A 115,343-nucleotide genomic window follows, 5' to 3' on the forward strand; every position below is an offset into this window, starting at 1 on the left:
CTAATTGCTACTGTGAGTATTGATAGTGGCTGGTCTGGGATCGGCTGGCAGAGTAGGAACCGACCGTCCCATCGATCATCATGACTCAAATTGCTACTGACTCAGACGATGTCATCGTCAGGATCTGTCTGATGATCGATGGGCGGCCGGCCCCGGCTCGGCCCACATCGGTAACTTGATCAGAAGGTTGTCCGTTCCTAACCGAACGTGACTCATCACAGTAGTGTTCCGACGTGACTATCTCCCGGACCGGAGCCGACCGTTCGACGGTCGGACATCATCCGCTCTAACACGGGAGAATCACGAACCGTCATGACTATCATCTCGCATTTATACGCGTTTGTCGTCGGCGTCGACACCCACGCGAAGAACCACGTCTACGCCGTGCTCACCCACACCGGCGAGCACATCGACACTGCTACATTCCCGACCACGAAAGCTGGCCTTAAACGAGCCCTAGCGTGGACCAGCCGCCGTACTGGCGGGGACCTCGACACCCTGTGGGTCATCGAGGGTATCGGCACTTACGGAGCGATCCTGGCCGACCATGTTGCCGACAACGGGTACACGGTCGCCGAGGCCGCCAGCATGAATGTCCGCGACCGCCATGCCACGGGCAAGGATGACCGGATCGATGCCCGAAGGATCGCGAACACGGTCCTGTCCTTAGACGAGTCACGGCTACGGTTTCCCAGGCAGGCTGATGGGCCGCGCCAGGGACTGCGGATCCTGGTCAAGGCTCGAGAGTCCATGACTCGGGAGAAGACCCGCACCATCAACGCGCTGACCGCATTGTTACGCGCGAACGATCTCGGTATCGATGCCCGACGGAAACTATCTCTCGTCAAGATCCGATCGGTCGCGAAATGGCGGTTAAGGAACGAGCCTGTGGCCCGTTTAGAAGCACGTCGGGAAGCCATCCGGTTAGCCAAACGCGTCATCGAACTCGACGCCGACATCAAGGATTACTCCACGCGGATTCTGACCTTGGTCAAGGACAGTCCGGCTGCCGTGCTGCTGGCCCAGCCGGGGATCGGACCGATCACCGCCGCCGTGTTCTACCTGGCGTGGTCGCATCCGGGGCGGGTTCATTCCGAGGCTGCGTTCGCGAAGCTGGCGGGGGTCAATCCGATCCCGGCGTCGTCGGGGAATGTGGTGAGGTTCCGGCTCAATCGCAGTGGTGATCGTCGGTTGAATTNTCATCATGGGCGGGTTCATTCCGAGGCTGCGTTCGCGAAGCTGGCGGGGGTCAATCCGATCCCGGCGTCGTCGGGGAATGTGGTGAGGTTCCGGCTCAATCGCAGTGGTGATCGTCGGTTGAATTCTGCGTTGTACATGGTGAGTATCACTAAGCTTTCCTTCGATGAGAGGACCCGAGCGTACATGGCCAAACGGCTCAGGGAAGGGAAGTCGAAGAAGGAGGCTATCCGGTGCATCAAGCGGTATGTGGCCCGGAATGTGTATCGGCTTCTCGAAGCTACGAATGTGACCGGTCAGGCCGCTTGACAAGCATAGAAGGATCCCGACGGCGGCTCAGCAACCTCGCGCCAGGTTGCTGAGCCGCCGTCAGGTGGTTCTGAGCGGGATCATCCGGTGCGCAGACGGGCGGCGAGGATGCCGAGGACGCGTTCGAACGGCGCGGTGCGGAACAGATCGCCGAAGGTCAGGCGGATGATCTTGTAGCCCCTGGCCTCGAGGGCGGCTTCGCGCGCCTTCTCCGCGGCGATGCTCTCGCGGGGTGAGCGGCCCTCCATCGTGTACTTCTCGATCCCGTCGATCTCGATGATCAGTCGCGCATCGTGGTTGCAGAAGTCGACCCGGGCGACGACCTCGCCGAGGTGGCCGAAGAATTCGACCTGCGGCTCGAATCCGGTGATGCCGTGTTCGAAGAAGCGCACTGCCGCGATCGACTCCGAGGGGGCCTCGCGCCGGCCGTCGGTGAGGTCGAGCGCGCGTAGCACCGCCGCGTCTCCGCGGGATTCGGGGCATTCCTCCAGCACCGCCTCGATGCGGAGACGACTGGTGCGACGCCGGCGGATCACCTCGTCGAACATCGGCACGGAGAGATCCGGGCCGTAGTCGCGGGCGATGTCGATGAGTGTGCGCTCCATCGTCGTCACGGCGTAGATGCCGACCGTCCTCCGGTGCGCAGACGGGACTTCGCGGTTGCGCACATAGAGGTGGCGGTACTTGCGACTGACGTTCGGCCGGCACACCTCGACCCTCGTCTCGGCCGGATAGGCGATCGGCAGTCCGTGGATGAGAGCCGCCGACAGGTGTGAGAAGACCTCGCGCCCCTTCGTCACCCGCCATCGACCCGACGCTGAGTGGATCTTCTCCGCACGGGTGCGGATGAGGACTCTTAAGGGTTCGATCTCATCACGCATATCGCCCTGGTGGCCGAACTCTTCGAAGTCCTCTTCGCTCAGGGCCGCCCAGATGGTTTCGTGTCGTGCGTCGTCGCACGATCCCGTCGCCACGTAACGTCCGCGGGCGATGCGCGAGAGGCAGCATTTCTCTCCGCGCCGGACCTCGTCCTTGGTGAACCCCAGTCGGTAGAGCTTCTCGGTTGTCATACACAGATACATGACACCAAATTGCACCATTTGATATCAATAGGCAATAGACAGAAGAAAACTTTGGATAACTTCTCCCCAGAACTACCTGACGGCGGCCCAGCAACCTCGCGCAAGGTTGCTGGGCCGAGCCGTCAGGTAGTAATTCAGCGGGCGGTGAGGAGGCGGCCGGCGGGGGTCTCGAAGTCGACCGGGGCACCGCGCAGCAGCGTCTGGGTGACACGACCGCGGACGGTGCGGGTGTCATACGCGCTGATCTGATTGCGGTGGTAGAGCTCCGCGGCCTGCACGGTCCACTCCTCATCGGGGGCGAAGACGGCGAAGTCCGCGTCATTGTCCTCGGCGATCGCGCCTTTGCCCTCGACCCGGGCCACGGCCGCCGGTGCCGCCGACATCCAGCGGACCACCTCGGCGAGCTCGATTCCGCGCTTCGCGGCCTCGGTCCACACGAGCGAGAGGCCCAGCTGCAGGGACGAGATTCCGCCCCAGGCGGCACCGAAGTCGCCGGTGTCGAGCAGTTTGAGTTCTGCCGTCGAAGGCGAATGGTCGGAGACGATGCAGTCGATCGTGCCGTCGATGAGCCCCTGCCACAGCGCCTCTCGGTTCGATTCCTCGCGGATCGGCGGGCAGCACTTGTGCGTCGTCGCCCCGTCCGGGATCTCCTCGGCGGTGAAGACGAGGTAGTGCGGGCAGGTCTCGACGGTGAGCTTGATGCCCTCGGCCTTGGCCGCGGCGATCTGGTCGAGCGCATCGGCCGAGGACAGGTGCAGGATGTGCGCCCGGGCCCCGGTCTCCCGAGCGGCGTCGATGACGCGGGCGATCGCGACGTTCTCTGCCTCGCGCGGTCGCGTGGCGAGGAAGTCGGCGAACTTCGGGCCCGAATTCTTCGGCGCCGACGACATCACCTCGTGATCCTCGGCATGGACGATGAGCATCCCGTCGAAGGAGGCGATCTCGGCCATGTCCGCGGCCATCTCCGCCGGCTCCAACGGCGGGAACTCCTCGACGCCGGAGTCCTCGAGGAAGCATTTGAACCCGTACACCCCGGCCTCGTGCAATGGCCGCAGATCTGCGGTGTTGCCGGGGATCGCCCCGCCCCAGAACCCGACGTCGACGAAGGCCTTGGGCCCGGCGACCTCGCGTTTGGTCTCCAATGCCGCGACATCGACCGTCGGCGGCAGCGAGTTCAGCGGCATGTCGACGATCGTCGTCACGCCCCCGGCCGCGGCCGCGCGGGTGGCGCTGGCGAAGCCCTCCCACTCGGCGCGCCCGGGATCGTTGACATGGACATGGGAGTCGACGAGACCGGGCAGCAGCACCTGATCGTCGCCGACCTCGATGATCTCTGCCCCCGCCGAGGCGGCCGTGTCCAGATCCTGTCCGCCGCGGGCGATCTCGGCGATCCTTCCGTCCCGGACACCGAGCTGCACGGAGTCGATCCCGCCGGGAAGCAGTGCCTTCGCGGCATGGATGACCAGGTCGAAGCTGGCTTCTTTGCTCAAAATTCCTCCTCAGTCGCGCGGCTGCTCGGCCGGCGGATGCGGTGCGCAGCCTCGGCGCTGGACCGTCAACGGTATACCGTTCTAATCGTACTCGGACCAGCCTACTCGGCGGCAGCGAATTCGCCCATCGTGCTCAACGCGCTCGGGGCGTCGGCCGGGGTCTGGGCGAGGGTCTCGAACTCGTTGATCTGATCGAGGGCGGTGCCCATCGAGATGTTCGTGACGCGTTCGAGGATGACCTCGACGACCACGGGCACTTGGTGCTCGTCCATGAGCTCCTTGGCCACGCGCAGGCCCTCGCCGATGAGTTCGGGGTCCTCGACCCGCAGCGCCTTGCATCCGAGTCCCTGGGCGACGGCCACATGGTCGACGCCGTAGCCGGACGATGCGGAACCGGCGGCGTTGATGTTCTCGAATGCCAGCGAGACCTCGAAGTCCATATCGAATCCGCGCTGGGACTGGCGGATGAGTCCCAGGTAGGAGTTGTTGACGACGACGTGGACATAGGGGATCTGGTGCTGGGCGCCGACGGCGAGCTCTTCGAGCATGAACTGGAAGTCGTAGTCGCCCGACAGCGCCACGACGGTCTCGCCCGGTTTGGCCTGCGCCACGCCGAGCGCCGCCGGGCCGGTCCAGCCCAAGGGCCCGGCCTGGCCGGCGTTGATCCAGTGCCGGGGCCGGTAGACGTGCAGCATCTGGGCGCCGGCGATCTGGCTCAGCCCGATCGTCGAGACATAGGTGACGTCGCGGCCGAAGGCCTGGTTCATCTCCTGGTAGACCCGCTGCGGTTTGATCGGCACCTCGGTGAAGTTCGTCTTCCGGTGCTCGGTCGACTTCCTTGCCGTGCATTCGGCGGCCCAGTCGGTGAAGTCCGGCAGGGCCCGTTCACCCGATCGGCCGCGTGCGGCTGCCAGCAGCGCGTCGAGGGCTGCCCCGGCGTCGGATGCGACACCGAAGTCAGGGGCGAAGACGCGTCCGATCTGGGTGGGCTCGATGTCGATGTGGACGAATTTCCGACCCTTGCGGTACACGCCCAAGTCACCGGTGTGGCGGTTGGCCCAGCGGTTGCCGATGCCGATGACGAGGTCGGATTCGAGGAAGGAGGCGTTGCCGTAGCGCACATGCGTCTGGATGCCGACCATGCCCGCGGCCAGCGGGTGGTCGTCGGGGATCGCACCCCAGCCCATGAGCGTCGGTGAGACGGGGATGGAGGTGAGTTCGGCGAATTCGACGAGGCGGTCGGCGGCATCGGCATTGATGATTCCGCCGCCGGCGATGATGATCGGGTGCTCCGCCTCGGCGATGAGGTCGAGGATCTTCTCCGCCTGCGCCGAGGTGGCTGCCGGCTTCGCGGGTGGCAGCGGTTCGTAGGCGTCGATGTCGAATTCGATCTCGGTCTGCTGCACGTCGATGGGCAGGTCGATGAGCACGGGTCCGGGCCGGGCCGAGCGCATGAGCTGGAACGCGGACTGGAAGACGCCGGGCACCTGACCAGCTTCGAGCACGGTCCTGGCCATCTTCGTCACCGGCCCCGCGATGGAGGCGATGTCGACGGCCTGGAAGTCCTCCTTGTCGAGCACGGCGACGGGAGCCTGGCCGGTGATGCACAGGATCGGCTGGGAGTCGGCGGCCGCGGCGTAGAGGCCGGTGATCATATCGGTGCCGGCCGGCCCCGAGGTGCCCAGGCAGACTCCGATATTGCCTGGGGCGGCGCGGGTGTACCCGTCGGCCATGTGCGAGGCCCCTTCGACGTGGCGGGCCAGTGTGTGACGGATTCCGCCGTGGGCCTTCATGGCCGAGTAGAGCGGGTTGATGGCTGCTCCCGGCAGCCCGAATGTCTCGGTGGCGCCTTCCTTTTCGAGGATGAGCACCGCGGCGTCGACTGCGCGCATGCGTGTCATTGTTCGTCCTTTGTTCGTGAGCCGGCGACGACGCTGTCGCCGGCTCGGTTCATGGTGGGATTCCCGAGGCGGTCGTTCAGTCCTCGTTCTTGGCCGAGAGCTGCTCGACGACGGTGAAGAGACCGGAGTGGTCGAGTCCGCCGTTGCCCTGTTGGACGGTGGCGGCGACGAGCTGGGCGACGGTGGCCCCGAGCGGGATGGCCACTCCTGCTTCGCGGGCGGCGGCGGTGACGATGCCCATGTCCTTGTGGTGCAGCTCGAGCCGGAATCCGGGGTCGAAGGAGCGATCGAGCATCTTCTGCCCCTTCTGATCGAGCACCTTGGATCCGGCTAGTCCTCCGCCAAGGACCTGCAGCGCCGCACCGGTCTCGACTCCGTAGGCTTCGAGGAAGACGACGGCCTCGGCGAGCAGTCCGATATTGCCGGCGACCATGAGCTGATTCGCTGCCTTGACGGTCTGGCCGGCTCCCGAGGGGCCGACGAGGACGATGGTCTTGCCGACGGCGTCGAAGACGTCGCTCATCGCGTCGAAGTCGGCTTGGTCACCGCCGACCATGATGGACAGGACCCCGTCGATGGCGCCGGGCTCACCCCCGGAGACGGGAGCGTCGAGGGGTTTGAGTCCGGCAGTCTTGGCCTGATCGGCCAGTTCGGTGGCCACATCGGGACGGATGGTGGAGAAGTCGATCCAGGTGGTCCCGGCTGAGGCGTGGGCGAGGATTCCGTCGTCGCCGGTCAGCACGGCTTCGACGTCGGGTGAGTCGGGAACCATGGTGATGATGACATCGGCCCCGGCCACCGCCTCGGCGATGGTGGCGACGGCACTGCCACCCGCCTCGGCGAGGGTGTCGGCCTTGCCCGGTGTGCGGTTGAAGCCGCGGACGTCGAATCCGGCAGTGACGAGGTTTTTGGCCATCGGCAGGCCCATGATGCCGAGTCCGATGAAAGCGATTGTCTTGGACATGGTGGGGTTTCCTTCGTGTCGGTGCGGAGTTTCAGGCGGTCTGGGCGGCTCGGTCGAGCCAGTCGAAGGCAGTGGCGCGGTCCTGTTTGTATTCCAGCGCCACGGACCCGGTGTAGCCGAGCGAGTACGCGCGGTCGATCCAGTCGCGCAGCGGCAGCGATCCGGTGCCGGGCGCCCCGCGGCCCTCGGCGTCGGCGATCTGGATGTGGCCGAAGTTCGCGGCGTCGGCTTCGATGACGGCGGGGACGTCGTCGCCGTTGACGTGCATGTGATAGAAGTCGGCGAGCACGGCGATGTTCTCGGGTCCGTCGGCACGGACTCGTCCGACCACCTCGGCGGCGTCGGCGTACCGCTTGAGCGGGTAGGCCTCGGCTCCGGAGACGGGCTCGACGAGGACGGTTCCGCCGATCTCGGCGACCTTTCCGGCGGCGAGCGCGAGGTTGGCTGCGGCCGTGGCGTCCTGCCCGGCCGCGTCCTGGCCGTCGGTGCGCAGTCCGTAGAGGGCGTTGAAGGCGCGGCAGCCGGTGCGGCGGCCGATCTCGACGACGATGGCGACGTTTGCGGCGAAGTCCTCCTCGGCGCCGATGATCGAGACCATTCCGCGATCGCCCGCGGCCATGTTCCCGGCCCAGAGGTTCAGGCCCTTGAGGGCGACCCCGGCGGAGTCGAGGGAGTCGATGAACTCATCGACCTCCGCCGAGGTGGGGGTCGGGTTCCCGTCGAAGGGCCACCAGAATTCGACTTCGTCGAAGCCGGCATCCTTCGCGGCCTGGGCGCGTTCGAGGACGGGCAGCTCGGTGAGCAGGGTCGAGCAGTTGAGGATGTAGCTGGTGGGTGAGGTGAAGGCCTGGGACATGGTGCTCTCCTTTGAGTTGCCAACGTTTTCCGTATTGTGGAAGTGTGTTTCCATTCCGTGAAATCAGCATAGATCGCCTGCGGAGTCCTCGTCAAGACGTTCCCTCCCAAAACAACGTGACGGCGGCCCAGCAACCCCGCGCGAGGTTGCTGGGCCGCCGTCAGGTAGCAATCAGGGGTGGAGGGGGGCGCCGTCGATCCAGACTCCGGCGATGTCGGCAGGGGTGCCCATGGCGAAGATCGTCGCCAAGGCGTCGGCGTCGTCGGCGGCGTGGCGGATGCCGACGTCGAGCGGCTGGCCCTCGGCCGGCCGGATGAGCACGGCGTCGAAGCGCTTGCCCTCACTCAGCACGCCGACCTCATCGAGCTCGAGCGCCTCGGCACCGGCGGAGGTCGCGAGGTGGAGCAGATGCGCGGAGCTCAGCGGCAGCCCCCCGGTCGGGTCGAGCTGCTGCATGAAGTACGACTGCACGCCCTCCTTGAACAGGTTGAACCCGGTCCCCGCCCCGACGTCCGAGCCCAAAGCCACCCGGACGCCTGCCTCCACATGCCGGCGCAGCGGGAAGAAACCGCTGGCCAGAGCCGAGTTCGAGGTCGGGCAGTGCGCGGCCACCGACCCCGCTTCGGCCATGCGCTCAAGCTCCCGATCCTGTGGGTGGACGTTGTGCGCGAGCACCGTCCGCCGTCCCACGAGCCCCGCCCTGTCATAGGTGTCGAGGTAGTCGACGGCCTCCGGGTGGATCCGCGCGACCCCGGAGATCTCATCGCGGTTCTCGTTCAGGTGCGACGTCACCCAGATGCCCGGATTCTCCGCCACGAGGCGACCGCCCGCGGCCAGCATCTCCGGTCCCGCGGAGAACGAGAACCGTGGAGTCACCGCATACCGCAGCCGGCCCTTCCCGTGCCACCGGTCGATGAGCCCCTGGCTCTCCTCGAGCGACCGCTCCACGTCGGTGAGCAGCGCATCGGGCAGGTTCCGATCGCTCGTGACCAGACCGGAGGTGATCCGCAGCCCCGACTTCTCGGCGGCGGCGAAGAAGATGTCCATGGCAGCTGCGAAGTGCGAACCGAAGACCATCGCCGAGGTGGTCCCCGCCGAGATCAGTCCCGTGAGGAATTCGCCGGCCACCGCCTCCGCGTAGGCGGGGTCTGCGAGTTTCGCCTCTTCGGGCAGGGCGCACTGGTCGAGCCAGTCGAGCAGCGGTCGTCCGAGATGGCCGATGGCCCGCACCTGCGGCAGGTGGACGTGGGTGTCGACGAGCCCGGGGATGAGCACACCGTCGCGGAGGTCGACGACCTCGGCGGCGGGGTGCGCGGACCGGGCGGTGTCGAAATCGGTGCGGGAGGTGATGAGTCCGTCGTCGACGACGAGGGCGACATCGGAGGCCGAGCGCAGCCGGCCCCCGGTGAATGGGTTGTCCGGCGTGTCGAAGACGCGAACGCGGTAGATGACCACAGTGGTTCTCCTTGGTTCAGTGACATGAGTCAGAGCAGAAAGTCAGTCAGCGGCGGCCTGCGCTCAGGCCATGCGCCCGAGCAGGTCGGCGGCGACGCTCACGGCGATCGTCGCGGGTGCTTTGCCCGGCAGTTCGGACAGTCCGATCGGGCACCGGATGGTGTCGACGGCCTCGGGTTCGAAGCCTTCGGCGGCGAGGTTCCTGCGGAAGCGCTGCCATTTCGCGTTCGACCCGATGAGCCCGACCGAACCGAGGTCGCCGCGGGTCAGTGCCGCGGCACACAGGTGCAGGTCCTCGGCATGGTCGTGGGTCATGATGACCACGTGCGCACCGGACGGCAGCGCCGTGAGCACCTCTTCGCCGACGACGGCGAATTCGGAGCGGATGCGCGCGACCGGGGTCTCCAGCGCGTCGATCGCCTCGAGCTGCTCGGGCCGCGAATCGCTGACCGTGAGGTCGATATCGTGGCGGGCCAGGATCCGAGTGAGCTCGAGTCCGATGTTGCCGATGCCGAAGATCGCCACCGAGGCGGGCACGGGCAGGGGTTCGAACAGCATCGTGACCTCTCCGCCGCAGCATTGGCGACCGTACTTGGCCGGGGCCTTGTCGTTGAGCCGCAGGGTGAGCATCTCCGGGACCTGCTGCCGCTCGGCGAGCAGTTCACGGGCTCGGGTGAGGGCCGTCATCTCGAGATTGCCCCCGCCGATGGTCCCGAACAGGTCATCGGCGGTGGCGATCATCTTCGCTCCCGCCTCGCGTGGGGCGTGCCCGCGCACCGCGGCGAGAGTGATGAGGACAGCCGGCACCCGAGCTGCGCGAAGCTCGGCCGCGGTGTCCATCCAGGTCATGACGGGACTCGCTGTCCTTCCCTCGCCGAGGCGGCCGCCTCCGAGTCCTGCCCACGCGCTTCTTCGATCGCCCAGAACACCGCTTCGGGTGTGGCCGGTGATGCGAGTTCGACGCTGTGGCCGGGGCGTGCGAAGGCGCCCACGGCTTCGCGCAGGGCTTCGCGGACGGAGAAGGCGAGCATGAGCGGGGGTTCGCCCACGGCTTTCGACCCGTACACGGCGCCTTCTTCATGCGCTTTGTCGAGGAAGGTGACGTTGAAGATCTCGGGGACTTCGGAGAAGCTCGGGATCTTGTATGTGCTCGCCGCCTGAGTGGCCAGGCGTCCTCGACTCGGCTTGTCGGATTCGTCCCAGCGCAGGTCTTCGAGCGTCAGCCAGCCGGCGCCCTGGATGAATCCGCCTTCGATCTGCCCGAGGTCGAGCAGCGGAGACAGGGAGTCTCCGACATCGTGGACGATGTCGACGCGGCGCAGTGTGTAGGAGCCGTCGAAGCGGTTGACTTCGACCTCGGACACGGCCGCCCCGTAGGCGAAGTACTTGAATGGCTCGCCCCGCATCTGCGACAGGTTCCAGTGCAGTCCCTCGGTGCGGTAGAACCCGGAGGCCGAGAGCTGGATGCGCTGGAAGTACGCGGTGTTGATCAGCTCTTCCCAGGTCACCGTCTTCGTCGAGGACAGTGCGGAGACGATTCCGCGGGAGATGCTGACCTCGTGGGCGGGTGCCCCGAGGATGCCCGCGGCGACCTGGCGCAGCCGCTCGAGGATCTGGTCGCAGGCGTTCTTCACCGCTCCGCCGTTGAGGTCGGATCCGGAGCTCGCCGCCGTCGCGGAGGTGTTGGGCACCTTGTCCGTGCGAGTCGGCGCGAGCCGCACCGTCGACAGAGGCACGCCGAGGGTGGTGGCCGCGACCTGCAGCATCTTCTGGTGCAGTCCCTGCCCCATCTCGGTGCCGCCGTGGGTGACGAGGACGGAACCGTCCTTGTAAATGAGCACGAGTGCCCCGCCCTGGTTGAAGGCGGTGAGGTTGAACGAGATCCCGAACTTCACCGGGGTGATCGCCAATCCGCGTTTGATGTGCTCGTGGCCTGCGTTGAACGCTTCGATTTCGAGTTCGCGGGCCTCGAGGTCGGATTGGGAGATGAGCTGATCCCAGCAGGCCTCGATCCGTTCCGGGTGGCGCACCGGCTGGTAGTAGGGAGTGTCCTGGCCATCGGCGTAGAAGTTCCGACGTCGCAGCTCACGGGCGCTGAGCCCCAGTTTGGGGGCGACTCGGCCGATGATGTCCTCCATCACCAGCATGCCCTGGGGGCCGCCGAAGCCGCGGAAGGCCGTCTGCGAGGTCTTGTTGCATTTGGCGATGCGACCGGTGACGCGGATGTTGGGCACCCAATAGGCGTTGTCGATATGGCACATCGCGCGGGTGAGCACCGGTTCGGACAGGTCGAGGCTCCACCCTCCGTCGGCGGTCAGCGTCGCATCGAGGGCGAGGATCTTCCCGTCCTCGGTGAACCCGACCTTCCACGCGGAGTGGAAGCCGTGGCGTTTGCCCGTCATGGTGATATCGCGGGTGCGGTCGAGTCGCAGGCGCACCGGCCTGCCCGTCAGCTTCGCACCGAGCGCGGCCAGCGCTGCGTAGCCGTGCGGCTGCATCTCCTTGCCGCCGAAGCCTCCGCCCATGCGCAGGCACTGCACGGTCACCGCGTGGGCGGGGACTCCGAGGACGTGGGAGACGATGTCCTGGGTCTCGGTGGGATGCTGGGTCGAGGACTGGATGAAGACCTGTTCGTTCTCATCCACATGGGCCAGGCAGGCCTGCGTCTCGAGATAGAAGTGCTCCTGGCCGGCGAATTCGAATTCGCCCTCGAAGACATGAGCGGCATCGGCGAAGGCGGAGTCGACTTCGCCCTTGTCGATGGACAGGGGCTTGCCGTGGTAGCTGTCGGCGGCGATCGCATCGCGCACGGTCACCAGCGACGGCAGCTCCTCGACCTCGGCGGTCACGGCTGCCGCACCTTCCTTCGCGGCTTCGAGGTCCTCGGCGAGGACCCAGGCCAGGGGCTGGCCGAAGAACATGATCTCATCGACCGGCAGCATCGGCTCATCGTGCTTGACGCCCTGGTCGTTGACGCCGGGGATGTCGGCGGCGGTGATGACCCTGACGACGCCGGGCACCGCATAGGCGGGTTCGACGTCGATCGCGCCGAGGCGGCCGTGCGCGGTCGTCGACTGCACGGGGAAGGCGTGGAGGACGCCGGTGAGACGTCCGACGAGGTCATCGGTGTAGAGCGCGGTTCCGGTGACATGGCCGAAGGCGCTTTCGTGGTGGTGGCGTTCGCCGACGACCGGGTCGGCGGGGCGCTGGGAGAGCTGGCTCATCACTTGACCTCCTTGCTGGTCACGGCCGGGTGGCCGAGGTGCTCGGCGTAGAAGCGTTCGAGGGAGCACCGCAGCATCGCGGTCCGGTATTTCGCACTCGCCCGGTGGTCATCCATCGGGGTGCCTTCGGCGGCGAGGGTCTCGGCGGCCGCGTGCACGGTCTCCAGGTTCCACGACTGCCCCTCGAGCAGGGCCTCGGTGGCGGTGGCACGCAGCGGGGTGGCCGCGACTCCGCCGAGCCCGATCCGAGCCTTGACGATCATCCCGTCGCGGATGTCGACGGCGTAGCCGATCGCCACCGAGGAGATGTCGTCGAAGCGGCGTTTGGCGATCTTCTGGAACGATGTCAGCGGCGAGAGCGGCAGCGGGATGCGGATGGCGGTGATGAGCTCATCGGCTGCGCGCACCGTCTGCCGGTACCCGGTGAAGTAGTCGGCCAGCGCCACGGTCCGGGACCCGCGCACCGAGGTGAGCACGAGTTCGGCCTCGAGGGCGAGCAGAGCCGGCGGAGTGTCGCCGATGGGCGAACCGGTGCCGAGGTTGCCGCCGATCGTCGCCCCGTTGCGGATGAGGCGGGAGGCGAACTGGGGGAACATCCTGCCCAGCAGCGGGATCTCGCCTGCGAGTTCGCGTTCGAGTTCGGACAGGGTGTGGGAGGCACCGAGTTCGATGGCGTCTGCGGTGCGGCGGATTCCGCGCATCTCCTCGAGCCGGTCGACGGCGAGGATGTTCTTGGCGCGGGCCCCCTTGATGTTGACCTCGACACCCCAGTCGGTGGCTCCGGCCACGAGGGTGACCTCGGGATCGGCGGAGAGGATCTCGACCGCCTCGGCGAGGGTGGCGGGTCGGCGGTAGCGCCCGATCTCACCGGTCGCAGTATCGGCCCGCAGATAATCGGTGGCTCGAGCCGACGGGGCCGGGCGGTCACGGCGGACGGCGAGGGCATCGTCGGCGGCAGGCTGCCCGAGGGCGTTCGCGGCATCGCGGATGGGGCGGTAGCCGGTGCAGCGGCACAGGTTGCCGGACAGGGAGTGGAGGTCGAAGCCGTCCTCGCAGCGGTCGGGGCGGTAGTATTCGGCGGCCATCGAGGAGATGAAGCCGGGGGTGCAGTATCCGCACTGGGATCCGCCGCGCACGGCCATCTCTTCCTGGACGGGGTGGACGGATTCTCCGTCGGCCAGACCTTCGGCGGTCACGACCTCTCCCCCGTCGAGCGCTGCCGCCGGCAGCAGGCAGGAGTTGACCGAGGTCCAGCGGGTTCCGCCGGATTCGTCGGGGCGGGCGACCATGATCGCGCAGGCCCCGCATTCGCCTTCGGCGCAGCCTTCCTTCGCTCCGGTCAGACCTTGACCGCGCAGGAAGTCCAGCGCATTCGTATGGGGTGGGCCGTCGAATTCGCGGACGGTCCCGTTGATGGTCACTTCGGCAGTTGACTGGTCCGTTGTCGCAGTGGACATCGCACTTCACACCTCCCGCGTCTCTTCACTGAGACGCACAGTGCATGGTTGGAACAATTTGCTTCGTTCTTCGAGCTTCTGGTTATCCATGCGAACAGCGCAGAAGAACGCGGAATCGGGGACCATGCGTCCCCGCGGGTCAGGCCCCGTGGGCGATCTGGCCTCTTCCCCAAGCTGAGTGTCCAACCATTGTTCTCATGCCCCCAAGATAGCCGATATCGGGCCGCGAACGAAGTACAGGACGAAACCGGCCGAGACGACCCACAGCAGCCAGTGGACCTGACGGGCGCGGTTGCTCATGGCGTGGATGAGCGCCCAGGAGATGAATCCGACGCCGATTCCGTTGGCGATCGAATAGGTCAGCGGCATCGTCACCATGGTGAGGAAGACCGGCAGCGAGGTGCGGAAGTCGGTCATGTCGATCTCACGGATCTGTGTGACCATCATGGCGCCGACGACGACGAGCGCTGCGGCTCCGGCCTCCATCGGGATGACGGCGATGAGCGGTGAGAAGAACATCGACAGCAGGAACAGCACTCCGGTGATGCAGGCGGCGAGACCGGTCCGCGCGCCCTCGGCGATTCCTGCGGCGGAGTCGACGAAGACCGTGTTCGACGACGCTGATGCACCGCCGCCGAAGACCGCACCGAGACCTTCGACGACGAAGGCTCCGCGGATGCGCGGGAACATTCCGTCGTCGGTCTGGAGTCCGGCGCTGCGGGCGAGTCCCGTCATCGATCCCATGGCGTCGAAGAAGTTCGTGAACACGAGGGTGAAGACGAGCATCGTGGCCGCGAGGACGCCGATGTGCTGGAATCCGCCGAAGAGGTCGAAGGCGCCGATGAGACCGAAGTCGGGAACGGCGACGACCTGCTGCGGGAATTCCGGAGCGGCGAGGTTCCAGCCCAGCGGATCCGGGTCGACCGGATCCCCGACGGTGCCGAGCTTCGCGAACGCCTGGATGATGATCGCGGCGATCGTGGCCACGATGATGCCGATGAGGATCCCGCCGGGGATCCGCCTCGCGACGAGGATGCCGATGAGGACGAGGGCGAAGACGAAGACCAGCGTCGGCAGGGAGCCGATCGATCCGTCCTGGCCCAGCTGGACGGGCGGGCCCTCCGGGGTGCGGGTGACGAACCCGGCGTTGACGAAGCCGATGAAGGCGATGAAGAGTCCGATGCCCACCGTGATGGCGATCTTCAGCGCGTGCGGGACGGCGTTGAAGATCGCGGTGCGGATGCCCGTCGCGCCGAGGACGACGATGATGACGCCGTTGATGACCACCAGCCCCATCGCATCGGCCCAGGTGACCTCCTGGACGACGGAGACGGCGAGGAAGCTGTTCATCCCCAGCCCGGCGGCGAGGCCGAAGGGCAGTCGGGCGACGACGCCGAAGAGGATCGTGATGACGCCGGCGACGAGCCCGGTGACCGCGGTCAGCTGGGCGAAGTCAAGGCTGTCACCGGCGACGTCCTGGGAGCCGCCGAGGATGAGCGGGTTGAGGACGACGATATAGGCCATCGCGACGAAGGCGACGATGCCTCCGCGGATCTCCTGCTTGATCGACGACCCGCGCCCAGTGATTTCGAAGAATCTGTCGAGAAGCCCCGGTCTCGTAGATGCGGTCTGCACCGCTTGGTCGTTGTCAGCCATTTTCATGGACCACCTCAGGTTGTTCGATTTGGTCAGCCGCCGACATCATCGTCGTCGGCCCTGCGCCTTGAACGTGCGCAATGAAACAGGCAAGTCATCGGTCCGAAGCCGAACCAGGATTTCCACATCCTGGAAAACTATTTCTGTTTCATCGAGCAAGTCTCGCCGCTCGACCCTGGTGTGTCAATCATCACACCTCTGCCCGCACCGATGCCATCCATCGGCGGGACAGACGAAACCCCTGATCAGAATCGTCTGATCAGGGGTTTCCCGTGGCGGTGGCGGTGGGATTTGAACCCACGGTAGGGGGTTGCCCTACACAACATTTCGAGTGTTGCACCTTCGGCCGCTCGGACACGCCACCGCCGACAACTGTACAGCGGTGGACTTTCCGCGTCCAAATCGGTTCACCGTGAGGTGGGACACGTCAGCGCCTGGCCGCGAAGAACTTCCTCAGCAGAGCTCGACTCTCCCCTGCCCGGACGCCCGAGGTCACCTCCGGATGATGGAGTGCTGCGCGATCGCGCAGCAGATCCCACACCGACCCGACGGCTCCGGCCTTGTCGTCGAAGGCGCCGAAGACCACGCGCTCGGCCCGGGAGCCGACGAGGGCCCCGGCGCACATCGCGCACGGCTCCAAGGTGACGACGAGGGTGCAGCCGTCCAAGCGCCACTGACCTCTGACCGAGGCGGCGGCGGAGATCGCCATGAGCTCCGCGTGGCCGAGCGGATCGGCATCGACTTCGCGCCGATTGTGACCGCGCCCGATGACCTCCCCGACCTCATCGATGACCACAGCCCCGACGGGAACGTCGTCATGAGCCGGTGCCAGCGCCGCCTCGGCGAGGGCATGCCCCATCCATTCGGCGAACTGAGCGTTCAGCGTGCGGCCTCGAGCTGGTCGGCGAAGCCGACGGTCTCACCGACGTGGGCGACGACGCGGGCCGGGTCGGATCGGTAGCTTTCGACCTGGTCGATCAGGGTGGCGGCGGGAACCCCGCGGTCGGTGTAGATATCGGCGTCTCCGGCCCATTCGGCATCGGCGTCGAATTCGAGCATCTCGACCTCGTCGTCGTCCTCATCTTCATCGGCTTCGGCTTCGTCCTCCTCGGCGCCGAAGTCCTCTTCGGGTTCGGCCTCGTAGGCATCGGGGCGGGAGTCGAGGAAGTCGGCGAAGATCTCTGCGAACGGGCTCGCCTCGACCGCGGCGAGATCGGAGAGGAAGACCTTGACCTCATTGTCCGCGCACAGGCGCACGAGGCCGAACCATTCGTCTTCGTGTTCGATGACGGCCACGGCCTCTCCGTCATCGCCGGCGGCCGAGCGCATCATATCGACGAGGTCGTCGAGGTCGTTCGCGTCACGGACGTCGACATCGAGGGCGCGGAAGCCATCGCCGGAATCGGCCAGGATCTCAGTGAAGTACGACATGCCTCCATTGTGAACGCTTCGCCCCGCGTTGACCACTGCCGGAGGCGTCGAGTTCTCCCTTACCATTTGGGTATGCATCTTCACGTAGCCGATCACCCGCTCATCGCCCACAAGCTCACCGCCCTGCGCGATGAGAACACGGATTCCGCGCGTTTCCGACAGCTCACCGAAGAGCTCGTCATGCTGCTGGCCTACGAGGCGACCCGATCGGTGTCGGTCGAGGACAAGGAGATCTCGACCCCGGTGACGACCACCACCGGCACCCGCATCGCCGAACCACGCCCCGTCGTGGTTCCGATCCTGCGCGCCGGGCTCGGCATGCTCGACGGAATGCTGCGCATCCTTCCCACCGCCGAGGTGGGTTTCCTCGGAATGGTCCGCGACGAGACGACGTTCGAGCCCAGCGCCTACGCCGACCGTCTGCCCGATGACCTCACCGGTCGGCAGATCTTCGTCGTCGATCCGATGCTCGCCACCGGCGGGACCCTGGCCATGGCCATCGACTTCCTGCTCGCCCGCGGCGCTCGCGACGTCACCGCCGTATGCCTGGTCTCCGCCCCCGAGGGCGTCCAGCGCATCGAACGCGACTTCAGCGACTCCGCCGAGGTGAAGGTGTACACGGCGGCGCTCGACGAGAGGCTCAATGAGAAGGGCTACATCGTGCCCGGGCTCGGTGACGCCGGGGATCGGATGTACGGAATCGTCGACTGATCGGTTCGTCATAATTCGTCACACTCGTCTCATTTTCGGCTCTTTCATTGCAGTGTCTTCGCTTTGTGACAAATAATGAAGTCATGACTTCAGCGATCGACCAGATGCGAATGCCTGCGGCAGACATGTGTATGCCCTGCGTTCGTGGTCGGTGATCGTACTCCCGCTGTCCGGCCTCGAACGAGTTCACTCAAGCAGCGGACTCCTCCAGTCATATCGACCCGATGGTCGGAGCAAAGGACAGCTATGCCGAATCCAGAACCCGCCTACGTCCACCCGCGCAGCGCCGCGGCCACTCGACGTGCAGGAGCCAGGTTGAGCGCAGTCGACCCACAGAACGCACCGCACACCTTCGGCCCCGCCGGTGTCGTCCCCTCACCGAAGGCCGCTCGCGGAATCATCGTCTACATCGGACTCGATGAGTCCAAGGCCGCAGCCGACGGCACGAACCTCTCAGCGATCGCCGCTGAGCTGCAGGCCTACGCGAAGGAACTGGCCAGCCAGGCCGAGACGCAGGCCGTCATCGCACTGGCGCCGGAGGGCCGCGGCAGCGATATCGACGCCGTCCGCGCCGTGGCCAACGGCTCCCCCGCCGCGACCGGTGCTCCGGCGGCGACTCATGGGCCGGTGCGTTCGCGCATTCCCAACCGCATCCACCCGCCGGCTCTGCGCGAGGACTCCGCTCCGGCGGCCCCCGCACCCCGCGGTTTCGGCGGACGGGCCGGCGACGCCTACACACAGGCGAGCGGCGAACGTCTGCGCATCGACATTCCGCGCCGCGAGGTCCGCATCGACGGTGAGCTCGTCGACGTCACGACGAAGGAATTCGATCTGCTCGCCACCCTCGTCTCCCATGCCGATGAGACTCTTCCCCGTGAGGATCTCATCACCGCAGTGTGGTCCGGCGGTGAGGTTCCCGACGAACGCACCGTGGACGTGCACATCCGCCGGCTGCGGCGCCGCCTCGGCGAATACGCTTCCGTGGTGCGCACGATGAGGGGTTCGGGCTATCGCTACGACACCCACCCCGATGTGACTGTGTGGAGCGCGACTGCGCGTCGCTGATGCGGTGCGGCTGTGAGCCGTGTCGCAAGGGGCTTCCAGCGTGGGGCCAGACTTCCCGGTTAAGATCGTTGATCGATGAACCAGGCATATTCCTCACCGCGCAGAAGGCACAGCCCCGCGAAGGGCGTCACCGCATTGATCTTCGGGATCCTCTATGCGGCGTTCCTGCTGCTCCACAATCTGCTGCCGACGCGGATGGGCATCGCGCTCATCCTCGAATCGGTGCTCCCGTGGACGGGGATCGTCCTCGCGCTGGTGCTGCTCATGTTCCTCATCCGCTTCTCCTGGCTCTCTGCCATCGGATTCCTCGTGCCCGCGCTGGTGTGGGCGGGGATGTTCGGACCCGCTCTGCTGCCGAATCAGGGTTCCGGTGATCCGGATCTGACGGTGGCCACCCACAATGTGGGGGCGAGGATGCCGCAGCCCACGGCGGCCGCACAGAACATCGTCGACCGTGATCCGGACATCGTCACGATCCAGGAGCTCGAGTCCCTGTCGGGCAAGATCATCCACAAGGAACTCGACTCCTCGTTCGACCATTCACAGGTCGTCGACACCATCGGCGTGTGGTCGAAATGGCCGATGTCGGCACCCGAGGAGGTCGACCTGGGTCTGCAGTGGCCGCGCGCGTTCGCGACCACGATCTCGACCGACCATGGTGACGTCCGCTTCTATGCCGTGCATATGCCCTCGGTGCGTCCGGGGCACGAATCGATGCGCAACGCCGCTCTGCGCCGGTTGGCCACGACCGTGGAGACCGATGGCGCCGAACATGTGATCGTCGCCGGTGACTTCAACACGGCGGCGACGGACAACAATATGGAGACCCTGGTTCCGCCGTTGGAGGATTCCCGGGAAGAGGCTCGAGGCGGGTTCGGCTTCACCTGGCCCGCCCGGTTCCCCGTCACCCGGCTCGACCATGTCCTCTACCGCGGTTTCGACGCCAGCTCCGACGAGGTGCTCGAACGCGGATCGAGTGACCACCGTGCCGTCCTCGCCGGGCTCGACCTCAAGTAGTCGGATTCAGTTCGTGCACGCGTTTCAGTTCGTGCACTGCCCGGCCGGCTGGGGCGTGCGGCTGCTCGTTCCGGCTTCGAGTTCGTCGGCGATCTCGGCTCGTGTGAGTGCGTACCCGGTTTCGTCATCGGTGGCCGAACGGGCGAAGACCATGCCGACGACATCTCCCTGAGCGTCGATGAGCGGGCCTCCCGAATTGCCTTCGCGGACGATTCCACGCAGCGAATAGACCTCGCGAACCACGGATTTCGAGTCATAGATGTCGAGTCCGCGGGCGTTGATCTTCTCCCGCACCCGGGTCGGTGAGATCGTATAGGGACCGTTGGCGGGGAATCCGACGACGACGGAGTCGTCTCCTGATCCGAGCCCATCGCCGAAGTCGAGTGCGGGAGCGTCGAGTTCTGGAACTCGGAGCACGGCCACGTCGGCTTCGGCGTCGAATTCGACCACCTCGGCGCGATAGGGCCTGCCCTTGCCGCCGACCTGCACGGCGAGTTCCGTGGATCCGGCCACGACGTGGGCGTTGGTGGCGACGAGTCCGTCCTCGTAGACGAAGCCGGAGCCTTCCGAACCGGTGGCGCAGCTGGTGGCGGTGGTCGTGATCTTGACGACCGAGTCTTCGACGCTGCGACCGACGTCGACCATCCCGTCGTCGGGTTCTCCGACTCCGCGGATCTGTTCGGGTTGGCCGGAGAACACCTGTGGGAATCCCGACGCGCTCAGTCCCTTTGCCAGTCCGCCGAGGGCGTTCTGGGAGGAATAGGGAATGGTGCGGTCGATGGCGGCGATGACGGTGGAGTCGGCGACCCACCGGTTGGGTTCGACCAGCGGGGTGGTGCGGATGAAGCCGGCGGCGAGCCAGACGACGAGGATGTAGACGATCCCGGCCGTGACGGTGCCGCCGACGGCGTCGATGCCCTGGCCGAGATCGGAGTCCATGGAGCGTTTGATCCATGCGCCGATGCCGCTGCCGGCGAAGGCGAAGAGGACGGCGAGGACCAGCGGCATCGAGGCCAGCAGCATGAGCACGCCGGGGTTGCCCATGACGTCGGTGCCGGTACTCAGCGATTCGACGAGCGGGGAGAGCAGGCGTCCGAGGATCCAGCCGACGATGAAACCGGCCGCGGTTCCGAGGCCGGTGATGATGCCCTGGCGGAACCCGGCGAAGAGCGCCCCGATGCCGAGGACGATGAGGACGATGTCGAATGCTGTCACCGCTGGAACTTACCGCCCCATCTGTTTGGAGGCCGCGAGCAGACGTTCACGGGCGTCGGCGAACTGCTTGAGTTCGGCCCGTTCGATCTTGCGTTCCTGCTCACCGCCGATTCCGGCGAGCACGCGCATCCGCGTCGTCGACAGCTTGCCGGAGGTGCGGATCATGGTCTTCATCTCCTCCTTGCCGCCCGGGAACGATTTCGCCCAGTCGCGGCCGTTCTGCCGGCCCTTCCACGTTCCGAGCATGTCGACCTCGGCGTGGGTGAGCCAGCCGGAGTTCGCATAGTCTCCGAGCATGTTCTGTGTGTGCAGCCGTTCGCTGCGGCGCAGAATGATCCCGAGAGTGACCCAAGCCGCGGAGAGGATGGCGCTGAGGACGATGAGGCCGATCAGCTGCGGGAGCATTCCGCCCATGACGTCACGGGTCAGTTGGCCGAGCACACCGAGGAACGTCATCGACGCGTTCCAGAAACCGTGCAGGACCATGCCGAGCAGGAGGCCGGGAAGCCACATGAGAATGAGCGACCACCAGGGCCATTTGCGTGCGGCGAAGCCGATGGACACACCGGCACAGGTCGAAAACGCAGTGTGCAGCAGCGGTGAGCCGAGGCAGCGCATGGCGAATGTCACTGCCAGTCCCGGGAGTTCGCCGGCGTTCCACGACTGTCCGAGGTAGAGGATGTTCTCTGTGAAGGCGAAGCCTGCACCGATGAGTGAACCGTAGACGAGCCCGTCGAGGGGCCCTTCGAAGTGGCGCCGGGCGGCGAGGACGATGACGAGCAGGAGGACGGTCTTCGTCGATTCCTCGAGGATCGGGGCCTGAATGACTGCACCGATGACGTCGGGCACCCCATTGATGCCGACCATATAGAGCGCGACCTCACCGACGAGTGAGAAGCCGAGGGTGAGGATGACCGAGGCGACGGCTCCCCAGAGAAGACAGATGCCCAAGAGGAGCTTCGGCTGCGGTTTCCACCGGTCGAGCCAGAGCACATACGCGATGATGGCCAGAAGCGGGATCGCCGCGAGTCCGATGAGACCGAAGAGGCGGACGCCGAAGCTCAGTCCGCCGAGCAGAGCGAGAAGGCCGAGCCCACCGACGAGAACGACGAGAACGAGGACCGCGGCGACGAGGCGGACGATGTTTCCGGTCGAATCAGGTTCGGTCTCCGGCTGGGACTGGCGCACGGCGCCGGTCCAGGGAGTGTCGGTGACGACCTGTTGGGGTGCCTGCATTCCTGCACGGACCCGCATCTCCTGAGTCACCGTCGGCGCGAACCGCGGCTGCGCATAGACGCGAGCCTGGGCCGGCGGTGGCGCATACATCACCGGCTGGCCCTGAGGCGACATCGGGTGGCCGGGCATGGGCTGGCCAGACACGGGCTGTGGCTGCGGCGGCATCGGCTGGCCGAGAGCCGGCTGCATCACCGGCTGACCCTGCATCACCGGCTGGCCCTGCGGCGGCATGGGGCGGCCAGGCGCCTGGGTCCGGCTCTGGCCCTGCATGGGCGGCTGTTGCGGCCGCGGCCCGCCTGGCTGCTGGCCGGCCTGCTGCGGATTCGGATGCTGCGACCCCTGTGGCCGCGGCCGGAACCGATCATGATTCTGCTGTTGCTGATTCTGCGACGGCACCTGGTCCTGCTGAGGCACCTGGCCCTGGGCAGGGGGAACGTTCGGGTTCGGTGGGCCCTGCACCTGGGGCGGCTGCGGTCTCTGCGAACCGGGACCGTTCTGTGCCGACATAGATCGTCCTTCTGCAATGGGGGAAATTCCGCTCACCTCAGTCTAGAGTCCCAGCCCTGCGCAGGTGGCCTCGTAGTGTATCCGTCCAGCAACACTTCAGCCGACTGCCACGTTCTTCGGACGACGCCCCGAGCTCCACTCAACCATTTTCGGCTGTGGATGGTCGCGAAATGTTCGACCCTGCGCCGGCCATGTGGCAGGCCGCAGACGCAGCTGCTCTATGCCCGCGCTCGTCGTCCAACGGCCGAAATCCCCCACAATGCCTCTCCGGACCACTCCCCTCCCTCCGGAGATCGGCAGGTCCCCCACTTCCACGTCACATCCTGTGGACGCTCAAAGCAGTATCCACAGCCCCTCAATCAGCCCTAGCTCGCCAGGCAGCTGCCCATGTCGAATCGGTCCATGACTACTTTCAGACTCGCATCGCTGCGCACCGCGCTGCTCCTCACCGTCCTCACTGTCGCTTCGCTCATCGGGCTGGGACCGGCCATGGCCGCGGGACCGCCTGCCAGCCTCGGCGAGGTGCCTGTGCTCACCGCTCCCGACGCCTACGGACCGGGCATCTGGCACCACGCGAAACAGGGCAAGACCTGGTACGGCTCCTACCGGACCTTCCCCGACACTTCCGCCTACTGCATCGACGCGGGGAAGAAGTCTCCCCTGCCGAAGTACTTCAAGGATTCGAAGGCCGACAAAGTCACCTCGCCCCGCACAGCGTGGGCCCTGCACGAATACGCAGGCTCGAAGTCGAAGGATGTGCAGGCGGCACTGAGCGCGATGGCCCGCCTCGACAAAGCAGTCCCCCATGATCACAAGGTGCCGCCCCAGAAGCCGGCTGACCTGGACAAGAAGTTCACTGCGGCCGCGAAGAAGCACTTGACGATCCTCGCCGAGGCCAAGAAGTTCGCAGGACCGTACACCCTCGACATCAGCCTCGAACCGGTGCTGCGCATGCCCGTGCTCGAACCCCATGCCACCCCGGAGTCCGCCGCTTCTCCTGACTCCTGGGCCTCCGGTTCCGCCACCGACGACGGCAAGTCTGACGACGACAGTCCGAAGCTCCTCGGCACTCCCACCGATGAGGCGACACTGACGGTCTCCCTGCTCAGCGCCTCCGGGGTGCAGGTCCCCGACGTTGCCGTCACGCTGAAGACTTCCGGTGCGACGAAGGCTCCGACGACCCTGACCACGGGCAAGGACCCCGTGACCACGACGCTGCAGGCGAGCGCGCCCGGCACTCTGTCCGTAACCGCCTCGGCGAAGGTCGCCCCGCAGTCCGTGCGCATCGTCGAACCGACGTCCGGCACGCGGGTGCAGCGAGTCATCACCCCGGACACTCCCGATTCCGTCACGGACAAGGCATCGCTGGAGCTGAGTTCCCAACCGAAGGTGACCACCGAGATCTCCGACCAGACTCCGACACCGGGTGAGACTGTCACCGACGAATTCACCGTCTCCGGCCTCATCGGCGACCACACCGTCACCGTCGAACACACCCTGTGGCAGACCGCGACGGCCCCGAAGCAGGGCACGAAGAACGATGACGCTCGCGCAATCGGGTCCGTGACTTCGAAGGACGTCGGCAACGGCACCCATACGTCCGGTGAGGTCACCGTGCCCGAGGACTTCCGCGGCTGGCTGTACTTCACCGAGACGATCGCCGGAGACAAGGCGACGAAGGAATGGAAGGGCATCCACGGCCAACCTCGAGAGACCGGATTCGTCCCGTGGACCCCGACCGCCGACACCGAGGCGGTGCTTCAGGGAACATCGACCCACGACGAGGTGGCTGTGACCGGTCTGCGACCGGGTTCCGAAGCCGTGCTCACCGTCACCGCCTACCATGTGGAGACCGAACCCGAGCAGTCGGAGGAGCCCGACGGCACGGAGCTGTCCGTGCAGGACTTCACCGTCAACGCCGACGAGGAAGGTCACGCCGAGATCAGCACGGAGCCGATCGAGATGCCCGTCGGCTGGGTCACCTATGTGACGACGATCGAGGGCAGCGATGTCAATGCTGAGTGGACGAGTGACTGGGGCGTCCCCGCCGAAACCGTGCACCGGCCGGCCGAGGAGACGCCGTCCACTCCCCCGGCACCGCCGGAGACACCGAGCGCCCCGCCCGAGCAGCCGAACTCGCCGCCGGAGCAGCCGAGCTCGCCGCCCGAACAACCGGAACAGCCGGAGGCCCCGGAAAAGTCCGCGACCCCACCGGTCGAACCGGTCGCCGAGACTCCCGCGGCCCCGACCCCCGAACTGCCTCGCACCGGCACGACCGGCAACGGCATGCTCATCGGCTTGGGAATCGTCCTCGTCGGTCTCGGCACAACGATCCTGCTGATCTCCGGCAGCCGCCGCGACAGAGAATAGGAGAGAGTGAATGCACGTCGCCCCCGACCGCAGATCAGCGGTCGGGGGCGATGTGTGCTCAGTCCTGAACCCAGGTGTCGGCCCAGGCACGGGCCCCGTTCATCATCAGGCCGACATCGGCGCCGACGAGGACGAAGGACGCTCCGGCCTCCAGATACCTCCGTGCCTGGTCGGGGTCGAAGGCATTGACGCCGACGGGTTTGCCGGCAGCCTTCACCGCGTCGAAGGTCCGCGCCACCGCATCGGTGACGTCGGGGTGAGTCTGCTGGCCGAGCAGACCCATCGACGCGGCCAGGTCGGAGGGACCGACGAAGATCTGGTCGATTCCGTCGACCGCGGCGATCTCTGCGGCATTGTCCACTGCGGTCGCCGACTCGATCTGCACGGTCAGGGACACGAACTCCTCGGCCCGCTTCAGGTACCCGTCCACGGCATTCCACCGGGAGGCCCTCGCCAGGGCCGAACCGACCCCTCGCACACCTCTCGGCGGATAATGGACGGCCGCCACAGCCGCCTCGGCGTCGGATTTCGTATCGACCATCGGCACGAGCAGATTCTGCGCCCCGAGGTCGAGGTACCCCTTGATGAGCACCCGATCATTCACCGGCACCCGCACGACAGGGGTGGCCGGGTAGCCGTTCATCGCGCGCAGCAGACTCGTCGTGGTCTCAAGTCCGATCGGGGAATGCTCGGCGTCGATGAGGACCCACTGCATTCCCGAGGTGGCGGCGATCTCGGCGGCCACGGGCGAACCCGAGCACACCCACATCCCGGCCAGATATTCGCCGTCGCCGAGGCCGGCCACACGGCCTGAGAAGGTCTGCGGAAGTTCTACTCGAAACGGCATGTGATGGCTCCCAGCTCTCCGTAGTCGGCGTGGACTGTGTCGCCGGGATGAACCCACATGGGGCGGGTGAATGATCCGGCGAGCACGGTCTCGCCCGCCTGCAGCACATCACCGTGTTCGGCGAGTTTGTTCGCCAACCACACGATTCCGCGGGCCGGATGGTCGAGCACGGCGGCGGCGACTCCGGAGTCCTCGATCGTCTCGTTGCGGTAGAGCAGGGCGTTCACCCGGCGCAGGTCCACGGCATCGACGGCGACGGGACGTCCGCCGAGGACCATCGCGCCCAGTGCCGCATTGTCCGAGATGGTGTCGACGATCGTGCGGCCCTCCATCTCGATGCGCGAGGACAGGACCTCGAGAGCGGGGACGACGTACTCGGTGGCGCGGAGGACGTCGAAGAGACTGACATCGGGCCCGCGCAGTTCGTCACGCAGCACGAAGGCGAGCTCGACCTCGATGCGCACTCCCGAATACTGCGCATGGTCGATCACGGACCCGGTGTCATAGACCTGGTCGGCGAAGATCGCCCCGTAGTCGGGTTCGGTGATTCCCGTCGCCTGCTGCATCGGCTTCGAGGTCAGGCCGATCTTGTGGCCGAAGAGCCGACGGCCGGCGGCTTCCCCTCGACGGCGCCATTCGTTCTGCACCGCATAGGAGTCCTCGACCGTCATGTCCGGATACTTCGCGGTGAGCAGACCGATCTTCGAGCGTGTCCGCTCCGCCTCGGCGAGATCGTCGGCGATGGCCGCGATCGTTTCCTCATCGAGCATATGGATTCCTTTCAGAGCTGGTTGCCCAGCTTGCCCTCATTCTCATCCGCCCGGGTGTAGGAGAACCCGTCGGCGCCGATCGTCACGGCCATCTCCGAATCGTCCGTGCGCGCATGCACGGGCTGCGGGTTGCCGTCGAGGTCGAGGACGAGGGAGGCGTCTGTGTACCAGGACGGCACGACGGGATTGCCCCACCAGTCGCGGCGCTGATTGTCGTGGACGTCCCAGGTGATGACCGGGTTGTCCGGGTCGCCTGTGTAGTAGTCCTGCGTGTACACCTCGACGCGGTGGCCGTCGGGGTCGCGCAGATAGAGGTAGAACGCGTTCGAGACTCCGTGGCGGCCGGGGCCGCGTTCGATCGAATCGGACCGACGCAAGGCACCGAGCTTGTCGCAGATGGCGAGGATGTTGTGCTTCTCATGCGTTGCGAAGCACACATGGTGCATGCGCGGTCCGTCGCCGCCGGTCATCGCCGTGTCGTGGACGGTGGATTTGCGGCGCATCCACGCTGCGTAGACCGTGCCCTCCTCGTCCTGGATGTCCTCCGTGACGCGGAAACCGAGGTCCTGCATGTACTTCACCGCCCGCGGCACATCCGGGGTGACCTGATTGAAGTGGTCGAGGCGGACGAGTTCGCCGGGGATGTGCAGGTCATAGCGCCATGACATGCGCTCGACGTGGTCGGATCGGTAGAAGAACTCGTACGGGAAGCCGAGCGGGTCGACCACACGCACGGAGTCGCCCACGCCCTTGACGAAGCCATCGGGGCTGCGGCGGACATCGCAGCCGAGTTCGGTGTAGAAGGCCACCGCCTTGTCGAGCTCTTCCGGGCTGCGGACTCGGTAGGAGAACGCGGCCACGGCAGCGACCTCGCCCTTGCGCAGGACGAGATTGTGGTGGATGAACTCCTCCGTCGAGCGCAGGTAGAGAGTGTTCTCATCTTCCTCGGTGACATAGAGTCCGAGCACGTCGACGTAGAACTCCCGGGAGGCGGCGAGGTCGGTGACGACGAGTTCCATATAGGCGCAGCGGAGGATGTCGGGCGGGCTCGCCTGCGGTGTGGCGATGGGGTTGTCGGTGGCGATGCCAGTCTCCTGGCTGACGAAGTAGCCGGCCGAGGTCCGAGTCATTTCAGTGCGTTTCGTCATGGCTGCTTCACTGCTTTCCGAAGACCGGGTTGTGGACCTCGCCGAGGTTGATGTGCACGGACTGCTGTTCCGTGTAGAAGTCGATCGACCGGTAGCCGCCCTCGTGGCCGAGGCCCGACGCCTTGACACCGCCGAAGGGGGTGCGCAGGTCGCGGACGTTGTTCGAGTTCAGCCATACCATTCCCGACTCCACGGCCTGGGAGAAGTTGTGGGCGCGCTTGAGATCCGAGGTCCAGATATAGGCGGCCAGACCGTACTTCGTGTTGTTCGCCAGCTCCAGGGCCTCCTCGTCGGAGGAGAAGGGGGTGATCGCGACGACGGGTCCGAAGATCTCCTCCTGGAAGATCCGAGCGTCGGGAGCAACATCGGCGAAGACGGTCGGTTGGACGAAGTTGCCGGTCTCGAACCCGTCGGGGCGTCCGCCGCCGGCGACGAGGCGGGCCTCGGTCTTGCCGATCTCGACGTAGGACATGACCTTCTCAAAGTGCTCGGGGTGGACGAGTGCGGCCACCTCGGTGCTGGGATCCGACGGCAGACCGACCTTCACGCGCTCGGCCTGGGCGGCGTAGCGCTCGACGAATTCGTCGTAGATCGACTCCTCGACGAGGATGCGCGAACCGGCCGTGCAGCGCTCCCCGTTGAGGGAGAAGACGCCGAAGATCGTGGCATTGACGGCGGCGTCGAGGTCCGCGTCGGCGAAGACCACGGCCGGGGACTTGCCGCCGAGCTCCATCGACAGACCCTTGAGCCAGGGGGCGGCGTTGGCGAAGATCGTCTGTCCGGTCTTCGACTCACCGGTGAAGGAGATGAGCGGAACGTCGGGGTGCTTGACGAGCGAATCGCCGGCGAAGCCCTCCTCACCGAAGCCGTTGACCATGTTGAACACACCGGTCGGCAGTCCGGCCTCTTCGAAGATGCCCGGCCACAGGGAGGCCGAGAGCGGGGTGAACTCGGCAGGCTTGAGCACGACGGTGTTGCCGGTCGCGATCGCCGGTCCCAGCTTCCAGGACTCGAGCATGAACGGGGTGTTCCATGGGGTGATGAGCCCGGCCACGCCGATCGGTTTGCGGTTGACGTAGTTCGCCTGACGGCCGGGGACCTTGAACGCGTCGTCGACCTGGGCGACGATGAGGTCGGCGAAGAAGCGGAAGTTCTCCGCTGCGCGTGCCGCCTGCCCCTTGGCCTGGGTGATCGGCAGTCCGGAGTCGAAGGACTCCATGGCCGCGAGTTCGTCCTTGCGGGATTCGACGATATCGGCGATCTTATTGAGAATGCGGGCACGCTCACGCGGCAGCATCGTCGGCCACGGGCCCTCGTCGAAGGCCGTCTTCGCCGCAGCGACAGCGGCTTCGATATCGGCCTTCTTACCCGAGGCGGCCTTGATGTAGGCCTCGTTCGTCACCGGGTTGAGCACGTCGAATTCGTCTCCGTCGATGGAGTCGACGAACTCTCCGCCGATGTAGTGGCGGATCTTCTCCGGCATATCTGCCGGCGGGGTTGTGGACTGTGTCATGACTTGTCCTTTCTACGAATCTTTCACATCTGTGGTTGATGCTGCGGTGGTCGTCTGGGAGTTCTGGAAGCTGTGCAGTGTGGCCGAGCGGTGTTCGCGCACGGCCCGTTCGATCTCCTGCGCCGAGGCGCGGGCCCGGATGAGGGCGACGATGCGCGAGTGCTCCTCCACCGACTCAAGTGCCCGTTCGGGGACGAAGGAGAACGTCGAATCCCGCAGGTGATTGAGCCGGTCCCATTCGAGTTCGACGAGGGTGCACAGCCGCTCGTTCGGGCAGCGCCGGTAGAGCGTTTCGTGGAACTCGTGGTTGAGCCGGGTGAATTCGGCAGGTTCGAATTCGTCGAGCAGTGCACGCATCCGATCATTGATGTGCTCCGCCGCATCGAGATCACCGGCGCCGAGGTGGACCCGCGCTTGGGCGACGGCCGCTGCTTCGAGGATCGCGACCGTCTCCATCGACTGGGTGTAGGAGCCCTGATCGACCATGGCCACGCGGGCCCCGACATTGCGTTCGAAGGTCACGAGCCCGTCGGCCTCCAGCCGGCGGATGGCCTCGCGCACAGGCACCACGGAGGTGTCGAGTTCGAGCGCGATCTGCGCAAGCACCAGTTTGTGCCCGGGCTGATAGGTCTGATCGGCGACGCGTTCGCGGATCCACCGGTAGGCGGTTTCGGCCTTGCTCAGTGTCGGCGGGCCGGCCCCGGCAGCGGCTGCTGGTTCGGTCCTCACCGGGAGGCCTTCCACTCGTCGAACTTCGCCTTCCATTCGCCCTTCGGTGGGAAGAGTCCTTCGATCGGATTGCCGGCGGCGACCTGTTCGGCCACCCAGCCGTCCTCGATCTCCTTGGCCAGTGCCGCGTCGACGACTTCTTCGGCCACGTCGCGAGGGATGACGATGGCTCCGTCGTCATCGGCGACGATGACATCGCCGGGCAGGACGGTGGCGTTGCCGCAGGCCACTGCCACGTCCGACTCCCATGGAACATGACGGCGGCCGAGCACGGCGGGGTGCTTCGCGGTGGCGAACACGGGCAGGATGTCGGCCACCTCGGCGGAGTCGCGGACTCCCCCGTCCGTGACGACTCCTGCTGCGCCGAGGGACTTCGCGCGCAGGGCGAGGATGTCGCCGAGGGTGCCCGAGCCGGATTCGCCGCGGGCTTCGATGACGATGACCTCACCGGGGCGGATCGAGTCGAATGCCTGTTTCTGCGCGTTGAATCCGCCGCCGTGCGATTTGAACAGGTCTTCGCGGTTGGGCACGAAGCGCAGGGTCTTCGCGGTGCCGACGATCTTCGCGCCCGCCTTCAGCGGGGCCACGCCTTCGATGACGACGTTGTTGAGTCCGCGCGCCCGCAGCTGAGCCGACAGGCCCGCGGTCGGGGCTTCGGTGAGCTTCGCAACGAGGCCGGCGTCGAGTTCGGTCGCCGCGTCGGCGGCGCCCTCCGGCGCGAGTCCGGCGGCCTCGCGTGAGCCCCAGGCGTCGACGGTCAGTGCTTCGTTCACTGCGGGAGTGCTGCCGAGGTTCTCGTCGAAGTCGCCGGGGCCTTCGACAACGGTGGTGGTCAGCCGTCCGGAGCTCAGTTCCTCGCCGTTCGCCGAGGCGGCCGTGACCTCGACCTCGATCGTGTCACCGGGGGCGACGACGGAGGAACCGGCGGGAGTGCCGGTGAGGATGACGTCTCCGGCCTCGAGGGTCAGATGCTGGCTGAGATCGGCGACGATGCGCGGGAGGGTGAAGATGAGCTGATCGGCGCGCGTGCCGTCGTCCTGGACGACCTCGCCGTTGACCCGGGTGCGCAGGCGCAGGGAGTCGGGGGCCGCCTCGGCGGCGGGGATGAGTTCGGGGCCCAGCGGGGTATAGCCGTCACGGCTCTTCGAGCGCACGTTCGATCCCTTGTCCGGGGTCTTCAAGTCGTAGAGGCCGAAATCGTTCGATGCGGTCACTCCGGCCACAAACGACCAGGCGTCGGCCTCGGTGACGCTGCGGGCGGGGGTGCCGATGACGATGGCGATCTCACCTTCGAAGGCGAGCAGAGAGGTTCCGGCGGGGCGTTCGATGGTCTGGCCGGAGGCGGCGACGGAGCTGGCCGCCTTGAGGAAGTAGGACGGCTGGGCGGGGCGTTTTCCTCGCTGTGCCGCACGGGACTCATAGGCCACATGAACGGCAATGATCTTGCCCGGACGGGCGGGAACACCTGCTGGAGTCGACATCGATCTCACACCTCATTTCGGTTGGCTTCACCACAGATCGTATATGATACGGTTCCCGAGGACAAGTAATCCAGACCACAGCGAATGTGGCCGGGATGCACTGCAGACGCACGACAGGACACAGGAGTCATGGCAGCACAGAAGCACACTCAGACCCGGGTGGCGTTCGCGACGATCGTCGGCACGAGCATCGAGTGGTACGACTATTTCCTCTACGCGGCGGCCTCGGGGCTGGTCTTCAACGAGCTCTTCTTCGGCCCGCTCGGATCGACGCTCTCAACCATGGTCGCCTTCGCGACGGTCGGGATCAGCTTCCTCTTCCGCCCCTTGGGCGCATTCCTCGCCGGACACGTCGGCGACAAGCTCGGCCGCCGGGTGGTCCTCATCATCACTCTCATCGCCATGGGCGCCGCGACCGCGCTCATCGGCTTCCTGCCGACCTTCGAATCCGCGGGTGTCCTGGCCCCGGTCCTGCTCATCGCACTGCGCATCGTCCAAGGCGTCTCGGCCGGCGGCGAATGGGGCGGAGCCGTTCTGCTCGCCGTCGAGCACGCCGATGAGAAGACACGCGGACTGCGCGGGTCCTTCCCGCAGATCGGGGTGTCCATCGGACTCCTGCTGTCCTCGGGCGTACTCGCTCTGATGACCTCGATCGCCCCAGGTGACGCGTTCCTCGAATGGGGCTGGCGAGTGCCGTTCTTCCTCTCCATCGTCCTCGTCTTCATCGGCTACTGGATCCGCCGCGGAGTCGAGGAATCCCCCGTCTTCCATGAGATCGCAGAGCGCAAGGAGCAGGTGTCGAACCCTCTGGGTCGCCTGATCAAGGGCCACTGGCTGCTCGTCGTCCTCGCCTCGCTCGTCTTCATGGGCAACAACGCCGCCGGCTACATGACCACCGGCGGATACATCCAGAACTACGCCACGGACCCGGCCGGGCCCATCGGCCTCGAGCGCGGCCCCGTGCTCTGGGCCGTCGCCGCCTCGGCGGTGTCCTGGCTGATCTTCACCATCATCGCGGGCGCCGTCTCGGACAGGATCGGCCGCCGGAACACCTACATCCTCGGCTGGGTGCTCCTGCTCATCGGCATCGTCAGCCTGTTCCCGCTGGTCAACACCGGTTCGGTGGGCATGCTCCTGCTCGGGCTCGTCGTCCTCACGGTGGGCCTGGGCTTCACCTACGGTCAGCAGCCGGCTATGTACGCCGAGCTGTTCCCCTCGAGCGTCCGCTTCTCCGGGGTCTCGGTCTCCTATGCGATCGGGTCGATCCTCGGCGGCGCCTTCGCCCCGACGATCGCGAAGGGTCTCGTGTCGTCGACGGGAACGACCGCCTCGGTGGCGGTGTACCTCGGCGTCGTCGCCGTGCTCGCACTCGCGGCGACCCTGCTGCTGCGTGACCGCACCGGCATCCCGCTGGGACCCGATCACGAGGACGAGCAGTCGGTCAGCCCGATCGTCGGAGTCGGTTCGCACCGGCGGACGATGGAATCCAGCACCGAGGCGGCTCTGCACGACTGATCTGCGACGACAGTGGCCCACGCCACCCCGCCGACGCCAGATCGTATATGAACTGATAGCATTCGAGTATCACGACGACGTGTCAAGAACCGGAGGTTGACATGCATTTCCATCAGAACGGCTACGTGTCCGCGGACCCGCGGATCGAAGAGGCCGCGGGCTACGGGATCGAGCGCAGTCAGGATCTGCCCGATGAGGTCGATGTCCTCATCGTCGGCAGCGGTCCTGCGGGGATGATCGCGGCGGCTCAGCTCTCGCAGTACGCGCACGTGAAGACGCGGATGATCGAGAAGCGCGATTCGCGCCTGGTCATCGGTCAGGCCGACGGCATCCAGGCCCGTTCCGTCGAGACCTTCCAGGCGTTCGGCTTCGCCGAGGAGATCATGCGCGAGGGCTATCACATCACGGAGATGGCGTTCTGGAATCCGGATCCGGAGCACCCCGAGAACATCATCCGCACCGGTCGGCCCAAGGATGACGAGCACGGGATCAGCGAATTCCCGCACCTCATCGTCAACCAGGCGCGCGTGCTCGACTACTTCGCCCAGTTCGCCGCCCAGTCACCCGGCAAGATCACGCCCGACTACGGAGTCGAGTTCGTCGACCTCACCGTCGACGGGGACGCCACGGCCTCGGCGAAGGACCATCCGGTGTCCGTGACCATCCGGTACACCGCGGGCGAGAGCACCGGTGAGGAGCGGACCATTCGCGCAGGCTACGTCGTCGGCTGCGATGGAGCACGTTCGAAGGTGCGGTCGTCGATCGGCCGAACGATGACCGGCGATCAGGCCAATCATGCCTGGGGCGTGATGGATGTGCTTGCGAACTCCGATTTCCCCGATATCCGCACCAAGTGCGCGATCTCGTCGAAGCACGGCAATATCCTCTATATCCCCCGCGAGGGCGGACACCTGTTCCGGATGTACGTCGACCTCGGCGAAGTGCCCGAGGATGATGCACGGAAGGTGCGGTCGACGAGCATCGACGAGATCATCGCTCGGGCCAACGCGATCATCGCGCCCTACAGCGTGGATGTGAAGGAAGTGGCCTGGCATTCGGTCTACGAGGTCGGACACCGGCTCACGGATGCCTTCGACGACACCGATGAGACCGATCCGGCTTCGCAGTGTCCGCGCGTGTTCATCACCGGCGATGCCTGCCATACGCACTCGGCGAAGGCCGGTCAGGGAATGAACGTGTCGATGCAGGACGGCTTCAATATCGCGTGGAAGCTCGGTCAGGTCATCTCCGGTCGGTCGTCGACGGAGCTGCTGCGCACCTACTCGACCGAACGTCAGGTGGCGGCGAAGAACCTCATCGAGTTCGACAAGGAATGGTCGACGCTCATGGCGACTCCGCAGGAAGCGCTGCCGGACAAGACCTACCTCGAGGACTTCTACGTCAAGACTGCGGAGTTCCCGGCCGGGTTCATGACCGAGTACACGGAGTCGATGATCACGACGCCGCCGACGCATCAGGAGCTCGCGGCCGGTTTCCCGATCGGCAAACGATTCAAGTCCGCTCGCGTCAAGCGCAGCTGCGATGCGAACCTCATTCACCTCGGGCACGAGGCCCGCGCCGACGGTCGCTGGCGTGTCTATGTCTTCGCCGATCGTGCTGCGCCGGTCGTCGCCGGTTCCGCGGATGGCGAATCGAAAGTGGCGGCGCTGGCTGAGTGGCTCGAATCGGATCCCGCCTCTCCCCTGGTCGCCTACCGCCGGGACGGTGAGGATCTCGATGCCCTCGTCGAACTCAATGTCATCTATCAGCAGGAGCATAAGGAGTTCGCGTTCCCCGACGTCCCGACTGTCTTCCGTCCGCACGTGGGTGCGTTCGATCTCGAGTACGTGGAGAAGATCTACGCGACCCTGCCCGAGGAGGACATCTTCGAAGCCCGTGAGATCAGTCGCGACGGTGCCGTCGTCGTGGTCCGACCCGACCAGTACGTCTCGGGGATCTTCCCGTTGGATGCACACTCCGAGATCGGCGACTACTTCGCGGGAGTCTTCGAACCCGTGAAGTGATGCCGGAACGATTCTGTGCTCAAGCGCCCTCGACTGGTGGTGTCTCGACCGCTGGCCGGGGGCGTTCGGTCTGCGTGAGAAGCCCGCAGATTCCGCTCTTATTGAAGCTGTCGATGACCGGCACGAAGAGGGTGATGACCCAAGCGGTCAGTGCGGAGAGAGGAAGGAACCGTGTCAGGCGCTGCAGTCGGAGCGTCCGCTTTGCTGTATCCATCGGTGTCCCCAGCTGAGTGGTTCGTTCGATCCGGCGGCGGTCGCTGATGACCCCATACACGCCTGCTGCGATGAGTGCGGAGCCGCCGAGTGTCCAGAGTATGATGCCTGCTGCCGGATCAGCGACGATGAGGGCCGAGCGGTCCTCGCCGGCGGAATCTGTGGCCCAGATGCGCTCTCGGGGTGGGTGTGCGAGGAGGACGATCTCGATGACGAGGAGCCCGACGCCGCTGAGACCAGCGACGAAGGACCAGTGAGAGAACGGGTTGAACATTGTGGCCGTTGCCGCACAGATGAGCACGACCTCCCACGCCAGCAGCAGTGTCGGCACGGACTCGAGGTTGCCGAGCGACAGCTCTCCGACGGGTACCGGCCCGAACGAGATCTGCCCGAGGGAGGTGACGAGAAATCGCTCGTCGCCGTGATCGCCGCTGTCGAAGATCGGGATCCAGATCATCAGCACCCAGGCGGCGACCGTCACCCACGGCAGCCGCTGCGCGAGGCGATGCGTTCGGTTCCCGCGTGGCCACACGGTGACCCGGGACTCCGCGTGAGGTACCGACGTTGACTGTTCACTGTGGTCGGCTCGTCTTCGGCGGTGATCGCCGAGCAGGCCGCAGACTCCCGCGACCAGCAGGCAGGCACAGCCGATGGCCCAGAACCCTGCACCCATCGCCGGTTTGGCGACGACCATCCCGAAGACAGGGCGTCCCCGATCGTCGACGGCGTCCCACATGATCGTCGGCAGATTCGCCAACGTGTTCGCCAATACGACGAAGACGCAGACGCTCAGAAAGAGAGTTCCGGCCGACCATAGGCGCCCGACGACGTCCGGCCACGGGTGCGAATCGAGCCGAGACCGAACGGTGAGCAGGAATGAAGCAGCCGCACACACAAGAACGCCGACGGCGACCAATACCATCGAGCCGCGGGCCTCCTCGAGATCGAACGGCGGTCCGCCGAGAGCAGTGACGATGATGCGCGGCGGGTGCGGCGCTTCGGATGTGTCCTCAGGGCTGGCAACCACCGGCACCCACAGCATGACGATCCATATGCAGAGCGCAGACAGAGACAGTACTTGGGCGAAGCGCAGAAGCAATCGACCGGCTGCAATCTGTTGGACTCTCAGCGGTCCGGGCCGAGTCTCACGCGGCGGGGTCATGACGCTTCGACATGCAGCGTTTGATCCGTTCACGACGGTGGTGGTCCTGTTGAGCAGCGGCGACCAGACCACAGATTCCCGCGGCGAAGAAGAGGAGGCTCCCGACGGCCCAGAAACCGAAGCCTGCCGCAGGGTAGGCGACTTCCATGCCCCCGGTGGGCATCCCGTTCGCGGTCTGTCCGTCCCACATCAGGATCGGCGGATCGGCGACCATCTGCAGCATGTGCAGCCCCAGCACCGTGCCGAGGACGATCGCCGCAATCGACCACCATTTCGATGCGGACAGCAGCCAGGCGGTGAACGCGCCGGTGAGGATGATGATCCAGAGCGCGAGGTAACCCGGATTGAGATCATTCATGTCGATCGGGGAGAACCCGAGAGACGTCACGCGGATCCGCATCGATCCGGTCCCGCCGCTGTCGAGGACAGGCACGAAGATCGTGATCACCCAGCACGCCACCGATCCCAACGGGAGCACACGCGCTGCGAGGTTGAGACTTCGCCCCCGCGCAGTCGTCCATCGTGTGCTGCCGTTTTTACCCGCCGTGTCCATACCCACGATTGTCTGCAGAATTCGTGTGACAGGTGTTCCCACGATGTTCCAGATCCGACACGCAGCCTCAGCCCAGGCGCGCGGCCTCGACTCAGTCCGGTCCGAAGACTGCCTGCACCAGTTCCTTCTCGACCGGGCTGCCTTGGCAGTCCGTCGATGCCGGCCGTCGGTGCGCATTGCGTCTGCGCCAGTCGGCGATCTTCTCGGCACGGGTGCAATACCGCGGCGGCAGCTGCTCGGGCAGTACGAAGGTCGGGACGATCGACTGGAATTCGACCGGAGAATCCTCGACCGTGCGCGCAGGCTCGTTCCGCTGTGGTTCGACGAGATCTCGCTGTGGTTCGACGATGTCCTGATGCGGTTCTTCTTCCCGCTGCGGTTCGAGGAATCGAGAGAGGGCTTGGCGCCAATCAGGCCCTGGCGGCGAATCTCCGGGTTCGGACACCGCTTCGGGGCGCGGAAATCGCATGCGGCGAACCACCGCGGGCGTGGCCACGTCGTAGGTGCGCCCGCTCGGTGTGGTGACCCGCAGGCCTTCCGCTGTGGCTTCGTGCTTCCATCCGGGGTGTACTTTCGCGTAGTTGCAGGATGCACACAGTCCTGAACCGTTCTCCCAGGTGGTCGTCCCACCTGATGCGACCGGTAGGGCGTGGTCGGCGTGCCGGATCGGGGCATCGCACCACGGGGTCCGGCACACATCGTCGCGGAAGGTGATCATCTGCCGCAGTCGGCCGGTGAACTCCCGGCTCTTCGCGTCCATTCCCACCAGCTGACCGTCGTCGGGGCGGGTGAAGATCCTGCTGATGAGCATCTTCGCCTCGTTCGCGGCGACGAATTCCCGTGTCGTCTTCGCCGGCAGCGGCCCGAACCCGGGCAGCCAGGCCGGTACGAGTCCGTCAGAGAGCAGGGATTCGGCCTCGACGAGCAGATGGATCTCCGCGGGCACCGCCGTTGCGCTCGGCTGGCCGCTCAGCCGTTCGACGAAGGTGTCGGCGAGCACCTGCTGGCGGTTCCGCCCACCTGCGTCACCGGCGACAGTGATCGTTTCGGCGCCCGCCCGGAGGCTCTCATAGGCGGCAACGGCCTGTGGAAGCGGCAGGATCGCGGAGATCCTGGCCATCCCGTCGTCGATCACGGTCAGGTTCACGCGTCGATTGGTCGCTGCTTTCGCTGCCCGCTTCGCGGCCGCCTCGGCGTCCATCTCCGCGCTGAGCGCACGCACTTCGGCGCGCAGGCTGCGCAGCCCGGTCGGTTCCAGACTGCGCTTCATCCGCGTATCGACCTTGCGCCGATCGGCATCGGCGAGAACCGCGGTCTCGTCGACCATGATGCGCGCTTTGTCTTCGGAGATCTCCCCCTTGGCCAGGGCTTTGAAGGTATTGGGCATCCCGATGACGATCGTGCGGGCAGTGCCGAGAAACTTCCTGCCCGATCCGGGAGAGACCTTCTTCGCCAGCCCGACCTCGTCGCCGGCGCGCTTCCCGCAGTCGATCGCGGGCACCCGGTTGAGCCGGTCCCGTTCGATGCGCAGCGCCTCAAAGGCCACGGCTTCCTTGGACTGTGCGGCGACGACAGCGGATCTGAGTTCTTCGAGTGCCGTGATTCGGGCCAAGGTCTCCGCCTCGGTGCCGCCCTGGCCGAGCCCGCGCAGGAACTCACCGAACCGAGTGATCTCGGTCAGCGGATCCGGAACCGGCGCTGGTTCCCGTGCGGGGTCGACGTCCATATGAAGACGGTACCCGTCGGCACTGACACGACATCGGGAACGCATCCGGCATAAGCCGTTATTCCAGGTCACACACCGTTCCAGCTCGCACAGGAAGAGGGGCCTCGACCCGCTCCCGGTTCAGCTGACTCCGCGCTGGATGCGGTTGAGGATCATGTCCATGGCGACGATGTTGTGGCCGCCGTCGGGGATTATGAGGTCGGCATTGCGCTTCGACGGCTCGACGTAGAGTTCGTGCATCGGCTTGACCGTACCCAGGTACTGGTCCTCCACCGACTGCAGGGTCCGTCCGCGGTCGACGACATCGCGTTTGATCCGGCGCAGCAGACGCACATCGGCGTCGGTGTCGACGAAGAGCTTGATGTCGAGCAGCTGGCAGATGCGCGGTTCGGCGAAGATGAGGATGCCCTCGACGATGATCACCGGTGCGGGTTCGACCAGCGTCGTCTCGTCGCTGCGGTTGTGGATTGAGAAGTCGTAGACCGGACTCTCGACCGCCTCCGAGTTCCGCAGCGCTGTGAGGTGGTCGACGAAGAGGTCGTTGTCGAAGGCGTCGAGATCGTCGTAGTTGACCTTCTCGCGCTCCTCATAGGTGAGCTCGTCGCGCCGCCGGTAGTAGTTGTCGTGGTAGAGCACGGAGGGTGGGCCCTCGCACTTGTCCAACAGCGCCTGAGTCAGCGTCGTCTTTCCGCTGCCGGTTCCGCCGGCCACGCCCACAACCAAAATCTCCACGGGACAAATATAGACCACGACCCCCGCCGAGGCGGCTCCCGGCTTCCATGCTCACCCGAGGCTGCGGGTCAGCTGAGTCCACAGCTCCTGGTCGAAGCGCCGCCGGCCCAGCAGACCGGCCATATGCCTCACCGCATTGTCGACCTTGCCGCGCCAGACCTCGATCGCCGTCTTCGCATCCGCCCGGCTGAGCGCCCGGAACATGGCCCGATCATCGCTGACGATGCGATCGCTGGCCGGAGAATAGTCGAGTTGGAGGATGGAGATGAACAGCCGCAGCCGCAGAGTCAGAGCCTCAAAAGCACGCGCCGATTCCCGCAGCCCCGAAGCGCGTGCCAGCTCCTGCTGGAAATGCAGGTCGGCGTCCTCGACATCGATTCCGCTGCGCGTCGGCGCGGAGGCCTCGACCTGCCGCAGGGCCAGCTGCACGGGCACGAGGTAGCGCTGCGGACGCAGGGCCAAGGACCTGAGCACGACCTCCCCGATGGCCATGCGCGCGGCATAGAGGTCGAGCACGTCGACGGTCGTGATCAAGGGGATCCGCGCCCCTCCGCGGGATCCGTCGAGCAGTTTGTCGTCGACCATCCGCCGCAGCGCCGCATCGACCGAGGCCCGGGGCACCTGCATGCGGCGAGAGAGCAGACGCGGATTGATCCGATCCCCGGGTTCGTATCCGGAGTCGATGATCTCCTCGCGCAGCGCGATCGCGAGGTGTTCGGTGACCGATCGGGTCTCCTTCGGCAGCCACGAAGAGATCTCCATTGAGTCAGAAGTGATGGAACTTCTCTGAGGCTCGTACGGAACGGATTCCCGCCACAGCACTCCTTCGAGTCCATGCCGGACACGTGCGGCGAGCAGATCGAGCAGGGACCCGGGAATGTCCTCACACTCACCGAGGCGGCCCCTGAGAACGGCTGCGAATTCGTCGAAATCCTGGCACACCCGCACCTGCGCTCCCGCGTCGTCAGGCAGCGGGTACGGGACCTCGCCGAGGGGGTCGAAGATGAGGAAGTCTCCGTCTCCGTCGAGCAGTGCCAGCAGTTCGGCGGTGGGCACCTGCCGATGTTCGCTGTCGAAGCGCTGCGCCCACCGCTGGACTCCCGCGGTGCGCAGGGCCGCGGTGATTCCGGCGATGCGCCGTTGGATCCGCCGTGGCGGCACCTCCGCTCGCCCGCTTCCATCCCCACCAGCAACGACGCGGCGGAACCCGAGGAGGACAAGCGGAAATCCGCTGGCGGCGAGGACGAGCTCCCTGCCACCGGCCACCTCGGCGACGGGAAGGGTGAGAGCACGCACGGACCGGGCGACGATGCTCTGGCTCAGCCCCGTGGCCTCAGCCAGGGCGCGGGTCGAATAGTCCCTCCCGGAGATCCGAGCTCCCGCTGTGCCAACGAGGGCCTCAACGACCTGATCGGCAGTGTCCTGGATCGGCGGGCGGCCGCTGCGGGGTCGGTCCTCGAGGTCGGATCGGCTCGCCCACCGACGCAGGGTCGACGGTGATGCACCCGTGCGCGCAGCCGCCTCGGCGAGGGTCGACGTCGTCAGAAGCGCCACGGCGTCACGACGGAACTCAGCGGAATACATCTCTCTATTCTAGGACTTCTGACTCAAACATTCACGGCGTTCGTTTCCACCTCTTCACCCCCGGATATCGGCGGCGCATACTGAACTCACACCCAAGCTCCACGGTCAGCGCCGACGCGTGAGAGCACCGATTGCAAGCACCGAAGGAGCACAGTTGCTGCACACCGAAACCGACCTCGACAAGCTCACTGCCCAGTCGATCGACACCGTCCGCCGGTGGCTGCGGGTGTCCACGTCGATGACGACGGCGAAGAACCCCGCGGCCGAGCGCCTCTCAGCTGTCCTCTCCGACGACAACGGCCTCGACTTCACCGTCGGATTCGTCGATCGGGTCGTGCGCACCGATGATGTCCATGCCGCCGCCGATGCGCTGACCGAGGTCGGCAAGCTCGCTCCCGAGACGATGTCGTACCTCGACCGCGCCCAGATCAAGGCCGGTGCCGCACTGGCCAAGATCGCCCCGCAGGTCGTCGTGCCCGCCGCCCGCACCCGCCTGCGCCAGATGGTCGGTCATATGGTCGTCGACGCCCGGGACAAGCAGTTCGGCAAGACCGTGGCCGCGCTCACCGCCGATGGCCACCGGCTCAATATCAACCTCCTCGGCGAGGCCGTGCTCGGTGACGGCGAAGCCGACAACCACCTGGAACAGACCCACCGGCTGCTCGCCCGCGACGACGTCGACTATGTGTCGGTGAAGGTCTCGTCCGTGGCGTCGCAGATCTCGATGTGGGCCTTCGACGAGACCGTCGACTATGTCGTCGAACGACTCCGGCCGCTCTACAGCCAAGCGGCGAAAGCTCCGACCGGCGCGAAGTTCGTCAACCTCGATATGGAGGAGTACCAGGACCTCGAGCTGACGATCGCGGTGTTCACGCGCCTGCTCTCCGAACCGGAGTTCAAGGATCTCGAGGCCGGAATCGTCATCCAGGCCTACCAGCCCGATGCGCTCGGCGCGGTGCAGCGGCTGAGCGAATTCGCCTCCCGCCGCGTCGAGAACGGCGGAGTCGGGGTCAAGGTCCGCCTCGTCAAGGGCGCGAACCTGGCGATGGAGACCGTGCATGCCGAGATCGCCGGCTGGCCTGCGACGACGTGTGATTCGAAGCAGTCCACGGATGCGAACTACAAGCGGGTCCTGCACTGGCTGTTCACCCCTGAGCGGATGAAGGGGCTGCGCATCGGCGTGGCCGGACACAACCTCTTCGACATCGCCTTCGCCCACCACCTCTCCGTCGAACGCTCGGTGACCGAGCGCGTCGAATTCGAGATGCTCCAGGGCATGGCCAGCGAGCAGGCCGCGGCCGTGACCGAAGACGTCGGGGACCTCCTCCTCTACGTTCCGGCCGTGCACCCGAAGGAGTTCGACGTCGCGATCTCCTACCTCGTGCGTCGCCTCGAGGAGAACTCGGCGTCCGAGAACTTCATGTCCGGCATCTTCGACCTCGCCAACGGCAACGATGTGTTCAAGCGCGAGGCCGACCGGTTCACCGCGTCGGTCGCGCAGCTCGAATCGATCCTCGACGCCGATGGTGAGTCTGCCCCGGCGCCGAACCGCCACCAGAATCGGTCGACCGAAACGCTCGGTGACACGGTGGTTCCGACCGAGTTCGTCAATGAGCCCGACACCGACCCGGCCCTTCCGGCCAACCAGGAGTGGGTACGCAGGATCATCGCCGAGGCAACCGCCCCCGGCTACCTCGACGACCGTCCGAAGGCGCCCAAGATCGAATCCACGGCCGAGCTCGATGAGATGATCGCCCGCGGTCGCGCCGCCGCTGCAGACTGGCGGGCCCTCGGTGCCGCCGGACGGGCCGAGATCCTTCACCGAGCCGCCGACATCTTCGCCGCCCGGCGCGGCGAATTCATCGCCGTCGAGGCTGCTGAGGTCGGCAAGATGCCCTCCCAGTCCGACCCCGAGGTGTCCGAGGCCATCGACTTCATCCGCTACTACGCGCTGAATTCGCTGGAACTCGAGGACCTCGAGGGGGCGACCTTCACCCCGGATGAGATGGTCGTCATCACTCCCCCGTGGAACTTCCCCGTGGCGATCCCCACCGGCGGCACCGTTGCGGCGCTGGCGGCCGGGTCCGCGGTCATCCACAAGCCCTCGGGGCCGACCCCGCACTGCTCGGCGCTCATCGTCGACTGCCTGTGGCAGGCCGGAGTGCCCAAGGACGTGCTGCAGCTGTGCGCCCCGATCGAGCGGGAGCTCGGCCAGCACCTCGTCTCGCATCCCGATGTCGACCGAGTCATCCTCACCGGCGCCTCGGAGACCGCGGCGATGTTCAAGTCCTTCCGCCCCGAACTCCACGTCAATGCGGAGACCTCGGGTAAGAACGCCCTGGTCGTCACCCCGGCGGCGGACCGGGACCTCGCCATGGCCGATCTCATGTATTCGGCCTTCGGACATGCCGGGCAGAAGTGCTCGGCCGCCTCGTTGGGGATCATGGTCGGATCGACCTACGATTCCGAACGCTACCGTCGCCAACTCATCGATGCCGCCTCGTCGATGGTCGTCGATTGGCCGTCGAACCTCTCGTCGACCATGGGCCCGCTCACCGAGGATCCCTCGGACAAGCTGCGGCGGGCGCTGACGACGCTCGAGCCCGGTGAATCCTGGCTCCTCGAGCCCAAGCAGCTCGATGATACGGGGCGCCTGTGGAGCCCCGGGATCAAGGACGGGGTCAAGCCCGGATCGTTCTTCCACCTCACCGAGGTCTTCGGTCCGGTGCTCGGGCTCATGCATGCGAAGGACCTCGATGAGGCCATCGAGTTCCAGAACGCCGTGGACTTCGGCCTCACCGGCGGCATCCACTCCCTCGACCCCGAGGAGGTCGCCACCTGGCTCGATCGGGTCGAGGTCGGCAACGCCTACGTCAACCGCGGAATCACCGGTGCGATCGTGCGCCGTCAGTCCTTCGGCGGGTGGAAGCAGTCCTCGGTGGGGCTGGGGTCGAAGGCCGGCGGTCCGAACTACCTCATGCTCTTCGGACACTTCGCCGATTCCGGCGATCAGGACCTCGAGGCGGCGAAGGCCGACGACCGGCGCTGGTTCGACCGCGAATTCGGTGCGGCGAAGGACCACACGGGACTGCGCGCGGAGGCGAACATCTTCCGCTACCGGCCTCGCCCGGTGACTCTGCGCGTGACCGCCGAGGCGAGCCTGTTCGATCTCGAACGGTCCCTGCACGCCGCTCGCACAGTGGACTCACCGGTGCAGCTGTCCGTCGCAGAGGATGTGCCTGCCGAGGTGAAGATCGCAGTGACGAATGCCGGTGTGCCTGCTCGCACCGAGACGGCTGCCGAGTTCGCTGAGATGGTCGGACAAGGTCGCTACGACGACACCGTGGGGGCGCGCGTCCGCGTCCTCGGACGGTTCGAGGACGAGCTGCTGGCTGCGGCCGCACCACGTCCGGAGGTCGCGATCATCGATGAGCCGGTGACCACGTCGGGACGGGTGGAGCTGCGGTACTACGTGCAGGAGCAGGCGGTGTCGATGACGCTGCACCGCTTCGGCAATCCGAGCCGTGACTTCCACGAGCTCGCCGCCGCCCTCACCTCCTGAATTACTACCTGACGGCGGCCCAGCAACCTCGCGCGAGGTTGCTGGGCCGTCAGGTAGTTCTGGGGCTTCACGCAGCCCGCGTCGACCTCAGAACCAGTTCTGTTCGTCGGCAGTCAGCCAGCTGATCGGATTGACGTTGCGGCCGTTCGACATGGCTACGGACAGAATATTGGCGAGATATCGGTCTTCGGAGATCTCCAGCGGTCGGCCCGCGCTGTCGCGGCTGCGGCGCAGGTGACGCAGCAGCGGGCGCCCGCGGCCGACGCCCAGGAGAGCTGCGTCCTGCTGGCCGCAGACTGTGGCCGAGAAGACATGATCGGCACCGGCGAACACTATTCCGTGCTGGTCGGCGAGGCTCCGGCTGACTGAGGCCGCATCATCAGGGATCTTCTCGACCAGCTCGCCGAGGTGTTCGGGGTAGCTGGTCCGCTCGACCATGACCTTCTCGCCGTCGAGCAGCCGTATGCGCAGCACACGCAGCACACGTGCGCGGGGGTCGACTTTGAGTGCCGCAGCCGTCTCCTCCCCCGCAATCCGCCAGCTCTGTTCGATCACCCGGCCACCGGGAGTGCGACCGTGTGCGCTCGCCCATTGCGCGAAGCTGCGGAACTCCTCAGCCACCGCCGCCGGACGAGGCCTGCGCAGCACTGTCTTGCGAGCACCCCTGCGACCGCCCAATGTGCCCTCGCTGACGAGCAGACGCAGAGCTTCGCGCACCGTTCCCGGTGCGACTTCATACTCGGCGGCCAAGGCTGCTTCGGACTCGAGGCTCTGGCCCACTTGTCGCGTCCCGCTGCGAATCGATTCGCGAATCTGCTCCGCGATCTGCTCGTACCGCGCCCCGCCTGCTCCGGGCGGCTGCCGCTGCGACTCGGTCACACCCTCAGTCTCCTTCCAGTCCCGCCGACATGCACAGCACCGCATACGATGCTGTGCATCTACGCTACCCCACGCGACACATCTTCACCCGCACGACCCGTACAGGTCACTTTCCATTCACACTTCACTGGTGAGGATGTAGTTCATTTGTAATCCTCACTAGTGATCTGGGTTGTTTATCTGCGAACAGTTCCCTATCGTGGATGAGGATCGAAGCACCTCGAATGAGAACAACATGCGCTTGCGCACAAGTCCGAAAGGCGAGTACGACGATGCTCAAACACACACGAAAGGCCACCGCTGCCCTCGCACTGGGCGCTCTGGCGGCCCTGTCCGGCTGCGGAGACAGCGGGGAATCCGAGGAATCCGCCAATTGGCGATCTGCGACGTCGGTCGAAGACGGCGGGGGCATGGATGCCCTCATCGAGGCGGCTCAGGCAGAGGGATCGCTCAACGTCATGGGCCTCTACCCCGATTGGGCCAACTACGGCGGGCTGCTCGACGCGTTCGCTGAGAAGTACGACATCGAGATCAATAACGACACGTCGACCGGCGCGAGCCAGGACCTCATCAACGCCGTCAAGAACAGGCAGGGGCAGGAGAGCTCCCTCGACTATCTCGACACCGGCGAATCCTTCGCCGTCGACGCCGCCGAAGAGGGCCTGCTCGCCGAGTACTATCCTGAGACCGCCGATGACCTCCCCGAGAAGATGAAGTCATCGGACGGCACCTGGTACAACCACCTCGGCGGTACCATGGCCATCGGCTGCGACGCTGAAGCAGTGGAGAAGTGCCCCACGAGCTTCGAAGAGCTGCTCGACTCGGCCTACAAGGGCAAAGTCGCCATGCGTGGAAATCCGACGACGGGAGAGGCCGGCTTCATGGCCGTCGTCGCGGCATCGCTGGCCAACGGCGGCTCGCTCGATGACATACAGCCGGGCATCGACTACTTCGCGGAGCTCTCGGACAAGGGCAATCTCGTTCCCACCGAGGTCGAGGCCGGAACGTTCGAGACCGGCGAGACGCCGATCGCCATCAATTGGGACTACCTGCTCCTGCAGTGGGCGGACGACCTCGATGACTCCGGAGTCGACATGTCGATCTCCATCCCGACGGATGGCACTGTCGCCTCCTACTACGCGGCCTCGGTCAATGATGATGCACCGCACCCTGCCGTCGCACGCCTCTGGCAGGAATTCGTCTTCAGCGACGAAGGACAGAACCTGCTGCTCAAAGGCTATGTGAAGCCCGGCCGGCTCGACGCCATGGTCGACGCCGGCACAGTCGATGACGATGCGCTGTCGAAGCTCATCGATGACGCTGTCGAAAATCCTGCGCCACAACCGACTCAGAAACAGCAGGATTCGCTGCATAAGGTCTTGGCCGACAACTGGGCGAAAGCCATCGGATGACCGCAGCGTCACCGTCGCACACCGGCGGGTCGGCCGGAGAAAGTTCCCCTCCGGCTGGCCCACGGCGCAGGCGAACTCCCTCACCGGCGTGGACGGCACTGGCGCCGATCACCGTCATCATCGTGCTGTTCTTCGTGATCCCGATCGGCGGAATGGTGGCGACATCGTTCCTCGTTCCCGGCGGCGAACCGGGCACGAAGACCTTCGGCTTCGACAATTACACCGCACTGGGCTCGGGTTCGCGCTCGATGGCCCTGGGCAACAGCGTGCTGCTGTCATTCACCGCCGCCACTGTGGCCGCGGTCTTCGGCGGCATCTGCGCCTGGGCGATCTCAACCGTGAAGTCGACGATCGTCGACTCCATCACCGCCGTGATCTCCAGCGTGCTGGCCAACGACGGAGGCGTCCCTCTGGCGTTCTCCTTCATCGTCGCAGTCGGCAACACCGGATACTTCACCGCGCTGATCACAGCGGTCGATTCGACGTTCACGCTCTACAGCGTCAAGGGCCTGATCCTCATGTACCAGTACTTCCTCATCCCCACGATGATCCTGCTCACGCTGCCCAGCTTCGTCGCTCTCAGACAGCAGTGGCGTGAGGCCAACACCTCCTTGGGCGGCACCGGCCTGACCTTTTGGCGCCGAGTCGGTCTGCCGGTGGTCACCCCCGCCCTGCTGGGCGCCTGGCTGCTGATGTTCGGATCTGCCTTCGGCACCCACGCCTCGGCGGCGGTGCTCATCGGCACCGGCGGCTTCCCCCTCATCCCGCTCGAGATCGCCGGCCAGCTCGCAGGCTCTGCCGCCACCGGAGGAGAAGGGGTGGCCATGGCCCTGGGTGTGACGACGGGAGCGATCGCCGTCATCGTCCTCATCGCCTTCAACGCGCTGACGAAGAGGAGCGCCAAGTGGCTCGACACCTGAACAGCTCCCCGCGGATGAGGAGGTTCCTGGCATGGCTGCCGCTCGCGGCTCTGGCGGTCTTCATCCTCACACCCCTGCTGAGCTCGCTGACGTACTCGTTCTTCCGCGCCGACGGCAGCTTCACCACATCCGGGCTCACCGGCCTGGCCGACTCCGGCAAGATCGTGGCTCCGCTCATGCGCAGCATCATCGTGTCCGTGCTTGCTGCCGTCATTCTCGTCGTCACGCTGGTCCCCGCTGTCGTCGCGGTTCATCTCTGGGCGCCTCGGCTGCGTTCGGTGCTCAGCATCCTGTGCACCCTTCCGCTGGTCGTCCCCGCGATCGCGATCGTCGCTGGGCTCTCGGCGGTTCTGCGCACTCTCGCATCCCAGGGGCGCGGCAGCCTCGGCATGCAGCTGAACACAATGCTGCAGTCCCAGGATCTGCCGCTCGTGCTCGTGGGCACCTACGTCATCCTGTGCCTGCCCTTCACCTTCCGGTCGATCGATGCCGGACTGTCCACTCTGCCGCTGCGCACCCTCTTCGAGTCCTCGTCAATCCTCGGCGCCGGACTCGGTACCACCTTGCGCCGAGTCATCATCCCCAATATCCGCGGACCGGTGATGTTCTCCGTCTTCTTCACCTTCGCTCTGTCCATTGCGGAGTACACGGTGGCAGCAACCCTGTCGATCAACACCCTGCCGGTCTTCCTCAACACGCTCTCGAGCACGAATTTCCGCGGTTCGATCACGCTGTCCGTGCTGCTCAACCTCACCACGTGGCTGCTCTTGGCCGCTGCGACCGTGAGCGCCTCACGCTTCGGTCACCGACCGAACGCTGTGAACGAAGACGACGAGACCGAGGCCGACGACCCGGCCGCCGCCTCAAGAAAGGACGCTGTGATCTCATGATCGCTTCTGAAAGCATTCGACCATCGCCCTCGGGCCTCGAGCAGTCGAACGAGCCCGAGGCCGTGCGCTTCGAGCACGTGGACAAGTCCTATGACAGCACAGAGGTGCTCAAAGACTTCAGCATCGACATCGAGGCCGGCAGCATGGTCAGCTTCCTCGGGCCCTCAGGCTGCGGCAAGACGACGACCCTGCGCATCCTCGCGGGTTTCGAACCGGTCAACGGCGGCGATGTGCTCGTCGGCGGCGAATCCGTACTCAAGCTGCCGCCGAACAGCCGTGACATGGGCATGGTCTTCCAAAGCTACAGCCTGTTCCCCAACCTCAGCGTCAGCGACAACATCGAATACGGTCTGCGGATCCGCAAGGTCGATGCGGGAGCACGGCGTCGACGCACCGAGGAGCTCCTCGAGATCTGCGGACTGTCCGGGATGGGTGCCCGCTTCCCGCACCAGCTCTCGGGAGGACAGCAGCAGCGAGTGGCGCTGGCCCGTGCATTGGCCACCCAGCCGAAGGTCCTTCTGCTCGACGAGCCGCTGTCGGCACTCGACGCCTCGGTCCGCTCCTCCCTGCGTGATGAGATCCGACGGGTGCAGCAGGCGCTGGGCACCACGACGGTATTCATCACCCACGATCAGGGAGAGGCACTGGCGATCGCCGACCGTGTGGCCGTGATGAACGGCGGCAGGATCGAGCAGTACTCCGCCCCTCACGAGGTGTACGCCTCCCCGGCCACGGCCTTCGTCGCTCGATTCGTCGGGTCGATCAATGAGTTCGCCGTCGGCCGCGATTGGACGATCAGGGACCGCCTGCCAGTCGAACCCGCGCCCGATGACACCGTCTTCGTCCGGCCCGAGAACCTCTCGATCACCGCTGCCCCGGATGGCTTCCTCGAGGTCAAGCACAGCACCTACACCGGCGAGCGCACAATGGTCCACCTCGGACTGCCCGGAAACCACAGTGCGCAGTGGTCGGCGTCTCTGGCCTCTGCCGAGGCCGATGCCATGTGCCCGGGACTGCGCATCGACGCTTCCGTCACCGCCGAGCCCGCGCTGCGCCTGGACCGCAGCGACGCCGAAGGAATCCCCGCATGAGCGACTCCATCACCGGCTTCTCCGGTGCCGTCTTCGACTGCGACGGAATCCTCGTCGACTCCGAAGCCCCCTGGATCGAGCTGATGGGAGACCACCTGGAGTCGATGGCCGCAGATGGCATCGCAGCCGAGGATCTTCGCGGTCTCACAGCAGCCGAAGCCGTGGCCCGACTGCAGCAGGTGTATGAGAGCCTCGGCTCCCCCAGCCACGTCCGGCCGCCGACGCCAGAGGAGGTCGATCGTGCCTACAGCGCTGCTTTGGAACACGTCGCCGCTCCTATGCCCGGGGCTCCCGAGCTCGTGGCGGCTCTGTCAGGCAACATCCCGATCGCTGTGGCCAGCAACGGCCGCAGCGGAGACGTGTGCGGCCTCCTCGAACGCGCGGGCATGCTCGACTACTTCGACGCGATCATCACGATCGACGACGTCGACGAGGGCAAGCCCGCGCCGGACCCCTATCTTCTGGCCGCGCAGCGACTCGGGTTGGCCGCCTCGGCGGTGGTCGCCTTCGAGGACTCACCGGTGGGTTCCCGCGCAGCTCACACTGCCGGATGCACGGTGATCGGAGTCAACGACGATCCCAGCATCGAACTGGCTGGCGAGGTGCGGCTGCGGCACTTCGCCCAGCTGCACTTCGACCCCCGAACCCGCACGCTCTTCGTCGACTCCGACCTCTGACCACCCACCGATGCCGATCATTGGAGAAGATCCTATGCCCGTTGAGACCACATTCACCCTGCAGACATGGAACGTCTGGTACGGCGGTCGAGAAGTCGACTTCGGCCAGGAGAAGCAGTACGCAATCGCTGCGCAGTTCCCGGCTGACATCCTGGCACTGCAGGAGTGCTGGGGCAGCGCCGCAGAGAACTTGGCCCCGAAGCTCCAGGCAGACCTTGCGCAGCGCGCATGGGACACAGCCGTGCTCAGCACCGGGCAGCTGACCGCAGTGGACACCAGCACGCTGCCCTACGCCCAGGCTGCACTCGTGCAACCGCTGCCGGACTCGCCGCGGGTCCTCGTCTGGTCCGTCCACCTCGCACCGTACCCCTATGCGGTCTATCGGGCGCTGCAGGGTGAGGGACAAGAGGTCGCGGATGCCGAGGAGGCTCCTCGACTGCAGCAGATCGAAGACATCCTCTCCGAGACTGCCCGCATCTGCGATGAGGTCGGTGAGGCCGACCTGCCGGTGGTCATCTGCGGTGATTTCAACACCCCGTCCACCGGGGACTGGGCGGCGCGCACGGACCGTCCCGATATCGCCTGGCGCTCCCCCGACGCACTGCTGTCAGCCGGATTCACCGATACCTTCCGCGCGGTCCACCCCGACGCCGTCGCCTCTCCGGCCGATACCTGGTCTCCGATCGAACCGCTCACCCATGCCGGCCATGAGGAGAAGCCCGAACCGGGCCGCACCGACGGTGCCGAACCTCGTGATCGCATCGATTTCATCTTCTCCCGCGGCCTCGACATCATCGACAGCGTGATGCGCGGCTGCAGTGCCGAGGGCCTGGAAGAAGACGGGTTCGTCGATGTGGGCGGCCGCTGTGAGCTCATCCCGAACCAGCGGCAGAACCGCTTCCCCTCCGACCACCAGCTCGTTGAGACGCGGTTCGCATTCCGCGGCTGATCGGTTCCCGTGGGAGCGGCGCAGCGGCCGCGATCGCCCACAATGACGCCACAGCGTCGGAAGCCGTAGTACAGTCAGTTCACATCGTATTCACATGATCGACACCGATGTCGACGTGTATCCGGATATCGTGCAAGAGATTGCGCCCCGATCCGTGCGCTGTAATCTGTCCTCATGAAAGGCTCCTATGAACGTCTCCAAAACGGCGTCATCCTGCGCGGTACTCAGCCTCCTCGTCGGCCTGTCCCTCCCGTCGGCTGCGGCCATCGCGGCCCCGGTCGCAACCGCTGATCCTCGCATCTCCGAGATCGCCTACACCCTCGAGACCGACTTCATCGAGATCGCCGCCGACCCCGGCACCGACATCTCCGGTTGGACCTTCGGATCGGTGACGCGCGGCGGCAGCGTCCAGGCACAGGAGAACACCGTCACCGCGCCCGAGAACACGACGGTCGGCGACTCCGGCGCCGTGGCCATCGACGTGCCGATCACGAATTCCGTCAAGGCCGGCTCGGCCGCCGACGGAGAGTACGGTTCGAGTGCCTTCGTCATCGCCGACGACGGCGAACTGATCGACTTCCAGCAGATCGGGGGCGTCGTCGACGGCAAGGGCGTCACCGGCACGAAGAACGTCTTCACCCCCGCACCGGTCATCGGGCAGGAAGCCGAACCGACCGGCGCGACTGCCGCGGGCGGCCAGTCGATCCAGCTCGCCGGCGACATATGGAAGTCGGCAGCCCCGACCCCGAACGCCCTGCCCGACGGCGACGACGGCAATGGAGGAGGCGACGACGGCGAGAAACCCGAGGGCCTCACCCCGATCGCCGACATCCAGGGCACCGGCGACTCCAGCCCGCTCCAGGGCAAGACCGTGACCACCCGCGGTGTCATCACCGCGGCCTACCCCGAGGGCGGGTTGAACGGCTACTACATCCAGACCCCGGGCACCGGTGGAGCCGATGCCGCGAAGGACGCCGCGTCCGACGGCATCTTCGTCTACTCCCCCGACACCGTCGCCGATATCAGCATCGACGACCATGTCGAGGTCACCGGCACCGTCTCCGAACACTACGGGCAGACCCAGATCACCGTATCCGCCAGCGGGCTCAAGGCCGTCGACGAACCCGCCGAGGCAGTCAAACCCGTCGAGGACGCCTTCCCCACAGGAGACGAGCAGCGCGAATCCCTCGAAGGCATGCTCCTGCAGCCGAGCGAACCGCTGACCGTGGCGGACAACTACAACACGAACACCTACGGTGAGGTTGTCCTCGCCACCGGTGAGGGCACCCTCGACCAACCCACCGACGTCCACCGCCCCGGCACCCCCGAGGCGAAGGCTCTGGAAGCGGAGAACCTCGACCGTGAAGTCGTCCTCGACGACGGCGCCACCGTGAACTTCCTCAAGACCGACAAGGACGTCCCCCTGCCCTACCTCGGCCAGGAGGACCCCGTCCGCGTCGGTGCTCAAGCGAACTTCACCTCTCCGGTGGTGCTCGGCTTCGATCATGAGAAGTGGCGGTTCCAGCCGACAACCCGCCTGACCGGGGACAACGCCGAGGCGGTGCAGCCGACCAGCTTCACCGACACCCGCACCGAGGCCCCTGAGGCCGTCGGCGGGCAGGTCAGCCTCGCCAGCTTCAACGTGCTCAATTACTTCACAACCACCGGTGACCAGCTGGACGGCTGCCAGTACTACGACGACCGCGACGGCAACCACATCACCGTCCGCGGAGGCTGCGATGCTCGCGGTGCCGCGAACGCGGAGAGCCTCAGACGGCAGGAGACGAAGATCGTCACCGCGATCGACAAGCTCGACGCCTCGGTGGTCTCGCTCATGGAGATCGAGAACTCCGCCGCCTTCGGCAAGGACCGCGATTCCGCATTGAAGGCCTTGGTGCAGCGCCTCAACGAGGCGGCCGGAACCCAGAAGTGGGACTTCGTCGACTCCCCTGCCGCGGTCCCAGCCGACGAGGACGTCATCCGCACGGCGCTGATCTACCAACCCGCCGAGGTGGCCCCACAGAACGAATCCACAATCCTTGATGATCAGGATGCGTTCTCCAACGCCCGCGAACCCCTGTCCCAGGCGTTCGCCCCGAAGGACGGCACCGGTGAGGTCGAGAAGGACAAGACCTTCGTGACGATCTCCAACCACTTCAAGTCCAAGGGTTCGGGCGAAGGTCCGGGCAACGAGGACAGCGGTGATGGTCAGGGCGCGTCGAACGCCGACCGTGTGAAGCAGGCCGAAGCGCTCGTCGACTTCGCCGGAGACCGGCAGAATGCCGCGGGCAGCGACTACGTCTACCTCCTCGGCGACTTCAACTCGTACACGCAGGAGGATCCGATGCAGGTCTTCTACGAGGCCGGCTACAAGGACGTCGCGGCGGAGAAGACGGTTGAGTCGACCTACGTCTACGGTTCGCGCACCGGCAGCCTCGATCACGTGCTCGCCCTCGACACCGCGGCGGGCGCGGATAGCGCCGCGAACGCACAGAGCACCGGCACCGAGGCGGCACTGCCTTCCAGCGGATTCGACGCGATCACCGGGGCCGATGTCTGGAACATCAACTCAGTCGAGGCGCTGGCCCTCGAATACAGTCGCTTCAACTACAACGCGGCGGATCTCTTCGCGCCGGATCAGTTCCGCGCCTCCGACCACGACCCCGTTCTCATCGGGCTCTTCGACGAGGACTCGGACGACGGGGGTATGGATGATGCGGCCGACGAGGGTTCAGAGGACGCAGACGGTTCGGACGAAGCCGGAAGCATTGGCGGCGACGACTCCGCGGGCGACGACGCCGACGGCACGAACGTCGGCTCCGACAGCGACAGTGCCGACAGCGACAGTGCGAGCAACGCCAGCTCGTCAGCCTCGGGCGAGGGCGGCTCGGGCAGCGAAGCGGGAGGCAATCTGCCCCGTACGGGTATCGATCCGACGATGATGATGGCGATCGCGGCGGGACTCATGGCCATCGGCGCGAGCGTCGTCATCATCGTCCGCCGACGCCGCCTGAGCTGAGATCCCGGCGGCGCTCAGTCGCTGACGGCGACCTGCCCGCGCATGAGCACCCGTGCGGTGCGAAACAGAGAGGTCGCCGTCACCGTCTGCGCTTCGTCGTCCCAGACTGCCGAAGCGGTCACTACCCCCGATGGTGTGCCCAGTCGCACTTCGGGGCCGGTCCAGTCGGGATTGTTGCGCTCGATGATACACCGGACGAACGAATCGCGATCGGGCAGCAGCGCGGCCGCCGCCAGGCACATCGCGGCGGTCCCCGGGACGGCCCTGTGCGCCTGTTCCATCGAGATGACGCGGACGAGGATATCGACGTCGGCAGCCGGAAGCTCGGTGCCGTCAAGGAGTGTCGTCGACTGCGGATTGCTGACGATCGCGACCTTCGGCACGACCTCGGGTGCTGTCTCCGGTGTCTGACACAGCCCCATGCGCACGGCCGCCTTCCGCCGCAGTTCGTCGATGAGGCGCATCGTCGGAGCGCTGGCGTCGATGGTCTCCGGCCTCTCCGTGCCGTCAAGCGAAACCAGCGTTGACGGTACGACGACAAGCGGCAGAGTCGCGTCGACGAGCGTGGCCTCGAATCTCGCTCCGCCGACCTCGAATTCTTCGCGACTCACTCCGGTCGGCAGCAGCGAACCAGTCCGGCTGCCGGCAGGGTCGGGGTAGATGAGTTCGATCGGGGCACTCGTCCCGCTGACCCCGGGCACCATGAGGTCGCCGGAGACCTCGGCCTGCCCGTCGAGGACGCCCAGTCCGACGTCGACGAGTTTCGAGGTGTTCGTGTTGAACAGGCGGAAGACGTGCCATCCGTCGGCGGCCTCGATCAGCCCGGCCGACAAGGCGAAGGGAACGACCCCGGACGACAGATTTCCGCAGTTGCCGGAGTAGTCGACGGCCGCCTCGGTGACGGAGACCTGCCCGAAGGTGTAATCGAGGTCGACGCCCTCCTGCGTCGAAGCGGATACGACCATCACCTTCGACAGGGAGGAGATGCCGCCGCCCATCCCATCGAGCTGCCGACCGAACGAATCGGGTGAGCCCAGCGCCGAGCAGAACAGCGCATCCCGCTCAGATGTGTCGCCGTCCTCCCCAAGCACCGGCAGCGCATCCTCGCGGAAGAACAGGCCCTTGCTTGTGCCGCCGCGAACGAACGTGGCGTCGATCCACTGAGTCATGGTCTCATCGTAGTCAACCCCACTGACATCACTTTACGGACTTCGGGACGATCGCCATGGCCGCGAACCCGAGGACCGCGACGAGGGCGAAGAGGTAGAAGCCCCACGGGTAGGCGATGCCCGCGGTGACCAGGGCACCGGTGATGAACGGCCCGACGATGGCGCCGATCCGCCCGATTCCCGAGGCCATACCCAGAGCCGTTCCTCTGGCCTGAGCCGGGTAGACGGCCGAGACGAAGGCGTAGACGAGCACCTGGGCGGAGAAGACGAAGACCCCGGTGATGAACACGGCGATATTGAGCAGGACCTGGCTGGTCATCGGAATCGACAGTGCGGCGAGGAAGATCGCGGCCAGGACGAACCACATGAGCACGATCTTCTTTGTTCCGTAGCTGTCGGCCAGCCAGCCGGCCAGGACGAGTCCGACGACGGCGCCGATGTTCATGACGAAGAGCATGACGAGGGAGTCCGAGACCTCGTAGCCGGCGTCGGCCATGATCTTCGGCAGCCAGGTGTTGAGTCCGTAGACCAGCAGGAGCCCCATGAAGCTCGCCGCCCACACGCCGATGGTCACCAGCGCCAGCTTGCCTGCGAAGAGTCCGGCCATTCCCGTCTTCACCTGCGTGTCGACGCCACCGGTCGGATCGACGGTCTCGCCCTCCTTCGCCGAGGCGGCCGCCGGGTTCCTCTTGATCTCCTGCGCGATGAGGAACGCTTCGGATTCGGGCAGCTTCCAGATCAGGAGCGGAACCATGGCCAGGCCCGCGAGTCCGCCGGCGAAGAAGAGCAGGTGCCAGTTATGGGAGTAGGCGACGGCGAGCAGGGAGATCGCGACGGCACCGGCGTGGTAGCCGGTCATCGTCAGGGTCGTGGCCTTCGCGGTCTTGCCCGATTTGTTGTATTCGCTGATGTAGGCGAGCGCGCTGGGCATCACGGCGCCGAGGAACAGCCCGGCGATGAATCGGTAGGTGGTGAACAGTGCGACGTTCGGGGCGAAGGCGACGAGCAGGGTGAAGACGCTGAAGCCGATGACGCAGCCGATGATCGCCCACCGTCGCCCGATCCGGTCGACGACGGGTCCGACGGACACCGCACCCAGGCCGACGCCGACGAGGCTGAGCGTGGCCACCAGGGTAGCCGCCTCGGGGGTGAATCCGAGGGCTTCGGTGGCCAGCAGCTCGGGGATGACCGCGCCGAGGACGACGAGGTCGAAGCCCTCCAGGGCGACGGCCAGCCAGCACAGGACGGCTGGCCAGCGTCCCGCCGGGGTGACGCGGGTCGTGGATGCGGATGGGGTGGGTGCGGACATCGGTGTCTCCGGAGTGTTGTGGTGCGGGTCAGAACGGGTAGGGCGCGATGGACGAGCGCATCGTCACCCATTGGGTTTCGGTGAAGGCTTCGATATTGGCTTCGGCTCCACCGAACCGAGATCCGTTGCCGGAGTCCTTCATCCCGCCGAAGGGGACGTTGGCCTCGTCGGAAACGGTCTGTTCGTTGATGTGGATCTTGCCGGTGTCGACGAGGTCGGCCAGGTCCATGGCCATGCCCACATCACCGAGGATGCCCAAAGAGAGACCGTATTCGCTGGCGTTGACCATCTCGGCGGCTTCTTCGAGGGTGGAGAAGCGAGCCACCGGGGCGACGGGTCCGAAGATCTCCTGCGCCCAGGCGGGGTTCGAGGGGCTGAGGTCAGTGAGCACCGTGGGTGGGACGAAGGCGCCCTCGCCCGGTCCTCCGGCGACGAGCGTGGCACCGTCGGCGGTGGCTTTGTCGAGGATGTCGCGGACGTGAGTGCGCTGTTTCTCGTCGATGATCGGTCCGATCGCGACCTCCTCGGTGGCGGGATTGCCCACCGGCAGGCTGCGGGCGCGTTCGGCCAGCTGCTCGACGTAGTCGTCATAGATGGATTCGTGGACGAGGTGGCGGCCAGTGGTCATGCAGATCTGGCCTTGGTGCATCCACGACCCGAAGGCACCCGCCGAGGTGGCCGGACCGACTTCGGCACCGGGCAGGACGACGAGCGCATTGTTGCCGCCGAGTTCGAGGTGGCAGCGCTTGAGGAGGCGACCGGCGGCTTCGCCGACCTTGCGTCCGGCCCCGGTGGAGCCGGTGAAGGAGATGACGGAGACCTCGGGGGCGGCGACGACGGCTTCACCGGCGTCGAGGCCGCCGGGCAGGACCTGCAGCAGCCCTTCGGGCAGTCCGGCCTCGGCGAAGACCTTCGCGATCGCCACTCCGGCGCACACGGCGGTGCGCGGGTCCGGCTTGAGCAGGACGGCGTTGCCCAGCGCCAGGGCCGGGGCGACGGAGCGCATGGCGAGGATGAGCGGGAAGTTGAACGGGGCGATGACGGAGACGACTCCGGCGGGCACCCGGCGGGCGAAGGACCAGCGAGGTTCGTTCGAGGTCAGTACCTGACCCTTGGGGTGGCTGGGCAGGGCGGAGGCTTCAAAGCAGATTGCTTCGGCGGAGGAGATCTCGAGCGCAGCCTTGGCCGGGATGGAGCCGGCTTCGCGGATGATCCATCCGGCGAGCTCATCGGCGTGTTCGGCCCACAGGGCGCCGGCGCGGCGGAGCACTGCGGCTCGTTCGGCCGGTGCGGTCTTCGCCCATTCCTTCTGTGCTGCGGCGGCACGCGTGGCGGCGGTGTTGACGTCCTCGGCGCTGGCGGCGCCGAGGCGGCCGAGAGTCTCCCCCGTGGCCGGTTCGATGACGTCGTAGGTCTCTCCGGCACCTGCGGTCCAGGTGCCGGTGAAGATCTTCTCGTGCCAGTCGGTTCCCAGGAAATCAGTCATTGTCTGTCCTCACTTCTTCTTCGGGGCGGGTCATGTCTGTGGCTCCGTGCAACGAACCGATCTGCGGGCACAATCGACGAAGGACTGTGGTGCACCTCTCGTCAGAGTAGTGATCCGGACCACCCGAAGCCACAATTGTCCCATTCATTGAGAATTCAGCATGGGAACCGCTAGAATCCGAGGCATGGCGAACTCTCCTTCCGGCGACTCGATGATCGATCGGCTCGTGCGTGTGCTCGCGTCCTTCGACCCGGATCATCAGAGCCTGGGCACCGACGAGATCGCTGAGCGTGCACAGCTGCCGAAGTCGACGGCCTATCGGCTCATCGGTGAGATGATGCGCCATGACCTGCTGCAGCGCGACCCCAATGGCCGCATCCGGATCGGGGTCGGAATGTGGGAGCTGTCGAATCGTGCCTCCGATGCCGTCGATCTGGCCTCTGTGGCCAGACCTCACATGATGGGGGTTCATGAGTTCGTCGGCGAGAACACTCAGCTGGGCATCCTGCGGGAGCGCGAGGTGCTCATCATCGAGCGCATGTCGGCACCGAATGCGGTCATCCACCGGTCGAAGACTGCCGGCCGCCTGCCGGCTCACGCCTCCTCGTGCGGGCTCGTGCTGTTGGCGTATGCGCCCAAGCACGTGCGCGAAGCGTATCTGCGCGGCCCGCTGACCGCGATCACGGAGAAGACGACGACGGATCCCGCCGCACTGCGCCGGTTGTTCGCCTCGATCCGGTCTCACCATTTCGCGGAGCTGTCCGGCCATATCGATGAGGGCACGACGGGCATCACGGTTCCGGTCTTCGACGCGGGCGGGGCGGCCATCGCCGGCCTCGGCGTCGTCATCGATTCGGAGCACCGGAAGGGAGTGCCCGCGATCATGAGGATCCTGCGGACCGCCTCGGCGAGGATCACGCAGGACCTCGCGGCCGATCATCGCTTCGCCGGCTGAGTCAGCCGGTCCGGGCCGCGAATCTGGCTCGTCGCTTCTCCGCTTCCTCCTCCCGATTCTTCGGCGGCGCATTGGTCACCAGCGCATCGAGGAGGTGCTGAGTGGTGTGCGCGATCTCCTCGACCGCTGCGTCGAAGGCTTCGGCATTGACCTGTGAGGGCTTCGTCGTGCCGGCGATCTTGCGCACGTACTGCAGGGCGGCGGCGTGGACTTCGTCGGAGGTAGCTGGGGGCTCGAAGTTATGGAGCGTCCTGATGTTTCTGCACATGTCAAAACGGTACCCCTCGGCACTGACACTGAACAGAGCCCGGACATCGAACTGTGCGTCCGCTCGATAGACTGACCGGACGATGGAGACCGGGAGAGAGATGAAGTCAGAGGACACGGCGCTGTCGCCGCAGCAGATCGAGAGCATCCGCACTCTGCGGCTGGATTTCTCGAGGATGCTCATGCACCACCGATTCGTCGTCGACGAGGTGCTCACGAAGCTCTCGATCCTCCGTGAGGAGTCGGTCTACGCACACAGCTACAACCCGATCGAGCACATCTCGTCGCGGGTGAAGTCACCGCGCAGTTTGTTGCAGAAGGTGCATCGTCGGGGCCTGCCGCTCGACATCGACGTCATCCGCGAGAAGATCACGGACATCGCCGGCATCCGCATCACCTGCAGCTTCATCGCCGACACCTATCATGTGCTCGAACTGCTGACCGCACAGGACGACATCCGGGTCGTCGAGATCAAGGACTACATCGCCCATCCGAAGGCCAACGGGTACCGCAGCCTGCACGCGATCCTCGAGGTGCCCGTGTTCCTCCACGGCGGACCGGTTCCGGTCATCTGCGAGGTGCAGATCCGCACGATCGCGATGGACTTCTGGGCGAGTCTCGAGCACAAGATCCACTACAAGTTCGACGGCGACGTCCCCGATCACCTCATCGACGAACTCACCGAGGCGGCCGATGCCTCCGATCAGCTCGACCGAAGGATGGAGCAGCTCCACTCCGAGGTCCACGAGGGCGCTCCCGACATCGATTCCGGGGAGGACTTCGACGAGGAGGCGCTGCGGATCCTCTGGGACCTCAGCCGACAGGAGGGCTAGACCTCTTGGGCCGGTAGGTGCGGCCGAAGCTGCGCGGATTCGCCGTGTCGATCTCATCAAGTTCCCAGTCGACCCGCCGCCCGCCAGGCACGTCGAAGATCCGGGTGCCGTCGCCGAGGAAGACCGGGGCGACGTAGACCTGGAGTTCGTCGATGAGGTCGACCTCGAGCGCCTGCCGGGCGATATCGGCGCTGATGATCTGGATGTCGCGGTCCCCGGCGATCCGCTGTGCCTTCTCGACCGCCTCGGTGATGGTGCAGTTCATCGCGGTCACCGAGGCGTCCGCGGCCAATTCCTCGGGCCGGTGGGTGAGGATGAACTCCGTCCCCGACCAGGCTCCCCCGTAGGCCTCGGACGTCAGCTCATCGCGTTCATCGGCCTGCGCCTTGGCCGCGTCGTAGCCGCGGCGGCCGGAGATGATCACGGCGACCTTCGAGGCCATGTTCTCCGTGGTTCCCTCCGCATTCGGCTCGGAGGCCGCGAGCCAGGACATGTCATGGCCTGGCCCGGCGATGAACCCGTCGATCGAGGCGGTGAAGCCCCATGCCACTTTTCCCATCGCTCCCCCTTGAGCCTAGGTGATTGCGAAATGCAATCAGTCTCAGTAGATCATGCGCACCTTCGAGACTCAAGGGCCGCTCCTCAGCACTTGCGTCGGTCTGCGGCCTTTGGCCGAACGCGATGGGGACATCACGGTCATCGCCGAGGCGGCCGACGGTCGGGCGGGCCTGTCATTCGTGCGCGAGCTGCGTCCCGATGTCGTGCTCATGGACATCCGCATGCCGGCCATGGACGGGATCGAAGCGACGGGGGCGATCGTCGCCGACGAGGCGTTGAACGGAGTGAGGGTGCTCATGCTCACCACATTCGACGAGGATGAGAACGTCTTCGCAGCCATCCGGGCGGGTGCCGCCGGGTATCTGCTCAAGGACGTCTCTCCCGACGATCTGCGTTCGGCGATCCGCACCGTCGCCGCCGGTGATGCCCTGTTGTCTCCATCGGTCACCGCCGCGGTCATGCAGGCCATCGCCGAGGGGCATTCCCCCGACCCCGACGGTCACGGCCTCGATGAGCTGACCGATCGGGAGGTCGAAGTCCTCAGCGGAATCGGGCGGGGGCTGACCAATGATGAGATCGCCGCCGAACTCTTCCTCAGCCCCGCCACGGCCCGCACCTATGTCAGCCGTCTGCTCACCCGACTCGATGCCAGGGACCGGGCCGCGCTCATCATCCTCGCCTATGAGACGGGTTTGGTCCGACCCGGCGGAACGTCACGCGGGTGGTCTCCGACTCAGCGCTGATCGACCGCGACTCCCATCGAACGTCCTCCGATCACCCAGAGCATGCCCTGCTTTCACGAGTAGCCTGAGAGCACAGCCCAAATGGTTTGGACCGTGGACGAAAACATAAGGTGATCGACCATGAGCACAACACAGATCAATCAGCATCCGAAGCCCCTTCCGGTGGTCCTCGGCAAGAGAGCGGCGCTGTTCCTCTTCATCGGCGTCCTCGGTTTCCTCTTCGTCAAGGTCGTCGGCCCCATCCTGCAGACCGGCCCCGAGTACGTCATCGAGGCCGTCATCTCCGGGATCCCGCTGCTCATCGCCGCCGGCTGCGCCATCGCTGCCCTGACGGTGTCGATCGTGCACCGGGTGCGGCACACGAGAGCGTGAACCACCGCAGGGCCGAAACTCACCTGGTCATTCCGGGTGCGCAGTCACTCCGCGTGCGCGACGATATTGAACACATTCCCGTCGGGCGCGCGGACGAAGAAGCGCCGCACGCCCCATTCCTCGCGGGTGAGCGGGTGGACGATCTCGATGCCCTGCTCCTGAGCTTCGGCAAACGCGGCGTCGACGTCGTCGACGAGCACCGAGGCCACGGGATTCGTGTACCCGGTCGCATCGTCGGTGAGCACCTGCACGCTCGCTCCGGTGTCGGGAGAGGTGAATCGTGCGACCCACCCGAGATCGAACTCCTCGCAACTCAGCCCGAGGAAGCCGGAGTAGAACTCCCGCGCGGCGTCCAGGTCGTCGACTGCGATGTCCGGAATGACCCTGTTGACCTTCATGACCTCACCACTGATCGTGGTCGAACACCTGGCAGAACACGCTCGTCATCTGATCGCTGAAGAGGACGAACTGGATCTCGGCGATCGATTCCCAGCGCCCGCGGGACCGCCCGTCGACGATGACGCTGTGAGCCGCCTCGGCGACGTCCCTGGCCGACCACCCGAACACCCCGCCGCCGATCGCGGGGAACGCGATCGAGGTGACTCCGACCTCCTCGGCGAGATTGAGGCTCGTTTCGAAACAGGATTCGAGGACTTCCGGGTCGGCCTCGCCCGCGTTCCGGTTCGGCCCGACCGTGTGGATGACCCAGCGGGCAGGCAGATCCCCCGCAGACGTGGCCACGGCCTGTCCCGGCGGCAGACCGCGCACATGGGTGGTCTGCCGAACTTCGCGGCAGGCCTCGAGCAGCGCGGGACCGGCCGCGCGGTGGATGGCTCCGTCGACCCCGCCGCCACCGAGCAGACTCGAATTGGCGGCATTGACGATCGCGTCGACGGCCGCCTCGGTGATATCGCCTTCGAGAACCGTGATCTTCATGCCTCGAGTCTAGACACCGGCACTGACACTGCCTACCCATCGGCGTAGCCTGGGAACACCTGAAAGGAGCGACTCATGTGCAGGCTGATCGGTTTCATCTCGCCTACCTCCACCACGGCCGCTGACCTCATCGGTGCTGATGAGTGCCGGCAGTGGCAGTCGATGGGAACAGTCCATGACGACGGGTGGGGTACGGCATGGATCGACACCGACACCGAGGCGGTCGCGCGGTTCCGCACTCCCACCGAGGGCGCCGATGATCCCCGGTTGACCCGGGCTTTGGATGCGGATGCGAGCGAGGGTCGGATCTGTCATCTGCGGATGGCGACGACAGGGCTCAAGGACCTCGAAGAGAACACGCATCCGTTCCTGGCCGACGGTGTGGCGATGGCGCACAATGGTTCGGTGCATCCGATCGAGCGGCTGCGCGAATATGTGTCCGTCGCCGAAGTCGAGGAGATCGGCGGCACCACCGATTCGGCGATCATCTTCGCCCTCGTCCTCCGGGATCTGCGCCTCGGCGAATCACTGCTCGATGCAGTGACCGGAACGGTGCGGATGCTGCGGGCGGGCTTCGACCATCCCGGCATCAATCTGCTGTTCCTGACCACGGAGGAGATGATCGTCGTCCACGCCACGGCCGGAACCCAGGTGCCCTATCTGCAGGGGCCCCTGCCGCCGGATCATCACGACCACTACTACCGGATGAGCTGGCATCGGTCGCCCGAGAACGCAATGATCGTGTCCTCCTCGGGACTCGAACACAAAGGATGGAATCTCATCGAGCAGAACACGATCATGCGGCTGACCGTCGCCGACGGTGCGGAGACGATCGTCAGGCTGTAGCCGTGGAAACCCCGGCCGGGCTCAGCCGACCAGGCTCTCTGATCTCAGGATTTCTGGACGGTGATGGTCCAGCTGGCGTCCGTGACCCGGTCGAAGTGGGTGACGGGGTAGCTGTTTTCGGCAGCCCACTGCGGGATCGCCTCGGTGGCCTGAGTGCAGTCGAAGTTGATGACGAGTTCATCGCCTGCGGTGAGTCCGGTCATCGCCTCTTTGGCTTCGACGAGCGGGAAGGGGCAGACCTGACCGTCGGTTTCGAGTACCTGTTTCATACTGTCCTGCTTTCTGCCGCGGGCGCTGCCGCCGGCGACTTCTTCGGTTTGATGGTGGCTTTGGCCGCGATTCCGGCGCCGACGATCATGAAGACCACGGACACCCAGCCCTGGTATTCGAACTGTGCGGTCGAGACCATGGCGTTGCCGACGGTGCAGCCGCCGGCGATGGCTGCGCCGACGCCCATGCCGATGCCGCCGATGATCGACTTGATGATCGTGGCCTGGTCGGGCACGCGGAGGCGGAATTCACCGGAGGCTTTGGCGGCGATGAACGACCCGACGAGGATGCCGATGACGAGCATGACTCCCCAGTCGATGAGCTGCGTGTCGCCTGTGGAGAGGTATCCGACGAGGTTCGCCGAGGGGGTCGTAATGCCCAGCCCGGAGTTGCGGCCCGTGGCGGCGGAGAGCGGCCAGGCGATCGTGGCGATGATGCCGATGACCACGGCGGTGGCAAAGGGATTCCAGCGCTTCTCGGTGAACAGGTGGGCCAATCCGGTCTTGCGCGGAGGCAGGGTCGCCATCGGGGTCTTGAGCTTGCGGGCGTGATGGACGGCCAACCACACGGCGATCGCCGAGATGACGACGACAAAGACCCACGGGCTCAGTCCCGTGCTCGCCTGCAGGCTGCCGTTGTTGAGCGTGATGCTGCGGATGCCTTCGGTGAAGCCTGCCGCGGGGCCGAGCTTCATGACGGCGGAGAACAGCGCGTAGAAGATGAGGGCGAACCAGCTGCCGACGAGCCCCTCACCCGCACGGTAGTAGGTGCCGGTCGCGCAGCCGCCGGCGAAGACCATGGAGAAGCCGAAGATCAGGCCCCCGACGATCGAGGCCAGCCACGGAAACGGCTCGGCTTCGAGCGCGATGACTCCGAAGCTGTTGAGCAGGAAGAGACCGACGGAGTGCACGGCGATGAGCACGATGAGAGCGGAGAACCACCGCGTGTTCCCTGTCAGGGTGAGGTCGCGGAAGGCGCCGGTCACGCAGAAACGGCCGCGCTGGAAGACGAAGCCGAGGACGAGGCCGACGATGAGTCCGGTGATGATCATTGAGCTGCTTTCTGTTCACGGCAGGTTCGCTGACGAACACAACAGTGCTCTATTTTGCTCAACAATATGGCGTGAGTCAACCACGGTCACCCACCGCACCCCTCGCCTGACTCAATGTGACCCAGATCTCATCACAAGTATCTTGACGTCAAGATACTTTGGGGACATGATTTAGGTACGCCTTACCTAATAAGGAGGGGTCGCAATGAAGGTCACCATGGACCAGAACAACGCACCCACAGAGGTGCAGTCACTCGCACAGTTCGTCGCCGACGCATCGCTGGATATGCTCAGCGACACCGCCCTGGAACAGCTCAGGATCCGCGTCCTCGACACCATCGGCGTCGCCATCGGCGCCCTCGACGCCCCGCCCCTGAAGGACATCCGGCACCTCATCGAGGACCTCGGGGACGGACGCGGTGCCACACTCATCGGCGGCGGGCGCGCCAGCCCCGATCACGCCGCGTTCTACAATTCCGCCCTGAGTCGGTATCTCGACTTCATGGACGCTTACCTGGCCAAGGGTGAGACCAATCACCCCTCCGACAATATGGGCGCGGTCCTCGCGGCCGCGGAACACGCCGATGCCTCGGGCGCGGACTTCCTCACGGCCTTCGCCGTGGCCTATCAGATCCACGCCCGCCTCTCGGACGTCGCACCGGTGAGGGACCTGGGGTTCGACCATACGACGCAGGGCGCGTTCGCTGCGGCGGCCGCCTCGGCGAAGGCATTGGGTCTGGGCGCCGAACAGATCGCGAACGCTGCGGCCATGGCCGGCACCGCAAACGTAGCCCTGCGGGTCACGCGCACGGGAGATCTCAGCCACTGGAAGGGGCTGGCATATCCGCACGTGTCGAAGGAGGGCGTCTTCGACGCGCTCCTGGCCTCACGCGGAATCACCGGACCGGCCGAGGTCTTCGAAGGCAACAAGGGCTTCAAGGCCCTGGCCGGGGATTACGACCTCGACTGGTCGGCCGAGGACCTCGAGAAGGTCACGGACACGATCATCAAGAAGCACAATGCGGAGATCCATTCGCAGTCGGCGCTCGACGCCGCGCAGGACATCCGGTCTCAGGAGGGCTTCCGCGCTGATGCCATCGCCGGCGTGGAACTGACGACCTTCGACGTCGCGTACTCGATCATCGGCGGCGGAGAGGAAGGCGACAAGCGCGCGATCCGCACGAAGGAGGAGGCCGATCATTCGCTGCCGTGGATGCTCGCGGTCGTCCTCCTCGACGGTGAGCTCAATCCGGCCCAGTACGAGCCGGAGCGGATCGTCGCCGACGATGTCCAGGACCTCATGCACAAGGTCACGATCACTCCTTCGCAGGAGTTCAGCGACCGGTTCCCCGAGCATATGTGCGCGGACCTCGTCGTCACTCTCGGCGATGGGACGAAGTTCCGAGCGAGCACCGACGACTACGAGGGCTTCACCACTCATCCCCTCGACTGGGCAGGTGCCCGGAAGAAGTTCGACGCCCTGACGTCCCCCTTCGCCGAGGCGGAGCTGCGTGACGAGATCGCCGACCTCGTTCATGACCTCGAGAATCACCCGATCAGGGAGCTGACCGCGGTCCTCGCACACGTCCCCCAGACCCGCAGCTGAAGCTGCGTCACCCGCCGGAGACCCCGGCACCCCGTCGGCAGAACGCCGACACCGTGTCGGCAGCCGCCGACATCCGAAGAAAGGAAAGACCATGTCGAACGCCATCGATTTCGATGTGTCCATGAACTTCGTCCCCCGCGCCTACCGCCCGGCCAAGCCCCGCACCATCGGGATGACCGAGATCCGCGCCCCGTACTACTCGACCTTCGGCACCCGGCATCTGCAGGACGTCTTCGACGTCGCCGGGCAGTGGGTCGACGGCATCAAGTGGGCGGGCGGATCGTTCTCGCTCGTCCCTGCTGAGCAGGTGAAGGCCTTCAGCGACATCGCCCATGAGAACGGGGCGTATGTGTCCTCCGGCGGATGGATCGAGACCGTCCTGCGCTACGGCGATGACGCGGTCGATCAGTACCTCAAGGTGGCCAAGGAGGTCGGCTTCGACGTCATCGAGATCTCGACCGGGTTCATCATGCTCCCGACCTCAGGCTTGGAGCGACTCGTCGAGAAGGTCGTCAGGGCCGGACTCAAGGCCAAGCCCGAACTGGGCATCCAGATCGGTTCGGGCGGAGACTCCGGTGAGGCCGAACTCGCCGCCGAGTCCGCGAAGGACATCGGCGACCTCGTCGACCGCGGCAAGCGGGCGCTGGATGCCGGGGCCTCGATCATCATGATCGAGTCAGAGGGCATCACGGAGAATGTCGACGAGTGGAACACCGCTGCAGCTGCCTCGATCATCAACGGTCTGGGCCTTGAGAACGTCATGTTCGAAGCCGCCGATGGGCCGGTCTTCGAGTGGTACGTCAAGAACTACGGCAACGAATGCAACCTGTTCGTCGACCACTCGCAGATCCTCCAGCTCGAGGGTCTGCGCCAGAACATCTGGGGCAACAAGTCCACCTGGGGACGGGTGATCAACCCGGCTCCGTGAGTCCGCCTCAGCTGAGTCGGACTGATCGACAACGAGAAGGACGAAGGCACCGGCGGACTCCGTCGGTGCCTTTGGACATCGATCACTGACAGCTGAGCAGGAGACTGATGCCGAGCAGACCCAGGCTGGAGGCCTTTTTCGAGGTCACCTCGCCCGTCCATATTCCAGACTTCAGCCTTGGTTGAATGGTGAACTCAACGTTGAGAGCCTGCAGCAGACTCAGCCGGTCAGCGCGATAGACAAATTCTGGCGTTTGCGTGGTGAAACTGTCCTCGCCGGTCAGGAGCCCCGACTCTTTCCATGACACCTCGTATTCGACTTGACTGGAATCCACACCGTGAGGAGCATTCCAGTCGAGCTGGACCTCCCGATTGAGCAGGCCTCCCAACAACCCGGAATCTTGACAGGTGAGGTCCTGAACCGCTCCGATCTCGCCCGAAGTGAACGATGCCCGACTTGTCTTCAAATCGTTCCAACCCGCGAGCGTCCCGTCGGCAACGGCGGGGCCGAGGACGAGCGCAAGGAGGGCAAAGGCAGCGAGCAGGATCCGCACCTTCCCCCACGCAAACCTTCTGCGTCGAGTCTGAGTCATGGTGTTCCGGCCCTCCTCGAGTGCGCGACGACTGCTGAGCCCACGACGATGAGGACGAACGCAGCCACAAGAATCCACTGCCATCCATCGATTCCCGTCCGAGGAAGGTCGCCGCCCGGACCTGGATCACCAGGGTCGCCGGGACCGAGGGAAACCTCCTCGCCGTGGCCGATCGCCGTCACCCGCACACTGCTCGTCAGTCCGGCCACTGCCGCGGAATCGGCAGAAGCCTCCAAGGTGACCGTCACTTCGACCCGCGCCGACTCATCACTCGACATCTCGAACAGTTCCCGATCGTCGTCGGGAGCGGCGCCGAGGTCACTGAGCCGATCTCGAGCTCGACTTCTCCCGGATCCGGAGTATCGGCCCACACATCGACGGACCACTTCGCCGACTCCCCGGGGCTGAGGCTGCGCATCGACTCTTCATCGCCGAACGCCCTCATCCGCAGCACATCACCGTGCGCTTCGGAAGATGCTCTCTCACTACCCGACGCCTCAACCTGCGTCGCCGCAGCTTTGAGGGAATTCGGCTGGTCCGCACCGAAGGTCCCGCCTCCGAGGATCAGCGCAGCCACGACAGGGGTCACTATGGCATGTTTGGGTGTTCGTGCAGGAGTGCGCAGCGACTCAGCGCGAGAACGCGAGTGCTCCAGCGACTCCTCGTCAACAGCATCGTCACTTCGCCGCGGCCAGAACGCCCAGACGACGAGGAGACTTGCCGCGATCGTGATGCCGCCGAGCAGATAAGGATTGCGCCACTGCTGGAGGACCGGAGCGATGCCGGGAACGGAGAACATCACCGTCCGTACCACCTCGGCGGTATAGGGATCAGGGTCTTTCTCCTCGTTCGCGTCGCCCTTCATCTCGAACGTCACCGCGCCCGTCGATTCGTCGACGGAGTGGATGTCGATCACTCGGTGGGTCACGGGCAGGACCTTCTCACCGCGGTCGACGGTGACGACATCGCCGACCTCCATGTCCTGTGCCGGGATCTCCCGGACGAGGGCCGCCGAACCGGCGGGAATCGTCGGGCTCATCGACCCGGTCTTGAACATGATGATCGAGACGTTGAAGACGAGGCCGGCGATGACGAGGACGATGCAGACCGCGCCGAGGACGGCGAGGATGTTGAGCACGGCTCCGCCGATCCAGGCGCCCACCTTCGAATTCCGCGCCATGGTCAGCCCTGTGGATCGACGGACTCGGCGTCGAAGGTCCACGTGTGTTCGGCCGGCTGGTCCTGGGCTTCGGTCGGAGCGTCGCTCGGCAGGGACACTTCGAAGCAGTACGCCTCGATCGACCCGCCGACGGACTCGAGGTTCTGCGTTGACTCGGCAGTTGCCGGTGCGCTCAGTTCGACGGTGCTCGTAGCACCGCCGAAGACGAATTCCGGTGATCCTTTGAAACTATTTTCATCGCACCTGTAGTCGTCGAGGTCATCGGCAGAGATCGACTGGCCGACGGCTCGGTAATGCAGGGCGCCTTCCATCGGGTTCGGAGTCCCGTCGACGCCGTTGCCGGTCACCGTCAGCTCACCGCCGATGGACGTGTCCGGGCTCGTCTTCACGAACACCGGCGCGAAGACCGTCGATCCGGGGAACATCGGCGATGAGGCGAATGTCATCTCTCGGGCATTCTCCCAGTCGGTGCCGTTCGTCGACAGTTCGATGGTGAACGTTCCGGCCGTGAACGAACCGTCCGCGGTCTCCGTGTCCGTCCATGCAGCCACCGTTCCGACGGCGCCGATGCCGAAGACGAGTCCACCGGCCAGGATTGCCTTGATCCTCCGTCGGCGCAGCCGCGCGCGCCGCTGCCGCATCTGCCGTCGCCCGCCCTGGCGGGCGCCAAGAGATGCCCGCCCGGGTGAGAGAAGATCACGCAGTGATGACAGAATCAAAGGCATAGGTCAGTTCAGCGTCGTCATTCGGCCGAGGTGGCGGTGAACTGCCACTGGGCGGTGGCGGGATCGCCCTGCGTGAGGGTGTCGTCGGCGGTGACCTTGAAGCACAGCGCCACCGGCGTCCCCACCCCGTCGTCGGCCCCGGCGGTGAGAGTGAAGTCCGTTGCTCCGGCAGTCGAATCGAGTGCGGTGCCTGCGGGAACGACAGAAGTGCCGGTTGCGGTCGCTGAGCAGTCGCCGGCCGCGTCGACCTGGACGATCTCATAACTCAGCGCATCGGCGTTGGCTCCTGATCCGACCGCCGAGGCGAGTTCCACGTTCGCGTCGTAGCTGGTGGGCCCGTCCAAGCGCAGCACGAACGGCGCGGCGGCCGTGTCTCCGGGAGAGAGGTTGTCCGCGCCGACCTGGAAGTCCAGGGCTGCGGCGCCGTCGGAGCTCTCGTGATCGGTGAACTCGGTGCCGTCGGTGCTGCCTTGGACATTGAACGAACCGGCACCGAAGACACCTTCGGCCCATTCGTCGTCGGTCCATGCCGCAAGGGTGACGGCTGCACCGACGCCGAGGACGATGCCGCCGGCAAGGATGGCTTTGAACTTGCGCGAACGCGTGGTCTCAGTGGTCAAGGGGACTCCTCATTGTCGGGCGCTCCAGCGCCTTGTCACGATGAAATAATGCGGGGAATGACTTCATGATGACTCATGAATTACTTTCAAGACGGCTTTTTTCTAACACTTCTGTAATCTGTTATGGAAAAGTGACCTTGAGGAAAGCCCGTCTCAGTATCCGCATCAGTCGCCCCACACCTCCCCCGCCTCGCCCTCTCATTCATTGAGAACGTCGTCGCCTCGTGTCAGTGACTGGGCGCACACTGTTTAGACGAGACAGGCAAGGAGGCCAAGGTGGCACAACTTCAGACAGACGTTGCGATCGTCGGGGCAGGACCCGCGGGACTCATGCTCGCGCACCTGCTGCACAATGCAGGCATCGAATCCGTCGTCATCGACAATCGCAGCCGCGACGACATCGCCCACACGCACCGCGCCGGGATCCTCGAAGCCGGATCGGTGCGCATGCTCGAAGCTTCCGGCGTCGAATCCCGCGTCCACACCGACGGGCACCGCCACGACGGCATCGATATCCGAGTCAACGGCACCTCGAACCATTTCGACTTCCCCGAACTCGTCGGCGAATCCGTCTGGCTCTACCCCCAGAACGAGATCTTCGTCGACCTCGCCGCCGCCCGCGAACGCACCGGCCGCCCCACCTACTACTCGGTCACGGACACCACCCTCGGCGATGTCGAGACCGAACGCCCGTGGGTCACCGCCACCGCCTCCGACGGTGAAGAGCTGAGCATCGGCGCCCGCTACGTCGTCGGGGCCGACGGCTCCCGCGGACCGTGCCGCTCGATGATCCCCGACGGCACCCGGCAGCGCTTCTTCCACGAGTACCCCTTCGCCTGGTTCGGCATCCTCTGCGAAGCCCCGCCCAGCCACGAAGTCCTCATCTACTCCCGCTCCGAACGCGGATTCGCACTCATCTCCCAGCGCAGCGCGAACGTCCAGCGCATGTACTTCCAGGCCTCCCCGGACACCGATGTCGCCGACTGGTCCGATGACCGGATCTGGACCGAGCTCCAAGCCCGCGTCGACGGCCCCGACGGCTTCGAACTCAAGACCGGACCGATCTTCGACAAGACTGTGCTTCCCTTCCGTTCGGCGGTGACCGAACCGATGCAGCACGGTTCGATGTTCCTCGCCGGTGACAGCGCCCATACCGTCCCTCCGACCGGGGCGAAGGGCCTCAATCTCGCCTTCGCCGACGTCGCCGTGCTCGCCCCGGCTCTCATCAGCGCGCTCAAGGACTCCGACACCGAGGCGCTGGCAGGCTACTCGCAGACCGCGACCAAACGCGTATGGAAGGCCCAGAACTTCTCGTACCAGATGACACGGATGCTCCACACCGACCCGACTCAGGATGCCTTCGAAACGAAGCGCAGCCTCGGCGAACTGCGATCCATCCTCGAATCCGACCACGGTCGCCGCTACCTGGCCGAGTGCTACACCGGCTGGCCCCACGGCTGATCCGCTCCCCCTCCGACCCCCACTACGACCCCCACTACGACCCCAACCGCAGCAGAAAGGTTCGACGATGAGTCCACAACCGAACTCGGACGCCGATGAAACCACCGAGGCGTTCGACTCGCCCACCGTCATCGACCAGCCCGTGAAGGGCCCCGACGACGCAGCAGAATCCCAGGCCACACTCTCGGCCGAGATCGACGGCATCGAAGCACAGTACAAGCAGGACGTCGCCGGCGGGAAGAAGCCCGAGACCCAGCCGCGCCTGGACTACCGGCCCTACCGGTCCTCGATCCTGCGGCACCCGACGAAGGATCCCCGCCACACCGATCCGGAGACGATCGAGCTCTTCTCCCCCGCGTTCGGACATCGGGACATCGGCACCCTCGAATCGGATCTGACCATCCAGGCCGACGGGGAACCCATCGGCGAGCGCATCCGCGTGACCGGCCGGGTCCTCGACGGCGAAGGTCGCCCCGTGCGCAATCAGCTCGTCGAGATCTGGCAGGCGAATTCGGCCGGACGCTATATCCACAAACGCGATCAGCACCCGGCCCCGATCGACCCGAACTTCACCGGCGTCGGACGCACCCTGACCGGCGACGACGGCACCTATTCGTTCACGACGATCAAACCGGGCCCCTACCCGTGGAAGAACCACCACAACGCATGGCGACCGGCACACATCCACTTCTCGCTCTTCGGTTCCGAGTTCACACAGCGGATGATCACCCAGATGTACTTCCCCGGGGACCCGCTCTTCGCCCTCGACCCGATCTACCAGTCGATCACCGACCAGAAGTCACGCGAGCGCCTGGTGGCGGCCTATGACCACAACATCACCGAGCACGAATTCCTCATGGGATACAACTGGGACATCGTGCTCACCGGAGCCAACCGGACCTGGATGGAAGAAGACGACGATGACTGATCTCACCGCAACCCCGGATCTGACTCCGACCCCGGGCCAGACCGTCGGGCCGTTCTACGGCTATGCGCTGCCCTTCGACCACGACAATGAGCTCGTCCCACCCGGATCGGCACGCGCCGTGCAGCTGACCGGAACCGTCTACGACGGGGCAGGCGACCCGGTGCCCGACGCCATCCTCGAGATCTGGCAGCCGGACGAGAACGGCGACATCCCCCGTGAGACCGGTTCGCTGCGCCGCAACGGCTTCACCTTCACCGGCTTCGGCCGCGCGGCCGTCGACCCCGAAGGCGAGTTCAGCTTCTCGACGGTCACCCCAGGGCCCACGGAGGCCGGCAAGGCACCATTCATCAGCGTCGTCATCTTCGCCCGCGGGCTGCTCAACCGGCTCTTCACCCGCATCTACCTGCCCGAGGACACCGCGGCGCTGACTGCCGACCCGCTCCTGTCCTCGCTCGACGAAGATGAGCGCACTCGCCTCATCGCCACGCGAGGGGCTGACGGATCGCTGCACTTCGACATACGGTTGCAGGGTGAGGGGGAAACTCCGTTCCTCCGATTCCCCAGCCACGAGGACTGAAGCGACATGACCGACACCGCCCACACCCGGTTCCTCTTCGCCCCCGGCGATCTGCGCGGATCCGAAGCCATCGACGACGTCGCGTTCATCACCGCGATCGGCCAGGTCGAGACCGCGTGGATCGTCGCGCAGGGACGGGTGGGGTTGGTGTCCGCGGAGATCCGCGCCGAGGTGGCCGCCGCCATCGATGCCACGATCCGCACACTCACGGACGATCACAATCACTTGCAGACGCTCGGCGAGGATGCCGAAGCCGGCGGCAACCCGCTCATCCCATTCCTCGCCCTCGTCCGCTCCAGGCTCTCCCCTGAAGCCTCCCGCTGCCTGCACCGGGGACTGACCAGCCAAGACGTCGTCGATACGGCGATCGGACTGCTCGTCTCCCGCGTCGTGCGGCAGTTGCAGGCGCGCCTCGAAGTCATCGGCGCCTCCCTCGTCGAACTCTCCGACGCTCACGCGCAGACACTGTGCCTGGCCCGCACCCTCACTCAGCCGGCGCTGCCGACGACTTTCGGGCTCAAGGCCGCCGCCTGGGCCGCCGAGGTCAACGAGGTCCAGGGCCAGGCGCCCTACGTCGACTATGTGCAGGTCGGCGGGGCCGCCGGCACCCGTGCCGCGATCCGCTGGTTCGCCGGAGACTCCACCGAATCCCTTCTGCGCGAATTCCACGTGCAGATGATCGGTCCCGACGCCGCGCTGACCCAGATCCCCGTCCCGTGGCACACCGATCGCGTCCGCATCCTGTCCTGGGGCTCCCATCTCGCCCAATGCGTCACGGTCGGGGCATCCATCGCCCGCGACGTCCTCATCGGTGTGCGTCCCGAGATCGGCGAACTGTCCCTGGCCTCCACCGGCGGATCCTCGACGATGCCGCACAAATCGAACCCCACCTCGGCGGTGCTCCTCCACCGCAACGGAATGCGCGTCCCCGGCGCCCTGTCCACGCTGACCACGGCCGCTGTCGAAGCCGTCGAAGAACGTTCCGACGGCGCCTGGCACGCCGAATGGCCGGCCCTGTCCGAGCTCATGACCTTGGCGATCTCATCGCTGATCATCCTCGACGAGATGATCGCGGGACTGCAGGTCAACGCCGATGCCATGCGCACCAACCTCGATGCCGCCTCCCCCGGGATCTACGGGGAGAAGCTCGGCATCGTCTTCGGTGACCGCCTGGGCAAGGACACCCGCGCAGCCATCGTCGCCCCCGGCTCCGACCCCGTCGCCGCACTGGCTGCTGCGATCGGCGACGAAGACGGCATCGAGGAATTCTTCACCCCCGAGTCCTACCTCGGAGAGGCCGAGGACATCCGCCGCACCATCCTGGCGACCATCGACAACTCCGGACCGCAGGAGATCGACCTGCCGTCCTTCGACTGAGAACCGCATTTCGACTTAAGACCCGACCGAAGAAAGTGACATCCATGGACCTCACCGCATCCGTTCTTGCCGCCCCCGCCGCCCCTGCGACCGACGCCCGGGTGCTCGTCGTCCTGCCCTCGCTGGGCACCTCCGCGGCCGCTCTGTGGCAGCAGGCCGCCACCGAGCTCTCCGCGCTCAGTCCGGAGACGACGGTCATCGGCATCGACCTGCCCGGTCACGGTCGTTCGGCTCCGATCGAGGTGCCCGCCGGCACCGAGGTGGCTCCGCGGCTGACGATGACCGACCTCGCCGAGGCGGTCCTTGCCACCCTGGATCGGGTCCTTCCCGATGTGGCCGCCTCCGACGCCCCCGTCGACCTCGCCGGCGATTCGATCGGCGGCGCCACCGCCGTGCAGCTGGCGCTCGACCACGGAGACCGCTTCGGCCGCATCGTCGTGTTCTGCACGGGCGCGAAGATCGGTGAAGCAACAGCGTGGGAGGAACGCGCGCAGACCGTGGCGACCTCGGGCACCCCGACTCAGGTCATCGGTTCGGCACAGCGCTGGTTCGGGGAAGGGTTCATGGACCGGGAGCCGGAGGCCTCGGCCGCTCTCCTGCACTCGCTGCAGGACGCCGACCGGTTCTCCTATGCCGCTCTCTGCTATGCCCTCGCCGATTTCGATGTCCGCGCGCGCCTGCCCGAGATCTCGCGGCCGCTGCTGGCCGTCGCCGGCTCCCAGGACCAGCCGACTCCGGCGACGAAGCTCGCCGAGATCGCCAATGGGGTTCCCGGCGCACTCCTCGAAGTCATCGACGGCGCCGCTCACCTCGTCCCCGCCGAGGCTCCGGTCGTGACCGCGGGTCTGCTCGCTGACTTCCTGCACGGAAAGGGACTCGGTGCAGGGGTCGGCGGCACCGGCGGTGCGGGCGCGACCGCCGCAGACGATTCGGAAGTCGACCTGCCCACCGCGTCCGGGCCGAGGGAGGCCAGCCGTGACGAAGTCCGTGAGGCCGGAATGACCGTGCGCCGTCAGGTGCTCTCCGATGCCCACGTCGATCGGGCGAACGCGAAGGTCGACGACTTCACGAGCGACTTCCAAGACCTCATCACCCGCTACGCCTGGGGCGAGATCTGGACCCGGCCCGGGCTCGAACGTCGCATGCGTTCGGCGATCACGCTCACGGCAATGATCGCCGGAGGCCACGAAGCCGAACTCGCCATGCACGTCAAGGCCGCACTCCGCAACGGACTCTCCCGCGACGAGATCAAGGAGGTCCTCCTCCAATCGGCGATCTACTGCTCCGTGCCGAGCGCGAACACCGCCTTCTCCGTCGCCTCCCAAGCTCTGGCCGAATACGAGGCGGAGGAAACGAACGCGAACTGAGGCTGTTCGAATCGTCACATTGCGTCCTCAGGGCTACCGAGCAGCGGTGATGGGCAATAGGCTGGTGCGGTCGTCGCCCGAACCAGCAGCCTCCGAAGGAGTTCCATGAGCGAAGCACCGGTCTCCCGCGGAGTCTACAAATTCGCGGTCTTCGCTTTGGCGATCGGCGCCTTCGCCATCGGAGTGACCGAATTCGCGACCATGGGTCTGCTGCCCATGATCGCCGAGGAACTGGGCATCACCGTACCGCAGGCCGGACATGCGGTGTCCTTCTACGCGATCGGCGTCGTCGTCGGCGCACCCCTGATCACGACCATCGCAGCCCACATGGACCGCAAGCTGCTCCTCCTGTGCATGATGGGCCTCTTCGCCCTGGGCAACCTCGCCTCGATGCTCGCTCCGACGGCCGGGCTGTTCAACATCGCACGCTTCGTCTCCGGCCTCCCGCACGGCGCCTACCTGGGCATCGGAGCCGTCGTCGCCGCCTCCCTCGTCCCGGCCAATCGCCGCGGCCGGGCCATGTCACGAGTGATGCTCGGCCTGACGATCGCGAACATCTTCGGCGTGCCCTTCGCCGCCGCCCTGGGCAATATGTTCGGCTGGCGCAGCGCCTATGCTCTCGTCGCCGGCCTCGGAGTGCTGACCGTCATCATGGTCGCCATCGGCGTCCCGCGCGTGAAGCTCGGCGCCGTGCCCTCGGCCCGTGGTGAGATCAAGGCCCTCGGCCGCGTCCAGATCATCCTCACCCTCGTGGCCGGCTCCGTGGGCTTCGGCGGCATGTTCGCCGTCTACACCTACATCACACCGACGATGACCGACGTCGCCGGCGTTCCAGAGATCGCGATCCCCTGGGTCCTCGCCGTCTACGGGCTGGGCATGACCGCCGGCTCGCTCATCGCGGGGCCGCTCGTCGACAAGTCCATCGAACGCTCGGCCACGGGCGGCATGATCCTCTCCGCCCTCGTGCTGGCGGCCTTCGGCGCCTTCACCCACATCGCGGCGATCGCGATCATCGCCCTCTTCCTCATCGGCATCTCCGGGTCGATGATCACCACGGCGCTGCAGATGCGTCTGTTCCGCGAATCCCACGACGCCCCGAGCCTGTCCGCGGCCATGAACCATGCCGCCTTCAATCTCGCCAATGCGCTCGGCGCGTGGCTCGGCGGCATCGTCATCACCGCGGGCCTCGGCTACCGAGCACCCGCCTGGGTGGGTGTGGGACTGTGCCTGTCCGGGCTCATCGTCATCTCCATCGCGATCTTCCTTCGCCGAGGCGGCTCCCCCGATCCGAGCACCCGCACTTCCGTGGAAACCTGAGCCGGTATTCAGCAGAACCCTCCGCCGAGTCACTGGAACTATGGGGCACTATCGGATACTTTCCATGCTCAGAAATGTCCGTTTGTGATCTATGTTTGGGCGGAACGCTCGGGCCGGAAAGTGTCCGAAGGTGACCCGCAGCTGCATGCCGATACGATGAAGCCATGGATCATCCTGCGCCCGGTCGCTCTCGTGCCCTGACCCGCCACTCTGACGACCTGACCCTCCGCCCTGAATCGGCCGTACTCCTGACCCTCGCGGCGCTGGTCGTCCTCGCCCTTCTGCTGCTGAGCGGATGCGGATCGTCTGATTCCGGGGGCGATTCCGCCGAATCGTCCGGAGAATCGGACTCCTCGGCCGCCGCGGGAACCTGCTCGTACCCCGCCGATTCGCAGTCCGCGGCGAAGGACGTCAAAGCACCGGCAGAGGAACCGGAGGCGAAGGGCACCGTCGACGCCACCGTGGCGACCAGCGCCGGGGACCTCGCGGTGACTCTTGATTCCGACGGCGCCCCCTGCACCGTCAACAGCTTCCTGTCGCTGGCCGCGCAGAAGTACTTCGACGACACCGATTGCCACCGCCTGACCACCGAGGGCATCTTCGTCCTCCAGTGCGGCGACCCCACCGGCACCGGTTCCGGCGGCCCCGGATACTCGTTCGCCGATGAGCTCGACGGCTCCGAAACCTACCCGGCCGGCACTCTGGCCATGGCCAACTCCGGTCCCGACACAAACGGCTCTCAGTTCTTCGTCGTCTACGACGACAGCTCCCTGCCGCCCGACTACACCGTGTTCGGGCAGCTCGACGAGGCGAGCACGAAGACCGTCGCCGATCTCGCAGCCAAGGGAACGGACTCCGGCGCCGGCGACGGCGCACCCAAGGAGAAGGTGACGATCACCGAGGTCACCTCCGCCGAGTGACCTCAAGTCTGAGTTGCCCACAACACTCGGACCTCCTATGGATCTCAGAACCTGAGACCTGGAAATCACGTTTTATGAGACGAGCGTAATGTCGATTCGTCGCCGTCGACGCTGTGCCTGGCACAGCGCCGACGGCCTTTTCCATTGGCACGGACCACCCGCCCGTGCCTGCACTCACGAAACAGCGGAGCACCACCATGTCCACCGAAACACAGCCGGAGAATCCCTCCTCGGCACCCGGGGTCGACGACGACGCAATCGCAGCGACTCGTAAGAACAACACACGCGGCAAGGTCCTGACCGCCTCAATGGTCGGCACCACCATCGAATTCTTCGATTTCTACGCCTACGCCACGGCCTCCTCGCTGGTCTTCCCGGCCCTCTTCTTCCCCAACCAGACATCGACGACTCAGCTGCTGAGTTCGTTCGCGATCTTCGGCGTCGCCTTCGTCGCCCGGCCCCTGGGCTCGATCATCTTCGGTCACTTCGGTGACCGCATCGGCCGGAAGAAGACGCTCATCGCCTCCCTGCTCATCATGGGCATCGGCACCTTCCTCATCGGCCTCCTCCCCACCGCAAGCACCCCGGGCTGGGTCGTTCTCGCCCCGCTGTTCCTCGTCCTGCTGCGCTTCTGCCAGGGCGTCGGCCTCGGCGGCGAATGGTCGGGTGCGGCGCTCCTGGCCACCGAGAACGCTCCGAAGGGCAAGCGCGCCATCTGGGGCACCTTCCCGCAGCTCGGTGCCCCCGTCGGCTTCATCATCGCGAACCTGCTCTTCGTCGCCCTCGGCACCTGGACCTCCCCTGAGGCGTTCCTCGCCTGGGGCTGGAGGATCCCGTTCCTGCTCTCGGCACTGCTCGTGGCCGTCGGTCTCTACGTCCGCATGTCGCTCATGGAGACCCCGGCATTCCAGCTCGTCGCGCAGAAGCAGCAGATCTCGAAGGCCCCGCTCGGACGCGTGTTCGCCACGAGCTGGAAGCCGCTCATCCTCGGCACGCTGATCATGCTCGCGACCTACGTGATCTTCTATTTCATGACCGCGTTCACCCTCACCTACGGAACGTCACCTGCCACCCCCGAGCAGGCGCAGACCGCCGCCGAGGCGGCAGGGAAGACCTTCGATCCTGCGGGCTTCGTCGCCGGGCTGGGGTACACGAAGAACGAGTTCCTCACCTACCTCATCATCGGGGTCGTGTTCTTCGGCATCTTCACCGTCGTCTCCGGACCGTTGGCCGAGAAGCTGGGACGCCGGAAGATGCTGCTGGGCGTGACCGTGCTCATCGCCGCATACGGGCTCGTCGTCAATGCCCTGTTCAACGCCGGCACCGCGGGAGTCATCGTCGGCCTCATCGTCGGCTTCATCCTCATGGGACTGACCTTCGGACCGATGGCCGCGTACCTGCCGGAGCTCTTCCCCGCCAATGTCCGCTATACCGGCTCGGCGATCTCCTACAACATGTCCAGCGTCATCGGGGCCGGACCCGCACCGTTCGCCATGGTCGCGCTGTGGCAGGCTGAAGGAGGGTCGATCTTCTACTGCGGTCTCTACATCATCGCCGCGGCGATCGTCACCATCATCGCCCTGTGGCTGGCCAAGGACACCTCCGACCTCGACATGGAGGACCAGCTGAGCTGAGGCTCTCTCCCGAATGTGGTCACTCAACCGAGGCCCGATCGCCGTTTCCGGCGGTCGGGCCTCGGTGTTGTGACCACAGAACGTCTGCGTGGTGGGCCGGGGCCTCGTGTCGAACGCCACGTCAACACTACGATTTCGTCACAACCGCCTCGGCGATCATCGAAGTGCCGTGGGTGTGATCCAGTTCACGGTAGGATTCCTCTCAGACATTGCCCAGACACGGATGTCTGGGCAATCCGTTTGCGTGACGAGGCCGTCACCGATCTCCTGGAGGAACCATGAAACGACGCTCGAGCCTGGCCATTGTGGCCGTCGGCGCCATGCTCGCCCTCTCCGCCTGCGGCGGCGGAGGCGATTCCGAACCTGCAGCGACCGCCGAGGGCGGAGTCCCCCTGGTCAAGGAGGGCAAGCTGACGACCTGCACCCATCTGTCCTACCAGCCCTTCCAGTTCGAGAAGGACGGCGAGGTCGTCGGCTTCGACGTCGACATCGTCGATGCCGTGGCGAAGAAGCTCGGCGTCGAGCAGGAGATCATCAACACCTCGTTCGAGACGATCACCTCGGGTGCGGAGTTCAACCAGAAGAAGTGCGATGTCGCGGCCGCGGCAACGACGATCCAGCCGAAGCGCGAAGAGGCAGCAGACTTCTCAGACCCGTACTTCGATGCCAACCAGGCGATCCTGACGAAGGCAGACAAGACCGCAAAGGACGAGAAAGCTCTCAAGAGCTTCAAGATCGCCGCCCAAGCGGGCACCACCGGCCTGGACTACGCGACCGAGCACTTCAAGGATTCCGAGGTCATCACCTACGAGGACCTGCCGCTCTCACTCGAAGCGCTCAAGACCGGTCAGGTCGATGCCGTCATCAACGACAACGGAGTCCTCTACAACTACAACACAGAGAACAAAGGCTTTGCGATCGGCTTCGACATCAAGACCGATGAGCACTACGGCATCTCGATGAAGAAGGGCAACACGGAGATGAAGAAGGCCGTGGACGACACGATCAAGGAGATCAAGGACAACGGCGAGTACGACAAGATCTACAAGAAGTGGTTCGGCGACGCACCGAAGTGATCGCGCCTGGATGGGCGGTCTGCTGCGACGACATCGTTGCAGCAGACCGCCCGTTCGGCTGAGCCCGACCGCCTCGCCTGAGCCCAACTGCCGCTTACGGCACGCATCCCGGCGGGCATCCCCGCTACCGTTTTCGAAGGACAACACCCATGTCAGTTCCCCCTGCGAGAGAGGACGGCCGCCCGACCGGCCCCGCCGTTCCCGTCGCAACCGCCACCCCGAAAGCCAAGATGAGCAAACGCCAGAAGGCGAAGCTCTCCCGCGGCATCCAATACGCCGTTCTCGTCGTCATCGCGATCATCATCGCGCTGGTCGCCGATTGGCCGACCCTCATCGACACGTTCGGACGATTCGACATCGCCGTCGGCATGTTCCCCGACGTCATCACGGGAGCGCTGAAGAACACAGTCGTCTTCACCGTCCTCGGCTTCGCCCTCGGCCTGGCGATCGCTCTCGTCGTCGCGCTGATGCGATTGTCCTCGGTCGGCGTCTACCGCTGGCTGGCGACGATCTACATCGAGTTCTTCCGCGGTCTGCCGGCCCTCGTCGTCTTCCTCGTCATGGGTTTCGGATTGCCCGTCGCGTTCCCCGGGTTCATCCTCCCGCAGCTCGTCATCATCATGATCGCCCTCGGCCTCGTGTCCTCGGCGTATATGGCCGAGACGATCCGCGCCGGCATCCAGGCAGTGCCGAAAGGGCAGATCGAAGCCGCCCGGTCTTTGGGCATGTCCTCGTCGCGCGCAATGTTCACGATCGTCCTGCCGCAGGCCATGCGCATCATTCTGCCGCCGCTGACGAACGAGCTCATCCTGCTGACCAAGGACTCCTCCCTGGCCTACATCCTCGGTTCCTCGGTCGACGGCCGTGAGCTCGCCGCCCTCGGCCGAGCAGAGATCGTCAACAGCGCGAATCTCACCCCGTTCATCGTCATCGCACTGTGCTATCTCATCATCACGGTCCCACTGTCGTATCTCTCGCGGGTGTTGGAGAAGAAGTACGGTTCCGCCGATTCAGGAGTGAAATGATGACTGCCACCACCTCGTATTCGTCGACGAAGACCCCGATCATCGCGATTCGGAACCTGCAGAAGAGCTTCGGGGCGAACAAGGTCCTCACCGATATCAGCCTCGACGTCGACAAGGGCGAGGTCGTCTGCGTCATCGGACCCTCGGGCTCGGGCAAGTCGACGATGCTGCGCTGCATCAATACGCTCGAGACTCCTAGCGGCGGCTCGATCGTCGTCGACGGCATGGACATGACCGATCTGGACCTCGACATCGACGCCGCCCGCACCCGCATCGGCATGGTCTTCCAGTCCTTCAACCTCTTCGGCCACCTCACGGTGCGGGAGAACCTCACGATCGCCCAGACCAAGGTGCTGCGTCGTTCGAAGGCCGAAGCGAACAAGGTCGCCGAGACGAACCTCGCGAAGGTCGGGCTCTCCGAGAAGATGGAGGCCAAGCCGGGATCACTGTCCGGCGGTCAGCAGCAGAGGGTGGCGATCGCCCGGGCGCTGAGCATGGACCCCGATGTCATGCTCTTCGACGAGCCCACCTCGGCGCTCGACCCGGAGACCGTCGGTGACGTCCTCCAGGTCATGCGCAACCTCGCCGAGGCGGGGATGACGATGGTCGTGGTCACTCACGAGATGGAGTTCGCCCGCCAGGTCGCCGATCGCGTGGTCTTCATGGATGGCGGAGTCGTCGTCGAAGCAGGACCGGCGAAGGACGTCATCGGCAATCCCCAGGAGCAGCGGACGAAGGACTTCCTCTCCCGCGTGCTCAATCCCGGACAGCTGGGATAGCGGACAGCCGGTCGACCGCGGGCTCAGAGAGTGAAGCCGGCGGGGAAGGGATCACTCGGGTCGAGCATGAACTGCGAGGTCGCGGTCAGCCAGGCGCTGCCGGTGATCGTCGGTACCACGGCCACGTGTTCGCCCACGGTCGTCTCCTTGATGAGGCGGCCGGTGAAAGTGGTGCCGATGAAGCACTCATTGACGAAATCCGTATTCAGTCCCAACTGCCCGCGGGCGTGCCGGACGGCCATGAGCGCGCTCGTGCCGGTGCCTCCGGGCGAACGATCCAGCCACCCGGGATGATTGATGAGGACGTGGCGGGCATCCGGTACGTCGTCGCTCGGCCCGGGTTCCGTCGGCGGTGTCAGGAACACGACGTGCTCGCAGCCGCTGTAGCCGGTCTCCGGATGCACCGGGTCAAGCTGCTCGTTGACTGCGGCCATGATCTCGCGACCGGCCGCGATGAAGTCGTCGCCGCGATCGCGCTCGAACGGGATGCCGACCTCCTCGGCGGAGACGAAGGCGTAGAAGTTCCCGCCGAAGCCGATGTCGCAGGCGATCCTCCCCCGCCCGGGCACCTCGACAACCTGGTCGAGCGCGTGCGCATAGGAGGGAACGTTGATGATCGTGACCGCCTCGGCGTGACCGTCCCGGACGGCCACCTCGGCGGTGATGAGCCCGATCGGGGCATCGAGGCGCACGGTCGTGACGGGTTCGACGACCGGCACCATTCCCGTCTCGACGAGGACGGTCGCCACCGCGATCGTGCCGGCTCCGCACATCGGCAGCACCCCGGTCACCTCGATGAAGAGCACTCCCCAGTCCGCGTCGGCACGGGTCGGCGGCTGCAGGATCGCACCCGAGAGCCACCCGTGGCCGCGCGGTTCGCACATGAGGAAGGTCCGCAGGTCGTCGGAGTTCTCGATGAACCATTCACGGCGTTCGGCCATGGACTCACCGGGGAATGATCCCACTCCCCCGGTGACGACACGGACGGGCAGCCCCTCGGTGTGGGCTTCGACGGTCTGGATGAGACGGTTGGTGCGCATTGTCGCTCGCCTCGCCTTTCTCGCTCAGTTCTCCAGGACGTCCTTGAGGATGACGCGGTAGCCCTGGCGGGAGTCGAAGCCGTGGATCTCACGGGTGTCCAGCGCCGACATGAAGTCGAGCACCTCGGCGGTGATGACCTGTCCGGGCACGAGCACCGGGAACCCGGGCGGGTACGGGGTGACGAATCCGGCCGAGACCGGCTGTTCCCCGTTCTCGACGCGGCGTCGCAGCTCATGCGGGAGCACATGCTCGATGTTCTGCCGGCGCAGACCCGCATAGTAGGCCGTGCGCAGGTCGCCGTCGGGCAGCTGCTTCGACGGATCCTCAGCAGGAACCTCTGCGGCATAGTCGGGGGCGAAGGCACTGAAGTCCGGCAGAGGAGGCATCACCGCGGCCGGTTCGGTCAGCGCATCCTGTTCATGCAGCTCATGCGGATCATTGAACATCCCCGCCAGTTTGACCAGCACCTCGATGAGGTAGGCGACGGCCGAGCGTGAGGTGCCGATGTTCGTCATGAACAGCACCGTGTTCCGGCTCGTCTTATTCACCTGGATGCCGTAGCGGTCCATGAGATGTTCGTGCTTGAACGTGTCCCCGTCGACTCCCGTGCCCGAGATTTCGACGGTGATGCGGCTGGGATCGACGACGAACTCGTCGCGGACCCAGGCGTCCCACATCGTCGACAGGCCATCGCGCAGCGGCATCGTCCGTTCGGTGACGCGGTATTCCTCCGGAATGAGGTCGGCAGCGGTGAGCACCTTGAACGTCTTCTTCAGCAGCGGGTGCCTGGCGATCGCCGAGGACAGGCTCATCGCCAGATCGAGCTGCTTCTGCACGAGCGCGAAGCCCTCCATCTCCACCTGCCTGCGACCGAGATCGAGGGACGCGAGGATCTGGTAGTTCGGCGAAGTCGACGTGTGGGTCATATACGCCTCGTGGAAGGCCTCCTCGGCACCGGAGGAGAACTCCTGATCGTAGACGTGGATCATCGAACCCTGGCGCAGCGCGGTCAGCGTCTTGTGCGTCGACTGAGTCGCGTACACGCGGATCGTCGCATCCGGCGGCGGCAGCAGATCCTCCTCCAGCCACACCGAATCGGGAGCGGGGGCACCTGTCTCGGGATCGAACAGGCGCTTCTGCTGCTCCCGGTACGCCGCGGCGTGGGCGTTGGTGGACAGGTTCTCCTCCAGGGTCTCTGCAGCGACCATGGCGGTGCGCTTGCGGGTGACCGGGTGGAACCGGGCGAAGGCGAACCAGGCTTCGTCCCAGAGGAAGACGAGGTCGGGTTTGATCGCCAGGCACTCGGACATGACCGTGTAGGGGTCGTAGACGATTCCGTCGAAGGTGCAGTTGGTCAGGGTGATCATCCGCACCTCGTCGAGGCGGCCGGCGGCCCGGTAGTCGAGCAGCAGCTGCTTGATCCTGGACAGCGGCACCGCCCCGTAGAAGGCGACATCGTTGAGCGGGTACGCCTCGAGGTACGCGGTGCGAGCACCGGTGAGCATGAGCGCATGGTGGTGGGACTTGTGGCAGTTGCGGTCGACCATGACGACCTCGTCGGGTGAGACGACGGCCTGGTGGACGATCTTGTTCGCCGTCGACGTGCCGTTCGTGACGAAGTACGTGCGTTTGGCACCATAGGCGCGCGCGGCCAGCGCCTGCGCCTTCTTCAGCGTATGCACCGGAGCGAGCAGGGAATCGAGCTCACCGGAGGTGGCACTGGATTCGGCCAACAGCAGATTGAGTCCGTAGAAGTCGACGAAGTCGCCGATCCACTTCGAACCGACGACGGAGCCGCCGCGGGAGACGGGCAGGGCGTGGAAGACACCGGCCGGGCGGCGGGCATGCTCACGGATCGCGTCGAAGAACGGAGTGTCGTAGAGGTGCTGGATGCGGCGCAGCAGCGACAGGTGGAGTTCGAACTGGTCCTCACGGCGAAACACACGACGGAACCGGTGCGTCAGGGCACCGGCGAGGCTTTCGATATGCGCACCGGCCATGAGGTAGAGGTCGAGCTCCGGACGCAGATTCGCCAGAGTGTCGGCCAGCCGCAGCACCCGGCGCACCGAATTGAGCGGACTCATCGGAGCCGTCGGCGATTCCTTCGTCGAGGTGTGCGCGAACTCGATGGAATCGCGCAGGTCGCGGCTGAGCACCTCGCGGGTGTTGTCGGTGAACCCGGGGCGGATGACGCAGGCGAGCAGGTTCGGGTTCGTCAGTGCCGCCGCCACCGCATCGTCGGCGGTGGGCACGATCACGTAGTCGTAGATGAACTGGTCGGAGGCATTGCGGAGTTTGAGCAGGTCCGTGTGCAGCTCATCACGGCCGCCTTCGGTGGTCTCATCGACGATGAGGACCTCGAAGCGGGGACGGGTGTCCTGTCGGTCCTTGAGTTCGGCGCGCTCATCCTCGGTGAGCTCGTCTTCACCGGTGTCGGGCACGGTGGTGCCGCGCAGCCGGTTGACCGCACGGGTGATCATGTCATGTGCCCGGTCGAATTCGCCGTTCGAGAGCAGGTCGGTGATCTCCTCGACATAGCGCTGACCGAAACCGGCCCAATAGAGTTCGATCGTCTTCAGCGAGCGCAGCGAGCGCCACACCTCGCCGTCTTCGGCGATCATCGAGAAGTCCCCACCGCTGACGGCCAGCCGCTTGATCGCGAACTTCAGGTACTCCCACGCATCCGAGCGCAGCCGCCAGGTGCTCGCCGGCATTCCCGGGTCCCGTTCGAGCTGCGCCCTGCGCGGTGTCGACGGGGCCCCGGCTCGACCGTGCCTGCGGCCGCCGCCGAGGTCGGTGGGCTCAAACTCCTGCGCCGTTGCCTGGTCGGAGTCGATTCCGGTCATGCGAGAGCCTCCTGGCTGTCAGTCTCAGTCCTCACCCCGCTTCGGTGAGGATTTCCTGCTCACGGGCTCAGCCGGCGGACCGTACTGATTCCGTTGTTGCACGATCATACGACCTCACGGTTGCGAATGGGCACGGTGGTGGGCCCGTGAGACAACCACGGAAGGCAAAATGATGATAAGGATGGGGTATGGACACCTCCGCGTCTCTTTCTGCAGGTCATCTCATCGTCGAGGAACTCGAAGCACACGGAGTCGCTCGCACCTATCTGGTGCCCGGCGAGTCGTATCTCGATGTCATCGACGGTCTCCGCGATTCGGCGATCACCCCGATCGTGTGCCGCCAGGAGGGCGGTGCCGCGTATATGGCCGTGGCCGAGGGGCGGATGACCGGGGTGCCCGGAATCGCCATGGTCACGCGTGGCCCGGGGGCGGCGAACGTCAAGGTCGGCGTCCACACCGCCTACCAGGACGCGACGCCGCTCGTCGTCTTCGTCGGGCTCATCCCCACCGATCATCGCGGCCGCGAATCCTTCCAGGAATTCGATCTCGAGGGCTGGTTCTCCTCGACCGCGAAGAAGGTGCTCACCCTCGATGATCCCGACAAGGCCGCCGAGGTGGTCGTCGACGCCATGCACACCGCCGTGACCGGTCGGCCCGGTCCCGTCATCGTCGGCCTGCCCGAAGAGGTCCTCGTCCAGCGCAGTTCGGGGACGGTCCTTCCCCCGCGGGTGCATGGTTCGGCATCGCCGTATGCCGGTGACGTCACGGAGCTGCGGGCCCGCATCGCCGCCGCCGACCGTCCCGTGCTCATCATCGGCGGGGAGGACTGGTCGCCGTCGACGTCGCGGCGCATCGCCCAATGGTCGCGCGACCGCGGCCTCGGGGTGCTCGGGACCTTCCGTGCCTACGACGGCATCGACCACGACAGCCCGAACTTCCTCGGCATCTTAGGCTTTGGCGCCGCCCCCGTGGCCAAGCGCACCCTCGCCGAGGCGGACCTGCACATCTATCTCGGCTGTGTCCGCACCGATGTGGCCACCGACGGGTTCAGCAACGGCGTCGACCAGCGCACCGTCGTCATCGGCCCCGATGCCGATGCGCACGGCCACTTCGGTCGCCTCGACCAGCACATCGTCACCTCGGTCAGCCGGTTCGCCCAATCCCTGTTCACCGAGGAGGGCACCCGCACCTATTCGGTGTCCTCCGACGGGTCGATCGACGAACCGCCGCTCGGCGATGCCCTGTCCGAAGCGGCCGGGGACGCCGTGCCGCTGCCGGACTGGGTGGCCGAGGCCAGATCCGAGCTCGAGGCGTGGCGGAAACCGCACGTGGCAGCGTCGGGGTCGGCCGCCTCGGCGGGGTATGTCGACATGGACGAAGCATTCGTCCACGTGAAGGAGCTGCTGGCCAAGGACGCGATCATCACCTACGGAGCGGGGAATTTCTCCGGCTGGGCCACGCGCTTCCTGCCCACGCACGGGTTCCCCTCGGCACTGGGCCCGCGCAACGGATCCATGGGATTCGGGCTGCCCGCCGCGGTCGCCGCCGCGCTCGTCCACCCGGAACGGTCGGTGTTCTGCATCGCCGGCGATGGAGATTTCCTCATGAACGGGCAGGAGATCGCCACGGCCGTCCAATACGGCGCCGACATCACCGTCGTGCTCAACGACAATTCGGTCTACGGCACGATCCGCGGCCATCAGGACCGCGAATACCCGGGCCGGGCCACGGCCACCGCACTGCAGAACCCGGACTTCGCGGCCATGGCCACGGCGTTCGGAGGGCTCGGCATCCGCGTCGAGGCCACCGAGGACTTCCGTGACGCGTTCGAACGGGCGCTGGCATACAAGGGACTCTCGCTCGTCCACTGCATCACGGATCCGACCGTTCGCGGGGCCAGGTTGCCGTGAACGATCGGCTGCGAACGCCGGAGCGGACGTCTTTCGAATCTGACTAAGGTGACCGTATGAGAATCGACGCGATCTTCACCGACCTCGACGCACACACTCTCGACCCGACGCGCCCGCGGGCGCAGAAGATCGGGGTCTGGGGCAACCGGATCATCGGCTTCGACGAGGAGCTCGACGGCATCGACGCCGACCGGGTCGAGTCCTTGGGCGGAGCGACGGTGCTGCCGGGATTCAACGACGTCCACTGCCACACGACGTGGTTCGGTCTCACCCTGGCCTCGGTCGATGTCACGGCGCTGCCCGGCGGTCTGCCCGATGTGTATGCGGCGCTTAAGAAGGCCGCGGCGACGACTCCGTCCGGGGAATGGATCGAAGCCACGGGGTATGCCCACCGTGACTATGACGGGCAGTATCCGGACCTGGTCCGTCTCGACGAGATCACCGGGGACCATCCCCTGTTCATGCGGCAGACGTCCGGTCATGCCGCGATCGTCAATACCGAGGCGATGCGCCGGGCCGGGATTCTGGACCCCGGTTTCGAGGAGCCCGTCGGCGGCAAGGTCGTGCGCGACGCCGCCGGTCATCCCACGGGGCTGATCGAAGAGACGGCACAGACCCTGGTGCAGGATCTCATCCGCCCGTATTCGCTGGACACCGTCGTCGACGCCCTCGATCTGGCGACGGCCTATTACGCGAAGGAAGGCATCACGTCCTTCGGCGAATGCGGAATCGCCTACGGCTGGATCGGCCACTCCCCCATCGAGATCAGCGCCTACCTGCGGGCTCGGGAAGAGGGCAAGCTGCGGGCTCGGGCTCAGCTCATGCCCCAGGCCGACGGGCTGCACCCGATCGCGGCGAACTCCGCCGACGGGTTCGGCATCGGTCTCGATGCGGGACTGCGCACCGGCCTCGGCGATGATCTCATCTCGATCGGGCCCGTGAAGTTCTTCATGGACGGAGCTCTGTCCGGCGAGACCGCGGCGCTGCGGGAGAACTATGCGGGCAAGGACCATCCGGGCTACTTGCAGGATGACGCCGAGGTGCTGCGTCAGCAGATCCTTGACACCTATGCCTCCGGCTGGTCGTTAGCCGTGCATGCCATCGGTGATGCTGCTGTGGATGCTGCGATCGCCAACATCGTCGAAGCACAGAAGCGCTATGGCCGCCGGTCGGTGCCGAACCGGATCGAGCATGCCGCATTGGTCCATGACGAGCACCTGGCGACTCTGGCCGAGCACGGAATCGTCGTCACCCCGCAGGCGGCGTTCGCCGATGGCATCGGGGACGGGATGAACGCCTCGCTCGGGCCGGACCGCCGGCACCTGATCTACCGGGCGAAATCGTTCGTCGATGCGGGTGTGCCGATGGCCGGCAGCTCGGACCGACCCTGTGCCGACGGCAATGTGCTGCGCGGAATCGAAGCCTACGTCACCCGCAGGACCCGTGACGGGGATGTCATGGGTTCGGCGGCCGAAGCCTTAAGCGTCGACGAGGCGATCGCCGCCTACACGGTCGAGGCGGCGAAGGCCTCGGGGCAGGCCGCGGACAAGGGCACGCTGTCCCGCGGCAAACTCGCCGACTTCGTCGCCTTGGAGACTCACCCGGGCGACGTCGCAGCGGACGAGATCGCACAGATCCCGGTCAAGGCCACGATCTTGGGCGGCAACTACACCCACCAAACCCCCTAATTACTACCTGACGGCGGCCCAGCAACCTCGCGAGGTTGCTGGGCCGCCGTCAGGTAGTGCTAGCGGGGGAAGTCGAGGTCGGTGAGGACCTTCTCGAAGACTCCGAGGCCGCGTTCGAGGTCCTCTTCGCTGATGTTGATCGGCGGGACCACGTGCAGGCGGTGATAGTTGTTGAACGGGATGACGCCGTGTTCCTTCAGCGCCGCGACCACCGAGGCGACCTCGGGTGAGCCTCCGCCGTAGGGGGCCAGCGGTTCCTTGGATTCCTTGTCCCAGACGAGTTCGATCGCCCAGAACGCTCCGGTGCCGCGGACCTCGCCGACGTGCTTCGAGTTCTCCGCGATCTGCCGCAGGCGGGGGCCGATGATCGTCTCTCCGATATGGGCTGCGTGTTCGATCATGCCCTCGTCGGCCATTGCGTTGATCGTCGCGACCGCGGCCGCGCACGCCAGCGGGTGACCGGAGTAGGTCAGCCCGCCAGGGTAGACACGCTCGGCGAAGGACTCGAAGATCGCGTCGCTGATGACGACTCCGCCCAGAGGCACGTACCCGGAGTTCACGCCCTTGGCGAAGGTGATGAGATCGGGGACGATGTCGAAGTGTTCGAAGGCGAACCACTTGCCCGATCGTCCGAATCCGGCCATCACCTCATCGGCGATGAGCACGATCCCGTGCTCATCGCACAGCGCCCGCACCCCCTGCATGTATTCGGGGCTGGGGATCATGATTCCGGCTGTGCCGGGAATGGATTCGAGGACGATTGCAGCGATCGTCGCCGGCCCCTCGAGCTCGATGGTCCGACGCAGGTGCTGCAGCGCCCGTTCGGTTTCTTCGGCCTCGGTGGCGGCGTGGAACTCCGAGCGGTAGAGGAAGGGCCCGAAGAAGTGCACGACGCCGGCCGCTCCGTGTTCGTTCTCCCACCGACGCGGGTCGCCGGTGACGTTGACGGCCGTCTGGGTTCCGCCGTGGTAGGACCGGTAGCGCGAGAGCACCTTCGTCCGCCCGGTGTGCAGACGCGCCATGCGGATGGCGTGCTCGTTCGCATCCGCGCCGCCGTTGGTGAAGAACACCCTGTCCAGGCCCTCCGGGGTTCGGTCGGTGATGAGGCGTGCCGCCTCGGAGCGCGCCGCGTTGACGGTGGCGGGGCTGATCGTGCACAGCACATCGGCCTGGTCCTTGATCGCCTGCACGACGGCCGGATGCTGGTGGCCGATGTTCGTGTTCACCAGCTGCGAGGAGAAGTCGAGGAACTCCCGCCCCTCACCGTCGATGACCGTCGACCCGTGAGCGCGGGCGACGGTCGGTGGGTCGATGAGTCGCTGTGCCGACCACGAATGGAAGACGTGCGCACGGTCGAGTTCACGGGCTCGGGCGGATTCGTCCCTGAGCGCTGCGAGGTCGGCGTCGCCTGGCTGGTGCACCATTGTCACCCTTTCACTGAAGTACCGGAGATGAGCGCGGAATCCGCGCCCGTGGGCTCATGGTAGAACACATTCGACTACAGTGACGAGCATGTCTTACCGGACCATCGTCAGCCCCGTCGAGGCCGAGATCGAGATCAAGAAGTCCCGGTTCCTCACTCGTCTCTCCCCTGCCGCAGATGAGGCCGAAGCCCGAGCCGTCATCGCCGCCGCGAGGGCCGAGCATCCGAAGGCCCGCCACCACTGTTCGGCCTTCGTCCTCGATGTGGATTCACGCACTCAGCGCTTCAGCGATGACGGGGAACCGGCCGGGACCGCGGGCGCCCCGATCCTCGATGTCGTCACCGGCCATGATCTGACCTTCGTCGTCGCCGTCGTCACCCGGTATTTCGGCGGCACCCTGCTCGGTGCGGGCGGGCTCGTGCGCGCTTACGGTCAGGCCACCTCGGCGGCGGTGGATGAGGCACGGATCATCACCCGTCGTGAGCGCGTCCCCGTGTCCGCGAACGTCGACTACGCCCGGGCCAACGCCCTGGAGCGGGCAGCCGGGAACCGGGGATGGGCGACGCGGGCCGACTACGGCGGTGAGGTGGGACTCGACGTCCTCGTCCCCGTCGCCGAGGTGGCCGACGCCGTGGCGATGTACGCCGACCTCACGGCCGGTCAGGCAGAGCCCGAGGTCGGTGAGGTCGAGTGGGTGTGAGACCCGAGTTCCGTGCTCGGCACAGTCGAGTTCGAATCAGTCGAGCGCGGCGATCTTCGCGACCTGCGCGTTCGTGAGCATGACCAGATCCTCGGGACGGATCTCGATCTCGAGACCGCGACGGCCGGCCGAGACGAACACGGCGGAATGGTCGAGCGCGGTGCGGTCGACGACGACCGGAACGGCATGGCGCTGCCCGAACGGAGAGACTCCTCCGACGGGGTAGCCGGTGCGACGTTCGGTCTCGGCGACGCCGGAGAGCTGGGCCCTCTTCGCTCCGCGCGCCGAAGCCAGAGCCTTGAGGTCGAGCTGACCGGAGACCGGGACGAGTGCGGTCACGGGTGTCCCGTCGACCTGGATCATCAGGGTCTTGAACACCTGGTCGGAGCTGACACCGAGCTTGTCGGCGGCCTCCGAACCGTAGCGGCGAGTGGCTGGATCGTGGTCGAAGCTGCGCAGGCTGTAGTCGATGCCTGCCAGGTTGAGCACTCGCACGGCCGGGGTCGCCGCACTGGATGTCTTGGATGCAACTGTCATAAGGGGGTAGTGCCTCCTGCCCGCAGGTCGACGGGGCCAGGAGGCGCAGTGTTCACGACTCCGTGTCCCCGCGTCGATACGGACGGAACGTTGTATCGGTGCTGATAGGTACCCGCCCACAATAGGCGAAGTGGGCTGGCGGGCGCCAATTCTCATGACCCCAAGTGACCCGTCGGTAAATTCACCGACCCTTTCAGCCGAGCGCGTTCAGCCCCAGCCGAGTTCGTGGAGTCGGTCATCGTCGAGCCCGTAGAAATGCGCGATCTCGTGGACGATGGTGATGACGATCTCCTCGCGCAGATGATCTCTGTCCTCGGCGAAGTCGATGAGGTTGTCACGAAAGATGAAGATGTTGTCGGGCATCTCGAACCCGGCGATCCCCCTCTCCCCGATCGGCGTGCCCTCATAGAGGCCGAGCAGGTGCCGGTCACCGTCCTCCGGTCGGTCCTCGACGAACAGTGCGACATTGTCCAGCTGTTCGGTCACCCCTTCGGGCAGCAGATCCAGGGCTTCACCGAGGATCGCATCGAACTCGTCATCGCTCAGGGCCTCCATGTCTCCCACTCTAGCGACCCCGATCCCCTCGCCGAGGCGGCCCGGCGAAGCGTCGGAAACCGCCGTATCCGGCCTGTGACGGAGGACACTCCATTTCGTTTTGCATTCCGCGAATCGGGTGGGATAAGCTTAACGTCGTTGCCCACGGGGAATCCGAGGACAACCTGGGCCCCCATCGTCTAGAGGCCTAGGACACCGCCCTTTCACGGCGGCGACACGGGTTCGAATCCCGTTGGGGGTACGGTGTAGGATCGTAAGGTCTTCCATCACAACAGCAAGGCCCTGTGGCGCAGTTGGTTAGCGCGCCGCCCTGTCACGGCGGAGGTCGCGGGTTCGAGTCCCGTCAGGGTCGCGGAGCATAAGGCTCTTCTTCGGAAGAGCCTTTGTTTCTCTCGGCATACTTAACGAGTATGTCGGCGGCTCGGCTCTGTAGCTCAGTTGGTAGAGCGTTCGACTGAAAATCGAAAGGTCACCGGATCGACGCCGGTCGGAGCCACCAAGCAAAACCCCTGCCACGGCGGGGGTTTTCGCGTTCTTAGACATAGTTCTCACGCCTCCTTGGGTACATAGCTTCCAAGAGCCGCGGCGTAGGCATCAAGCGAACTGGCGGACCTAGGTTCGAGCCCCGCAGGCCATCTATCACACTGAGTCCGGTCAGTGGATCTCTGATGCCGAATTCGCCGAAGTGCGCCCATTCACCACGTTCGCGTCGCGACCGAAAGCCGAACAAGTGTCGGTTGGTGATGCGCAGGCTCAAGGTCAAACCCGACTCGCAGGAAGCGCTGTTTGGCACGCGGCGGTATCACGCATTCATCACCGATAGTGCCTTGACCACGGTGGAGGCTGGTCGCCGGCGTCGCGAACACCCGACCGCCGAGCAAGTCATCGCCGAACTCAAACAGGGCCCTTTGGAGCACGTGCCACCTGAGAAGTTCGTGGCCAACGAAGCCCGGCTCAGCTTCACCGTCATTGCGTTCAATCCTGCCAGGCCCGCCGCCCGGGCGGCGGGCATTGAGTTCGAGCACTGGCAGACCCGGCTGAGGAAGATCATTGCTGGCCCGGCACAATTGGCGAGGACGGGGCAGAGACTGATCGTTCATCTCCCGAGATCATGGCCGCGCAGGCCCAGTGGTCACAGCTATGGGCGGCGACGTTGAGTCCGTAGGTGGGCGCTGAAAGTCCGTGCACGGCGCTACCTTGCGGGGTCCGATGAGGAAACTGCGATCGGAAGAGCCAGACGAGTGCGCTGGCCCTCTAGACCCGCCTGCTATCACGCGTCGACTTCATTGACAGCGCCGCCCCAGAAAGCCCCCTGGCGGTGGACTAGCGCCTACAGGTCCCCCATCACCGCTTCGCGCCTCCCGACCATTCCCGGCGACACTGAGTGTTGCGCTTCCAAATGCGGCACTTTGCGACTTAGCTCTCGCTGCAGAGTCGGTGAAGGCCTTCAGCTCTAACGAGAGCGACGGAACACCGGTGGTCCAACTTGAAAGATCTGCGATCAGAAGAAACTTCGCTGATTATGCAGTCCATACGCTTAACGTCTTCGACACCCCCAGCAAGGTGGAGATCGGAATCGATGAAGATAGCGCCGCATGCGAATGCCTGCTCTCCGCAAGACCGCAATACGCCTTGAACCGGTCTTCAATTGAAGATGAAACCGTTGAAGCATATCGTCAGTTTGTGAGTTGCCGCACACACAGATTGGATTAACGACGCGCCTGCAACATCCGCGATGACAAATCAGACTTCTCTGAAGTATCGAATACACGGATCGCCAGTAACGTCATCCGCCGAGATCCGACGAGGCACTCGCCTGGTTGGCCCTGGATCCAAAACTGATCTCCGACGACCCGCTGGTGCGGGACGGGCTCTATCACCGAGCTCGTTAGATCTGCAATAGACATTCGAACATGTTATTCAGCGTTGAATAGATGGGACACGAGATGGTTACAGAAACACAGTCACGACTGCCTGGCCTGACATACTCACTCGTTGCATTTGCAACGATCGTACTAATAATCGCCGGCGGAATGCTGATCTTCGACGCATCGTTGCAGCTGATGTTGCTACTTGCAATGATCGTCGCTTTTCTCTTCGCCATGAGGCTGGGCAGTTCCTACGCTGAAGTCGAAGGATACGCCTACGGGATGATCAAGAGTGCACTCCAACCAGTGATGATCATTCTTGCCGTAGGCGCACTGATCGGAACCTGGATACTTTCCGGCACGGTCTCGGCAATGATCTATGCCGGACTGCAGATCGTGACTCCCTCACTCTTCTTACCGTCGGCAGTGATCATGTGCGCGATCGTCTCACTCGCGACAGGCACTTCCTGGGGCACCATCGGCACGGCTGGAATTGCACTCGTCGCAATCGGAGAGGTTCTGGGAATCAGTACGGGAATGACCGTAGGAGCAATTGTCAGCGGCGCATTCTTCGGTGACAAGATGTCTCCACTCTCGGATAGCACGAACCTGGCTCCCGCCGTTTGCGGGGCAAAGTTGATTCCTCATATCAAACATATGGTCTGGACCACCGTGCCGGCGTTGATTCTGACTTTGGGGATCTTCACCGTCCTCGGGTTCACGCAACACGGGGAGGGAGGAGACACGGCTGTCATTGAATCGACGTCTGCGGCTCTGTCCGCTATGTTCAACATCGGATTTATGTCGATTGTCCCTGCGATCGTGGTCATCGCTATGTTGCTGATGAAGATGCCTGCCCTTCTGTCGATCGTAACGGGGGCGCTCGTCGGAGGAGCGGTCGCAGTCCTCAATGAGGAGCACTCGGTCGCCGAGGCTCTGAGCGCGATGTACAACGGGAACACCTTCAGTTCGGACAATGAATTCATTAACGAACTGCTGAACCGCGGCGGCGTCGTCAGCATGTACGAGATCGCCGCGCTGATGCTGTTCGCGCTTGGGCTAGGCGGTGTCCTTCAGGGCGCGGGAGTTATGGAAAGCTTGTTGCAACCGGTTTCGCGAATAATCAAGACGGAACGGGGAGTGATCGTCACTACGATGGCCGTCTCATATATCACCAACATGATCGGCGCGACGATGAGTTTCGCTGCGGTGATGACCGGCACAATGATGCGGAAGAAGTATCAAGAATTCAGAATCAAACCGGAGAATCTGTCCAGAGTGATCGAGGACTGTGGCACTTTGGGTGCGCCGATCATTCCCTGGAACACCTCTGCGGTGTTCATCGCCGGAGCACTCGGCGTGTCACCGCTCGTGTACATCCCTTTCGCCTTCCTGTCGATCATCACGCCTATCATCTCGCTCATCTACGGTCTGACCGGATTCACGATCACGAAGTACGACGGGGACGAGACACCGCCTGTCGCGGCTGAGATCCCACCCGGAGCCGAGCGACCGAGCGAGACTCTGTGATGGCTCCTTTGCAATCCGCTGCAGATAGGTGTTCCGGCAGTAGGAAAAGAAGACTTGTTGCAGAGCGCCGCCACGGACAGATCGTCGGCCTTCGCCACAGTTTTCACGTACAGCATCTACATGCTCGAACGAATGGACAGGAAACCATATGAAACTGGATAGCTTCCCCCGGCGTAGATACACACTCTCGCCCACCCCTTTAGAGAGATTGGAGCGCTTTTCTTCCGTAGTCGGCGGCCCCACAGTCTATATGAAACGAGACGATCAGTTGGGCTTGACCGAGGGTGGAAACAAGACGCGGAAGCTCGAGTTCCTTGTTGCCGACGCACAGGCGCAGGGGGCAGACACGCTGGTCACCGCCGGCGGGGTGCAGTCAAACCACTGCCGACTGACCATGTCCGCCGCAAGTAGAGAGGGAATGCGCTGTGCACTCGTGCTCGAAGACGGTCCAGTGGTGTCCGATGAAACAGACTTCAGTGGCAACTACTTCCTCGACCATCTGTTGGGCGCCAATACGATCACACGTGTGGACAATGGTGCAAACCTTGCAGAAGAGATGAACCGTATTGCCGACGAGCTGCGAGATGACGGGCACATTCCCTACGTGATCCCAGTTGGCGGGAGCAACGAGATCGGCGCCACCGGTTATATGCGTTGTGTTGATGAGATCTTGTGCCAACTCGACGAATCAAATGTGGAGGCCAGCGCGGTCGTCTGCGCTAGCGGAAGCGGTGGAATGCAGGCTGGACTGGTGGCCGGTCTGATAGCGAGGCAACGCACCATCCCCGTGATCGGCGTGAATGTCAGCCGGGGCAGCTCTGAGCAGGAGAAGAAGGTGCTGAAACTCGTCGAGTCCGTCCTCGACCGCGTGGGATCGACAGAATCAGTTCCCCGTGAATCAGTCTTTTGTATTGATGAGTATGTCGGCCCGGGATACGGACTTCCCACTCCTGGCATGGTCGACGCGGTGCGAACGATGGCGAAAACCGAAGGCATTCTTCTCGACCCGGTATACACCGGCAAGGCGGCAGCCGGACTGATCGACCTTATCGAAAAGGAGAGGCTCGATGCTACAGGGAATGCCATCTTTGTACACTCCGGCGGAGTCCCTGCGCTATACGCCCGAGCGAATCTCTTTCGACCGACGAGCATGTGATCTGCACACGCCCGCACTGAGACGAACTGCGGAGGGCCCCGACGTCTTGAGCCGGGGGCCTGAAGCGGCACCGCATACGCTCAGGGCTACGGTTCCGTCCGCGAATCTCGCCGAGTTCGTTTCGTCTTTTAACTCACTTAATAGCCAGGAGGCTGTACATGCCCTCAACTGAAGAACTCAACGAAATCATGATGTCGCAGCTGCGAACGACCGGAGCTACGAAGTGGACCCGAGACGATGGTGCGATCGGCGCCTTTATAGCCGAAATGGACTTCGGGATCGCTCCACCGATCAAACGGGCGCTCCACTCTGCCGTCGATGAAGGACTGTTCGGGTATCTTCCCAGCAAATACAGGCAGGCGATGAAAATTGCCGTATCCGAGTATCTCGCCAGACGGTGCGATTGGAGAGTTCCTCCCGAACAGATACATGAAATCCCTGATGTCATCTCCGCGTACCAAACAGTGATCAGGAACTTCAGTCGTCCAGGAAGCAAGATCATCGTACCGACCCCCGCATATATGCCGTTTCTCTATGCTCCGCCTCACGAGGGACGAGAGGTTCTGCAAGTGCCAATGATCGAAGATCGCGACACCGGACATTTCGTATTCGACCTCCATGGGCTCGAAAAGGCGTATGACCTCGGCGGTGACCTACTTGTCTTGTGCAACCCCCACAACCCCACGGGAAGATCCTTCACTCAAGCTGAACTCAAGGAGATCGAAGATCTGGTTGATCACAAGGGAGGAAGAGTGTTCTCGGACGAAATATGGATGCCTCTTGTCTTCAAACCACATCGCCACATTCCCTATGCGTCCATTGGCGAAAGAGCTGCTGCACACACTGTGACGGCTACCGCTGCCTCCAAGGGGTTCAACCTTCCCGGGCTCAAGTGTGCTCAACTCATCCTCTCCAACGTCGGGGATCAAGCGAAATGGGATGAAGTCGGCTTCTTGCCAATGCACGCTACAGGCAACTTGGGAGCAGTAGCGACGGTCGCGGCGTTCGCCGAGTCGGAGGGGTGGCTAGACGACATTCTAGAGTACTTGGATGGCAACCGGAGGGAGTTGGTCAAGTTCATCGCAGAGCGTCTTCCGCGTGCCAGAGTTTCGGATCCGGAGGCTACATATATCGCTTGGATTGATCTATCCGCCTACGGAGAGGATGAGTCGGTCCACAAAAGGCTGCTTCAGGATGCAGGAGTCATGTGCACACCGGGCCTCCGATGCGGAGATGTCGGCGCGGGCCACGTACGGTTCGTCTTCGCCATGCCACGACCGATCATGATCGAGGCCTTGGAAAGGATCGCCGATGTCCTGGAGCCAAGGGCCAGCGTCTGAATCCACCATCGCCAACTGACGCAGTCTGGTCGGAACCAGTTGAGCCGGTGGTTAGTGGCTCATCGTAAACGAGAGTGTAGTATCGGCCTGAATCCGCCGGATTCGTGCAGACTTCTGGCGATGTTGTGGGTGAGGTTACGGATCTCCAGAGCAGATCTGCGGAGATGCTCAATCCCGCCGTTGGTCGCTTCAGCTGACCCGTTCGAAGTTCCCGACCGAGTGAAGAACGCGAGGATATCAGCGGCTCGACGCTTCACAGTCCTTCCCTACAACTTGAGTTCAATCAGCTCTGTCGGCAGATTCGTTGTCGGGTCGTAGCTGCCGGTCGAAGGAACTTCTTGCCCTCGTTGCGGTCCGCAGTTCGGTCGGAGCTCACGATGTCTTTGTAGACTGACCAGGTGATTTCGACCTCGGTAGAGTTCGGATTGGCGAACAGGCTCGCATTCCTCTCCTGTTGCTTGACCGCGAGCAGATCAACGCCGGTGCGCAGAGTCTTTCTCGACCGATACAACGGGTCATTCGCTCGTCCGCGGTGGCCTGTGATCACCTCCTGAACACGGCGACGTGCCTCGTCAAGGGCATCACCGGCGAGATTGACGACATCGAACGAGTCCATGACTTCCATGATTCGCCCCAGGGATTGTGGAGTCAGTGAAGCCACGGAAAGGTCTTCGCTATCATGCTCCAACGTAAATACTCCCTCGATCTGCGCGAACGAGCAGTACGCATGGACCTCGACGCTCTCGAAGTCGGCCCTGGTGCCCGCCGCAGCGTTTTTCGCCGATCTTCGCCGATGCTCAGCGAATCAAGGACCTTGAGAAGGAGAATCGGGAACTGCGCCGGGCCGACCAGATCCTGAAGTCAGCCTCGAGACCGACTGGCTGGGTCGATGTGGCCTTTGCCAGAGTCTTTGTGTTTGCGCACCCAGACTCGCATGGGTCTCTTTGCTTAAGCCGAGTTTTTTGCCACACGGGTGATGGCGCCGTTCGCAGTCTCGGGATCGGCCTGGGCATAGATGACGAGTTCGACGGCACGAGCCTTGAGTTCGCCGGTGTATTTCACTGGCAAGAGAGAATCTCCTTCCTCTAATCTTCCTGCCTCTATTGTCCCCGGAGCGATTCAGAGGGATGGACGGACGTTGCTAACCCCGCCGATGAAGGACGAGGCTAGCAGTTCCGACCATCCGGTCAAGAGATACAACTACGTGACTTTGCCCAGTGTGGAAGTAACTGCCCGATTTGTGCGAAAGTCCACTCACGTCATCACGACAAGCATGGTAGCCATCCCCGCAGCCATCAGAACGTGACAAGTGACATGCCAGCGGTGTATCTCCGTGACAGCAAACTCGTACAACCACCAAAACAATGCCCCTGCGCTGAGGTCACGCCGCGTCTTCGTCCGGTAGGATTCCCCGTCCAAGAATCGGGAACCAGCTCGACTGGAGTCAGCGGCCCCCTCGATCGGCGCTCCCGTGGCTAAACCATAGGCGCAAGCAACGCCGGTGTAAGCAAATGCAACTGTCAGCACGATGTCCCAGGGGAAGGCGATCACGTCTGGCCTTTCTACTTAAGCAAAATCGCATAGTGGCTCACGATGGATATCCGTCCGGCATGTGAGGTGGCGAGCGGGCTGAAGCAGGTTAATACTCGCCTCAGCACGTTCCGCTCAACTGTGACCAATTTGCGAGAAGTTGAAGATGTCAGAGTCGAAGGAGCTGTACGACTCGTAATCGACTGATTCGTAGAGGTCGGCTCGCGACTGCATGAGTTCAAGCACAGACACCTGAGTTCCTTCGGTCTTGATGACATGCAAACCGTTCTTGATCGCCCCCATAGCGAGCCTGAGCGCGGTAACGGGGTAGATGATGAGTCGCACACCTGCGTCGGCAAGTTGCGTTGCGGTGAACAGATCGCTCTTGCCGTATTCGGTCATGTTGGCAAGAATCGGCACATCGAGGGCGCGGGCCATCGTTTCGAACTCTCCGAGGTCGCGCATGGCTTCAGGAAAGATAACGTCAGCGCCTGCGTCGACGTAGGCCTTTGCCCGGTCGATCGCGGCATCGAGACCCTCGGTCGCTCGGGAATCGGTCCGAGCGCAGATGACAAAGTTGTCATCTCGACGGCCCTTCTCCGCTGCCGAGATCCTCTTGACCATTTCCGAAGTGCTGACAACATCCTTGCCATCGAGATGACCGCATCGCTTCGGATTGATCTGGTCCTCGATATGCAAACCCGACAGTCCTGCGTCTTCGAACTCTTGGACTGTGCGTGCCACGTTCATTGCTTCGCCCCACCCGGTGTCGGCGTCCATGAAAGTCGGCAAATTCGTCACCCGGGAAATGGCACGACCATGAGCGACGACTTCGGTCATGGTCGTCAGTCCGATGTCAGGCAGACCCTGGGCCGCCGAGAACGATCCACCTGAGACGTAGACACCTTCAAAACCAGCTTGTTCGATGAGCAATGCGCTCAACGGGTTGATCGCTCCGGGGAACTGAAGAATCTCGTTCCCAGAGAGCAGGTCTCTGAAGTTCGCTCGACGTTCGTGGACTGGTGTATTTGCTCCCAGCATGTGGTGCTCCTGGTATCAGATCGGTTCATGGTTTTCGGCAACAGTTTCTGGGGGCGTTCCCGCACTGAAGCATCATCAGGGAGGCGTACAGTACGTCCCGCCTCCCTGATGCCTATAAGTTCTTGGCGGTGATCAACTCAGCGGTCGTACCCATTGCGGGTTTGCGGCAGTTTCATTCCGAGCACTGACGAGGCGACCTGGGTGCGCAGGATCTGCGCTGTGCCACCCGCGATCGTGAACATGCGTGCGTCCCTGACATGCCGCTCCATGGGCAGAGAGCGTCCATAGCCGACAGAGCCGAAGAGCTGCAGGGCGTCGTTGGTGATGCTGTTGGCCGATTCGGCCGTGAAGACCTTTGCCGCCGCTGCCTGCGCGATGTCGGGGAATCCCTTGGTGTCGGTCGACGCGGCCGCGCGCAACAGGTGTCGTGCGGCTTCGAGCTTGGTCGACATGTCGGCGAGCATCCACTGGAGTCCTTGGAACTCCGCGATGGGCCGCCCAAATTGTTCGCGGGTTTTGACCCGTTCAATGGCCTCCTCAAAAGCTCCCTGGGCGATGCCGAGGGCGACGGTGCCGGCTCCGACTCGCTGCGAGTTATAGGCTCGCATCAGTCCGGCGAATCCTCGACGGATGCCCTCCGGTGGGACGACCATCATCGACTTGTGTACTCGAAGGTCGTTGAATTCGATGCGGGTCTCGGGAATGCCACGAACTCCCATTGCGTAGCTTCGTTCTCCGATGACTAGACCCTTCGGCGAGTTCTCCGAGTCACGCACGGCGATGAAGCCGCCGATCCCCTGATCTTCTCCGTCGGAGATCACCCGAGCGAAGATCAGGTGCAGACGTGAGACTCCGCCTCCCGTGATCCAGTGCTTGACACCGTTGATCACGTAGTCATCGCCATCTTGCTCAGCCTGAGTGGTCATCTCAGTAGCAGCACTGCCGGCCTCGGGCTCGGTGATGCAGATAGCTGGTTTATCTCCGTCGAGCACGATCCTGGCTGCGAGCTTCTTCTGTTCGTCCGAACCGTAGGCCATGATGGCTCCGAGTGCACCAAGATTCGAATCGACCGCGATCCGTCCCATAGTCGCGCAGGCCTTCGCGATCTCTTCGATGACGATGGTGGTGTCGAGCCAGCTCAGACCGCGACCTCCATAGCTTTCTGGAATCGTCATTCCCATGAACCCAGCATCGCGGAGTTTCGCGACGTTCTCCCATGGGTATTCTTCCGTGCGATCGGTCTCAGCGGCAGTGGGCGCGAACTCCTTCTGGGCGAGTTCACGGGCCTGGGCTTGCAGTTTCAGCTGGTCGTCGTTCAATTCGTACATCTTTTCTCCTTGTGCTCAGCTCCCGTGAGGGGAGCTTTCGTCATTTCTCGCCCAGCCAGTCGGCGAGGATTTCTTCGTGATGTTCGTCAAGACGGGGCGGGACCCGCTTGTAGTCTGGCGGTGTCAGACTCATGTGGAGCGGATTCGCCAGCAGCGACAAGTCTCCCGACTCGCTCCAATCACAGGGAATTCGAACTTCGGCACCACGCGATTGAACGTGAGGATCGGCGAAGACGTCTTCGAGGTTGTTCACCGGGCCACAGGGAACCCCGGCTTCTTCGAGGGCACTGAGCCAGTCTTGTCTCGAGCGCTCGGCGATCCGCTCGTCGATCGTCGTGCAAAGAAGTTCACGGTGCTCGATTCGAGCGGGGTTGGTTGCAAATCGTTCGTCAGAGGGAAGATGGTCGAGGTCAGCGACCTTGCAGAACCGTTCGAACTGAGCATCGTTGCCGACAGCAAGAATCATGGGCCCGTCAGCTGCCGTGAACACCTGGTACGGAACGATCTGTGGGTGCCCGTTGCCCAAGCGTTGAGGTACTTGGCGCGACTGCAGGTAGCTGGTGCCTGCGTTGACCAGCCAAGCAATTTGTGAGTCGAACAGTGATAGGTCAATATGCTGACCCTTGCCGGTCCGGTCGCGGTGGCGCAATGCTGCAAGGATCCCCGTTGTCGCGTACATGCCGGTCATGACATCGGCGATGCCCACTCCGGTCTTCATCGGCTGGCCCTCTGGCTCACCGCTGAGACTCATGATCCCGCCCATCCCCTGGATGAGGAAGTCGTAACCCGGACGATGCGCGTAAGGGCCGGTATGACCGAAACCGGTGATCGAGCAATAGACCAATCCGGGGAAGCGTTCATGGAGTTCGTCGAAGCCGAGGCCGTAGCGGTCAAGCGTGCCGAGCTTGTAGTTCTCAATGAGAACGTCGGCTTGAGCGAGCAGCCGGCCAATGAGCTCTTGGCCTTCTTCGGACGAGAGGTCAATGGCAATTGACCGCTTGTTCCGATTCGCGCTGAGGTAGTAGGCACTCTCAGAGGTTGGGTTTCCCTCGGTATCGGCCACGAACGGTGGTCCCCACCGTCGTGTGTCGTCTCCCGCCCCGGGTCGCTCGACTTTCACGACGTCTGCTCCGAGGTCGCCGAGCAGCTGGGACGCAGTGGGCCCGGCCAGTATCCGCGAGAGGTCCAAGACCTTCACTCCCGCAAGAGCATGTTGCGCTTCCTCGGTCATGATGGCACCACAGACTCGATCAATGTGGGCATGGACGGCACGGTGACGTTGTGCGGTCGGCTCATCGTGGGCGACTCCTTTCAGCGCGCGATATCTGTGTGGTCTTTGTGTGCGTTGCGATCATGCTTTAACGTTAGAAATCAACTATTTCATTAGCAATTGAGGTGGAGTTCAATGCGGGCAAAGTCTTCTAAGAAGCCGACTCTTAAGCAGCTTGAGTTGCTCATCGCGTTGTCGAACTCGGAGTCGATCTCTACGGCCGGTGCGAAGCTGGGGATGACACCATCGGGCACGAGTCACACCCTCCGGGCTTTGGAAACGGCTCTCGGCGGTGCGGTGGTTGATCGAAACGCCTCTCATCTGACGTTGTCGGCTATCGGACAACAGATTCTGCCGCATGCTCGAGACGTTTTCGCGTCACTCGAGTTGGTCGAGGCGAATGCCGCAGCCAGCGCCGAGCTGCGTTCGGGTCAGCTACGGATCGGTTCGTTTGGGCACAGCGCATCGATGACTTTGCTTCCACCGATCGTTGACGACTTTCGTCACCGTTATCCCGGGATCGAAGTCTCGGTCACTGAGCAGGCCGATCCACAGATCGAGCAGGAGCTCGTCGAACGGCGGCTCGAGGTCGGGATGGTGACGCTGCCCAGAGAACAGTTCGACACTCTTCATTTCACGACGGATACGTTGGTGGCGGTGGTTCCTAACGGTCATTCTTTGTGCGAACATGACCCGGTCGACCTTCGTGAGCTCGTAGAGTATCCGTTCATCATGACGCGGGCAGGTTCGCAACATCAGGTGAGGACGATGTTCGATGACGCTGGTCTTGTGCCAAAGGTCACACATGAGATGCAGCAGTTGCTGTCGATTCTGGAATTCGTTGCTGCGGGACAAGGCGTCTCCGTGGTGGGCGCGCTGTCATTGCCCGACGAGCATCCCGGTGTGACCTATCTGAATCTCACGCCGAGGTTTCACCGTCATATGGGGCTCGCGTGTCTGGACAGCTCACGACTTTCGCCGGCAGCTCGGGCCTTTTGGGAGCATGCCGAGACTCATGCGTCTCGGCGGTGACGCCTGGTGCTGTGTTAAGGGCGGCTCCGCGTCCGCCAACCCGGGACGCGAAACCGCCCTTGACGCCGATTTCTCAGCTCAACCACGACCTGACGCCGTAGTCAAACTGTGACTACCGCGGCGTCACAGTGTCGGTCAGTTTTCCTCTTCGAAGAATTTCATCGCCAGGAAGCCATGGGTGACTGCACCGCCGGCCCGCAGTGCTGCGGCTGTGAAGACGGTTTCAGCGACTTCTTGTTCGTCGGCTCCGGCCTTCTTCGCGGCCTTGACATGGGATTCGATGCAGTAGGCGCATTGGGTCGTCAGTGCCACGCCGAGGGCGATGAGTTCGGTGTACTTCGCGGGTACCGCCTTGGACTCCGCCCGCAATGCTCCCTCGTCGAGGGAGAGGAAGCCGGCGAAAGCGTCTGGAGCGTTTGCCCGCAGTTTACGCATGAACTTGCGGTCGTCAGGATCGTGGTAATGGTTCGACATGTGCGTTCTATCCTTCGTAGTCATTGTGATGTTTGGGTCTTTGCTTTCCAAGACTGTGCATGAACAATCGCTTGCACAGTGCTGGATGGATCAGTTCGTGCTGCTGTGAACTTTGCGCGTTACTGGTGCGCGGATGCTGTTCATTGGTGCCGCCTACAGTCGATCAGGTCAAAAGATGTGGGCGAGATCGGCGAGATCACGCTCTGGTGTACAGCGACGCTCTCCTGTCAACTGGAGGTCGGCTCCAGATCTCTTCTTCGTTGGGTTCAACCCCCCAGCCGGTGCCGGTCGGCGCAGACAATTGATCACCGTGAAGCGTGGGCTTGGTCGTGAAGAGATCGTCGTCGCAGTCGAGGCGATCGACGTCGAGTTCCAAGTTCGCAGGTTCGGTGTGGCCATAGCGAAGTGAGCACTCATGACTGTGGCCATGTGGCTGTAGAAGTTATGCGGCGCGACGTTCACGTCGAACGCTTCCGCGGCATGGGCAATTTTCATACTCTGAGCGATGCCGTTCCACACCACATCGACGATCCCGACATCGATCGCCTGAGCTTGGAAGTACGGTAGTGCTTCGGGGTTGTACAGATCGAGTTCGACCCACAACTGGTTGAAATCGCGAACTGCGCGCAGGAGCTTGAGCGCACCCGCGGTACGAACATTGGCCTCGGAGGCCGATTTCGAGTGCACTTCGTCAGGGGTTCGACCCCTGCCTTGACCGTGGTCAGTGGCAGGCGGGCCGTCTTTCTGAGCCTCGGAGTTCAGCAATGTCGGATTGGCTGCAGCAGCTTGAAGGCGGAGTCTGCTCTTGCTCGTCAGTGATTGGTTGGCTGCAGAAACATGAGGAGCCGAGGCTGACATCGGCCCGAGCCAGAGCGCGGTCACGTTCCCCCTTGATCAGCCGGGCCTGCTCGAGTTTTCCCAGTCTTTCGTAACACGTGTGTAAACCGAGGAGGGCCCAAACGTTGTTCGGGTGCTGGTTTGCGCGGATGACGTCATCAGTGAGCCCGAGATCTGCCTCGTATACTTGTGCTGCTTCCTCGATTCGACCCTGTTCGAGCAGTAGTGCTCCGAGGGCGTGTCGGCTCGGCATCATCCACGCCCACGGCTCGTCGAACGGGAGCTCGTCCTCAACCTCGGCTGCCGCTCGGAGATGACCGAAGGCGTCGTCGTACTCACCGCGATGGTAGGCAAGTTCTCCCGCCAGCATCAGTCGACCAACTTTGAGGACTTCACGGCACGGTACCGCATGCAAGAAGCTACCCTCTGGCACGCGCTCTGCCCAGTATTCGAATTGTTCTTGGGCCCAACGTGCCTCGTCCGGATGTTTCAACGCGGCGTAGGCGATGCCTTTGCCGTAATAGTTCATCGCAGTGGTCATCGTGAACTGTTCGGGGTTGTCGGGGACGGGCTCGTCAATGAGTTCCCGCCATTTTCCGAAGCGCACCAGTGCGTGCGTTCTCACCGACATGTAAGGCTCGAGCCAGTCGGCTTGGAAAGTTCCGTCAGTGACCAACGCCGCCGGTATTGTCCTCTCAAGCCCCTCAACAGCGCCCATTGCGGCACCGAAGTCGCCGAGGAGCATGGCTCCGAAGAGCTTGGTGTGGTAGTCGTGAGCACGCGTGCGCGAGTAGGTGTTTCGCGCCCCGGCGTATTCCCAGTACCGCTCGTCCTGGGCGATCGCGGCGTTGTTCCAGTCCACAACGGCTCGGTAGTCGCCGCACTGCACGTAGATGTGGGTCGGCATGTGAGCGAGATGCCCTGCGTCCGGCACAAGGGTTCTCAGCTCGTCAGCAACTGACAGTGCAAGCTCAGGGGTCGGCGACATCTCCATCAGATGAACGTAGAGGTGCCATAGGCCAGGGTGGGGAGGCAGTCCCGCGGTTCGATTCTTGCTGATTCCAGCCTCAAGGACATTCCTGCACTCGACAGTGTCGGCCCCAGCGACTGGTTCGTCGGCCTTGTGGTCCCACATGCGCCAGGGCGTTCGATTCATCATCGCTTCGACGAAAAGCGCGGTGACATCGACGTCGTCGGGATGACGCATATGGACCAGACGCATCGCGTTGGCGTAATCGTCGTTCCATTTTGGGCCGATATCTGCTGGATCGCTGGTCTGGTAACGCAAGGTCAAAGCATCGATGAGGTCATATTCGACCTCGCTGGTCCCATCCACGAGCTTGAGCGCCTTCCTTAAGGACGCCTGCGCGCGGGCAAGGTGCGTGCTGCGCTCATCGGGGCGGAACCGGGGCCAGGGCTTGTTGTAGTTCGGACCGAGAGAATAGGCGATCCCCCAATGCGCCATCGCACAAAACGGATCGTGGTTCAGCGCGCGAACAAAGCAGTCTTCTGCCTCTTCCCAGTTGTAGCCGTACATCCAGTTCAATCCGCGGTCAAACCACGTCTGTGCCTCAGGCGATTTCGTTTTGATCGGGCGTGAATAGGTTCCAAGGTTGAATGGGTAAGTCGACATTTCAGATCCACTCCAGTGTGCAATTCGTACGTTTGGGAAGCGTTTCCAGGATTGTTCGCGTAGATCGTCAACAATCACGAGGATGCTTCGGTGACGGTCTCGCCGTCGGCGGTCGCGAGGACGAAGTCGGAGAGCTCATTGCCGATTCGGGGAAGATCCCGAACTTCGATCACGCCGACGACTGGCACGTAATCGTAGACGCAGAGCTCCTTGTCCCAGGAAGTGCCGTTGTAAAGGTGGCTGATGTCAGCTGACTTCTGGTTCAGCATACTGATAGAACTCCTCATTGAGATCGCTGCTTTTCACGAGTTGCAACCAGTGACAGCGGATCGCTCTCACTTCCACAGATCCAAGTTCTGAGTCAGTGCAACCGATGTGAACATCACTTGGCTACAGTATGTCTCAACTACTTCACACTCAATTGAAGATAGGTTCAACAAGGTATTTCTATACTCATATGCTGTCCTAATCGAGGTCGGCGCAGAGCCTGTGGTGACCGGTGAGTGCAGTCTGACAACCGTACGCATCTCTCTTCGACCCGACAGCGGCGAAACCATCTTGAACGGCCGGGGCCTCGCAATAGCGGATCGCCCGACAGGGATTTCAGGCCCGATGAGTAACACCTTCGCCGACCCGACTACTTGCAGGATGCGCGCCAGCTCCCGACAGGCAAGTGAACCCCTCACCTGGGACGACCAAAGTTGCTGCTATCCCGCAGATACTCCTGGCAGCTCGGAACTCTTACTCGAAAGGTCACCGGATCGACGCCGGTCGGAGCCACAACACGGAAGCCCCGCTTCCCCAGTGAGAACTGGGAGGTGGGGCTTTCTCGCGTCTCCACCGCCGCCTCTTGAAATCCGCACCGACTGGAGTAGGTTGAAGATGAGTTCGATGACCCGCCCACGTCGTGGTGGTGCCGGGTGAAAGGAGAGCACGATGACGAACAATCCGACGATTCAGGAACTCAGCCACGAGGACAGAGCTTTCCCACCCCCGGCGGACTTCGCCGCCGATGCGAATGCGAAAGCCGACGAGTACGACAAAGCCGCGGCCGACCGCATCGGCTATTGGGCGGAACAGGCACAGCGCATCTCCTGGGAGACGCCCTTCGACACGGTCCTCGACTGGTCGGAGAAGCCCTTCGCGAAGTGGTTCGTCGGCGGCAAGCTCAATGCCGCCTACAACTGTGTCGACCGCCATGTCGAGAACGGCCTCGGCGATCGCGTCGCCTACTACTTCGAAGGCGAATCCGGCGACACCCGCACCATCACGTACTCCGATCTTCTGCGTGAGGTCTCGAAGGCCGCGAATGCGCTCACTGAACTCGGGGTCAAGACCGGCGACCGGGTCGCGATCTATATGCCGATGATCCCCGAGACGGTGTTCGCCATGCTCGCCTGCGCCCGCCTCGGCGCTCCCCACACCGTCATCTTCGGCGGCTTCTCCGCCTCGGCGATCGCCGACCGCGTCAAGGACTGCGGGGTCGAGTTCGTCATCACCGCCGACGGGGGCTACCGCAAGGGCAGACCCTCGGGCCTCAAATCCGTCGTCGACGAGGCGATGGAGGACTGCCCCGAGGTGCGCAGTGTCCTCGTCGTCCGCCGCACCGGCCAGGACGTGGCCTGGTACGACGATCGCGATCTGTGGTGGCATGAGGTCGTCGATCGGCAGCCGGAGACCCATACTCCGGAGGCCTTCGATTCCGAGCATCCGCTCTACGTCATGTATTCCTCGGGCACGACCGGCAAGCCCAAGGGCATCATGCACACCACGGGCGGCTACCTCGTCGGGACCTCTTTCACTCATTGGGCGGTCTTCGACATCAAACCCGAGACGGACGTCTATTGGACGGCCGCGGACATCGGCTGGGTGACCGGCCATTCGTATATCGTCTACGGTCCGCTGGCCAATGGGGCCACCTCGGTGCTCTATGAGGGAACCCCGGACACACCGCACCGGGGACGGTGGTGGGAGATCGTGCAGAAGTACCAGGTCTCCATCCTCTACTGCGCACCCACGGCCATCCGGTCGTTCATGAAATGGGGCCGCGACATCCCCGCGAAGTTCGACCTGTCCAGTCTGCGCCTGCTCGGCAGCGTCGGCGAACCGATCAACCCCGAAGCGTGGATGTGGTACCGCGAGCACATCGGCGGGGACCGCTGCCCCGTCGTCGACACCTGGTGGCAGACCGAAAACGGCAGCATCCTCATCAGCCCCCTGCCGGGTGTGACCGAGACGAAGCCGGGAGCGGCGATGCGCCCGCTGCCGGGGATCGTCGCGGACGTCTTCGACGACGACGGCAACTCGGTCGAGCCCGGGAACGGCGGCTACCTCGTCATCAAGGAACCGTGGCCGTCGATGCTGCGCACCCTCTGGGGTGATGAGGAACGGTTCAAGAAGACCTACTGGTCACAGTATCCGGAGGTGTACTTCGCCGGGGACGGGGCGAAGATCGACCGTGACGGCGACTTCTGGGTCCTCGGCCGCGTCGACGACGTCCTCAACGTCTCCGGACACCGGATGTCGACCGCGGAGATCGAGTCCGCCCTCGTCGCTCATCCGAAGGTCGCCGAGGCGGCCGTGGTCGGGGCGAGCGACGAGATGACGGGGCAGGCGATCGAGGCTTTCGTCATCCTCCGTGAGAGCGCGCACGAGGGCGGGGACGATGTCGTCAGCGAGCTGCGAGGTCATGTGCGGTCCTCGATCGGGCCGATCGCGACTCCGCGCTCGATCATGATTGTGCCCGATCTGCCGAAGACCCGGTCGGGCAAGATCATGCGTCGGCTGCTCAAGGACGTGGCCGAGAACCGGGAGGTCGGCGATGTCACGACTCTCGCGGACTCCTCGGTGATGGATCTCATCCAGAAGGGCGTCGCGGAGAGCTGACCGTCCGCTCCGAGAGATTCCGCCCGCCACCCCTTGCGGTGACCCACGACACACTGATGTACTCTTGAGTAACATCTGGTGGGTCACCGTCGGTGATCGCACCCGAATGCCGAAAGACACTCGACTGCAAGGATGCGTACGAATGAAACGTGGAACCGAAATCGCCGGCGCCAAGGTGCTGATCACGGGAGCCGGAAGTGGAATCGGCAGGCTCATGGCTCTGGAGGCGGCGGCCCGCGACGCTGCCGAGATCATCATCTGGGATCTCTCGGACGAACGAGGAGAAGCGGTGCGCGCCGAGGTGGAGGCCGCGGGGACCACGGCTCGAACCTTCGCCCTCAACGTCGGCGATGCCGACCAGGTCGCCGCCATGGCCGAACTCACCGGGCCGATCGACGTCCTCATCAACTGTGCCGGCATCGTCACCGGCAAGAAGCTCCTCGAAGTCGACGAGGCTGCGGTGCGACGGGTCTATGACGTCAACACCTTCGCCCTGTACTGGACGACCAGAGCATTCCTGCCCGGAATGATCGAACGCGACCGCGGCTCGGTGGTCACCATCGCCAGCGCCGCCGGCCTGACCGGAGTCGCCAGACAGACCGACTACTCGGCGAGCAAATGGGCGGCGGTCGGCTTCACCGAGTCCCTGCGCGGAGAGCTGCGCGCTGATGGCAGCCGGGTCAATACACTCGCCGTCTGCCCCTTCTACATCAACACCGGCATGTTCAAAGGCGTGCAGACGAAATTCCCTCGCCTGCTCCCGATCCTCGAAGAGAACGATGTGTCCACGCGCGTCCTCGATGCCGTCGAGTCCGGTCGTGAGCAGCTGGTCATGCCCTCACTCGTCCGGTGGGTCCCGGGCGTCCGGCTGCTGCCGACCCGCGCCTTCGACAGAGTCATGGACTTCCTCGGCGTCAACCAGACGATGGACCACTTCACCGGTCGGACCGGCAAGGACCGGCTGCACAGGTCCCCGTCCGGGGACGTTCCGGTAGCCGTCGCACGTCACTAGCCGGCACATCGTCGGTCCGCGCGGTTGCGCGTCGTGCTCGGCCGCAGCCTCGGCGCAGGTCCACAATGGAGTCAGTGGGACGATCGGGAAGGACGCGACATGGCGACGACGGATCTGGTCCTCGAAGGCGGTGGCACGAAGCTGCCGGGCCTCGTCGGGGCTGTCGAGGCTCTTGCCGACGGCGGCTACGACTTCCATCGCATCGCCGGAACCTCGGCCGGAGCGATCGTCGGTTCGCTCACCGCGGCGGGGATCTCACCGCCGACCCTGCGGCAGAAGGTCCTCGAGCAGGACTTCGGCGAATTCGAGGACCTCTCCCCCGCGTTCCGCCTCGCCCCCTGGTTGGGACGAGTACAGGGACTGCTGCTGCACAAGGGGATGTACGTGGGCGAGGCGCTCCATGACTTCCTCGCCGAGCTGCTGGCAGATCAAGGGGTGCGCACTTGGGGTGACCTCAAGTTCGCCGACCCGGGCAGTGCGATCCCGGCGGAGCGGTCGTATCGCCTCGTCGTCATCGTCTCCGACGTCTCCCGCGGGCGCATGCTGCGCCTGCCCTGGGACTATGAGGAGGCCCTCGGCGTCGATGCGGACAGCCAGTCCGTCGCCGAGGCGGTGTGCGCCTCGGCCGCCAGCCCGTTCTTCTTCCGCCCCCGCAGCCTGTCCGCCCGGCCGAGCGTGGCCGGCGGAGACTCCGTGCTCGGCGCCGACGGCGGACTGCTCTCGAACTTTCCCGTCGACGTCTTCGACCGCAAGGACGCGAAACCGGCACGATGGCCGACCTTCGGCGTCATGCTCTCTGCCCGCCAGACGGCCGCCGCCGAATGGCGGCCCAACGCGACCACGTACCAATACGCGAAGTCCCTGCTGTCGACGATGCTCAATGCCCACGACCGTCGGCACATCGATGACCCCTCGGTGACCGAACGGACGGTGTTCGTCGACACCACCGGACACAGCAGCACGGACTTCGCTCTGACGACGGACGACAAGCTCGATCTCATCTCGTCGGGCAGAAAGGCCGGAGAGAAGTTTCTGGCCGACTGGGACTGGCAGGAGTGGAAGGACCGCTTCGACCGGAAATGATCCTGACCCCCATGACCTGCGACCGATCGACGTGTAAGAATGAGGGCCCGAACCTGATCGCGAGCGAAGGAGAGATCATGAGCGAGTTCGAAGCGGACGCAGCAGACCGGCTGGAAGACGACCCCATCCTCGATGACCCCGAACTCGACGAGCCGACGGCCGACGAGTTGGATGATCCCGAACTCAATGCCGCCGAGGCTGAGGCCGACCTGGTCGACGCCGACTCCGACATCGACGAAGAGCCCGCCGAGGCGCCCGTCGAGCCCGGTGCCGAGGGACCCGAAGGAACCGGCATCGAAGGCGCCGACGATGTGCTCGTCGACGACGCGGGCTGGGAGGACGAGAACGAGGCACCCGACCTCTCGGACGAGTTCAACACCGATCAGTCGCCGGCAGCGGAGCAGGGAAATCGCGTCGGCGACGAGATGGTCTCCGAAGGCGATGACGACTTCGAGGTCGCCGAGCTCGACGGGGACGATCTCAACGTCGATGCCCTGGCCGATGACGGGACCGAAGAGGTCTCGGTCATCGACGGGATGCCCGAAGTCATCGACGACTCCTATGAGGAGGACTGACCCCTCCCCGATCGCGGGGTAGGAGGATCCCTCGGCGTGGACCGAAGTGAGGTTCCTCTCCGAATGCACTGGAACTCAAGGGCTGGTGTGGCATCTGCTCGGTGAGGGTGCTAGACCGGGAGTGGAAGGAGTCCTCACATGTCAGCATCGGCCCGCACGTCAGGCCAGCATTTCGACCTGCCTCACATGGGGTCGGGTCGCCCGCTCCACCGGCTCGGTGTCATCGCCACAGTCGCGACCTTCGGCGGTCTCCTCTTCGGCTATGACACCGGCGTCGTCAATGGTGCCCTCGAGCCTCTGAGCAGGGACTTCGGCCTGACTCCGCTGTCCGAGGGCATGGTCGTCGCTTCACTCATGGTCGGTGCCGCCTTCGGTGCGGTCTTCGGCGGTCGGGTCGCCGACGCCTATGGTCGTCGACGGACGATCCTCGGCCTCGCCGTCATCTTCATTCTCGGCACCTCGGCCTGTGTGCTCGCCCCGGGCGCGGAGTTCCTCATCGGCGCCCGCTTCGTCCTCGGCATCGCCGTCGGTGGTGCCTCGGCCTCAGTCCCCGTCTACCTCGGTGAGATCGCCCCCTCGGAGAAGCGCGGCTCCTTCGTCA

The 115,343-nt window shown here is 64.7% G+C and carries 97 protein-coding genes, 4 tRNA genes and 1 pseudogene (1 of these 102 running past the window's edge); 49 read left to right on the forward strand and 53 right to left on the reverse strand.

Annotated features, from left to right (window positions below):
* The first annotated feature begins 312 nt into the window (after positions 1 to 312).
* The gene (locus tag FHG09_RS15825; RefSeq protein WP_152348613.1) at positions 313 to 1,506 is read left to right on the forward strand and encodes an IS110 family transposase; all 1,194 of its coding nucleotides are present in this window, start codon (positions 313 to 315) and stop codon (positions 1,504 to 1,506) included.
* A gap of 80 nt (positions 1,507 to 1,586) precedes the next feature.
* On the opposite strand, the gene FHG09_RS15830 is transcribed toward FHG09_RS15825, so the two are convergent.
* The 13 genes from FHG09_RS15830 to FHG09_RS15890 form a co-directional block, all read right to left on the reverse strand.
* On the reverse strand, positions 1,587 to 2,576 hold the full coding sequence (locus FHG09_RS15830) for a DUF559 domain-containing protein (RefSeq protein WP_152348614.1): 990 nt from the start codon (positions 2,574 to 2,576) through the stop codon (positions 1,587 to 1,589).
* Positions 2,577 to 2,722: 146 nt separating this feature from the next.
* Positions 2,723 to 4,078, reverse strand: coding sequence for an allantoinase AllB (gene allB / locus FHG09_RS15835; protein WP_193627403.1), 1,356 nt, complete (start codon positions 4,076 to 4,078; stop codon positions 2,723 to 2,725).
* A 101-nt stretch (positions 4,079 to 4,179) separates the two neighbouring features.
* Complete coding sequence (gene gcl / locus FHG09_RS15840) at positions 4,180 to 5,979, reverse strand: glyoxylate carboligase (protein ID WP_152348615.1); 1,800 nt, start codon at positions 5,977 to 5,979, stop codon at positions 4,180 to 4,182.
* A gap of 76 nt (positions 5,980 to 6,055) precedes the next feature.
* Complete coding sequence (locus FHG09_RS15845; protein WP_227492823.1) at positions 6,056 to 7,015, reverse strand: 2-hydroxy-3-oxopropionate reductase; 960 nt, start codon at positions 7,013 to 7,015, stop codon at positions 6,056 to 6,058.
* Entirely contained in the window at positions 6,975 to 7,799 is an 825-nt protein-coding gene (locus FHG09_RS15850) for a hydroxypyruvate isomerase family protein (RefSeq protein WP_152348617.1), read from the reverse strand. The genes FHG09_RS15845 and FHG09_RS15850 overlap by 41 nt, the downstream gene beginning before the upstream one ends.
* A 171-nt stretch (positions 7,800 to 7,970) precedes the next feature.
* Positions 7,971 to 9,254: a guanine deaminase gene (gene guaD / locus FHG09_RS15855; protein WP_152348618.1), complete on the reverse strand. Its 1,284-nt coding sequence runs from the start codon at positions 9,252 to 9,254 to the stop codon at positions 7,971 to 7,973.
* Positions 9,255 to 9,317: 63 nt separating this feature from the next.
* Positions 9,318 to 10,103, reverse strand: a complete 786-nt coding sequence (gene xdhC / locus FHG09_RS15860) for a xanthine dehydrogenase accessory protein XdhC (protein WP_193627404.1) — start codon at positions 10,101 to 10,103, stop codon at positions 9,318 to 9,320.
* On the reverse strand, positions 10,100 to 12,478 hold the full coding sequence (xdhB, locus tag FHG09_RS15865) for a xanthine dehydrogenase molybdopterin binding subunit (RefSeq protein WP_152348619.1): 2,379 nt from the start codon (positions 12,476 to 12,478) through the stop codon (positions 10,100 to 10,102). Before xdhB ends, xdhC begins: the two co-directional genes overlap by 4 nt.
* Positions 12,478 to 13,935 (reverse strand): xanthine dehydrogenase small subunit, encoded by a 1,458-nt coding sequence (locus FHG09_RS15870; RefSeq protein ID WP_152348620.1) that lies wholly within the window; start codon positions 13,933 to 13,935, stop codon positions 12,478 to 12,480. Before FHG09_RS15870 ends, xdhB begins: the two co-directional genes overlap by 1 nt.
* A gap of 195 nt (positions 13,936 to 14,130) precedes the next feature.
* Entirely contained in the window at positions 14,131 to 15,591 is a 1,461-nt protein-coding gene (locus FHG09_RS15875; RefSeq protein ID WP_152348621.1) for an NCS2 family permease, read from the reverse strand.
* 273 nt (positions 15,592 to 15,864) lie between these two features.
* Positions 15,865 to 15,955: transfer RNA gene (locus tag FHG09_RS15880), tRNA-Ser, on the reverse strand.
* Positions 15,956 to 16,018: 63 nt separating this feature from the next.
* Positions 16,019 to 16,450, reverse strand: coding sequence for a nucleoside deaminase (locus tag FHG09_RS15885; protein WP_152348622.1), 432 nt, complete (start codon positions 16,448 to 16,450; stop codon positions 16,019 to 16,021).
* A gap of 20 nt (positions 16,451 to 16,470) precedes the next feature.
* Positions 16,471 to 17,022 (reverse strand): tRNA adenosine deaminase-associated protein, encoded by a 552-nt coding sequence (locus tag FHG09_RS15890; RefSeq protein ID WP_152348623.1) that lies wholly within the window; start codon positions 17,020 to 17,022, stop codon positions 16,471 to 16,473.
* Positions 17,023 to 17,094: 72 nt separating this feature from the next.
* Here FHG09_RS15890 and upp point away from each other — a divergent pair, with 72 nt between their 5' ends.
* The 3 genes from upp (at position 17,095) to FHG09_RS15905 (ending at position 19,815) form a co-directional block, all read left to right on the forward strand.
* On the forward strand, positions 17,095 to 17,733 hold the full coding sequence (upp, locus tag FHG09_RS15895) for a uracil phosphoribosyltransferase (protein WP_152348624.1): 639 nt from the start codon (positions 17,095 to 17,097) through the stop codon (positions 17,731 to 17,733).
* Positions 17,734 to 17,979: 246 nt separating this feature from the next.
* Positions 17,980 to 18,798, forward strand: a complete 819-nt coding sequence (locus FHG09_RS15900; protein WP_152348625.1) for a winged helix-turn-helix transcriptional regulator — start codon at positions 17,980 to 17,982, stop codon at positions 18,796 to 18,798.
* A gap of 75 nt (positions 18,799 to 18,873) precedes the next feature.
* Positions 18,874 to 19,815 carry an endonuclease/exonuclease/phosphatase family protein gene (locus tag FHG09_RS15905; RefSeq protein WP_152348626.1) on the forward strand — a complete coding sequence of 314 codons (942 nt, stop codon included), beginning with the start codon at positions 18,874 to 18,876 and terminating at the stop codon, positions 19,813 to 19,815.
* Between the two features lie 24 nt (positions 19,816 to 19,839).
* Here the strand turns inward: FHG09_RS15905 and FHG09_RS15910 are convergent, their stop codons facing one another.
* Together FHG09_RS15910 and FHG09_RS15915 are read right to left on the reverse strand one after the other, a co-directional pair.
* A complete protein-coding gene (locus FHG09_RS15910; RefSeq protein WP_152348627.1) occupies positions 19,840 to 21,030 on the reverse strand; it encodes a MarP family serine protease in 1,191 nt (396 codons plus the stop codon).
* Positions 21,031 to 21,039: 9 nt separating this feature from the next.
* Positions 21,040 to 22,410: a PrsW family intramembrane metalloprotease gene (locus FHG09_RS15915; RefSeq protein WP_227492815.1), complete on the reverse strand. Its 1,371-nt coding sequence runs from the start codon at positions 22,408 to 22,410 to the stop codon at positions 21,040 to 21,042.
* A gap of 765 nt (positions 22,411 to 23,175) precedes the next feature.
* Here FHG09_RS15915 and FHG09_RS15920 point away from each other — a divergent pair.
* Complete coding sequence (locus tag FHG09_RS15920; protein WP_152348628.1) at positions 23,176 to 25,143, forward strand: LPXTG cell wall anchor domain-containing protein; 1,968 nt, start codon at positions 23,176 to 23,178, stop codon at positions 25,141 to 25,143.
* Between the two features lie 58 nt (positions 25,144 to 25,201).
* On the opposite strand, the gene FHG09_RS15925 is transcribed toward FHG09_RS15920, so the two are convergent.
* The 6 genes from FHG09_RS15925 to FHG09_RS15950 are packed head-to-tail and all read right to left on the reverse strand — an operon-like array spanning position 25,202 to position 31,631.
* Positions 25,202 to 25,990, reverse strand: coding sequence for an HpcH/HpaI aldolase family protein (locus tag FHG09_RS15925; RefSeq protein WP_152348629.1), 789 nt, complete (start codon positions 25,988 to 25,990; stop codon positions 25,202 to 25,204).
* Complete coding sequence (locus FHG09_RS15930; RefSeq protein ID WP_152348630.1) at positions 25,975 to 26,760, reverse strand: fumarylacetoacetate hydrolase family protein; 786 nt, start codon at positions 26,758 to 26,760, stop codon at positions 25,975 to 25,977. The genes FHG09_RS15925 and FHG09_RS15930 overlap by 16 nt, the downstream gene beginning before the upstream one ends.
* An 11-nt stretch (positions 26,761 to 26,771) precedes the next feature.
* Positions 26,772 to 27,908, reverse strand: a complete 1,137-nt coding sequence (gene hpaD / locus FHG09_RS15935; RefSeq protein WP_152348631.1) for a 3,4-dihydroxyphenylacetate 2,3-dioxygenase — start codon at positions 27,906 to 27,908, stop codon at positions 26,772 to 26,774.
* Positions 27,909 to 27,915: 7 nt separating this feature from the next.
* Positions 27,916 to 29,421, reverse strand: coding sequence for a 5-carboxymethyl-2-hydroxymuconate semialdehyde dehydrogenase (gene hpaE / locus FHG09_RS15940; RefSeq protein WP_152348632.1), 1,506 nt, complete (start codon positions 29,419 to 29,421; stop codon positions 27,916 to 27,918).
* A gap of 12 nt (positions 29,422 to 29,433) precedes the next feature.
* The gene (locus FHG09_RS15945) at positions 29,434 to 30,150 is read right to left on the reverse strand and encodes a GntR family transcriptional regulator (protein WP_227492816.1); all 717 of its coding nucleotides are present in this window, start codon (positions 30,148 to 30,150) and stop codon (positions 29,434 to 29,436) included.
* On the reverse strand, positions 30,147 to 31,631 hold the full coding sequence (locus FHG09_RS15950) for a fumarylacetoacetate hydrolase family protein (RefSeq protein WP_152348634.1): 1,485 nt from the start codon (positions 31,629 to 31,631) through the stop codon (positions 30,147 to 30,149). Before FHG09_RS15950 ends, FHG09_RS15945 begins: the two co-directional genes overlap by 4 nt.
* 129 nt (positions 31,632 to 31,760) lie before the next feature.
* Between FHG09_RS15950 and FHG09_RS15955 the strand changes: the two genes are divergently transcribed.
* Positions 31,761 to 33,146: an MFS transporter gene (locus FHG09_RS15955; RefSeq protein WP_152348635.1), complete on the forward strand. Its 1,386-nt coding sequence runs from the start codon at positions 31,761 to 31,763 to the stop codon at positions 33,144 to 33,146.
* Between the two features lie 101 nt (positions 33,147 to 33,247).
* Entirely contained in the window at positions 33,248 to 35,170 is a 1,923-nt protein-coding gene (locus tag FHG09_RS15960) for an FAD-dependent monooxygenase (RefSeq protein WP_152348636.1), read from the forward strand.
* 19 nt (positions 35,171 to 35,189) lie between these two features.
* On the opposite strand, the gene FHG09_RS15965 is transcribed toward FHG09_RS15960, so the two are convergent.
* The 5 genes from FHG09_RS15965 to FHG09_RS15985 form a co-directional block, all read right to left on the reverse strand.
* Positions 35,190 to 36,425, reverse strand: coding sequence for a hypothetical protein (locus FHG09_RS15965; RefSeq protein WP_152348637.1), 1,236 nt, complete (start codon positions 36,423 to 36,425; stop codon positions 35,190 to 35,192).
* A 103-nt stretch (positions 36,426 to 36,528) separates the two neighbouring features.
* A complete protein-coding gene (locus FHG09_RS15970) occupies positions 36,529 to 36,993 on the reverse strand; it encodes a hypothetical protein (protein WP_152348638.1) in 465 nt (154 codons plus the stop codon).
* Between the two features lie 196 nt (positions 36,994 to 37,189).
* The gene (locus FHG09_RS15975; RefSeq protein ID WP_152348639.1) at positions 37,190 to 38,824 is read right to left on the reverse strand and encodes an HNH endonuclease; all 1,635 of its coding nucleotides are present in this window, start codon (positions 38,822 to 38,824) and stop codon (positions 37,190 to 37,192) included.
* A 120-nt stretch (positions 38,825 to 38,944) separates the two neighbouring features.
* Positions 38,945 to 39,556 (reverse strand): uridine kinase, encoded by a 612-nt coding sequence (gene udk, locus FHG09_RS15980; protein WP_227492817.1) that lies wholly within the window; start codon positions 39,554 to 39,556, stop codon positions 38,945 to 38,947.
* Positions 39,557 to 39,607: 51 nt separating this feature from the next.
* Positions 39,608 to 41,140, reverse strand: coding sequence for an FCD domain-containing protein (locus FHG09_RS15985; protein ID WP_152348640.1), 1,533 nt, complete (start codon positions 41,138 to 41,140; stop codon positions 39,608 to 39,610).
* A gap of 154 nt (positions 41,141 to 41,294) precedes the next feature.
* On the opposite strand from FHG09_RS15985, the gene FHG09_RS15990 reads away from it, so the two are divergent.
* Positions 41,295 to 44,702, forward strand: coding sequence for a bifunctional proline dehydrogenase/L-glutamate gamma-semialdehyde dehydrogenase (locus tag FHG09_RS15990; protein ID WP_152348641.1), 3,408 nt, complete (start codon positions 41,295 to 41,297; stop codon positions 44,700 to 44,702).
* Between the two features lie 87 nt (positions 44,703 to 44,789).
* Here the strand turns inward: FHG09_RS15990 and FHG09_RS15995 are convergent, their stop codons facing one another.
* Positions 44,790 to 45,581, reverse strand: coding sequence for a GntR family transcriptional regulator (locus FHG09_RS15995; protein ID WP_193627406.1), 792 nt, complete (start codon positions 45,579 to 45,581; stop codon positions 44,790 to 44,792).
* Between the two features lie 272 nt (positions 45,582 to 45,853).
* Here FHG09_RS15995 and FHG09_RS16000 point away from each other — a divergent pair, with 272 nt between their 5' ends.
* From FHG09_RS16000 to FHG09_RS16030, 7 genes are all read left to right on the forward strand, one after another.
* Positions 45,854 to 46,993, forward strand: a complete 1,140-nt coding sequence (locus FHG09_RS16000; RefSeq protein ID WP_152348643.1) for an extracellular solute-binding protein — start codon at positions 45,854 to 45,856, stop codon at positions 46,991 to 46,993.
* Complete coding sequence (locus tag FHG09_RS16005; RefSeq protein WP_193627407.1) at positions 46,990 to 47,913, forward strand: ABC transporter permease; 924 nt, start codon at positions 46,990 to 46,992, stop codon at positions 47,911 to 47,913. The genes FHG09_RS16000 and FHG09_RS16005 overlap by 4 nt, the downstream gene beginning before the upstream one ends.
* Positions 47,898 to 48,803, forward strand: a complete 906-nt coding sequence (locus FHG09_RS16010) for an ABC transporter permease (RefSeq protein WP_227492818.1) — start codon at positions 47,898 to 47,900, stop codon at positions 48,801 to 48,803. The genes FHG09_RS16005 and FHG09_RS16010 overlap by 16 nt, the downstream gene beginning before the upstream one ends.
* Positions 48,800 to 49,894 carry an ABC transporter ATP-binding protein gene (locus FHG09_RS16015; RefSeq protein ID WP_152348644.1) on the forward strand — a complete coding sequence of 365 codons (1,095 nt, stop codon included), beginning with the start codon at positions 48,800 to 48,802 and terminating at the stop codon, positions 49,892 to 49,894. The genes FHG09_RS16010 and FHG09_RS16015 overlap by 4 nt, the downstream gene beginning before the upstream one ends.
* Complete coding sequence (locus FHG09_RS16020) at positions 49,891 to 50,571, forward strand: HAD family hydrolase (protein WP_152348645.1); 681 nt, start codon at positions 49,891 to 49,893, stop codon at positions 50,569 to 50,571. Before FHG09_RS16015 ends, FHG09_RS16020 begins: the two co-directional genes overlap by 4 nt.
* A 34-nt stretch (positions 50,572 to 50,605) precedes the next feature.
* Positions 50,606 to 51,520 carry an endonuclease/exonuclease/phosphatase family protein gene (locus FHG09_RS16025; RefSeq protein ID WP_193627408.1) on the forward strand — a complete coding sequence of 305 codons (915 nt, stop codon included), beginning with the start codon at positions 50,606 to 50,608 and terminating at the stop codon, positions 51,518 to 51,520.
* Between the two features lie 187 nt (positions 51,521 to 51,707).
* Positions 51,708 to 54,539 carry an ExeM/NucH family extracellular endonuclease gene (locus FHG09_RS16030; protein ID WP_152348647.1) on the forward strand — a complete coding sequence of 944 codons (2,832 nt, stop codon included), beginning with the start codon at positions 51,708 to 51,710 and terminating at the stop codon, positions 54,537 to 54,539.
* Between the two features lie 14 nt (positions 54,540 to 54,553).
* Here FHG09_RS16030 and FHG09_RS16035 read toward each other — a convergent pair whose 3' ends face one another.
* The 3 genes from FHG09_RS16035 to FHG09_RS16045 are packed head-to-tail and all read right to left on the reverse strand — an operon-like array spanning position 54,554 to position 58,503.
* Entirely contained in the window at positions 54,554 to 55,708 is a 1,155-nt protein-coding gene (locus FHG09_RS16035) for a PrpF domain-containing protein (protein ID WP_152348648.1), read from the reverse strand.
* Between the two features lie 28 nt (positions 55,709 to 55,736).
* On the reverse strand, positions 55,737 to 57,017 hold the full coding sequence (locus tag FHG09_RS16040; RefSeq protein ID WP_152348649.1) for an MFS transporter: 1,281 nt from the start codon (positions 57,015 to 57,017) through the stop codon (positions 55,737 to 55,739).
* A gap of 28 nt (positions 57,018 to 57,045) precedes the next feature.
* Positions 57,046 to 58,503, reverse strand: a complete 1,458-nt coding sequence (locus FHG09_RS16045) for a benzaldehyde dehydrogenase (RefSeq protein WP_152348650.1) — start codon at positions 58,501 to 58,503, stop codon at positions 57,046 to 57,048.
* 184 nt (positions 58,504 to 58,687) lie between these two features.
* Here FHG09_RS16045 and FHG09_RS16050 point away from each other — a divergent pair, with 184 nt between their 5' ends.
* Positions 58,688 to 59,458, forward strand: a complete 771-nt coding sequence (locus FHG09_RS16050) for an IclR family transcriptional regulator (protein WP_152348651.1) — start codon at positions 58,688 to 58,690, stop codon at positions 59,456 to 59,458.
* A gap of 1 nt (position 59,459) precedes the next feature.
* Here the strand turns inward: FHG09_RS16050 and FHG09_RS16055 are convergent, their stop codons facing one another.
* Positions 59,460 to 59,726 (reverse strand): DUF2277 domain-containing protein, encoded by a 267-nt coding sequence (locus tag FHG09_RS16055; RefSeq protein ID WP_152348652.1) that lies wholly within the window; start codon positions 59,724 to 59,726, stop codon positions 59,460 to 59,462.
* Positions 59,727 to 59,826: 100 nt separating this feature from the next.
* Here FHG09_RS16055 and FHG09_RS16060 point away from each other — a divergent pair, with 100 nt between their 5' ends.
* Entirely contained in the window at positions 59,827 to 60,558 is a 732-nt protein-coding gene (locus FHG09_RS16060) for a GTP pyrophosphokinase family protein (RefSeq protein WP_152348653.1), read from the forward strand.
* Here the strand turns inward: FHG09_RS16060 and FHG09_RS16065 are convergent.
* Positions 60,539 to 61,117 (reverse strand): dihydrofolate reductase family protein, encoded by a 579-nt coding sequence (locus FHG09_RS16065; protein ID WP_152348654.1) that lies wholly within the window; start codon positions 61,115 to 61,117, stop codon positions 60,539 to 60,541. The two genes, FHG09_RS16060 and FHG09_RS16065, sit on opposite strands and share 20 nt — an antisense overlap.
* A 52-nt stretch (positions 61,118 to 61,169) precedes the next feature.
* On the opposite strand from FHG09_RS16065, the gene FHG09_RS16070 reads away from it, so the two are divergent.
* Together FHG09_RS16070 and FHG09_RS16075 are read left to right on the forward strand one after the other, a co-directional pair.
* A complete protein-coding gene (locus FHG09_RS16070; protein ID WP_152348655.1) occupies positions 61,170 to 61,859 on the forward strand; it encodes a response regulator in 690 nt (229 codons plus the stop codon).
* 120 nt (positions 61,860 to 61,979) lie between these two features.
* A complete protein-coding gene (locus tag FHG09_RS16075; protein ID WP_152348656.1) occupies positions 61,980 to 62,231 on the forward strand; it encodes a hypothetical protein in 252 nt (83 codons plus the stop codon).
* A 44-nt stretch (positions 62,232 to 62,275) separates the two neighbouring features.
* Here FHG09_RS16075 and FHG09_RS16080 read toward each other — a convergent pair whose 3' ends face one another.
* Together FHG09_RS16080 and FHG09_RS16085 are read right to left on the reverse strand one after the other, a co-directional pair.
* Positions 62,276 to 62,629 carry a VOC family protein gene (locus tag FHG09_RS16080; protein WP_152348657.1) on the reverse strand — a complete coding sequence of 118 codons (354 nt, stop codon included), beginning with the start codon at positions 62,627 to 62,629 and terminating at the stop codon, positions 62,276 to 62,278.
* A 4-nt stretch (positions 62,630 to 62,633) separates the two neighbouring features.
* A complete protein-coding gene (locus FHG09_RS16085; protein WP_152348658.1) occupies positions 62,634 to 63,167 on the reverse strand; it encodes an O-acetyl-ADP-ribose deacetylase in 534 nt (177 codons plus the stop codon).
* A gap of 75 nt (positions 63,168 to 63,242) precedes the next feature.
* Here FHG09_RS16085 and FHG09_RS16090 point away from each other — a divergent pair, with 75 nt between their 5' ends.
* Positions 63,243 to 64,013, forward strand: coding sequence for a class II glutamine amidotransferase (locus tag FHG09_RS16090; RefSeq protein ID WP_152348659.1), 771 nt, complete (start codon positions 63,243 to 63,245; stop codon positions 64,011 to 64,013).
* A 44-nt stretch (positions 64,014 to 64,057) separates the two neighbouring features.
* Here the strand turns inward: FHG09_RS16090 and FHG09_RS16095 are convergent, their stop codons facing one another.
* Together FHG09_RS16095 and FHG09_RS16100 are read right to left on the reverse strand one after the other, a co-directional pair.
* Positions 64,058 to 64,282, reverse strand: coding sequence for a sulfurtransferase TusA family protein (locus FHG09_RS16095; protein WP_152348660.1), 225 nt, complete (start codon positions 64,280 to 64,282; stop codon positions 64,058 to 64,060).
* Positions 64,279 to 65,334 carry a YeeE/YedE family protein gene (locus FHG09_RS16100; RefSeq protein WP_152348661.1) on the reverse strand — a complete coding sequence of 352 codons (1,056 nt, stop codon included), beginning with the start codon at positions 65,332 to 65,334 and terminating at the stop codon, positions 64,279 to 64,281. Before FHG09_RS16100 ends, FHG09_RS16095 begins: the two co-directional genes overlap by 4 nt.
* 205 nt (positions 65,335 to 65,539) lie before the next feature.
* On the opposite strand from FHG09_RS16100, the gene FHG09_RS16105 reads away from it, so the two are divergent.
* Both FHG09_RS16105 and FHG09_RS16110 read left to right on the forward strand, forming a co-directional pair.
* Positions 65,540 to 66,940, forward strand: coding sequence for an MmgE/PrpD family protein (locus FHG09_RS16105; RefSeq protein WP_227492819.1), 1,401 nt, complete (start codon positions 65,540 to 65,542; stop codon positions 66,938 to 66,940).
* Between the two features lie 91 nt (positions 66,941 to 67,031).
* Entirely contained in the window at positions 67,032 to 67,868 is an 837-nt protein-coding gene (locus FHG09_RS16110; RefSeq protein ID WP_152348662.1) for a phosphosulfolactate synthase, read from the forward strand.
* 82 nt (positions 67,869 to 67,950) lie between these two features.
* Here the strand turns inward: FHG09_RS16110 and FHG09_RS16115 are convergent, their stop codons facing one another.
* From FHG09_RS16115 to FHG09_RS16135, 4 genes are all read right to left on the reverse strand, one after another.
* Positions 67,951 to 68,460 (reverse strand): hypothetical protein, encoded by a 510-nt coding sequence (locus FHG09_RS16115; RefSeq protein ID WP_152348663.1) that lies wholly within the window; start codon positions 68,458 to 68,460, stop codon positions 67,951 to 67,953.
* A 244-nt stretch (positions 68,461 to 68,704) separates the two neighbouring features.
* Positions 68,705 to 69,640, reverse strand: a complete 936-nt coding sequence (locus FHG09_RS16125) for a signal peptidase I (protein ID WP_152348665.1) — start codon at positions 69,638 to 69,640, stop codon at positions 68,705 to 68,707.
* A gap of 2 nt (positions 69,641 to 69,642) precedes the next feature.
* Positions 69,643 to 70,281, reverse strand: a complete 639-nt coding sequence (locus FHG09_RS16130) for a SipW-dependent-type signal peptide-containing protein (RefSeq protein ID WP_193627409.1) — start codon at positions 70,279 to 70,281, stop codon at positions 69,643 to 69,645.
* A 101-nt stretch (positions 70,282 to 70,382) separates the two neighbouring features.
* On the reverse strand, positions 70,383 to 70,985 hold the full coding sequence (locus FHG09_RS16135; protein ID WP_152348667.1) for a SipW-dependent-type signal peptide-containing protein: 603 nt from the start codon (positions 70,983 to 70,985) through the stop codon (positions 70,383 to 70,385).
* 276 nt (positions 70,986 to 71,261) lie between these two features.
* Here FHG09_RS16135 and FHG09_RS16140 point away from each other — a divergent pair, with 276 nt between their 5' ends.
* The 11 genes from FHG09_RS16140 (at position 71,262) to FHG09_RS16190 (ending at position 83,446) form a co-directional block, all read left to right on the forward strand.
* A complete protein-coding gene (locus FHG09_RS16140; RefSeq protein ID WP_152348668.1) occupies positions 71,262 to 72,446 on the forward strand; it encodes a 4-hydroxybenzoate 3-monooxygenase in 1,185 nt (394 codons plus the stop codon).
* Between the two features lie 67 nt (positions 72,447 to 72,513).
* The gene (gene pcaH / locus FHG09_RS16145; protein WP_152348669.1) at positions 72,514 to 73,374 is read left to right on the forward strand and encodes a protocatechuate 3,4-dioxygenase subunit beta; all 861 of its coding nucleotides are present in this window, start codon (positions 72,514 to 72,516) and stop codon (positions 73,372 to 73,374) included.
* On the forward strand, positions 73,367 to 73,951 hold the full coding sequence (pcaG, locus tag FHG09_RS16150; RefSeq protein WP_152348670.1) for a protocatechuate 3,4-dioxygenase subunit alpha: 585 nt from the start codon (positions 73,367 to 73,369) through the stop codon (positions 73,949 to 73,951). Before pcaH ends, pcaG begins: the two co-directional genes overlap by 8 nt.
* 6 nt (positions 73,952 to 73,957) lie before the next feature.
* Positions 73,958 to 75,328, forward strand: coding sequence for a lyase family protein (locus tag FHG09_RS16155; protein ID WP_152348671.1), 1,371 nt, complete (start codon positions 73,958 to 73,960; stop codon positions 75,326 to 75,328).
* Positions 75,329 to 75,372: 44 nt separating this feature from the next.
* Positions 75,373 to 76,695 carry a 4-carboxymuconolactone decarboxylase gene (gene pcaC / locus FHG09_RS20390; protein ID WP_152348672.1) on the forward strand — a complete coding sequence of 441 codons (1,323 nt, stop codon included), beginning with the start codon at positions 75,373 to 75,375 and terminating at the stop codon, positions 76,693 to 76,695.
* A 105-nt stretch (positions 76,696 to 76,800) separates the two neighbouring features.
* Positions 76,801 to 78,012, forward strand: coding sequence for an MFS transporter (locus tag FHG09_RS16165; RefSeq protein ID WP_152348673.1), 1,212 nt, complete (start codon positions 76,801 to 76,803; stop codon positions 78,010 to 78,012).
* A gap of 164 nt (positions 78,013 to 78,176) precedes the next feature.
* A complete protein-coding gene (locus FHG09_RS16170) occupies positions 78,177 to 78,932 on the forward strand; it encodes a peptidylprolyl isomerase (protein WP_152348674.1) in 756 nt (251 codons plus the stop codon).
* Positions 78,933 to 79,129: 197 nt separating this feature from the next.
* On the forward strand, positions 79,130 to 80,566 hold the full coding sequence (locus FHG09_RS16175; RefSeq protein ID WP_413773155.1) for an MFS transporter: 1,437 nt from the start codon (positions 79,130 to 79,132) through the stop codon (positions 80,564 to 80,566).
* A 278-nt stretch (positions 80,567 to 80,844) separates the two neighbouring features.
* Complete coding sequence (locus FHG09_RS16180) at positions 80,845 to 81,642, forward strand: transporter substrate-binding domain-containing protein (RefSeq protein ID WP_193627410.1); 798 nt, start codon at positions 80,845 to 80,847, stop codon at positions 81,640 to 81,642.
* A gap of 230 nt (positions 81,643 to 81,872) precedes the next feature.
* On the forward strand, positions 81,873 to 82,667 hold the full coding sequence (locus FHG09_RS16185; protein ID WP_152348768.1) for an amino acid ABC transporter permease: 795 nt from the start codon (positions 81,873 to 81,875) through the stop codon (positions 82,665 to 82,667).
* Positions 82,664 to 83,446, forward strand: a complete 783-nt coding sequence (locus tag FHG09_RS16190; protein WP_319803269.1) for an amino acid ABC transporter ATP-binding protein — start codon at positions 82,664 to 82,666, stop codon at positions 83,444 to 83,446. Before FHG09_RS16185 ends, FHG09_RS16190 begins: the two co-directional genes overlap by 4 nt.
* Before the next feature lie 23 nt (positions 83,447 to 83,469).
* Here FHG09_RS16190 and FHG09_RS16195 read toward each other — a convergent pair whose 3' ends face one another.
* Positions 83,470 to 84,486 carry a proline racemase family protein gene (locus FHG09_RS16195; protein ID WP_152348675.1) on the reverse strand — a complete coding sequence of 339 codons (1,017 nt, stop codon included), beginning with the start codon at positions 84,484 to 84,486 and terminating at the stop codon, positions 83,470 to 83,472.
* Positions 84,487 to 84,510: 24 nt separating this feature from the next.
* Positions 84,511 to 87,333, reverse strand: a complete 2,823-nt coding sequence (locus FHG09_RS16200; RefSeq protein WP_152348676.1) for an aminotransferase class I/II-fold pyridoxal phosphate-dependent enzyme — start codon at positions 87,331 to 87,333, stop codon at positions 84,511 to 84,513.
* A gap of 188 nt (positions 87,334 to 87,521) precedes the next feature.
* On the opposite strand from FHG09_RS16200, the gene FHG09_RS16205 reads away from it, so the two are divergent.
* Positions 87,522 to 89,243, forward strand: a complete 1,722-nt coding sequence (locus FHG09_RS16205) for a thiamine pyrophosphate-dependent enzyme (protein WP_152348677.1) — start codon at positions 87,522 to 87,524, stop codon at positions 89,241 to 89,243.
* A gap of 56 nt (positions 89,244 to 89,299) precedes the next feature.
* A complete protein-coding gene (locus FHG09_RS16210) occupies positions 89,300 to 90,931 on the forward strand; it encodes an amidohydrolase (protein ID WP_152348678.1) in 1,632 nt (543 codons plus the stop codon).
* A 59-nt stretch (positions 90,932 to 90,990) separates the two neighbouring features.
* On the opposite strand, the gene FHG09_RS16215 is transcribed toward FHG09_RS16210, so the two are convergent.
* Positions 90,991 to 92,355, reverse strand: coding sequence for an aspartate aminotransferase family protein (locus FHG09_RS16215; protein WP_152348679.1), 1,365 nt, complete (start codon positions 92,353 to 92,355; stop codon positions 90,991 to 90,993).
* Positions 92,356 to 92,443: 88 nt separating this feature from the next.
* Between FHG09_RS16215 and FHG09_RS16220 the strand changes: the two genes are divergently transcribed.
* Complete coding sequence (locus FHG09_RS16220; RefSeq protein ID WP_152348680.1) at positions 92,444 to 93,055, forward strand: YigZ family protein; 612 nt, start codon at positions 92,444 to 92,446, stop codon at positions 93,053 to 93,055.
* Positions 93,056 to 93,091: 36 nt separating this feature from the next.
* On the opposite strand, the gene ybaK is transcribed toward FHG09_RS16220, so the two are convergent.
* Both ybaK and FHG09_RS16230 read right to left on the reverse strand, forming a co-directional pair.
* Positions 93,092 to 93,592 carry a Cys-tRNA(Pro) deacylase gene (gene ybaK, locus FHG09_RS16225; RefSeq protein ID WP_152348681.1) on the reverse strand — a complete coding sequence of 167 codons (501 nt, stop codon included), beginning with the start codon at positions 93,590 to 93,592 and terminating at the stop codon, positions 93,092 to 93,094.
* A gap of 207 nt (positions 93,593 to 93,799) precedes the next feature.
* Positions 93,800 to 94,147 carry a metallopeptidase family protein gene (locus FHG09_RS16230; RefSeq protein WP_152348682.1) on the reverse strand — a complete coding sequence of 116 codons (348 nt, stop codon included), beginning with the start codon at positions 94,145 to 94,147 and terminating at the stop codon, positions 93,800 to 93,802.
* Positions 94,148 to 94,315: 168 nt separating this feature from the next.
* Here FHG09_RS16230 and FHG09_RS16235 point away from each other — a divergent pair.
* From FHG09_RS16235 to FHG09_RS16265, 7 genes are all read left to right on the forward strand, one after another.
* Positions 94,316 to 94,388 (forward strand) — tRNA-Glu (locus FHG09_RS16235).
* Between the two features lie 37 nt (positions 94,389 to 94,425).
* A tRNA-Asp gene (locus tag FHG09_RS16240) sits at positions 94,426 to 94,499 on the forward strand.
* Positions 94,500 to 94,570: 71 nt separating this feature from the next.
* A tRNA-Phe gene (locus tag FHG09_RS16245) sits at positions 94,571 to 94,646 on the forward strand.
* Positions 94,647 to 94,887: 241 nt separating this feature from the next.
* The gene (locus FHG09_RS16250) at positions 94,888 to 95,304 is read left to right on the forward strand and encodes a hypothetical protein (RefSeq protein WP_152348683.1); all 417 of its coding nucleotides are present in this window, start codon (positions 94,888 to 94,890) and stop codon (positions 95,302 to 95,304) included.
* Positions 95,305 to 96,093: 789 nt separating this feature from the next.
* The gene (gene nhaC, locus FHG09_RS16255) at positions 96,094 to 97,545 is read left to right on the forward strand and encodes a Na+/H+ antiporter NhaC (protein WP_152348770.1); all 1,452 of its coding nucleotides are present in this window, start codon (positions 96,094 to 96,096) and stop codon (positions 97,543 to 97,545) included.
* Positions 97,546 to 97,693: 148 nt separating this feature from the next.
* On the forward strand, positions 97,694 to 98,701 hold the full coding sequence (locus tag FHG09_RS16260) for a D-cysteine desulfhydrase (RefSeq protein ID WP_152348684.1): 1,008 nt from the start codon (positions 97,694 to 97,696) through the stop codon (positions 98,699 to 98,701).
* A 158-nt stretch (positions 98,702 to 98,859) separates the two neighbouring features.
* The gene (locus FHG09_RS16265; protein ID WP_152348685.1) at positions 98,860 to 100,041 is read left to right on the forward strand and encodes a MalY/PatB family protein; all 1,182 of its coding nucleotides are present in this window, start codon (positions 98,860 to 98,862) and stop codon (positions 100,039 to 100,041) included.
* A gap of 59 nt (positions 100,042 to 100,100) precedes the next feature.
* Here FHG09_RS16265 and FHG09_RS20105 read toward each other — a convergent pair.
* From FHG09_RS20105 to FHG09_RS16290, 4 genes and pseudogenes are all read right to left on the reverse strand, one after another.
* Positions 100,101 to 100,660: pseudogene (locus FHG09_RS20105) on the reverse strand (ISL3 family transposase); the annotation flags it as partial.
* Between the two features lie 1,046 nt (positions 100,661 to 101,706).
* Positions 101,707 to 102,612 carry a methylisocitrate lyase gene (gene prpB / locus FHG09_RS16280; protein ID WP_152348688.1) on the reverse strand — a complete coding sequence of 302 codons (906 nt, stop codon included), beginning with the start codon at positions 102,610 to 102,612 and terminating at the stop codon, positions 101,707 to 101,709.
* Between the two features lie 137 nt (positions 102,613 to 102,749).
* Entirely contained in the window at positions 102,750 to 103,940 is a 1,191-nt protein-coding gene (gene acdA, locus FHG09_RS16285) for a 3-sulfinopropanoyl-CoA desulfinase (RefSeq protein WP_152348689.1), read from the reverse strand.
* 40 nt (positions 103,941 to 103,980) lie between these two features.
* Positions 103,981 to 105,171, reverse strand: coding sequence for a CaiB/BaiF CoA transferase family protein (locus tag FHG09_RS16290; RefSeq protein ID WP_152348690.1), 1,191 nt, complete (start codon positions 105,169 to 105,171; stop codon positions 103,981 to 103,983).
* Positions 105,172 to 105,345: 174 nt separating this feature from the next.
* On the opposite strand from FHG09_RS16290, the gene FHG09_RS16295 reads away from it, so the two are divergent.
* Entirely contained in the window at positions 105,346 to 106,242 is an 897-nt protein-coding gene (locus tag FHG09_RS16295) for a LysR family transcriptional regulator (protein ID WP_152348691.1), read from the forward strand.
* Positions 106,243 to 106,377: 135 nt separating this feature from the next.
* Here FHG09_RS16295 and FHG09_RS16300 read toward each other — a convergent pair whose 3' ends face one another.
* The 4 genes from FHG09_RS16300 to FHG09_RS16315 all read right to left on the reverse strand — a co-directional run bounded on the left by FHG09_RS16300 (position 106,378) and on the right by FHG09_RS16315 (position 109,455).
* Positions 106,378 to 106,716, reverse strand: a complete 339-nt coding sequence (locus tag FHG09_RS16300; protein WP_152348692.1) for a carboxymuconolactone decarboxylase family protein — start codon at positions 106,714 to 106,716, stop codon at positions 106,378 to 106,380.
* Positions 106,717 to 106,884: 168 nt separating this feature from the next.
* On the reverse strand, positions 106,885 to 107,403 hold the full coding sequence (locus FHG09_RS16305; RefSeq protein ID WP_193627412.1) for an enolase C-terminal domain-like protein: 519 nt from the start codon (positions 107,401 to 107,403) through the stop codon (positions 106,885 to 106,887).
* 34 nt (positions 107,404 to 107,437) lie between these two features.
* Complete coding sequence (locus tag FHG09_RS16310; protein ID WP_193627413.1) at positions 107,438 to 109,186, reverse strand: tetratricopeptide repeat protein; 1,749 nt, start codon at positions 109,184 to 109,186, stop codon at positions 107,438 to 107,440.
* A gap of 74 nt (positions 109,187 to 109,260) precedes the next feature.
* On the reverse strand, positions 109,261 to 109,455 hold the full coding sequence (locus FHG09_RS16315) for a hypothetical protein (RefSeq protein WP_152348694.1): 195 nt from the start codon (positions 109,453 to 109,455) through the stop codon (positions 109,261 to 109,263).
* Positions 109,456 to 110,122: 667 nt separating this feature from the next.
* Here FHG09_RS16315 and acs point away from each other — a divergent pair.
* The 5 genes from acs to FHG09_RS16340 form a co-directional block, all read left to right on the forward strand.
* Complete coding sequence (gene acs / locus FHG09_RS16320; RefSeq protein WP_152348695.1) at positions 110,123 to 112,072, forward strand: acetate--CoA ligase; 1,950 nt, start codon at positions 110,123 to 110,125, stop codon at positions 112,070 to 112,072.
* 142 nt (positions 112,073 to 112,214) lie between these two features.
* Positions 112,215 to 113,084 (forward strand): SDR family oxidoreductase, encoded by an 870-nt coding sequence (locus FHG09_RS16325; RefSeq protein ID WP_152348696.1) that lies wholly within the window; start codon positions 112,215 to 112,217, stop codon positions 113,082 to 113,084.
* 99 nt (positions 113,085 to 113,183) lie between these two features.
* The gene (locus tag FHG09_RS16330) at positions 113,184 to 114,167 is read left to right on the forward strand and encodes a patatin-like phospholipase family protein (RefSeq protein WP_152348697.1); all 984 of its coding nucleotides are present in this window, start codon (positions 113,184 to 113,186) and stop codon (positions 114,165 to 114,167) included.
* A 77-nt stretch (positions 114,168 to 114,244) separates the two neighbouring features.
* Complete coding sequence (locus tag FHG09_RS16335) at positions 114,245 to 114,742, forward strand: hypothetical protein (RefSeq protein ID WP_152348698.1); 498 nt, start codon at positions 114,245 to 114,247, stop codon at positions 114,740 to 114,742.
* A 138-nt stretch (positions 114,743 to 114,880) separates the two neighbouring features.
* Positions 114,881 to 115,343 carry the beginning of a sugar porter family MFS transporter gene (locus tag FHG09_RS16340; protein ID WP_152348699.1) on the forward strand. The gene runs 965 nt beyond the window's last position, so only the first 463 of its 1,428 coding nucleotides appear in the window; its start codon is at positions 114,881 to 114,883; its stop codon lies beyond the right edge, outside the window.

It is taken from the genome of Brevibacterium sp. CFH 10365 (assembly GCF_009299785.1).
Lineage (GTDB): Bacteria > Actinomycetota > Actinomycetes > Actinomycetales > Brevibacteriaceae > Brevibacterium > Brevibacterium limosum.

Bases quoted from the DNA above. Each gene is read 5' to 3' on its own strand.
- nhaC (WP_152348770.1), top strand. From the start codon at position 96,094: ATGGTTACAGAAACACAGTCACGACTGCCTGGCCTGACATACTCACTC.
- FHG09_RS16310 (WP_193627413.1), bottom strand. From the start codon at position 109,186: ATGTCGACTTACCCATTCAACCTTGGAACCTATTCACGCCCGATCAAA.
- hpaD (WP_152348631.1), bottom strand. From the start codon at position 27,908: ATGACGAAACGCACTGAAATGACTCGGACCTCGGCCGGCTACTTCGTC.
- FHG09_RS16000 (WP_152348643.1), top strand. From the start codon at position 45,854: ATGCTCAAACACACACGAAAGGCCACCGCTGCCCTCGCACTGGGCGCT.
- FHG09_RS16035 (WP_152348648.1), bottom strand. From the start codon at position 55,708: ATGACTCAGTGGATCGACGCCACGTTCGTTCGCGGCGGCACAAGCAAG.
- FHG09_RS15920 (WP_152348628.1), top strand. From the start codon at position 23,176: ATGACTACTTTCAGACTCGCATCGCTGCGCACCGCGCTGCTCCTCACC.
- FHG09_RS16085 (WP_152348658.1), bottom strand. From the start codon at position 63,167: ATGAAGATCACGGTTCTCGAAGGCGATATCACCGAGGCGGCCGTCGAC.
- FHG09_RS16025 (WP_193627408.1), top strand. From the start codon at position 50,606: ATGCCCGTTGAGACCACATTCACCCTGCAGACATGGAACGTCTGGTAC.
- FHG09_RS16330 (WP_152348697.1), top strand. From the start codon at position 113,184: ATGGCGACGACGGATCTGGTCCTCGAAGGCGGTGGCACGAAGCTGCCG.
- FHG09_RS16030 (WP_152348647.1), top strand. From the start codon at position 51,708: ATGAACGTCTCCAAAACGGCGTCATCCTGCGCGGTACTCAGCCTCCTC.
- prpB (WP_152348688.1), bottom strand. From the start codon at position 102,612: ATGCTGGGAGCAAATACACCAGTCCACGAACGTCGAGCGAACTTCAGA.
- FHG09_RS16055 (WP_152348652.1), bottom strand. From the start codon at position 59,726: ATGTGCAGAAACATCAGGACGCTCCATAACTTCGAGCCCCCAGCTACC.
- pcaG (WP_152348670.1), top strand. From the start codon at position 73,367: ATGACTGATCTCACCGCAACCCCGGATCTGACTCCGACCCCGGGCCAG.
- FHG09_RS16115 (WP_152348663.1), bottom strand. From the start codon at position 68,460: ATGACTCAGACTCGACGCAGAAGGTTTGCGTGGGGGAAGGTGCGGATC.
- FHG09_RS16205 (WP_152348677.1), top strand. From the start codon at position 87,522: ATGGACACCTCCGCGTCTCTTTCTGCAGGTCATCTCATCGTCGAGGAA.
- FHG09_RS15900 (WP_152348625.1), top strand. From the start codon at position 17,980: ATGCCGAATCCAGAACCCGCCTACGTCCACCCGCGCAGCGCCGCGGCC.
- FHG09_RS15930 (WP_152348630.1), bottom strand. From the start codon at position 26,760: ATGCTCGATGAGGAAACGATCGCGGCCATCGCCGACGATCTCGCCGAG.
- FHG09_RS16110 (WP_152348662.1), top strand. From the start codon at position 67,032: ATGTCGAACGCCATCGATTTCGATGTGTCCATGAACTTCGTCCCCCGC.
- FHG09_RS16220 (WP_152348680.1), top strand. From the start codon at position 92,444: ATGTCTTACCGGACCATCGTCAGCCCCGTCGAGGCCGAGATCGAGATC.
- FHG09_RS16155 (WP_152348671.1), top strand. From the start codon at position 73,958: ATGACCGACACCGCCCACACCCGGTTCCTCTTCGCCCCCGGCGATCTG.
- FHG09_RS16180 (WP_193627410.1), top strand. From the start codon at position 80,845: ATGAAACGACGCTCGAGCCTGGCCATTGTGGCCGTCGGCGCCATGCTC.
- FHG09_RS16090 (WP_152348659.1), top strand. From the start codon at position 63,243: ATGTGCAGGCTGATCGGTTTCATCTCGCCTACCTCCACCACGGCCGCT.
- xdhB (WP_152348619.1), bottom strand. From the start codon at position 12,478: ATGAGCCAGCTCTCCCAGCGCCCCGCCGACCCGGTCGTCGGCGAACGC.
- FHG09_RS15905 (WP_152348626.1), top strand. From the start codon at position 18,874: ATGAACCAGGCATATTCCTCACCGCGCAGAAGGCACAGCCCCGCGAAG.
- xdhC (WP_193627404.1), bottom strand. From the start codon at position 10,103: ATGACCTGGATGGACACCGCGGCCGAGCTTCGCGCAGCTCGGGTGCCG.
- FHG09_RS16195 (WP_152348675.1), bottom strand. From the start codon at position 84,486: ATGCGCACCAACCGTCTCATCCAGACCGTCGAAGCCCACACCGAGGGG.
- FHG09_RS16295 (WP_152348691.1), top strand. From the start codon at position 105,346: ATGCGGGCAAAGTCTTCTAAGAAGCCGACTCTTAAGCAGCTTGAGTTG.
- FHG09_RS15870 (WP_152348620.1), bottom strand. From the start codon at position 13,935: ATGTCCACTGCGACAACGGACCAGTCAACTGCCGAAGTGACCATCAAC.
- FHG09_RS16210 (WP_152348678.1), top strand. From the start codon at position 89,300: ATGAGAATCGACGCGATCTTCACCGACCTCGACGCACACACTCTCGAC.
- FHG09_RS16335 (WP_152348698.1), top strand. From the start codon at position 114,245: ATGAGCGAGTTCGAAGCGGACGCAGCAGACCGGCTGGAAGACGACCCC.
- FHG09_RS16265 (WP_152348685.1), top strand. From the start codon at position 98,860: ATGCCCTCAACTGAAGAACTCAACGAAATCATGATGTCGCAGCTGCGA.
- FHG09_RS16215 (WP_152348679.1), bottom strand. From the start codon at position 92,355: ATGGTGCACCAGCCAGGCGACGCCGACCTCGCAGCGCTCAGGGACGAA.
- FHG09_RS16005 (WP_193627407.1), top strand. From the start codon at position 46,990: ATGACCGCAGCGTCACCGTCGCACACCGGCGGGTCGGCCGGAGAAAGT.
- FHG09_RS16300 (WP_152348692.1), bottom strand. From the start codon at position 106,716: ATGTCGAACCATTACCACGATCCTGACGACCGCAAGTTCATGCGTAAA.
- FHG09_RS16190 (WP_319803269.1), top strand. From the start codon at position 82,664: ATGATGACTGCCACCACCTCGTATTCGTCGACGAAGACCCCGATCATC.
- FHG09_RS16065 (WP_152348654.1), bottom strand. From the start codon at position 61,117: ATGGGAAAAGTGGCATGGGGCTTCACCGCCTCGATCGACGGGTTCATC.
- FHG09_RS15885 (WP_152348622.1), bottom strand. From the start codon at position 16,450: ATGGGGCATGCCCTCGCCGAGGCGGCGCTGGCACCGGCTCATGACGAC.
- FHG09_RS16185 (WP_152348768.1), top strand. From the start codon at position 81,873: ATGAGCAAACGCCAGAAGGCGAAGCTCTCCCGCGGCATCCAATACGCC.
- FHG09_RS15890 (WP_152348623.1), bottom strand. From the start codon at position 17,022: ATGTCGTACTTCACTGAGATCCTGGCCGATTCCGGCGATGGCTTCCGC.
- FHG09_RS16315 (WP_152348694.1), bottom strand. From the start codon at position 109,455: ATGCTGAACCAGAAGTCAGCTGACATCAGCCACCTTTACAACGGCACT.
- pcaH (WP_152348669.1), top strand. From the start codon at position 72,514: ATGAGTCCACAACCGAACTCGGACGCCGATGAAACCACCGAGGCGTTC.
- gcl (WP_152348615.1), bottom strand. From the start codon at position 5,979: ATGACACGCATGCGCGCAGTCGACGCCGCGGTGCTCATCCTCGAAAAG.
- FHG09_RS16165 (WP_152348673.1), top strand. From the start codon at position 76,801: ATGAGCGAAGCACCGGTCTCCCGCGGAGTCTACAAATTCGCGGTCTTC.
- FHG09_RS15955 (WP_152348635.1), top strand. From the start codon at position 31,761: ATGGCAGCACAGAAGCACACTCAGACCCGGGTGGCGTTCGCGACGATC.
- FHG09_RS16015 (WP_152348644.1), top strand. From the start codon at position 48,800: ATGATCGCTTCTGAAAGCATTCGACCATCGCCCTCGGGCCTCGAGCAG.
- FHG09_RS16130 (WP_193627409.1), bottom strand. From the start codon at position 70,281: ATGCGGCAGCGGCGCGCGCGGCTGCGCCGACGGAGGATCAAGGCAATC.
- FHG09_RS16060 (WP_152348653.1), top strand. From the start codon at position 59,827: ATGAAGTCAGAGGACACGGCGCTGTCGCCGCAGCAGATCGAGAGCATC.
- acdA (WP_152348689.1), bottom strand. From the start codon at position 103,940: ATGTACGAATTGAACGACGACCAGCTGAAACTGCAAGCCCAGGCCCGT.
- FHG09_RS16075 (WP_152348656.1), top strand. From the start codon at position 61,980: ATGAGCACAACACAGATCAATCAGCATCCGAAGCCCCTTCCGGTGGTC.
- FHG09_RS15925 (WP_152348629.1), bottom strand. From the start codon at position 25,990: ATGCCGTTTCGAGTAGAACTTCCGCAGACCTTCTCAGGCCGTGTGGCC.
- FHG09_RS15985 (WP_152348640.1), bottom strand. From the start codon at position 41,140: ATGTATTCCGCTGAGTTCCGTCGTGACGCCGTGGCGCTTCTGACGACG.
- upp (WP_152348624.1), top strand. From the start codon at position 17,095: ATGCATCTTCACGTAGCCGATCACCCGCTCATCGCCCACAAGCTCACC.
- FHG09_RS15850 (WP_152348617.1), bottom strand. From the start codon at position 7,799: ATGTCCCAGGCCTTCACCTCACCCACCAGCTACATCCTCAACTGCTCG.
- FHG09_RS15960 (WP_152348636.1), top strand. From the start codon at position 33,248: ATGCATTTCCATCAGAACGGCTACGTGTCCGCGGACCCGCGGATCGAA.
- FHG09_RS16040 (WP_152348649.1), bottom strand. From the start codon at position 57,017: ATGTCCGCACCCACCCCATCCGCATCCACGACCCGCGTCACCCCGGCG.
- FHG09_RS16170 (WP_152348674.1), top strand. From the start codon at position 78,177: ATGGATCATCCTGCGCCCGGTCGCTCTCGTGCCCTGACCCGCCACTCT.
- FHG09_RS16045 (WP_152348650.1), bottom strand. From the start codon at position 58,503: ATGACTGATTTCCTGGGAACCGACTGGCACGAGAAGATCTTCACCGGC.
- acs (WP_152348695.1), top strand. From the start codon at position 110,123: ATGACGAACAATCCGACGATTCAGGAACTCAGCCACGAGGACAGAGCT.
- FHG09_RS15950 (WP_152348634.1), bottom strand. From the start codon at position 31,631: ATGTCGACTCCAGCAGGTGTTCCCGCCCGTCCGGGCAAGATCATTGCC.
- FHG09_RS15875 (WP_152348621.1), bottom strand. From the start codon at position 15,591: ATGGCTGACAACGACCAAGCGGTGCAGACCGCATCTACGAGACCGGGG.
- FHG09_RS16100 (WP_152348661.1), bottom strand. From the start codon at position 65,334: ATGATCATCACCGGACTCATCGTCGGCCTCGTCCTCGGCTTCGTCTTC.
- FHG09_RS15965 (WP_152348637.1), bottom strand. From the start codon at position 36,425: ATGCTGTGGGTGCCGGTGGTTGCCAGCCCTGAGGACACATCCGAAGCG.
- FHG09_RS16200 (WP_152348676.1), bottom strand. From the start codon at position 87,333: ATGACCGGAATCGACTCCGACCAGGCAACGGCGCAGGAGTTTGAGCCC.
- FHG09_RS16325 (WP_152348696.1), top strand. From the start codon at position 112,215: ATGAAACGTGGAACCGAAATCGCCGGCGCCAAGGTGCTGATCACGGGA.
- FHG09_RS16230 (WP_152348682.1), bottom strand. From the start codon at position 94,147: ATGGAGGCCCTGAGCGATGACGAGTTCGATGCGATCCTCGGTGAAGCC.
- FHG09_RS16260 (WP_152348684.1), top strand. From the start codon at position 97,694: ATGAAACTGGATAGCTTCCCCCGGCGTAGATACACACTCTCGCCCACC.
- FHG09_RS16070 (WP_152348655.1), top strand. From the start codon at position 61,170: ATGCGCACCTTCGAGACTCAAGGGCCGCTCCTCAGCACTTGCGTCGGT.
- FHG09_RS16050 (WP_152348651.1), top strand. From the start codon at position 58,688: ATGGCGAACTCTCCTTCCGGCGACTCGATGATCGATCGGCTCGTGCGT.
- FHG09_RS16175 (WP_413773155.1), top strand. From the start codon at position 79,130: ATGTCCACCGAAACACAGCCGGAGAATCCCTCCTCGGCACCCGGGGTC.
- FHG09_RS16290 (WP_152348690.1), bottom strand. From the start codon at position 105,171: ATGACCGAGGAAGCGCAACATGCTCTTGCGGGAGTGAAGGTCTTGGAC.
- FHG09_RS16020 (WP_152348645.1), top strand. From the start codon at position 49,891: ATGAGCGACTCCATCACCGGCTTCTCCGGTGCCGTCTTCGACTGCGAC.
- FHG09_RS16125 (WP_152348665.1), bottom strand. From the start codon at position 69,640: ATGGCGCGGAATTCGAAGGTGGGCGCCTGGATCGGCGGAGCCGTGCTC.
- FHG09_RS15830 (WP_152348614.1), bottom strand. From the start codon at position 2,576: ATGACAACCGAGAAGCTCTACCGACTGGGGTTCACCAAGGACGAGGTC.
- FHG09_RS15975 (WP_152348639.1), bottom strand. From the start codon at position 38,824: ATGGACGTCGACCCCGCACGGGAACCAGCGCCGGTTCCGGATCCGCTG.
- pcaC (WP_152348672.1), top strand. From the start codon at position 75,373: ATGGACCTCACCGCATCCGTTCTTGCCGCCCCCGCCGCCCCTGCGACC.
- FHG09_RS16105 (WP_227492819.1), top strand. From the start codon at position 65,540: ATGAAGGTCACCATGGACCAGAACAACGCACCCACAGAGGTGCAGTCA.
- FHG09_RS16095 (WP_152348660.1), bottom strand. From the start codon at position 64,282: ATGAAACAGGTACTCGAAACCGACGGTCAGGTCTGCCCCTTCCCGCTC.
- ybaK (WP_152348681.1), bottom strand. From the start codon at position 93,592: ATGACAGTTGCATCCAAGACATCCAGTGCGGCGACCCCGGCCGTGCGA.
- hpaE (WP_152348632.1), bottom strand. From the start codon at position 29,421: ATGACACAGTCCACAACCCCGCCGGCAGATATGCCGGAGAAGATCCGC.
- FHG09_RS16080 (WP_152348657.1), bottom strand. From the start codon at position 62,629: ATGAAGGTCAACAGGGTCATTCCGGACATCGCAGTCGACGACCTGGAC.